This is a genomic window from Pantoea sp. S61 (genome assembly GCF_016625145.1).
Lineage (GTDB): Bacteria > Pseudomonadota > Gammaproteobacteria > Enterobacterales > Enterobacteriaceae > Pantoea > Pantoea rwandensis_B.
On sequence record NZ_JACVUO010000017.1, the window covers coordinates 1 to 115,343 of the forward strand.

Sequence of the window (115,343 nt, forward strand, 5' to 3'; positions counted from 1 at the left end):
ATCCTGCGAGTGCCCACACAGATTGTCTGATAAATTGTTAAAGAGCAGTGCCGCGATTTCTCAAGCGGCGCGGGATGCGTATATTACGCCTTCCGCATTCTCAGTCAAGCATTTATTTTTTGCTTTTCTGAAGGTTGCCTTGAAGACCACCTCCTGAACACTTCGCTTCGTAAGCCGTTGTTCCGTGTCAGTGGAGGCGCAGTATAGGGATTTCTTTTTGGCTGACAAGCGCTAAATGCAAATTAAATTCTGAGTGCTGTTTTTTTCGTCGAAACCCCACTAAATCGCCAGTTTTTCCAGCAATGGGAAGCCATAACGCCGTAGAACCGGTGATAATTGCACCGCCTCCTCATCCATCAGCGTGCAGAATGCCATATTCTGACCAGAAGAAACGGCGTGCGGCGCTTCATGTTCTAATAACCATACTGTGCGGCGTGCAATGGCTGCACCGGAATCCACTAACCGCGTGCCTTCAGGCAGTACCATTTGCAGCTCGTCACGCAATAGAGGGAAGTGCGTACATCCCAGGACGACAGTGTCAGGTGGCTCTTTCATGCGAAGCCAGGGTTGCACAGCATGGCGCACATCAGAGAGTTCCACCTCTTCACCATGCAGTTTCGCTTCCGCCAGCTCTACCAGTTCAGCAGAACCCAGCATTTCAATTTTGCACTCGCGCGCAAACTGCGCCACCAGCTCATGAGTATAAGGACGTTTTACCGTGCCGCGTGTTGCCAGTAATCCCACGACACCATTACGCGTGAGACGAGCGGCAGGTTTAATCGCCGGCACAACACCCACAACAGGAAACTCGAATCGCTCACGCAGTGCAGGTAAAGAAACGGTGCTGGCCGAGTTACAGGCAATAATGACTAATGCCAGCGGGAAGCGTTTTGTCATCGCCTCAACCACAGCAACCACACGCTCGACAATAAAGTCTTCGGTTTTTTCACCGTAAGGGAAACCTTCATTATCAAAGGCGTATAAATAGTGAAGATCCGGCAATAACTGCCGGACCTCATCATAGACGGAGAGCCCACCGACGCCGGAGTCAAACACCAGCACGGTGGGACGCAGATCAGAAGCTGTAGCTGGCGCTGAGGTAATACTCCGTTCCTGGAGTTGGATAGCCATACACTGTCTCGTAGTCTTTATCGAACAGGTTGGCAATTCTACCACGAACGGTGAGTTGTGATGTGACCGGATACGAGACTGCGAGATCCCACAAGCTTACACCGCCTAATTTAATACGTTGTGCAGTATAGGAGTGGTTGTAATCGGTATCGTAGCGATCGCCAAGGTAGTGATATGTCACAGACCAATCGAAGTCATAGAGAGTCCAATCAAGCTGGTACTTAACCTGTTGTTTGGCACGGCGTACGAGTTGCTGGTTAGTTGCTGCATCACGTGCGTCAACATAGTCGTAAGAGATTTGATGGCTTAATGGGCCCGTATCAAATGATGCCGTGGCTTCAACGCCCTTAATACGCGCTTTATCAATGTTGTAATAAATATAGGTGGATGGGTCGCTATCGATCAGGTTGTCGATATCATTACGGTAACCAGAAACACGCCAGTTCACTGGACCTGTAAGCCCCTCAAAGCCCCCCTCCCATTGCTTACTCTGCTCGGGTTTCAGATCGCTGTTACCATAGGAGCCATACAATTGCCCGAGCTGTGGCGACTTGTAAGCGGTTGCGTAGCTGGCGAACACGCTATAGCCGTCAACCAATTCCCAAGATGTCCCCGTCTGCCAGGTGGTATGCCAACCGAATTGGCTATTGTCATCACCACGCACTGCACCTTCAACGGTTACGTCGCCAAACTTTTGCTGAGTGGTGGCATAAATACCGGTGTCACGCAGTTCAGTGCTATTGGTTACATAAGCAGTGCCTGGTTCCGTAGTCTGTTTCTGCCAGTCTACGCCACCACTGACCGTGCCTTGACCTAATTGCAGCGTGTTACCCCACTGCAGATTGTACTGTTTACTATCATCAAGCGTGGTGGCTGGGCCATATCGGCCGACACGTGGATCATAGTTATAGTCTTTACTGCGGCTATAGCTGGCAATTAACTGAGTTGAATAGATGTCATGGTTGAATCGCAGCCCGGTATCCCAGGTCTGGCTGTAGAGTTGGCGTGTATCAGCTAATCCCAGGAGATTGAAACTACTGTCATAGCTATAGGTACCATCATAAGCCGTGCGATTATCAAAACCATAACCACGCACAAAGCCACTCAGTTCATCACTAAACTGATGCTCCAGTGAACCGTATATCGATTTACTCATAAAACCATCGCGATCTTTCTGCGCGGGATCGCCGTAAACGTCAGGCAAGTTGGCCACCACGTCGTAACCCCTGGTGTAGGTATAATTACCCGCCATGGTGAGTTTTGTGGCATCGCCCAGCATTTGCTGCGTGGAACCATCATAACTTTGGTAGCCATTGGAACCGACACCCGCCGTCAGCGTGGTACCTGCTTTATCGCGGCCGGTAATAATGTTCACCACCCCGCCAATCGCATCCGAACCATAAACCGCTGAACGCGCGCCACGGATATATTCAATGCGCTGCACCAGTAACAGCGGTATCTGGCTCAGGTCAGATGAACCAGAAATACCCGCCTGATTGAGGCGAATGCCGTCAATCAGCACCAGCACATGGCTGGAGTTGGTACCGCGAATGAACATTGAGCTGGATTGACCAAGGCCACCGTTCTGTGCGATATCCACGCCCGGTAAACGGCGCATCACATCAGTCAGGCTTTTTGCCTGCCAGCGATCGATTTCTTCACGGGTGACAACGGTGGTTGGCGCCAGCACCGATGAAACCGGCTGGGCGAAACGGTTAGCGGTGACGATTTGCGTATCATCATCCTGAGCGTAGCCATACGCAGCCCAGAGTGAAAGCGCCGTTGCACTGAAGGCACACAGCGTAGTTTTGCTTTTATTCATTGTTGTAAGCATCCAAAAGACGAAGCAGGATGCCGCAGGCCTACAACCGATAGCACGCGATGGTTGTAGTGATTGCGACGACACACCGGCAGGTCTTCGGGCTGAGAATCATAAATGGTGAAAAACTTCCCATCCCGCAGGACAGTGTTTGTCGATACCATCACCATGACATTCTTTTACCGCTGCGCGTCAGCTCCAGATTCACACTGGATTCCCTTTTAACTCAAGGAGGCCGGCTGTCGCAGTCTACGGTTAAGCAGGCCGCGAATCCAGACTGCTCGCCATCATCTTTTCACAGAACTGGACATCAGCAGGTGAATGCCTACAATCGCCCGGCAAGCAGGCTTATTACCAGGATGAACGATGACACCCGAACAACTCCCAATTGAACAATACGACGCGCAACTGGCGGAAAAAGTCAGCCGTTTACAGGCGATGATGGTGCCCTTTGCCGCGCCTGACGTGGAGGTGTTCCGCTCACCGGTCAGCCACTATCGTATGCGCGCCGAATTCCGCATCTGGCATGATGGCGACGATCTGTATCACATCATCTTTGATCAAGAGACCAAGCAGCGCATCCGTGTGGATCAATTCCCAGCGGCGAGCGAATTGATCAATCAGTTGATGCCAAAGCTGATCGACGCGATCCGTGATAACCCGGTGCTGCGTTTCAAGCTGTTCCAGATTGACTACCTGTCGACCATGAGCAATCAGATTGTGATCTCGCTGCTTTACCACCGCAAGCTGGAAGCGGAGTGGACAGAAGCCGCCACGATACTGCGTGACAAGCTGCGTGCCGAAGGTATTGATGTGCAGCTGATTGGTCGTGCGACCAAAACCAAAATCTGCCTCGATCGCGATTACGTTGATGAATGCCTGCCTGTAGCGGGCAAAGAGATGATTTACCGTCAGGTAGAGAACAGCTTCACTCAGCCTAATGCGGCGATGAACATTCAAATGCTGGAATGGGCGCTGGATGTGACCAAAGGTTCGCGTGGTGACCTACTGGAACTTTACTGCGGCAACGGCAACTTCTCGTTGGCGCTGGCGCGTAACTTCCATCGTGTACTGGCAACCGAGATCGCCAAGCCATCTGTGGCCTCAGCGCAGTACAACATTGCCGCCAACCATATCGCTAACGTGCAGATTATCCGCATGGCGGCGGAAGAGTTTACGCAGGCGATGAATGGCGTACGCAGCTTTAATCGCCTGGAAGGGATCGACCTGAAGAGCTATCAGTGCGAGACCATCTTTGTCGACCCACCACGCAGTGGACTCGATGAGGAAACCGTGAAGATGGTGCAGGCGTATCCGCGCATTCTTTATATCTCCTGCAATCCGCAAACTCTGTGCGATAACCTCGCCACGCTAAGTGAAACGCATGACGTGTCGCGGCTGGCGCTGTTTGACCAGTTCCCCTACACCCATCATATGGAATGCGGTGTCTGGCTCACGCGTAAAGCGTAAAACAAAACGGGAACCCTGCGGTTCCCGTTGTTGTATTTAGCTCTTGTTCCTGGCGCGGCGGAAGCGTGTGGCAATCCAGAACACCAGTGCCACCATCAGGATGGTCGGAATGAAGTTGGAACCGATATCCGGATATTCAGCGCGAACCAGCGCGCTGTACACCAAAATACCCAATAGGAAAAACGCCGCAGCCAGTGAAGGCATGCCATCGGGCATGTTGCGGTTAAGGTAACGCTGATGCAGACACCAGGCCGCGAGGCCAAGGGCGATCAGCGGAAATATCGAAAAAGGCACAAACGTACTGAACAGCACCGAAAAGGAGCCGTTGATCGCTAAACCGGTGATAAAAGCCAGTAACAGGGTTCCTTTATCGCGAGGGTTTTGCTCAATCATTTCATTATCCTTGTCACATTACTCTTCGGGTTTTTCCAGGGTAACCGCCAGACGTTCCTGCTCCCGGCGATACCAGTAATAAGCGCCTTTAGCGATCATACGCAATTGCAGCACCAGGCGATCTTCCAGCTTGCGACGCTGTTCGATATCCACATCCAGCGCTTCCGCACCGGCGCTGAACACGATTGTCACCATGGCTTCGGCTTGCGCTTCGGTAAAGCTGCGCGGCATGCGATTTTCCAGCTCAAGGTAATCAGCGAGCTCAGCAATAAAGTGCTGAATCTCTCGCGCAACTGCGGCACGGAACGCGGCCGATGTTCCGGAGCGCTCGCGTAGTAAGAGACGAAAAGCGTTGGGATTGTTCCCGATAAATTCCATAAATGTGGAAACGGAGGTCTTGATGATGCTGCCGCCTTTGGCAATGCGCTGGCGTGCCTGACGCATCAACTGGCGTAACATCAGGCCGCTTTCGTCGACCATGGTCAGACCCAGTTCATCCACATCTTTAAAGTGACGATAAAACGAGGTCGGTGCAATCCCGGCTTCACGCGCAACTTCACGCAAACTCAGGCTGGCAAAACTCCTTTCTGCACTTAACTGACTGAAGGCTGCTTCAATCAGCGTACGTCTTGTACGTTCTTTCTGTTGCGCCCTGACGCCCATTTTCCCGGCCTTTTGAGTGATCTGGAAGGCACTATAACAAACTTTTCAGCGTACAGTGGCGCAAAGTTTGTGACCGCCTGTGTACCTCACGCTTTGTCAAAACTGGGGATTTTTCGCTGTTAGAATTCAGATGTGCGCGGTGAGATGTTAGAATCTCGTTGTAAAAATGTGATAGAAAAATAGGACGTACTGGTATGCAAAAGTCTTACGATTACGATGCCATTGTGATTGGCTCAGGTCCAGGCGGCGAAGGTGCGGCAATGGGCCTGGTGAAGCAGGGAGCGCGCATTGCAGTGATCGAACGCTACCATAATATCGGCGGCGGTTGTACTCACTGGGGGACCATCCCCTCCAAAGCTCTACGTCACGCTGTCAGCCGTATTATCGAGTTCAATCAAAACCCTCTTTATAGCGATCACACCCGACTCCTGCGCTCCTCATTTGCTGACATTCTGAATCACACCGAAAACGTTATCAGTCAGCAAACGGCCATGCGGCAGGGATTTTACGAACGCAACCGTTGTGAGATTTATCAGGGCGATGCCCATTTTGTTGATGCCAACACTATCGAAGTTGAACAGCCCGATGGCACCCGCGAACGCCTAACCGCAGAAAAATTCGTGATTGCGTGCGGTTCACGTCCTTATCATCCTGCCGACGTCGACTTTACGCACCCACGCATTTACGACTCCGACTCCATCCTCAACCTGCATCATGAACCTGGCCATGTGATCATCTACGGTGCCGGTGTGATTGGTTGTGAATACGCGTCGATTTTCCGTGGCCTGAACGTCAAAGTTGATTTGATTAACACGCGCGATCGTTTGCTGGCGTTCCTCGATCAGGAAATGTCAGATTCGCTCTCCTACCACTTCTGGAACAGCGGCGTGGTGATTCGTCACAACGAAGAGTTTGAGAAGATTGAAGGTGTGAGTGACGGCGTGATCATGCACCTGAAGTCAGGCAAAAAAGTGAAAGCGGATTGCCTGCTGTACGCTAACGGTCGTACCGGTAACACGGATTCACTGGCGCTGGAAAATGTCGGGTTAGAAGCCGATGGTCGTGGTCTGCTGAAAGTGAATAGCATGTACCAGACTGCTCAACCGCACATCTATGCCGTTGGCGACGTGATTGGTTATCCGAGTCTGGCTTCCGCCGCTTACGATCAGGGCCGTATTGCCGCGCAGGCGATCATTAAAGGTGAAGCCACTGCACATCTGATCGAAGATATTCCCACCGGGATTTATACCATTCCGGAAATCAGCTCAGTGGGTAAAACCGAGCAGCAGTTAACCGCGATGAAAGTGCCTTATGAAGTGGGTCGTGCGCAGTTTAAACATCTGGCTCGTGCGCAGATTGTGGGGATGCACGTGGGCAGCCTGAAGATTCTGTTCCATCGTGAAACCAAAGAGATTTTGGGCATTCACTGCTTTGGCGAGCGTGCAGCAGAAATTATTCACATCGGGCAAGCCATCATGGAGCAGAAGAACGGCGGCAACACGATTGAGTATTTCGTGAATACCACCTTCAACTATCCGACAATGGCCGAGGCCTATCGCGTTGCGGCGCTCAACGGCTTAAACCGCCTGTTTTAACGACGTATCCAGATAACCCTGCATATGGGTTTTGATTGCTTCTGCCAGCTGCTCATAGCGGCTGCGCAGAGGTGATCCTGGACGATATACCAGAGCAATCGTGCGTTGTGGCACTGGCTTGTAGCACGGCAAATAGCACACGCCATCTCGCACACGCTCATTCGGCACCGCCAGCGATGGCAGCAAAGTAATACCGCTTCCTGCCGCGACCATGTTGCGTAGCGTTTCCAGGCTGGTTGCGCGGAAATGGGTATCTTCATCCGCACCGGCTTCAAAGCAGAAGCCCATGGCTTGATCACGTAAGCAGTGGCCATCTTCCAGCATCAGCAGCTTTTCACCCGCCAGATCAGACATCGGCACACGATCGCGATCGTGCCATGGATGATCCTTGTAGATCGCCAGCTTCATCGGCTCGTCAAACAGCGGCACCTCAATAAAGGCTTCGCTCTCTTTCACCAGCGCCAGAATGGCACAATCCAGTTTGCCGCTATCGAGCTGTGCCAGCAGTTGCTGCGTCTGCGCTTCATGCAGGTACATTTCGAGTTTGGGGAAAGTCTGGTGCAGCATTGGGATGATTTGCGGCAACAAATACGGGCCCGTTGTCGGAATCAGGCCAATATGCAGCGGACCGGACATCGCCTCGCCCTGCTGACTCGCCATTTCCTTCAGCACTTTCACTTCGCGCAGCACGGTTCGCGCCTGATCCACCAGCAACAATCCAGCCTGGGTAAATAACACCTTCCGGCTGGTTCGCTCCAGCAGCATCACACCGAGCTCATCTTCCAGCTTACGAATCTGCCCGCTTAAGGTAGGTTGGCTGACATGACAAGCATCAGCTGCACGCCGAAAATGGCGATGCTCCGCAAGCGAAACCAGATACTCCAGATCACGAATGTTCATTGATTTCCTCCAAACCACGATAGCCCGTGGCGATAGATAGAATAGCAATGAACGATTAGCCCTATCAAGCGATGAACAGGAATAATACCGGCCATAGCAAGCAATATTGAAAATGAAGTTGAGATGACATCGAGCATCACCTGCGATGAGCTCGAAAAATCATAGTGTTGGCCGGGAGTGCCAGCCCTTGATGATGTGCCTATAACAATATGTATTTCTGAAGCTAGAGGTTGGCGGGCTACCGAAAAGGAGCCCGCTCTTTTTTTATGCCAAACGCTTTTTCGCTTCAGCGATGGCAAATGCGACTTGCTGAGGCGACACACCGCCCTGTGAATTACGCTTGTCGAGGCAGGATTGCAGCGACAGAATCGGGTAGACGTCATCCTCAATCACCGCACTGAACTGCTTCAATTGCGCCAGGCTTAACGCTTCCAGCGCCACGCCCTGCTTGATCGCTTCAACCACGGTTTCACCGACAATGTGGTGCGCTTCACGGAACGGAACGCCTTTGGCCACCAGATAGTCCGCCAGCTCCGTGGAGTTAGCGTAGCCCTGCTCTGCTGCTTCCTGGCAACGTGGGCGTTTCACCTGAATGCCGTCCAGCACCAGTACCGACATGTGCAGACAATCAACCCAGGTATCGAGTGCATCGAACAGGCCTTCTTTGTCTTCCTGCATGTCTTTGTTGTAGGCGAGCGGCAAGCCTTTCAGTGTCATCATCATGCCGGTCAGTGCGCCTTGTACACGGCCACATTTGCCGCGAATCAGTTCCAGTGCATCCGGGTTCTTTTTCTGCGGCATCAGTGATGAGCCTGACGTCACTTTGTCAGACAGCTCAAGGAAGCCCGCTTCGCCAGTGTTGAAGAAAATCAGGTCTTCTGCGAAACGTGAAAGGTGAATCATACCGATTGAGGCATCCGACAACAGCTCCAGCACGTGGTCACGATCAGACACGGTATCGAGGCTGTTGCGTGTGGCAGATGCGAAGCCTAACCAACCCGCCAGCTGCTGGCGATCGATTTCATACGCGGTACCGGCCAGTGCGCCACAGCCCAGCGGGCTCACGTCTAAGCGCTTCAGCGTATCCTGCAGACGGCTTTCATCACGCGCCAGCATTTCTACATAGGCGAGGCACCAGTGTGCAAAGGTCACCGGCTGCGCACGCTGCAGGTGCGTATAGCCTGGCATCACTGCGTCTTGGTTGGCTTCTGCCGTCGCGACCAAGGCCGATTGCAGCTCACGCGTCGCATCCAGTAATACTGCAACCTGCTCTTTGCACCATAGTTTCAGATCGGTAGCCACCTGGTCGTTACGGCTACGGCCGGTGTGCAGTTTTTTGCCCAGGGCACCCACTTTGTCGATCAGCTTGCCCTCGACCCAGCTATGGATATCTTCGGCATCGCTTTGCAGAATCTGTTCTGGATTGGCGCGCACTTCTGCCAGCAGTTCATTCAATGCGACGTCCAGTTGCTGCTGCTCTTCGTTGCTCAGCACATTGACGGTCACCAGCGCTTTTGACCACGCTATCGAACCGGTGATGTCCTGCTCCGCCAGACGATAGTCAAAACGCAGTGAGTCATTAAACTGTTTGAACCGTTGGTCTGCTGCCTGCGAAAAACGTCCGCCCCAAAGTGCCATCTCTCATACTCCTGAATTCTGTTAAAGAAAGGGCGGCCCGAAGCCGCCCTTGCAAAATGTGTTATCTGCTGCGGTGTTACTTCTTCTGCTCGTTCAGTGCACGAATGCGTGAAGAGAGAGAGAACAGACGGATGAAGCCGCCCGCGTGGCTGTGATCGTACACTTCGTCTTCGCCGAAGGTGGCGAACTCTTCAGAGTACAGGCTGTTCGCCGAGGTTTTCTGAATCGCAGTGGCGTGGCCTTTATACAGCTGCAGGACCACTTCGCCATTCACCTCTTCTGCCAGGGATTCGGCAGCAGCCTGGATAGATTTACGCAGCGGCGCAAACCAGCGGCCATCGTAAACCACGTATGACATTTCGTGGCCCAGCTGCTCACGCCATTTGAAGCTATCACGATCCAGTACCAGCTGCTCAACCGCACGCAGCGCGTTGACCATAATGGTGCCGCCAGGGGTTTCATAGCAGCCACGAGATTTGATACCGACCAGACGGTTTTCCACGATGTCGATACGACCCACACCGTGTTTTGCGCCCAGCACGTTCAGTTTTTCCAGACACTGGAACGGGCTCAGCTTCTCGCCATTTACCGCCACCACACGACCTTTCTCAACGGTCACGGTGACGTTCTCTGGCTGATCTGGCGCTTCCAGTGGATCAACGGTCCACACCCAGCAATCTTTGTTCGGTGCATTCGCTGGGCTTTCCAGCACGCCACCTTCAGTAGAGATGTGCCACGCGTTCTCATCACGGCTGTAGATTTTTTCCAGTGATGCCGTAGTTGGGATGTTACGCACTTTCAGGTAATCCAGCAGCGCTTCACGTGAACGCAGATCCCACTCACGCCATGGCGCAACCACTTTCAGCTGTGGTGCCAGTGCGGTATAGGTGGTTTCGAAACGCACCTGGTCATTACCTTTACCGGTCGCACCGTGGCACAGCGCATCTGCACCCACTTTCAGCGCCAGTTCAACCTGCGCTTTCGCGATGATAGGACGAGCCATTGAGGTGCCCAGCAGGTAAGTGCCTTCGTACAGCGCACCGGTTTGCAGCACGGGATAAACGTATTCACTGATGAACTCTTCACGCAGGTCAGCAACGTGACACTCCGATGCACCAGACTGCAGCGCCTTCTTCTCAACGCCTTCCAGATCGGCTGGGTCCTGGCCAATGTTGGCCACGAATGCCACCACTTCACAACCGCCGTAATTCTCTTTCAACCATGGAATGATGGCCGAAGTATCCAGACCGCCAGAATAGGCCAGAACGATTTTTTTGATGTTTTGCGTGCTCATGTCTTAAATCCTTGATTATGCGAGAATCCGGGTGCCAATCGACACGCCGTTGAAAAGGGTTGGCAGCTGTTCAGCATGGCGCCAGCTGGCGATATCAACCGGACGACCTAAAGTACGTGCGGCATCGAGTGCCGCGTTCACTTTAACGATCATGCCATCAGTAATAATGCCCTGATCGATCAGCTGCTGTGCTTTCTCGGCCGTCATCTCTTCGATGCGTTGACCTTTGCCATCGAGAATACCGCTGACATCTGAAAGCAGTACTAAATCAGCACCAATGGTCGCAGCCAGCGCGGTCGCCGCCTGGTCAGCGTTGACGTTCATCAGATCGCCGCCGTCAGTAATACCGATGGAGCTGATCACCGGCATATAGCCCGCGCTCAACAAGGTATTTACCAGCGCTGGATTACCTGGCGTCGCGTTGCCCACATGGCCTAGTTCCTCGTCGAACTGCGCCACGTTCACCAGCCCCGCATCACCGAGGCATAAGCCAACGGCACCAATGCCATACTTCTTCGCCCAGGCCAGCAAGGTCTTGTTCGCTGTACCCGCCAGGGCACCAGTAATAATGTCAATCTGATCGGCTGGCGTCACGCGCAAACCGTTCTTCTTTTTCACTGGCAGAGCGAGCTTCTTCATCAGCTCGTCAACCAGGCAGCCGCCGCCGTGCACAATGATCAGCGGACGCTGATGTTCATTGCGGTAGGCCAGCAGCGCATCAAACAAGCGGGCCAGCGCTTCTTCGCTATCCAGCAGCACGCCGCCCAGTTTAATGATTAATGGATTCATGGCAGTTTCCGTCCGTTAAATCAGTGACAGCGTTTCGGGGAAGCCGAAACGAATGTTTAAGCATTGAACCGCCTGCGAAGAGGCGCCTTTCAACAGGTTATCTTCGGCAGCCACCACAATCAGATGTTCGCCTTGCATGGCAAAACCGATATCGCAGAACGGTAAACCAACGACTGCTTTCAGCGCCGGCACACCTTTTTCATACACGCGAACCAAGGGTTTGTCGTGATACGCCTTATGGAAGGCATCCGCCACATCCTGCTGCGTCACGCCTGCTTTCAGGCGGCAGGTGGTGGTCGAAAGAATTCCGCGCGGGAAGCTGCCCAGATGCGGGGTGAAGATCACGGGCGTACCGAGGTGTGCCACGATTTCAGGATGATGACGATGGTTGAACAAGCCATACGGCTGCAGGCTCACTTCGCAGAAGCTGGTGCCGACGTTGGCTTTACGCCCCGCCCCGCTCACACCACTGGTGGCATTGATCACCGGCCATTGTGCATCGTTAAGCAGTCCCGCTTCGACCAGTGGTTTTAACGACAGCTGCGCCGCCGTGGGATAACAACCGGGTACCGCCACCAGCTGCGCATCTTTGATTTTTTCATGCTGCCATTCGGCCAGGCCGTATACGGCTTTATCCAGCCAATCCTGATGCTGATGGCTGAAACCATAATATTGAGTATAGAAAGCATCATCGTTGACACGGAACGCACCGGAAAGGTCGAACACCACACAGCCTGCTTTGAGGAATTCGGGTGCCAGATCGTGGCTGACTTCATGCGCGGTCGCGAGGAATACCACATCGACTTTGTCTGCCCACTCGGAAGCCTCACTCAGCGGCTGCAGCGGCAAATCGACAATGCCTTTCAGCTGCGGATGCAGATCGGAGAGTAATTTTCCGGCGTCCGGGCTTTGCGCTGAAACCGCCAAAGCGGTTATGTTCATATGCGGATGGCGATTCAGGTAAGTGGCAAGCTCTACGCCAGCATAACCACTGGCACCAACGATCAGCGTATTCAACATCAGGCTGTAACCCTTTTTACAGTCACTCATTCCGGGTCGCGGCTTTGCCCCGTTGCCCACGATGCCGTTTGCAGATGATTTTACTCTTCACTTGCAAGCGACGTTATTGTATTTTTATTCACTATTAATGCATGAATATTGATACATCCTAACCCAAGGACCGTCAACAGTGAAGACAAAATTACCACCTTTTATCGAACTCTACCGCCAGCTGATTGCCACACCATCGATCAGCGCCACCGACAGCGCGCTGGATCAGAGCAATGAAACTTTAATCAATTTGCTGGCGGGCTGGTTCCGCGATTTAGGCTTCAGTGTTGAAGTCCAGCCAGTCCCGGGGACGCGTCATAAATTCAACATGCTGGCACGCAGCGGCTTGGGTGCAGGTGGCCTGCTGCTGGCCGGTCATACGGACACCGTTCCGTATGATGATGGCCGCTGGACGCGCGATCCTTTCACCCTAACCGAGCATGACAACAAGCTGTACGGTTTGGGTACCGCAGATATGAAAGGTTTCTTTGCTTTTATTCTGGATGCGCTGCGTGACGTTGACGTGACCAAACTGAGCAAGCCACTGTACATCCTCGCCACCGCCGATGAAGAAACCACCATGGCCGGTGCAAAGTACTTTTCCGAATCCACTCAGCTGCGTCCGGATTGCGCCATCATTGGTGAGCCGACCTCACTGAAGCCCGTGCGCGCGCACAAAGGCCATCTGTCAAACGTGATTCGTATTCAGGGTCAGTCAGGTCACTCCAGCGATCCTTCACGCGGTGTGAACGCCATTGAGCTGATGCACGAATCCATTACCCAGCTGATGCAACTGCGCAATACCCTGAAAAATCGCTATAACCACGATGGATTTGCGATTCCTTATCCGACCATGAACTTTGGTCACATTCACGGTGGCGATGCTGCAAACCGTATCTGCGCCTGCTGCGAATTGCACATGGATATTCGCCCGCTACCGGGCTTAACTCTAAGCGATCTGGATGGCTTGCTGAATGAAGCACTGGCGCCGGTAAGCGAACGCTGGCCGGGGCGTTTGACCGTGGGCGAACTGCATCCGCCGATCCCTGGCTACGAATGCCCCGCCGATCATGAGCTGGTAAAAGTGGTGGAGAAACTGCTGGGTGTGCCGACTGAAGTGGTGAACTATTGCACCGAAGCGCCATTTATCCAGCAATTGTGTCCAACGCTGGTTTTAGGCCCGGGATCGATCAATCAGGCCCACCAGCCAGATGAATTTATCGATACCGCATTTATTAAGCCAACTCATGCGCTTATCACGCAGGTTGTTCAGCATTTTTGTCACTGATTAACAATAGATGGGGCAATTCACTGTTAAAACAGTAAATTGCCCGGTCATTGTTCGGGATTTGATAATAAGAATAACTTATCTCGCTTCCCCTCAAGTTAATTCTATGAATTTCCGGTAGTTAGCAGCGAATTATCGTCAATTTAAGTCAATTGACGAACAGGAAGAACCGTGGCTAGATAAAAGACGATGTTATGCCCGTTGGGTGTAAGGGTACTTTCAAGACGATAAGGGTGTCAGGGTCAAATGAACGAACAATATTCCGCAATGCGAAGTAATGTCAGTATGCTCGGCAAACTGCTCGGGGATACGATAAAGGATGCACTGGGAGAGAACATCCTCGATAGGGTGGAAACTATCCGCAAACTCTCTAAGTCCTCCCGCGCAGGCAATGACACCGATCGTAAGGAACTGCTGAACACGCTGCAAAATCTCTCTAACGACGAGCTGCTGCCCGTCGCGCGTGCGTTTAGCCAGTTCCTCAACCTGACCAACGTGGCAGAGCAGTATCAGACCATTTCCCGCAGCGGCGATGGCGCGAACAATCCTGAAATTCTGAAGAAGACCTTTGAGCGTCTGAAGCAGCAAAACGACATCAGCGAAAGTTCGATTCGCCAGGCGATTGAAGAACTGTCACTGGAGCTGGTACTGACCGCTCACCCAACGGAGATCACCCGCCGTACGCTGATCCACATGCTGGGTGAAGTGAATAGCTGCCTGCAGCAACTCGACCACAGCGATCTCTCCGATTACGAGCGCACGCAAGTCATGCGTCGCCTGCGTCAATTGGTCGCACAAGCCTGGCATACCGATGAAATCCGTAAGTACCGCCCAACCCCGATTGATGAAGCCAAATGGGGCTTTGCCGTGGTCGAAAATAGCCTGTGGCAAGGCGTACCGGCATTCCTGCGCGAGCTGAACGAGCAAGTTGAAGAGACCTTCGGCATTAAACTGCCGGTGGATTTCGTGCCAATTAAATTCACCTCGTGGATGGGCGGCGATCGCGACGGTAACCCGAACGTCACCGCGCCTATCACACGCCATGCGATGCAGCTGAGCCGCTGGAAAGCCGCCGATCTGTTCCTGCGCGACGTGGGCGTGCTGATTTCTGAACTTTCGATGTCCGAATGCAGCGATGAAGTGCGTGAGCTGTGCGGCGATCCGGAAGCGCTGGAACCGTACCGCATGATTCTGAAGCGCATCCGTGGCCAGCTGATGACCACGCAAGCTTATTTAGGCCGTCGTTTGAAAGGCGAGCGCCTGCCGCGCCCTGCCGATCTACTGGTATCAAACGATCAACTGTGGCAACCGCTGTTCGCCATCTATCAATCTCTGCAACAGTGCGGCATGGGCATCATCGCGAATGGCCAGTTGCTGGATACGCTGCGTCGCGTGAAGTGCTTTGGCGTGCCGCTGGTGCGTATTGATATCCGTCAGGAGAGCACCCGCCACACCGAAGCGATTGCGGAAGTGACGCGCTATCTGGGGCTGGGTGACTACGAAAGCTGGTCAGAAGCCGACAAGCAGGCGTTCCTGATCCGTGAACTGAACTCCAAACGTCCGCTGCTGCCGCATCAATGGGAGCCGGGCGACAACACGCGCGAAGTGCTGGATACCTGTAAAGTGGTGGCAGAAGCGCCACAAGGCTCTATCGCCTCTTACGTGATTTCGATGGCGAAAACGCCGTCGGACGTGCTGGCGGTGCATTTGCTGCTGAAAGAAGCCGGCATTCCTTACGCGATGCCAGTAGCGCCACTGTTCGAAACCCTCGACGATTTGAACAACGCCAATGACGTGATGACGCAACTGCTGAATATCGATTGGTATCGTGGCTTCATCAACGGCAAACAGATGGTGATGATTGGTTATTCCGACTCGGCGAAAGATGCCGGCGTGATGGCCGCCAGTTGGGCACAGTACGAAGCACAGGATGCGCTGATCAAGACCTGTGAGAAAGCTGGCATCACCCTGACGCTGTTCCATGGACGTGGCGGTTCAATCGGTCGTGGCGGCGCACCTGCGCACGCAGCACTGCTGTCGCAACCGCCGGGCAGCCTCAAAGGCGGCCTGCGCGTGACCGAACAGGGCGAGATGATTCGCTTCAAATATGGTTTGCCAGAAGTCACTATCGCTAGCCTGTCGCTGTATACCGGTGCGATTCTGGAAGCCAACCTGATGCCACCGCCAGAGCCTAAGCGCGAGTGGAAAGAGATCATGAACGGTTTGTCAGCCCATTCCTGCGCCATGTATCGCGGCTATGTGCGTGAAAACCCGGACTTCGTACCGTACTTCCGCTCGGCCACGCCAGAGCAAGAGCTGGGTAAACTGCCACTCGGTTCACGTCCGGCGAAGCGTCGTCCTACCGGCGGCGTGGAATCACTGCGTGCGATTCCGTGGATCTTCGCCTGGACGCAGAACCGCTTGATGCTGCCAGCCTGGCTGGGTGCTGGTGCGGCGCTGCAAAAGGCGATGGATGAAGGCCATCAGGATCAGCTGGAAGCGATGTGTAGCCAGTGGCCGTTCTTCGCCACCCGTCTTGGCATGCTGGAGATGGTGTTCTCGAAAGCCGATCTGTGGCTGGCGGAATACTACGATCAGCGTCTGGTGGATAAATCACTGTGGCCTCTGGGTCTGCAGTTGCGCGATCAGCTGGCTGCGGATATTAAAGCCGTGCTGACCATCGCCAACGATGCGCACCTGATGGCTGACCAGCCGTGGATCGCCGAATCTATCGCGCTGCGTAACGTTTACACCGATCCGCTCAACGTATTGCAGGCTGAACTGCTGCATCGTGCACGTGCGCAGGAAGAGCGTGGTGATGAGCCAGATGCGCGTGTTGAACAAGCGCTGATGGTGACGATTGCCGGTGTGGCAGCGGGTATGCGTAATACCGGCTAGTTGCGGTATGCGCTAATCATGAAGGGGCCAATCTGGCCCTTTTTTTTGGGCGGTGCGCGTCGCGGGAAGAGGCGGTAATTACGTAAAGTCGCTGTCTCGTCCCTGATCGCTCGGCGTGCGCCATCCATGGCGCCCAACGCTTTACTCCATTTGCCGCCTCTTCCCGCTGGGTAACATGGTGCAAATAAGAAAGAGGGCGCATTGGCCCCCTCATAATTCAATTTAAGAAAATCAGGCCGTTAAGGTTGGACGCACACCCAGCGTATGGCAGATAGCGTAGCTTAGCTCTGCGCGGTTCAGCGTATAGAAGTGGAAATCCTTCACCCCTTCACGTGACAGAATTTTCACCATGTCCATCGCGATATTAGCGCCGACCATTTTGCGCGTTTCTGGATCGTCATCCAATCCGGCAAACATCGCGTTCATCCAGCCCGGCACGCGCACGTTGGTCATGGTGGCGAAACGCTGTAACTGCTTAAAGTTCGATACTGGCAAAATGCCCGGCACGATTTCGACATCAATGCCTGCCGCGACACAGCGATCGCGGAAGCGCAGATAGCTTTCGACATCAAAGAAGAACTGCGTAATAGCGCGGTTGGCACCAGCATCAACCTTACGCTTCAGGTTGATCAAATCCGCTTGCGCACTTTTCGCTTCAGGATGCACTTCCGGGTAAGCGGCTACAGAGATATCAAAATCGCCCACTTCTTTAAGCAATTCGACCAAATCAGCGCCGTACATCTCAGGCTTGCCGCCGCCCGGCGGTAAATCACCGCGCAGCGCCACAATGTGACGGATACCGTTATCCCAGTAATCGCGCGCGATGGTGCGCAGCTCATCACGCGTGGCATCGATGCAGGTCAAGTGCGGAGCCGCTTCCAGACCGGTGCGTTCTTTAATGCCTTTGATGATGCTGTGCGTACGGTCGCGCTCGCCAGAGTTCGCACCGTAGGTTACGGAGAGGAATTTCGGTTTCAGGATGCTCAGTCGATCAATCGAACTCCACAAGGTTTCTTCCATTTCACTGGTACGAGGCGGGAAAAATTCAAAAGAGACGTTAATTTGCCCGTTCAGCTCAGCCAGGCTTTGGTTCAACGCTTCGCGCTGATTGGCGTGAAAGAAACTCATCCAGATTACCTCGTCGTCACATATCGATTAACTTGCGGCCTGCGAACATCCATACGTTTAGACGTCCAGATGCACAAAATGAACCATTAGCGCGTTAGCGTCAACTTAAAATTAATGTACAGGCGTGACAAATATTCAATCAAGTTGAAAGAGTTTCATGTTCGCGGAGAGGGTGAAAAGCGCAGACGGCGGGCACCGTCTGCGTTGCAAGGCAGGTTACAGTAGCTGTGCGAGGCGATTGATATCCGATTGTAACGCACCGGCTGTCACATCACGGCCGGCGCCCGGCCCGCGGATCACCAGTGGGTTGTCACGATACCAGCGGCTTTCGATAGCAAACACGTTATCGCACGGCAGCAGTGAAGCCAGCGGATGTTCCGGACGCACCGCTTCCACCCCCACACGGGCTTTACCGTTGGCATCGAAACGTGCCACATAGCGCAGCACCAGACCCATCTCCTGCGCCGCTTCAAAGCGTTGCAGCATTTGGTCATTCAACTCGTCGGCATTCTCGAAGAAGTGGTCAATCGATTCTTCTTCGCAATCCGACGGCACCAGCGATTCAACACGTACCTGATCCGGCTCGATGTCATAACCGGCTTCACGCGCCAGGATTACCAGCTTGCGCATCACATCCTGCCCCGACAGATCCACGCGCGGATCGGGTTCGGTGAGACCTTGCTGCCAGGCCTGATCCACCAGCTCACTGAATGGCACGGTGCCATCAAATTGCAGGAACAGCCAGGACAGCGTGCCGGAGAAAATACCACTGATGGCCAGAATGCTGTCGCCGCTTTCGCGCAGATCGCGCACCGTATGGTTCACCGGCAATCCTGCGCCTACCGTGGCGTTATACAGCCAGTGACGACCGGTTTTGGCGAACGCATCACGAATCTGCCGCCAACTCTGGCTGCTGGATGCGCCTGCGACTTTGTTGGCGCTGATAACATGGAAACCGTGGCTGGCAAAATCAAGATATTGCTGTGCCAGTGGCGCGCTGGCGGTGACGTCCAGAACCACTAAATCATCGAACGGATGGGCGCGCATCCACAGGAACAGCGACTCTTCATCACGCTCTTCGGCTTCGTCATCAAAGAAGGCGAGCGCACGGCTAGCTTCCAGGCCGTCATAACTCAGCAGGCTGCGGCGGCTATCTGCCACGCCCGCCAGCACGTATTCGAAACCGGTACGTGCAGATAAGCTCTCCTGCTCACGCGCAAACAGTTCCAGCCAGCGGGAGCCGATGTTGCCTTTGCCAAACAGCATCAGACCAATGCGTTTTTCCGCGCGGAACAGTGATTGGTGCAGCCCCTGAATCAAGTGCTGTGTCGGTCCTACGCGTAACACCGCAACAATACTAATGTGATCTTCCGACTGCCAGACGAACTCGACCGGCTGGTCTTTGATTTGCTGCCAGAAACGATGGCTGTGCAGCGGGTTGCGCGTCACGCCCGCGCCCACTAGCGCCACCAGCGCTAAGCCATCGCGCAGTTGCAGATGACCCGGCAGCGCAGCGTCCTGCAATAAATTGAATGCGCTGTTCACCACTTCGGAGGTATAGCAAAGTTGCAGTAGACGGCGGTCAGGATGGACGCCCATTGCTAACGGACGCAGTTGCGCACGCTTCAGCAGCAGATCGATCTCTTTCTGCTGCGTTTTGAAATCGTGGTTTTCTGGGATGTGAATCTCTACCAGGCACACATCGTCGTGGCTGGTGACAATACGCGCGCCGGTACCGGAAGCCAGTACGCGCTCAATGCGCGTTGAGCCCTGCTCAGGTTGATAGCTGCAACGCAACTGCAGATCGATATCGCTATTCGACACGGGCTGCAGCGTACGGGTATGCAATACCGGTGCGGCCAGACGCGCCAGCTCGCTGGCCTCATCCAAACGCAGTAACGGCAGCAAACAGGCGTCGGACACTTTACGCGGATCGGCGCTATAGACACCGGCCACATCGCTCCAGATGGTGACCCGGTTTACGCCTGCCAGCGCACCGATCTGGGTGGCTGAGTAGTCCGAACCATTGCGACCCAGCAACACCGTTTCACCGGCATCGCTACGGCTGATAAAGCCGGTTACCACCAAACGTTTATGAGGATGTTGAGCCAGCAGTGCCTGTAGCAATGGCCAGGACTTGCCTTCATCCACCTGTGGTTGCGCAGCACGTTCGGCACGCAGGAAGTCACGCGCGTCCAGCCATGCAGACTCGATATCACGCTGGCTCAGCACCGCCGCCATCAGGCGTGCCGACCAGATTTCACCATGCCCCACCACTTCGGCATACACCGCATCGGTGATAGCGCCGTCAAGCAGGGCCGCCAGACGTTCCAAATCGCGAATAAAGGCAGCGGTCAGCGTTTCAGCAAATTCAGCAGGCAACAGCGCAGCGATCAGTTCGCTGTGAAAACGGCGTAAAGCTTGTTGCACCTGATGGGCAGATAAGCGATCGCTCTGGCTCAGTTTAAGCCAACTAATCAGCTGGTTGGTGGTGCTGCCTGCGGCAGAGACCACCATTAAATCGCCTGGCTGGCTGTAATCCGCCATGATGCTGGCGACACGCTGATAACAACGTGCATCCGCCAGGCTACTGCCACCAAATTTATGCAACTGCTTGTTCGGCGTTCCCGCGCCTGCTGAACTTGTCATGCTTACTCCTCGGCTGCGATCCGGAATGCATTATCCAGATCGGCGATTAAATCTTCGTGATCTTCAATTCCGACAGAAATACGCAGCAGCGTTTCTGAAATCCCCGCTGCCGCGCGCGCTTCCGCAGACATGCCGGCATGCGTCATGGTCGCGGTGTGCGAAATCAGGCTCTCCACGCCACCCAGCGATTCTGCCAGCGTGAACAACTGCAGCGCTTTCAGGAAGCGGCGCAGACGTGCTTCATCAGCGTCGAGTTCAAAGCTGAGCATCGCACCAAAGCCACGTTGTTGACGCACCGCGTACTCATGTCCGGCATTTTCCGGCAGAGACGGATGATACAGTTTTTTCACCAGCGGTTGTTGCTTCAGGTAATCAACAATCGCCAGCGCATTACGCTGTGCTGCTGCCATACGCGGCGCCAGCGTGCGCAGACCGCGCAGCAGCAGGTAGCTATCAAACGCTGCGCCGGTTACACCAATATTATTCGCCCACCAGGCAAGATCCGTGGCCATCGCCGGATCTTTAGAAATCACCGCTCCGGCGACCACATCGGAGTGACCATTCAAATACTTGGTACAGGAGTGGATCACCAGATCGGCGCCCAGCGCCAGCGGGTTCTGCAATGCCGGACTCAGGAAGGTGTTATCCACCACGCTGATTGCACCCGCTTCGCGCGCTGCCTGGCAAATGCCTGCGATATCCACCACGCGCAGCAGCGGATTGCTTGGGCTCTCCACCAACACGAGTTTGGGTTTCTCGGCCAGCGCGGCTGCCAGAGCAGCTTTGTCACCCTGATCGACAAATTTCACGCGATAAGCACCGCGTTTGCTCAGGCTGTCGAACAGGCGATAGCTGCCGCCGTAGCAGTCATGTGGGGCAACCAGCAGATCGCCCGGCTTCAGGAACACGGTGGTCACCAGATGAATCGCTGACATCCCGGTATTGGTTAATACCGCGCCCGCACCGCCTTCCAGTTCCGCCAGCGCGCGTTGTACCACATCACGCGTGGGGTTACCGCGACGTGAGTAGTCATGTGCACGCGGCTCATTAAAGTCGAGGAAGTTGTAGGTACTGGAGAGGTGAATTGGTGGGACAACGCAGCCATATTGCTCGTCATCATTCAAACCGCTGCGTACTGCGATGGTTGCCTGTTTACGCGTCATGGTGCTTACTGTTCCTGAAGTGTAATAAGAAGTGGCAACAGGATAACATTCAGCGCATAGACGTCAATACATCTGGACATCTAAATGTCTTTGCGTATAGATTGAGCAAATCATCAATACCCGCTAAAATTACGCGTCATCGCCTGGTGTTCAGCGCGCTTTCCTGTGAAAAGCGATGCGTAAGCATAAAACCGGCAGTTTAAGCGGTCAGGCATCGAAAAATCGGGCATAATCAACGGATTTCCCCATATTCAACTTTTATTGATTAAGGTAACCCATGGCTGAATGGAACGGCGAATATATCAGCCCTTACGCTGAACACGGCAAGAAGAGCGAGCAGGTTAAGAAGATTACAGTTTCTATCCCGCTGAAAGTGCTGAAAATTTTAACGGATGAACGCACGCGCCGTCAGGTGAACAACCTGCGTCATGCCACCAATAGCGAATTGCTGTGCGAAGCCTTTTTGCATGCTTTCACCGGGCAGCCGCTGCCAAATGATGTCGATTTGCGCAAAGAACGCAGCGATGAGATTCCGGAAGAAGCTAAGCAGATTATGCGTGAGATGGGCATCGATCCCGACACTTGGGAATACTGAGTCCAGAAACAAAAAAACCCAGCCAAGGCTGGGTTTTTTCTTGCTGCCGAATCCGAAGATTCGATGGCAAATAATCTTATTTCTTGCTGCCTGGGATGCTGAAACGCTTGTTGAAGCGATCAACACGACCACCAGAATCAACAACACGCTGCTTACCAGTGTAGAACGGGTGGCATTTGCCGCACACGTCCAGGTTCAGGGTACCAGTCATGGTTGAACGGGTGTTGATCACGTTGCCGCAAGAGCAGGTGATGGTCACAGCTTCGTATTTCGGGTGAATACCTTGTTTCATGGGAGAACCTCATAAAAGGCCGTGTCGCTCTCCGTGCCAGGCGAACCTGCACAGCACCACACGCGGTTGAACAATTAAGTGTATCTTTGACAAGTCATCTCATCAAAGGCGGCATAGTATACAGAAATTGACCGCACCAGGCAAATAGCAGCCGTTTATTCTCTGAGTCACTCGAGCCATTGGGAGGCGGTAAACGCCCACATCCCAGTCAATCTGATGTAAGGAGCGAGCGCAGCCAATGTGGCTATGCGGTGTGGGCTGTGGCTGTGGCTGTGGCTGTGGCTGTGGCTGTGGCGTGAAGTATGACGAGGGTTGCATCAGCGTGTACACTACTTCTCCTTATTACAGAACCGGATAGAGATCGACATGCCCGTTGTTCAGGTTGCCCTGCCCGTTCCGCTGCCTCGCCTGTTTGACTACCTTCTGCCCGCCGATGCGCCGCAGCCGGTGGTGGGCGCCCGCGTCAGCGTGCCGTTTGGCAATCGTAAAATGATCGGCATTGTGGTGGCTGTAAAGGAAACCAGCGATCTGCCTTTGACTCAGCTCAAACCGCTGGAAAGCGTGCTGGACGATCAGAGCCTGTTCTCTCCAGCGCTGTGGCGCATCCTTAACTGGGCCGCCAGCTATTACCATTCGCCGCTCGGCGAGGTGCTCAACCATGCTCTACCCGTGCTGCTGCGCCAGGGCAAACCGGCTCAGGAAGCGCCACTCTGGCAATGGGTGGTCAACGATGCCGGACGTGAAGTGGCCATGGAGAGCCTCAAGCGTGCGCCGAAGCAGCAGCAAGCTTTGGCGGCACTGCGCCAACAGCCCCTCTATCGCCATCAGGTCAGCGAACAGGATCTGACTGACGCGGCACTGCAATCACTGCGAGCAAAAGGTCTGTGTGATCTGCGCGAACATGCGCCGCAGATGCACGACTGGCGCACCACTTTTGCCGTGAAAGGCGATCGCCTGCGTCTTAATACCGATCAGGCGATGGCCGTCGGCGCGATGCGCAGTGAAGATGATCATTATGCAGCATGGTTGCTGGCGGGGATAACCGGTTCGGGCAAGACCGAAGTCTATCTCAGCGTGTTAGAGAATGTGCTGGCGCGCGGCAAACAGGCGCTGGTACTGGTGCCGGAAATCGGTCTGACCCCGCAAACCATTGCTCGCTTCCGTGAACGCTTCGATGCGCCGATTGATGTGCTGCACTCGGCACTCAACGACAGCGAACGTCTTGCGGTGTGGCTGAGAGCGCGCCGTGGCGAAACCGCGATTATCATCGGCACGCGTTCCGCGCTGTTCACACCGCTGGCGCGTCCGGGGGTAATCATTATTGATGAAGAACACGACAGTTCGTACAAGCAGCAGGAAGGCTGGCGCTATCAGGCGCGCGATTTGGCGGTGTTTCGCGCCCACGAAGAAGATATTCCCATTGTCATGGGTTCAGCGACGCCTGCGCTGGAAACCCTGCATAATGTGCGCGTTGGCAAGTATCGACAGCTCAATCTCACCAAACGCGCGGGTAACGCCAAACCGGCGCTTCAGCAACTTATCGACCTTAAAGGCCAGCAGCTTAAAGGGGGACTTGCGCCCGCATTGCTGGGTAAAATGCGCCAGCACCTGCAGGCCGATAATCAGGTGTTGCTGTTCCTGAACCGTCGCGGATTCTCGCCAGCATTAATGTGCCACGACTGCGGCTGGCTGGCCGAGTGTCAGCGTTGCGACAGCTATTACACGCTGCATCAACATCATCGCCAGCTGCGCTGCCACCACTGCGACAGCCAGCGCCCGCTGCCCAATCAATGTCCGGGGTGTGGTTCCACACACCTGATGCCGGTCGGCGTCGGTACAGAGCAGCTTGAACAGCAGCTCAGCACACTCTTTCCCGGCGTACCGGTGTCGCGCATTGATCGCGATACCACCAGCCGCAAAGGTGCACTGGAGCAGCATCTGGCGGATGTGCATCGCGGCGGCGCCCGCATTCTGGTTGGCACACAGATGCTGGCAAAAGGGCACCATTTCCCCGACGTGACGCTGGTTTCCCTGCTGGATGTCGATGGCGCCTTATTCTCCGCCGATTTCCGCGCCGCTGAACGCTTTGCTCAACTCTATACCCAGGTGGCTGGGCGCGCCGGGCGCGCTGGTAAACAAGGTGAAGTACTGCTGCAGACGCACCATCCCGAGCATCCGCTGTTGCAGACGCTGCTGCATCGTGGCTATTTCGCCTTTGCCGAGGAAACCTTGCTGGAGCGCCAGTCGGTGCAGCTTCCGCCGTGGACCAGCCACGCGCTGTTCCGCGCGGAAGACATGGACAATGCTCAGGCCGCTGAATTCCTCACGCAGCTGCGCAATTTACTCGAAGCCAGCCCGCTGAAAGATGAGGCCATGTGGTTGATGGGGCCGGTTCCGGCACTGGCACCGAAACGCAGTGGACGCTGGCGCTGGCAACTGTTGCTACAGCATCCTTCGCGTAAACGCCTGCAACAGCTGCTGAGCAGTTCGCTACCGCTGATCTCCACCCTGCCCGCCGCGCGCAAAACCAAATGGACACTGGATATCGATCCCACCGAGAGTTAGGTCGCATAACATCTGCGAGCCAGATCGAAAAAAGTCGCACAAGTCACAATTTTTATGCAAATTAAGTAACAACCTCACCCGACGTTGGGTTATCAATAGTGCCCATCCCGGCTGAAGCCCGGCAATGTCTGAAAATCAATGCGCAGTACCGCGTCAGGAGTTATACGTTGGACCAGAAGCAACCTTCATCTGCTGCCACCATGAAAGATGTGGCCGAGAAAGCCGGCGTGTCTACCGCCACGGTTTCTCGCGCGCTGATGAACCCGGAAAAAGTCTCGGCTGCCACCCGGCAGAAAGTAGAACAAGCGGTGATTGATGTCGGCTATGCGCCACACGGGCTGGCGCGCAATGCCAAACGCGGCGAAACGCAAACCATATTGGTGATAGTGCCGGACATCTGCGATCCGTTCTTTAGTGAAATCATCCGAGGCGTCGAAGTCACGGCGGCGCAGGAGGGCTATCTGGTGCTGATTGGCGACTGCGCACATCAGGATCAGCAGGAAAAAACCTTCCTCAACCTGATGTTGACGCGCCAAATCGACGGCATGGTGCTGCTGGGTTCACAACTGCCGTTCGATGCAGGAATTGAAGATCAGCGTAACCTGCCGCCGATGGTGATGGGCAACGAATTCGCCCCGGAAATGGCTCTGCCTACCGTGCACATTGATAACCTGACGGCGGCATTTGAAGCCGTCAATCATCTGCTGCAACTCGGTCATCGCCAGATTGCCTGCATTACCGGGCCGGAACACATCCCGCTCAGCCAGTATCGTTTACAAGGCTACATCCAGGCTCTGCGCCGCAGCAGTATCGCTATCGATCCCACGATGATTGTGCACGGTGATTTCACCTTCGAAGCCGGTGCCAGTGCGTTGAAACAGCTGATGAGCTTACCGCAACCGCCGAAAGCCATTTTCTGCCACAGCGACTTGATGGCATTGGGTGCGATGAATCAGGCACGAAAGCTGGGCATGCGCATTCCACAGGATCTTTCCGTAGTGGGATTTGACGATATCGAACTGGCGCAGTATTACGATCCCCCACTCACCACCGTGGCACAGCCGCGATTTGCCATTGGCCGCGAGGCGATGCTGCTGTTGCTGGATGAACTGCAGGGCAAACGCGTCAACAACGGCTCACGTTTACTCGACGCGGAATTACGCGTGCGCGGAAGCACCGCACCCGCCACAAAACGGGAAAAATAGTCTAGGCTTCACTGCATTTTCAGCGGATTCTGAAGGCAGACTCTGCTGGTCAAAGTTCCAGCCCTTGAGTAACATGACGCATTCGTTGCCGGGCAATTAACAGAACATTTACACCCGTCTTAATTTAGGGTTTCGCCCATTGGCATTTTTTTGAAGGGTATCAGAACGAAAGTGGCACAGAGAGATTATGTAGGCCGCGGGCGTTCAACAGGGACGCGTCGCAAAAAACCCGCTGCAGGCCGCAGTAAGAAAAGCAAAGGCGGCTCCGGCACGTCAAAGTTGATGATCGTACTGGCCGTGGCCGTACTGGTCACCTTTGCCGGTGGTTTATGGTTCATCTCTCATCATAAAAAAGAAGAGACTGAGGTCATTCCGAATCATAAAGCCAACGGCAACGGCCTTCCGCCTAAGCCAGAAGAACGCTGGAAATACATCAAAGAGCTGGAAAATCGCCAAATCACCGTGCCGACGCCGACGGAACCGTCTGCTGGTGGTGGTGTGCAATCACAGACCCAGCTGACGGATGAGCAGCGCCAATTGCTGGAACAGATGCAGGCTGATATGCGCCAACAACCGACGCAGCTCAACGAAGTGCCGTGGAACGAACAAACTCCGGCACAGCGTCAGCAAACTCTGCAACGCCAACAGCAGGTACAGCAACAACAGCAACAGATGCAGCGCCAGCAGCAACAGTTACAGCAGCAACAACGCCAACAGCAGTTGCAGCAACAGCAGGCGACGCGTCAACAACAACAGCCAGCGCCGATAACGCGTGAACCGGTGCAACAGCCGAAACCGCAGGAAACGGCAAAAGCGAAACCGGAAGAGAAAGCCGCTTCGCAGCGCTGGATGGTGCAGTGTGGCTCGTTCAAAGGCACTGACCAGGCAGAGTCTGTGCGCGCAGGTCTGGCTTTTGAAGGTTTCGAGAGCCGTATCACCACCGGCGGAGGCTGGAATCGCGTGGTTATCGGTCCATTTAAAGATCGCAGCAGTGCTGACAGCACCGTCAAACGCTTACACAGCTCCGGACACAGCAGCTGCATTCCGCTCGCTTTACCCTAAGCGATAAGTGCTCACCCCTCTGAGCTTACATCTGTAAGTCACAGGGGTGAGCGCACCTGCCCTTTCAAGTAAGACAAATCTCGGGGTTGAAACCCTTCAAACCTACCCCATATCTGGTTGCATGATACTCCGTGCTCTGTGCGCGAAGTTCCTTATCCACTGCAACAAGGGGTCTGCCCGTGACAACAATAGTAAGTGTACGACGCAACGGCCGAGTCGTGATTGGCGGTGATGGCCAGGCTACGCTCGGCAATACCGTGATGAAAGGCAACGTGAAGAAAGTGCGTCGTCTCTACAATGACAAAGTGATCGCCGGTTTTGCTGGCGGCACCGCAGATGCCTTCACCCTGTTTGAACTGTTCGAGCGCAAGCTGGAAATGCACCAGGGCCATCTGGTGAAAGCAGCGGTCGAACTGGCAAAAGACTGGCGTACCGATCGCATGCTGCGCCGCCTTGAAGCGCTGCTGGCGGTGGCTGATGAAAACTCCTCACTGATCATCAGCGGTAATGGTGACGTGATTCAGCCTGAAAATGACCTGATTGCCATCGGTTCGGGTGGTCCTTACGCCCAGGCAGCGGCACGCGCCCTGCTGGAGAACACCGACATTGGTGCGCACGATATCGTTGAGAAGGCGCTGAACATCGCTGGCGATATCTGCATTTACACCAACCACAACATTAACTTCGAAGAATTACCGTCTAAGGCTAAGGACTAAACATCATGTCTGAGATGACTCCGCGCGAGATTGTCAGCGAGCTTAACCGCTTTATCATCGGCCAGGACGGCGCAAAGAAGGCCGTGGCGATTGCACTGCGTAACCGCTGGCGCCGCATGCAGCTCGACGAAGAGCTGCGCCATGAAGTGACGCCAAAAAATATTCTGATGATTGGCCCGACCGGTGTCGGTAAAACTGAAATTGCACGTCGTCTGGCAAAACTCGCCAACGCGCCTTTCATCAAAGTCGAAGCCACGAAATTCACCGAAGTGGGTTACGTGGGTAAAGAAGTCGACTCGATTATTCGCGATTTGACCGACTCCGCCATCAAAATGGTGCGCAGTCAGGCGATCGAGAAAAACAAATACCGCGCCGAAGAGATGGCAGAAGAGCGCATTCTTGATGTCCTGATCCCACCGGCGAAAAATAACTGGGGTCAGGCCGAGCACACTGCCGAACCTTCTGCAGCCCGCCAGTCATTCCGCAAGAAGCTGCGTGAAGGCCAGCTGGACGACAAAGAGATTGAGATCGATCTGGCCGCATCAGCAGCCGGTGTTGAAATCATGGCGCCTCCGGGCATGGAAGAGATGACCAGCCAGCTGCAGTCGATGTTCCAGAACCTCGGTGGACAGAAGCAGAAAGCGCGCAAGCTGAAGATCAAAGAAGCCATGAAACTGCTGATTGAAGAAGAAGCGGCAAAATTGGTGAATCCGGAAGAGCTGAAGCAAGACGCTATCGAAGCCGTTGAGCAGCACGGTATCGTGTTCATTGATGAAATCGACAAAATCTGTAAGCGCGGCGGCCAGAATGCCGGCGGCCCGGATGTATCACGCGAAGGTGTGCAACGTGACCTGCTGCCACTGGTGGAAGGCTGCACCGTGTCCACCAAGCACGGCATGGTGAAAACTGATCACATTCTGTTTATCGCATCAGGCGCTTTCCAGGTTGCCAGTCCATCAGATCTGATTCCAGAATTGCAGGGTCGTTTGCCGATTCGTGTGGAGCTGCAGGCGCTGACCGTGAATGACTTCGAACGTATTTTGACGGAGCCAAACGCGTCTGTGACCGTACAGTACAAAGCGCTGATGGGCACAGAGGGTGTGAATGTTGATTTCACGGAAGACGGTATCCGTCGCATTGCCGAAGCGGCATGGCAGGTGAACGAAACCACCGAGAACATCGGCGCGCGTCGTCTGCACACCGTGCTGGAACGTCTGATGGAAGACATTTCCTATGACGCCAGCGATCGCAACGGCGAATCCATCACTATCGATGCTGACTACGTTGGCAAACATCTGGACGAATTGGTGGCCGACGAAGATCTCAGCCGCTTTATTCTGTAAGGGTTCCATCGTTATCCGCTGCCCGGCCACTGTGCCGGGCATTTTTTTTACGCAGGATATTGATGCAGCGCTTTTTTTAGCGGGTGATGATTTTGCCAACAATCGTCAGATAGCGATATACTTACCGCTCCTGTGGCAAACAGACGATACCCTCATGAAATACGATACTTCCGAACTCTGTGACATCTACCATGAAGAAGTGAACGTGGTTGAACCGCTCTTTTCCAATTTTGGCGGACGCACCTCATTCGGTGGGCAAATCACCACAGTGAAATGTTTCGAAGACAACGGCCTGCTTTACGATCTGCTGGAAGAGAATGGCCGGGGTCGTGTGTTAGTGATTGATGGCGGCGGCTCAGTACGTCGTGCGTTGGTTGATGCGCAACTGGCACGGCTGGCGGCGCAAAACGAGTGGGAAGGCCTTGTGATTTACGGCTCAGTGCGTCAGGTTGACGATCTGGAAGAGCTGGAAATTGGTATTCAGGCGATTGCCGCGATTCCGGTTGGTGCGGCGGGCGAAGGGATTGGCGAAAGCGACGTACGCGTTAACTTTGGCGGCGTGACCTTCTTCTCCGGCGACCATCTTTATGCCGATAACACCGGCATCATTCTGTCGGAAGACGCTCTCGATATCGAGTAAGCCACAACAAAAACGGGTGCCGCAGCACCCGTCATGGGTTTAAGCATAGACGCTTAAACCTCTTCCATTTTTCCCAACAGTGCACGCAGGCGCTCCTGCCACACGTGCTGTTCTTCTTTCAGATGCTGGTTTTCACGCACCAGTGCATCCTGGTTGCCGGAAGCCTGGCTGGCTTCGTTGCGCAGCGTATTATTCTGATCTTTCAGCTCTTCAATTTCCATCTGCAGCAGGGTGATGGTATCAATCGCCTGCTGTACTTTCGCTTCCAGTTTCTCGAACACTTCAAATGACATCTTTATGACCTCTCCTAAATCTCTTGCAAGGCGTTGATGGTGCTGGGACTGCCTTGTTATGGTGCGTCCAGCCACGATGTCCCGATTGTATGTAGCCACACCCCGCAAGTCCAGCGACACAAGGCCTGCACGGGCAGTCTGTAACACTTTTCAGTTAATGCTTAAAAAAACGCTCACGATCGCGCATTTTTGCGCGCGGTCACGATATTGGACAGAGGTAAAGCAGGGTTAATGGGCCTTAAAGAAAGGTAAAAGACGCGAAAACGCGCATTTTTATGACGGAGTACACATATTTTGATTTCGCTATTTCTCGTTTATGCTCGTTAACGATAAATTCACATCAGCCCTACATAAGAGCTGGGTGACTCATGGATTGAGAACAAAAACTGATAAAATTTAACCTCGCTTCAGGAATGCCATTATGAGTCAGACAACGAACACACTAAAAGGTCAATGCATCGCCGAGTTTCTCGGTACCGGTTTGATCATCTTTTTTGGTGCAGGCTGTGTTGCTGCATTAAAACTGGCTGGTGCCGCATTCGGTCAGTGGGAAATCTGTATTATCTGGGGTCTTGCTGTCTCCATGGCCGTGTATCTCAGTGCGGGCGTATCCGGCGCGCATTTAAATCCAGCGGTAACGGTCGCGCTGTGCCTGTTTGCTAACTTTGAAGGGCGCAAAGTGCTGCCTTACATCCTGGCGCAGGTTGCCGGTGCCTTCTGTGCGGCGGCGCTGGTTTATGGTCTCTACTACAATTTGTTCTTTGATTATGAAGCCAGCCATCAAATGGTGCGTGGCAGCGTGCAGAGCCTCGATCTGGCCGGTATCTTCTCAACCTACCCTAATCCACACATCAGTGTCGGTCAGGCGTTCCTGGTTGAGATGGTGATCACGGCGGTTCTGATGGCTGTGATCATGGCGCTGACCGATGACGGCAACGGTGTACCACGTGGTCCACTGGCTCCGCTGTTAATTGGTCTGTTGGTTGCCGTGATTGGTGGTTCGATGGGCCCGCTCACCGGATTCGCACTTAACCCGGCGCGTGACTTCGGTCCTAAACTGTTCGCCTTCATTGCAGGATGGGGTGATGTGGCCTTTACCGGCGGCAAAGATATTCCTTACTTCCTGGTTCCGATTTTTGGCCCACTGGTGGGTGCTTGCCTCGGAGCCTTCGGTTACCGTTCACTGATTGGCCGTAACCTGCCGGTCAATGTGGCGGAAGCCAGCAAAACAGAAAAACCGGTCGCACGCGCTGAGCAGCGTAAAGCGTAAGTTTCATCGTCAATCATCAGGAAAATAAAATGACTACGACTGATAAAAAATACATTCTCGCGCTCGATCAGGGCACGACCAGCTCGCGTGCCGTGGTACTTGATCATGACGCGAACATCGTCGCCGTCTCGCAGCGCGAATTTACCCAAATCTACCCGAAAGCGGGATGGGTAGAACACGACCCAATGGATATTTGGGCGTCACAAAGCTCCACGCTGGTCGAAGTGCTGGCCCATGCCGACATCCGTTCTGATGAGATTGCCGCGATTGGTATCACCAACCAGCGTGAAACCGCCATCGTGTGGGATAAAGAGACCGGTAAGCCGATCTATAACGCCATCGTCTGGCAGGATCCACGTACAGCGGACTACTGTAACAAGCTGAAGAAAGAGGGTCTGGAAGAGTACATCCAGCACACCACCGGTCTGGTGATTAACCCTTACTTCTCAGGCACCAAAGTGAAGTGGATCCTCGACAACGTTGAAGGTGCGCGCGAGCGTGCAAAACGTGGCGAGCTGCTGTTCGGTACCGTTGATACCTGGCTGGTGTGGAAAATGACCCAGGGGCGTGTGCACATCACCGACCACACCAACGCCTCTCGTACCATGATGTACAACATCCACAAGCTGGAGTGGGATCAGCGTATGCTGGAGATCCTCGATATTCCGCGCGAAATGCTGCCGGAAGTGAAAGGCTCTTCTGAAATCTACGGCCAGACCAACATTGGTGGTAAAGGCGGTACGCGTATTCCAATCGCGGGTATCGCGGGTGACCAACAGGCAGCCCTGTACGGCCAACTGTGCGTACAACCGGGTATGGCGAAAAATACCTACGGTACCGGCTGCTTCATGTTGATGAACACCGGCACCGAAGCGGTGACTTCAACGCACGGCCTGCTGACCACCATTGCTTGCGGCCCGCGTGGCGAAGTGAACTACGCACTGGAAGGTGCGGTGTTCATCGGCGGTGCGTCCATTCAGTGGCTGCGTGATGAGATGAAGCTGATCAGCGATTCAACTGACTCTGAATACTTCGCGCTGAAAGTGAAGGACACCAACGGCGTCTACATGGTGCCTGCGTTTACCGGTCTGGGTGCGCCATACTGGGATCCGTATGCCCGTGGCGCCATCTTTGGCCTGACCCGTGGTGCCAACGCGAATCACATCATCCGCGCAACGCTGGAATCGATTGCTTACCAAACGCGTGACGTTCTGGAAGCGATGCAGAATGATGCGGGCACCCGTCTGCAATCTCTGCGCGTGGATGGCGGTGCGGTCGCCAACAACTTCCTGATGCAGTTCCAGTCAGACATTCTCGGTACGCGCGTTGAGCGTCCTGAAGTGCGTGAAGTGACCGCGCTGGGTGCAGCTTACCTTGCTGGCCTGGCGGTAGGCTTCTGGAGCGATCTGGAAGAAGTACGTGCGAAAGCGGTCGTTGAGCGTGAGTTCCGCCCAAGCATCGAAACCACCGAACGCAACGTGCGCTATGCAGGCTGGAAGAAAGCCGTGGCGCGTGCGCAAGCGTGGGAAGACGCTGAGTAAAACCTCTGACCCGCGGCACCCTGCCGCGGGTTTTTCTCCCCGCCCTGCTTTCCCCTCCGTGTTACACTGCCTGCCTGTTTTTTATCAGGTGCAACCATGAAACGAGAACTCGCGATTGAATTTTCCCGTGTGACCGAAGCCGCTGCATTAGCGGGCTATCACTGGTTAGGACGCGGCGATAAAAATGCGGCCGACGGTGCAGCCGTCCACGCTATGCGCATTATGCTCAATACCATTGATATCGACGGTCAGATTGTAATTGGCGAAGGCGAGATCGACGAAGCGCCGATGCTCTATATCGGTGAAAAAGTCGGTACCGGCCGTGGGGATGCGGTGGATATCGCTGTCGATCCTATCGAAGGCACACGCATGACGGCGATGGGTCAGGCCAACGCACTGGCAGTATTAGCCGTGGGCGATAAAGGCAGCTTCCTGCACGCACCTGATATGTACATGGAAAAACTGATTGTCGGGCCCGGCGCGCGCGGGGCTATCGATCTCAACCTGCCGCTCGACGCCAATCTGAAGAACATCGCCATCGCTCTGGATAAACCTCTCAGCCAGCTGACCGTGTCGATTCTGGCCAAGCCGCGCCATGACGCGGTGATCGCGCAGCTCCAGCAGCTCGGCGTGCGTGTGTTTGCCTTCCCGGATGGTGATGTTGCGGCCTCGATTTTGACCTGTATGCCTGACAGCGAAGTGGATGTACTTTACGGTATCGGCGGTGCGCCAGAAGGTGTGGTGTCAGCGGCAGTGATCCGTGCAATGGATGGCGACATGCAGGCGCGCCTATTGGCACGTCACCACGTCAAAGGCGACAGTGAAGAGAACCGTCGTTTGGGCGAGCAGGAGCTGCAACGCTGTGCTGAAATGGGCATTAAAGCCGGAGAAGTGCTGAAGCTGGAAGAGATGGCGCGTAACGATAACGTGATTTTTGCCGCCACCGGTATCACCACCGGTGACCTGCTGAAAGGCATTACACGTAAAGGCAACATCGCTACCAGCGAAACCCTGCTGGTGCGCGGTAAATCACGCACCATCCGCCGCATCCAGTCGATCCACTATTTGGATCGCAAAGACGCGGCGCTGCATCAGTTTATCCTGTAATCGCCTGTTTGCCGCTCTCCGGATGACGTGAGAGCGGCCACCAGCACAGCAGCATCACCAGCGACGTGACAAACATTAGCATCCCGAGGCTCGACTGATCGTGCTGCGGCAGCAGCGCCGACAGCCAGGCAATCACGCCAGAACCAAGATTCTGTATGCCACCAATCAGCGCGCCCGCACTCCCTGCTAACCATGCATACGGCTCCATCGCACCGGATGTCGCCAATGGGAACAGCATCCCGGCACCAAAGAAGAACAGTGCGGCAGGCACCAGCAGTGTCCAGATATTCATGATGCCGAACCATGCCGGCATCCACATCAGCAGACCCGCCAGCAAGCAACTGTTTACGCCATACCACATCAGCGTATGCCAGGACTTCTGCTCGCGTCCGGCAAACCACGCACCGAAAAAGGCGGCCGGGATGGGCAGAATAAACAAGATGCTGACGGTGATACCATCCAGACCGAGCACGCCTCCCATCAACACGCCACAGCTAGCCTCAAACACCGCAATGCCTGCCAGTGCGCCGACCAACAACAGCAGATAGCGGATAAAATTCCCGTCGCTAAGCAAGGTGGCATAACGACGCAGAAACGGTGTGGCAGGGGTATCCACCGGGCGCGTTTCGGGTAGCCAGCGCGCCATGGAAGCAGTGACACCGACACACAGCAACAGCAGGAACGCAAAACAAGCGTGCCAGCCAAACAGATGCGTCAGCAGCGCACCAATGACCGGAGCCAGCAGCGGGCTCACCAGAATACCCATATTCAGCAGGCTATTGGCCTGGCGCAGTGCGATACCGGAATAGAGATCGCGCGGCATGGTGCGAGCCATCACCCCCGCGACGCCAGTACCCAAACCCTGCACCGCACTGCCCAGCACCAAAATCTGCAGTGATGGCGCAAACATGGCGATCAATGCTCCCACGGCAAAGATCGTCATACCGATAAGGATCACCGGACGACGGCCAAAGCTGTCTGACAGCGGACCGTAGATCAGTTGCGATCCACCATAGGTCATCAGATATGCGGCCATGACCTGCTGCATGGCGCCACTGCGCACGTTCAGGGCTTCTGCCATGTTCGCCATCGCCGGCACATAGATGGTTTGCGCCATCTGTCCGACCGCCACCAGCACGATCAGCATGAATAACAGGAAGCGGTTTTGTGTTTTATTCATCAACATGGAACAAAATGTCTGCCTGAGAAACAAAATAAAAGCAGCACTAAAAAAGGCTGCTGGCGATTAATGGCGGCAAAAATATCAGGATTGCGTGACAAATCGAGAGGTGAGCGCAAAGCGACGGGCGCGGTGGTGTCAAGATTACGTACCGGGTCGTAACCCGACCGCTACAGTTGATGTGGAGTGCGCATCATTTGTCGCTGAGAGCCCTTTGCTCTCCGCCGGGCTGGAAATTTGCGACAGGGCTGACGATGATAGTGACACGCCTGAATAATCAATAATAAGGAGCGATCATGGCAGAGTGGATCAATGCGGAAGTACAAGAAGTGAAAAACTGGACCGATGCACTGTTCAGCCTGCGCGTTACCGCGCCAATTGATACCTTTACCGCCGGGCAATTTGCCAAGCTGGCGCTGGAAATTGATGGTGAACGTGTGCAGCGCGCCTACTCGTATGTGAATGCGCCGCACGATCCCTTACTGGAGTTCTATCTGGTCACAGTGCCTGAGGGTAAACTCAGTCCACGTTTGCAGGCATTGCAGCCTGGCGATCAAGTGATGGTGACCAAAGAAGCCGCCGGTTTCTTTGTACTCGATGAAATTCCCAATTGCAGCACACTATGGATGCTGGCTACCGGTACAGCAATCGGTCCCTATTTATCGATTCTGCAGCAAGGCGAAGATCTGGAACGGTTTGACAACATTGTGCTGGTGCATGCGGCACGTTTCGCCGATGACCTGAGCTTCTTGCCGTTGATGCAGCAGCTGCAACAGCGTTATCCGGGCAAATTACACATTCAGACGGTGGTGAGTCGAGAAGAGATCGCCGGTTCACTGCACGGTCGTGTGCCGCAGCTGATAGAGAGCGGTGAACTAGAACGTGCGGTAGGTTTGCCGATGACCGCTGACACCAGCCACGTGATGCTGTGTGGCAACCCGCAAATGGTGCGCGATACCCAGCAATTGCTGAAAGATACGCGTGAGATGCGCAAACATTTCAAACGCAAACCCGGCCATATGACCAGCGAGCATTACTGGTAATACGTGCGGTGTGAAGATTGTCAGACTTTTCCCAGTGTGGGTTTTGACTTTGGTCGGTAAAAACCGTTCTAATCGTGGGCTAAGTGAATGATTTAGGGCCGAAGCAATGAAGAATCTGCCAGTCGCGTTGCTGCTGAGCGTCGCGCTGACATTTCCCGCCTGGGCGGAGGATGCGACACCGCAGGATCGAAGCGATCACCTGCCTGCCGCCCCTTATCTATTGGCAGGTGCCCCCACCTTCGATATGACCATCGCGCAGTTCCGCGAGAAGTACAACGCAACGAATCCAGATCTGCCGTTGCAGGAATATCGTGCGATTGATAATCGAGACGATAAAAGCAACCTGACACGCGCCGCCAGCAAGATCAATGAAACACTCTATGCTTCTACTGCGCTGGAACAGGGCACCGGAAAAATCAAAACGCTGCAAATTACCTGGCTACCGGTTCCCGGCCCGGATATGAAAACCGCGCAGGCACGTGCGATGGATTACATGACGGCATTATTGCGATTTTTTGTCCCTGGCTTATCGCCTGCAGATGGACGGAAAAAGCTTGATGCACTGCTCAGCGCAGGCAAAGGCGCGCGCTATTTTGCCAGTACTGAGGGTGCATTGCGTTTTGTGGTCGCGGATAACGGTGACAAGGGATTAACCTTCGCGGTTGAGCCGATAAAACTCGCGCTCGCGACCCCTTGATCACTGCGGCAAAAATGACGAAAAGCAAAGCCAGCGACACGTTTGATCTCTATACTGTCTGGCAGACATCGCTGCCCGATGGCAGCGCTATTTCATGAATCGCGTTATGCGGAGGAAAGAATGCGACATCCACTGGTTATGGGTAACTGGAAACTGAATGGCAGCAAGCACATGGCAGGCGAGCTGATTGAAGGTCTGCGCAAAGAGCTGTCTGGTGTTGAAGGTTGTGGCGTAGCAATTGCTCCACCCACTCTCTATCTTGACCTGGCAAAACACGCCATCTCCGGCAGCCACATTGCACTGGGTGCACAGAACGTTGACGTTAACCTGTCTGGCGCATTCACCGGTGAAACCTCCGCAGAAATGCTAAAAGATGTCGGCGCGAAATACATCATCATCGGTCACTCTGAGCGTCGTACTTACCACAAAGAAAGCGACGAGTTCATCGCGAAGAAATTTGCTGTGCTGAAAGCAGCCGGTCTGGTGCCAGTCCTGTGCATCGGTGAAACCGAAGCAGAGAACGAAGCGGGCAAAACGGAAGAAGTGTGCGCACGCCAGATTGACGCCGTGCTGGAAACTCAGGGTGCGGCTGCGTTCGAAGGCGTGGTCATTGCCTACGAGCCAGTTTGGGCGATTGGTACCGGCAAATCCGCTACCCCTGCGCAGGCCCAGGCCGTGCACAAATTCATTCGTGACCATATCGCGAAGAAAGATGCGGCGATTGCTCAGCAAGTGATCATTCAGTACGGCGGTTCTGTTAACGACAAAAATGCCGCAGAACTGTTCACTCAGCCAGACATCGATGGCGCGCTGGTTGGTGGTGCTTCACTGAAAGCCGATGCGTTCGCAGTGATCGTGAAAGCAGCTGCAGCAGCGAAAAACGCCTAAGTTTTCGGCGTGTAATAAGGCGGCTGATAAGCCGCCTTTTTTATTACCAGAGATTTAAAGGGTATGTGATGAGACAGTATTTCAAACCCACCCAACGTGATAATCGGTTTCCGTGAAGCTTGAGATTGGAAGCCATGGTTAATGGTTCAAAATCTGGCATTGGTGATCCTGCAACTCCTCCGCAGAACCGCTGTTTAGCATTAACCAGTTACGTTCCAGCGCCAGCAGGGCTAAACGCCCATCCGGCAATGCCGTTAGCGCCATCCCATATTTTCCCATCTCGCTCCGCGCATTAGGCACTTCAGTCGCCAGACGGATAAAGGCACTTTGCTGGGCCAGTTCAGCCGTCGACAGCGCACGAATCAAATAGCGATGTTTGCGCAGCGTAGCTGACTGCCACTGTTCGTTGAGCTTCGGGCTTAACGCATCAAGCCGTTGGCGCACATCAGGTCGCAGACAAGAGATGTGGATGTGCAGTTGATTCTGCGTACGGCCATATTGCGCGTTGATGGCCAGAGACAGCGCGCTGTCAGCAATCGGCGCACCGCGTTTCTTTGCCAGCAGGCTACGCTGCAGCCAGGCAGCGGCAAAAAGATTTGGCGTAGCGGGTTCGAGAATGATCGGGCTTTCCATGCCAGTGATTTTCTCAATCGGCATCAGCAAATACTGTAAAGGCCCGTTGAGATCTTTCAACGTGACATAACCCTGTGCCGTATTCACTTGCTGGCAAGGGGCGGGATTGCCACTCTTCGCCAGATTGGGCACGCACTTCTCATTGATGATCTGCCAGAGGGCATTAGAGTTTTTCTGGAAATGGAAGGCGCTGACGATCAGTCCGACAATCAGCACCAGCAGTAAAACGGTTAGCAACTTCAGGGTGCGACGACTTCCCTGCATGGCCGAATTCCTCTGTTCATCACTTGCCAGCATCCTCGCCTGCCGTCTGGGCAATGTCACGGACTTTTACTGCTCTACAATGCAAAACGGCCAGCATCAGGCTGACCGTTTCTGTTTGATGCGATGACGATTACGGTTTCATGACCTGATCGTAGCTGCCACCATCAGCGAAGTGCGCTTTCTGCGCTTGCGTCCAGCCACCGAACTTGCTGTCGATAGTGAACAGTTTCACCGGCGCAAAGGTGCTGGCAAACTTTTTCGCGACTTCAGGATCGCGCGGACGATAGAAGTTTTCCGCTGCGATGGTCTGGCCTTCTGGTGAGTAGAGATACTTCAGGTAATCTTCGGCCACTTTACGCGTGCCCTGCTCATCCACCACCTTATCGACCACCGAAACAGTGGGTTCTGCCAGAATCGATTCGCTTGGCGTAACGATTTCGAACTTGTCTTTACCCAGCTTGTTCACCGCCAGATACGCTTCGTTTTCCCAGGCAATCAGCACATCGCCTATGCCACGTTCTACGAAGGTGTTGGTTGCGCCACGTGCACCGGAGTCCTGCACTTCTACGTTCTTGAACAGCGCCTTCACATACGCCAGTGCTTTGGCCTGGTCACCGTTGTTTTGATCCAGCGCCCAGCCCCACGCGGCCAGATAGTTCCAGCGTGCGCCACCTGAAGTTTTCGGGTTTGGCGTGATCACCGATACGCCAGGTTTAATTAAATCGTTCCAGTCATGGATGCCCTTCGGGTTGCCTTTGCGTACCAGGAACACGATGGTTGAAGTATAAGGGGCGGAGTTGTCTGGCAGGCGCTTAATCCAGTTTTTATCGATCCGACCACGGTCAGCAATAGCATCCACGTCAGACTGCAGCGCCAGAGTCACGACATCAGCACGAATGCCGTTGATCACAGAAGTTGCCTGCTTCCCTGAACCGCCATGAGACTGACGGATCACCACATTGTCGCCCGTTTCCTGCTTGTAGTGTGCGCTAAACGCTTTGTTGTACTGCTCATACAGCTCACGCGTTGGATCGTAAGAAACGTTTAACAGCTGGATATCCTTTGCCAAAACACTGGTGGAAGCCAGTAACAGGGTGACACCAATACTCCACTTGTTCATTGCTTGCTCTCCCGAGGTCGTTATAGAACAAGACTGACATAAACCAATCCAATGATTAAAGAATTAAAAATAAGTGGTTATAACTGGAGGGAATATAAGTGGAAATAAAAGAGGGCACGATGGAGGCCGCGCCCTGATTCAGTTTGATTAGTAGAGTTTTTTCGCCGTATCCAGCCAGTCGCGCTTGAATGGGCGCTTCATGTTTTCAATAGCGTCAATGATGTCGTGATGCACCATCTTCTCATTCTGAATGCCGACACAACGTCCACCGTAGCCCTGCAACAGCAGTTCGATGGAGTAGGCACCCATACGTGACGCCAGGATACGGTCGTAAGCACATGGCGCACCGCCACGCTGAATATGCCCAAGCACAGTGGCACGTGTTTCGCGTTTGGTTTCTGCTTCGATGTAATGCGCCAAATCGTCGATATCACAGATGTGTTCGGTAATGGCCACAATGGCGTGTTTTTTACCTTTGGCGATACCCGCTTTGATCTCTTCGACCAGCTCTTCACGGGTATAAGGAATTTCCGGCAGCACGATGAATTCACAACCACCGGCGATGGAAGCAGCCAGAGTCAGATCGCCGCAGTAACGCCCCATCACTTCCACGATGGAGATGCGCTGATGCGAAGAGGAAGTGTCGCGCAGACGGTCAATCGCTTCAACCACGGTTTCCAGCGCCGTGAAGTAACCGATGGTGTAATCGGTACCGGCAACGTCATTATCGATGGTGCCTGGCAGACCAATGCACGGGAAACCCATTTCCGTCAGACGTTTGGCACCCATGTAGGAACCGTCACCGCCGATGACCACCAGCGCGTCAATGCCGCGCTTCTTCATGTTCTCAATGGCAACCTGACGAACTTCCTCATTACGGAAATCCGGGAAGCGCGCAGAACCGAGGAAAGTGCCGCCACGGTTGATCATGTCGGACACGCTGTAACGGTCGAGGTTGATCATACGGTCTTCATACAATCCCAGATAGCCGTCGTAGATACCAAAAACTTCAAGGCCTTCACTCAGCGCGGAACGGACAACTCCGCGGATGGCTGCGTTCATGCCTGGGGCGTCACCGCCACTGGTCAGTACTCCGATTTTTTTGATCATGACAACCTCTGGATTGTTCAAAACTAAGGATTATTCCTGCCTGCCGACCGGTGTAAACCCGCTCACGATCGTGCGGCTTAATAGTTGCAGATAGTATATCAAAGGCTTGATGCTGAATTGATTCAGGTCAGACAAGTTTTCGCTATTTTTTTACAGAGTTGTTAGCGTTACGTCATTTTTATAACGCAACGCCATGATATTTAGACGCTAAAACTGGAAAAAGCCTTGCTGATTTTCCGGCACCACCGAGCAGGGATCCTGATGAATGATAACATCCGAACCGGGAAACTTAAGCCGCAGTGCTTGCTCGATCTGATCCGCTACCTGATGTGCCTGCACCAGCGGCAGGTGGTCATCCATTTCCAGATGAAGCTGAATAAAACGGGTGGGCCCGGATTGACGCGTACGCAGTGCATGGGCTCCGCGCACACCTGGCCAATCGCTAACCAAATCGATAATCGCCTGCTTCTCTTCTTCCGGCAATGCGCGATCCAGCAAAGATTGCACCGCTTCATAGCCCATGCGCAAAGCGTTGTAGAGGATGTACACCCCAATCCCCAGCGCAAAGAGCGCATCTGCCCGGACAAAACCATAGCTGCTTAACACCAAAGCCACCAGGATCGCGCCATTCATCACTACGTCAGATTGATAGTGCAGCATATCCGCACGTATCGCCTGGCTGCGTGTCCGACGCACCACCCAGCGCTGGAAAGTCACCAGTAATAGGGTGGAAAAAAGGGCGACCACAGTGACGACGATACCGACCAGCGGCGCCCGTAATATATTGGGTGAGGCCAGATGCTGAATACCAGTGAGAAATAAAAACAGTGCCGAGCCGGAAATAAACATGCTTTGTGCCAGCGCGGCAAGCGACTCCGCTTTACCGTGGCCGAAGGTGTGATCAGCGTCCGCAGGCTGGAGTGAATAGCGCACCACCAGTAAATTTGTCAGCGATGCAGCGATATCCACCAGTGAATCGACCAGGGCGGCCAACATACTGACTGAGCCGGTCAGCCACCAGGCAAAAATCTTCACGATCAACAGTAATGTCGCCAGCGTCGTTGCCGCCAGTGCCGCGCGGTTGACGAGTTTCGCGTAGGAGGGATCCATGCCATGCCTCGTAGAAGCGTCTGCTCAGCGCAACGCCGTTAGTCACATAATGGCTCAAGTTTATCATCGGCAAGCGTAAGCTGCGTGAATTGAATATTAAGGTGATGATGCAGCACAGGATTGTGCAGATAAAAAAAACCCCCGCATCATGCGGGGGAAGACAGGGATGGTGTCTATGGCAAGGAAAACAGGGATACTATGTTACTGGTTACTGCTGGTACTACTCACTGCATGCAGCGGTGATGATGGCTGCAATCCTGAGAGCTGACGCATATCGTTAAGTCGCCGCTCATAATTCTTCTGCAATGTCGCTTGCTGTGCAGGCGTTAGCAGGTGATACATCTGGTTGCGAACCCGAGCCATCTCAACTTGCAGTTCTATCTGCGCGCGGGCTTGTTTCTCTGCCTGCTGTCGGATAGCCGATTCGTTAAATTTGTCTGCAATGACAAGGTCATGCATAGTTTCAATATCCTGAACGCTCATAACCGGGCGCTCATGTCGTGCTTGCTGCATCAGGTCTCGCATCTGTTGCCGCTGTTGTTCAGTCAGCTCAATGCCATCGAACATGTGGCTTTGCGGATTTTGCGTCATACTGCCTGTCGTCAATCCGCCGTTATGATGCATCTCGTCAATCGTCGTCGTGTCTGCTGCTTCTGCGCTGGCGTGACTGAGAACCATCGCTGAGGCAATGACGACGGCGGTTAAGTAGCGCATCGTTTACTCCCAGTTCGTTCCGTTTTGCGATTCAACGAGAGCTAGTGTACGGCGATAGCTGCAAACATCCGTCAGGGGGTGTAAAACTACGTAAAGCGTTGGATTGCAAGTCAAGGAACACGGTATTTTGCCTGCGGAGGGCAACAAAAAATGAATAAAATCCTGTTGGTTGATGACGACCGCGAATTAACTTCGCTGCTTAAAGAACTGCTTGAGATGGAAGGTTTTGAGGTGATTGTCGCCAGCGATGGCGAGCAGGCGCTTAACCTGCTGGATAACACCGTTGACTTGTTATTACTCGACGTCATGATGCCGAAGAAGAACGGTATTGATACGTTGAAAGAATTACGACAACAGCACCAAACTCCGGTCATTATGCTGACCGCTCGCGGTAGTGAGTTGGATCGTGTTCTTGGCCTTGAGCTGGGCGCGGATGACTATCTACCAAAACCGTTTAATGACCGTGAACTGGTGGCGCGCATTCGGGCTATTTTGCGCCGTTCAAACTGGAGCGAACAACAACAGCAGCATGACAATAGTTCACCCACGCTGGAAGTGGATTGCCTGCGCCTCAACCCTGGCCGCCAGGAAGCCAGCTTCGATAGTGAAACGCTGGATCTGACGGGCACGGAATTCACGCTGCTCTATTTGCTGGCACAGCACTTAGGTCAGGTCGTGTCGCGTGAGCACCTCAGCCAGGAAGTGCTGGGTAAACGCCTGACGCCGTTTGACCGCGCGATTGATATGCACATTTCAAACCTGCGTCGTAAATTGCCGGAACGTCGTGATGGTCATCCGTGGTTTAAAACGCTACGCGGACGCGGCTATCTGATGGTTTCGGCATCATGATTGGAAGTTTGACCACCCGCATCTTCGCCATTTTCTGGCTCACCCTGGCGCTGGTGTTGATGCTGGTTTTGATGGTGCCCAAACTCGACTCACGCCAGATGACCGCACTGCTGGAAAGTGAGCAACGACAGGGCACCATGATTGAACAGCATGTTGAAGCTGAGTTATCGCAAGATCCCCCTAACGACCTGATGTGGTGGCGCAGGCTCTTTCGCGCCATCGACAAATGGGCCCCACCCGGCCAACGCTTGTTATTGGTGACCAGCGAAGGCCGGGTGATCGGAGCGCAGCATAATGAAATGCAGGTGATTCGTAACTTTATCGGCCAGTCTGATAATGCCGATCATCCGCAGAAGAAAAAGTATGGTCGTGTGGAGATGGTGGGCCCGTTCGCCGTGCAGGATGGTGAAGATAACTATCAGCTCTACCTGATCCGCCCCGCCACCAGCTCTCAACTGGACTTCGTCAATCTACTGTTTGACCGTCCGTTATTGCTGCTGATTGTGACCATGCTGATTAGCTCGCCGCTGCTGTTATGGCTGGCGTGGAGCCTGGCGCGTCCTGCGCGTAAACTGAAACATGCTGCCGATGAAGTGGCGAGCGGAAACTTACGCCAGCATCCTGAACTGGAATCTGGTCCACAGGAGTTTCTGGCAGCAGGTTCAAGTTTCAACCAAATGGTGAGCGCACTTGAACGCATGATGACCGCACAGCAGCGTTTGTTATCCGATATCAGTCATGAATTACGCACGCCACTGACACGTTTGCAATTGGCTACCGCCCTACTGCGCCGTCGCAATGGTGAAGGTAAAGAACTTCAACGTATCGAAACGGAAGCCCAGCGGCTTGATGGCATGATTAACGACTTGCTGGTGCTCTCACGCACCCAGCATAAAAATGCCTTAGTCAGTGAAGCGATGAAGGCGAACCAGCTGTGGAACGGTGTACTGGAAGATGCCAAATTCGAAGCCGAGCAGATGGGTAAAACCATGGATGTACCGTATCCGCCAGGTCCGTGGCCACTGTACGGCAACCCGCATGCTCTGGAGAGCGCACTGGAAAACATCGTGCGTAATGCGCTGCGTTATTCCCACACGCATATCAGCGTGAGTTTCTCGGTGGATATTCAGGGTATTACCGTTCACGTTGATGACGATGGCCCAGGCGTCAGTGCTGAAGATCGCGAGCAGATTTTCCGCCCCTTCTATCGCACGGATGAAGCACGCGACCGTGAATCTGGTGGTACCGGTCTCGGACTGGCGATTGTAGAAACGGCCGTGCAACAGCATCGCGGTTGGGTGAAAGCCGATGACAGCCCATTAGGGGGTCTGCGGCTTACGCTCTGGTTGCCGCTGTACTCCGCTCGTCAATAATTTGCTATGCTTCGGCCCTCGTTTCCGGGGGCCTTATGCTGAACATCGTTTTATTTGAACCTGAAATCCCGCCAAATACGGGCAATATTATCCGCTTGTGTGCCAATACAGGCTTCCAGTTGCATCTGATTGAGCCGCTGGGCTTTGCCTGGGATGACAAGCGTCTGCGCCGTGCCGGGCTCGATTACCACGAATACACCTCGCTAAAAAAACACGCCAATTACGCCGCGTTTATCGAGTCTGAAGCACCACAGCGCCTGTTTGCACTCACCACCAAAGGTACACCTGCCCATAGCGCTGTGAGCTATCGGAAAGGGGATTATTTGTTGTTTGGTCCTGAGAGCCGTGGTTTGCCGGCAGAGATACTGAACGCGCTGCCAGCAGAGCAGAAGATCCGCATCCCGATGATGGCTGAAAGTCGCAGTATGAATCTGTCGAATGCGGTATCTGTGGTGGTTTATGAAGCGTGGCGCCAGCTTGATTATGCTGGCGCGCTGATCAAGAGCTAAATTCCGTCGCCGTACTCAAAGCCCGCGCCGTTGAAGAGTTGGTCCATATCCATCGAAGGTTTATCGCTGGTGGGTTTGCCAACGATACGCGCAGGTACACCGGCTGCCGTGGTATGCGGCGGCACCGGTTGTAGTACCACCGAACCCGCGCCAATTTTCGCGCCGCGCCCCACTTCTATGTTACCGAGAATCTTGGCACCTGCGCCAATCATCACACCTTCACGGATTTTCGGATGGCGATCGCCGCTGGTTTTTCCGGTACCACCAAGCGTTACCGACTGCAAAATCGACACGTCATTTTCTACTACGGCGGTTTCACCAATCACGATACCGGTAGCATGATCGAGCATGATGCCGCGACCAATACGAGCTGCTGGGTGAATATCCACTGCAAAGGAGACGGATATTTCGTTCTGCAAATAGACGGCTAACGCGCGGCGGCCCTCTTTCCAGAGCCAGTGGCCGATGCGATAAGCCTGTAATGCATGGAAGCCTTTCAGATACAGCAATGGCGTTGAATACTTATCAACGGCAGGATCGCGCTGGCGCACGGCTTGAATATCGTAAGCTGCAGAGACAATCATCTCTGGATCTTCGCGATACGCTTCCTCAACGATTTCACGTACCGCAATAGCTGGCATGATCGGGTTGGCGAGTTTGTTCGCCAGCATGTAGCTTAGTGCGCTGCCAAGATTTTCGTGCTTGAGCAAAGTCGCGTGATAAAAGCTGGCCAGCATGGGTTCACAATCAGCCAGCGCTCTGGCTTCAGCTTTGATGTTGTTCCAGACCAGTTCTAACTCTTCTGACGACATTGCTCTGTGCTCCCGATAAAAAAAGCGCCTGAGAGGCGCTGCAGGTGATTTAGCTGAGCATCCTGCTTCAGCTTTGGCTGTTTTCGTCCTTCCTTGCACGGCCAAGTAAACTCAATGCTGCCTCTCGCGCCGATTTTTCGCAATACAGTACCTGATAAATCTGCTCGGTAATGGGCATTTCAACACCCATTCTCGCCGCCAATGCTTTGACTTCTTTGGTGTTTCGATACCCTTCTACAACTTGTCCGATAATGCGCTGCGCCTCATCCACGCTCTCGCCTTGTCCCAGCATCATGCCAAAACGACGATTACGGGATTGATTATCGGTACAGGTCAGTACTAAATCGCCCAGCCCCGCCATGCCCATAAAGGTAGTGGGATCGGCACCCAGTGCAGCACCGAGGCGGCTCATCTCAGTTAATCCACGTGTGATTAACGCGGTACGTGCGTTGGCACCAAAACCGATGCCATCAGAAATACCGGCACCAATCGCAATCACGTTTTTCACCGCGCCACCCAATTGCACGCCGATGAAGTCTGGATTGTTGTACACGCGGAAGCTTTTACCGCAATGCAGTTTTTGCTGCAGATCTTCAGCGAACTGTGCGTCAGTGGCAGCCAGCGCTATCGCTGTAGGCAGGCCCGCTGCAAGCTCTTTCGCGAAAGTTGGGCCGGAAACCACGGCCAGCGGAATTTGATCGCCGAGGATTTCACGCGCAACATCCTGCAAAAGCCGGCCAGTTTCTTTTTCGAGGCCTTTGGTTGCCCAGACAATTCGGGAATCTGCACGCAGATGCGGCTTCAGTTGGGTGAGAACATCACCAAACACGTGGCTGGGTACCACCACCAACAGATCACGACTGGCACTCACCACCGTTGCCAAATCGGCTTCAGGAACAAGATTGTCAGGGAAAGGTACATCAGGCAGGAAAGCGGCATTACATCGGTCAGCCTGGAGCTGTGCCACACTGTGCGGATTGTGGCCCCAAAGCAGAACCGGATGGCCGTTACGAGCCAACGTAATGGCCAATGCGGTGCCGTACGAGCCGGCACCGATGACGCTAATCGAAGCGTTGAGGGTAGTCATCAGGCATCCTGACGTGGCGCTTCGCCTTCACCTTGCTGCTGCAGATAGTTCATGAACAGGGCATCAAAGTTAACTGGCGCCAGATTGAGCTGAGGGAAAGTACCACGAGACACGAGGCTGGTGATGCATTCACGTGCATACGGGAACAGAATGTTCGGGCAGTATGCACCGAGGCAATGTGCCATCTGAGTGCCTTCGATACCGCCGATGGTGAAGATACCCGCCTGCTGAACTTCGCACAGGAATGCGGTGTCTTCACCAACGGTTGCTGTCACGGTAACGCGCAGAACAACTTCATAGACTTCATCAGCCAGCTGAGATGAAGCGGTGTCCAGATCCAGTTTCACTTCCGGTTCCCACTCTTTCTGGAAAACCTGAGGCGCGTTTGGCGCTTCGTAAGAAACATCTTTGGTATAAACACGTTGAATCTGGAACTGCATTTCGTTTGTGCTATGTTCTGACATGTTACTAAATCCTGTGAGTTAAATTGTCTGACCGAAAAATTATGCCTGGAGTAAGGGATCCAGTCCCTGACGCCCATCCAGCGCGTAAAGATCGTCACAGCCACCAATGTGCTGCGCATCAATAAAAATCTGGGGAACTGTAGTACGCCCGCTTCGCTGAATCATCTCTTCACGTTTCGCCGCGTTCCCATCAATAGGAATCTCCTGGAACGAAACACCTTTCTGATCCAACAATGCTTTTGCCCGGTGGCAATAAGGGCATGTGACTTTGGTGTAAATCTCAACATTAGCCATGCGGTTACCTCTGGGAATTATTTACCGCGTACCAGCGGCAGATTCTCACCACTCCAGCCGCTCACGCCATCTTTCAGCACGGAGACTTTTTCAAAACCTTCAGCGCTCAATTTAGCGGCTGACTCACCTGCGCTCTGACCAGTGGCACATACCACAATTATGGGCTGGGACTTGTGCTTTTCCAGTTCGGCAAAGCTCCCTTTTTTGATGTCAGCCGCTGCAATATTCACCGCACCTGAAATGTGCCCTTTGCGATAATCATCGCGCGAACGCACGTCTACAACCACCGCATCCTCTTTGTTGATCAGGTGGGTTGCTTCACCACGGCTGATGGTTTTTACCTTAGAGAACATTCCTTTAACGGTGGTCACAATCACCAGAACGAGTAAAACAACCCATGCCAGACTAAGGATGGTGTGATTGCTTGCAAACTGCATAATTTCTTGCATGAGGGGTAACGACTCCAGACCGGGCTAATAAGCTAAAACAAGGGTTCTGAGTATACCTGCGCCACTTAGCATGTACAGTCGCGAAGCGGGCAGAGTTACGATTTGTGCGTCATTTTCCAAAAAAAGTGTTCTAATCGCAAAATTGAGTCAAGGTTTATGCCGCTAAGCTCGGCACCGACATCTTTCGTAAAGCAAAACCCGCCCGGGATAACTGGTAAGCGGCTGTTCATCGTGGAATAATTATCGACTATGAAGGGAAAAGCGACCGTTACACACACAAGGACCTGTCACAACGGCCCAGCGCATCCGTTGTTATTTCGCTGGTCCGAAATCTCCCTGAGCTTGCTCTGCGCGGGCGCACTGTTATTGCCCGTTTACGCCCACAGTGCGGATGACAGTAAAACTCAGCTCAAGTCCATTCAGCAGGATATTGCTGACAAAGAGAAAAGCGTTAAAGCGCAGAAATTACAGCGCAGCAAACTTCTCGATCAACTGCAAAGTCAGGAAAAAGTGATTGCGCAAGCCAGCCGGCAGCTTCGGGAAACGCGCAATAGTTTGACCGCGCTTGACGGTGAAATCACGCAAATTACCACCTCCATTTCTCGTCTGGAAAAACAGCAGGCTCAGCAGGAAAAACTGCTGGCTCAGCAATTGGATGCGGCTTTCCGACAAGGCCAGCATAATGGGTTACAGCTGCTGCTGGGCGGTGAAGAAGCACAGCGCAGTGAACGCATTCTTGCCTATTTCGGCTACCTTAATGCTGCACGCCAGAAAAACATCGACGATCTCAAACAAACTCAGCAACAGTTGGCCGAGCAGCGGCAGGCATTGCAAGGTAAGCAGGAACAACAAAAATCCCTGTTAGCCCAACAGCAGTCGCAGCAGGCCAAACTGGAAACCGCCAGTGCGGCACGCAAGAAAACCCTGACGGTACTGGAAAGCTCGCTGGAAAAAGATCAGGCGGATTTGGTTGAGATGCGAGAAAACGAAAGCCGTCTGCAGGATAAAATTGCCAAAGCCGAACGCGAAGCGCGTGAGCGTGCCGAACGTGAAGCACGCGAGGCAGAAAAAGTACGCCAGCGTCAGGCGCAGGCAAAAGCCAAGGGATCAAGCTATCAACCCACACAAAGCGAACGTGAGTTGATGGCACGCACCGGTGGCCTCGGTAAGCCTGGTGGGCAGGCGGTGTGGCCGGTGAAGGGACGTATTGAACACCGCTTCGGTGAATCCATGCAGGGTGAGCTGCGCTGGAAAGGTCTGGTGATTGATGCACCAGAAGGCACCGAAGTGAAAGCCATCGCCGATGGACGCGTACTGATGGCCGACTGGCTGCAAGGCTACGGTCTGGTTGTGGTATTGGAACATGGTAAAGGCGATATGAGTCTTTATGGCTACAACCAAAGTGCGCTGGTGAGCGTGGGTACTCAGGTGAAGGCAGGACAGCCTATCGCCCTTGTGGGTACCAGTGGCGGCCGCGGGACGCCTTCGCTCTACTTTGAAATCCGACGTCAGGGACAGGCCGTCAATCCACTACCGTGGTTAGGAAGATAAGTGTTGTTTCAGCCTCAAAAGCTCTCAATTGCGTTCTGCGCACTGTTTTTCACACTATCGGCTCAGGCAGGTAAACTCTCAATTGTGATTGATGACTTCGGTTATCGTCCGGTTGAAGAGAATAAAGTGCTGCAAATGCCTGCTGCGATTTCGGTCGCTGTACTGCCGAATGCACCTCATGCTCGTGAGATGGCGACAAAAGCACATCAGGGCGGTCATGAGGTGTTGATTCACTTGCCAATGGCACCACTCAGTAAACAACCGTTGGAAAAAGATACCTTAACCCCAGAGATGAGCAGTGAAGAGATCGCACGCATTGTGCGGGATGCCTCGGGTAAAGTGCCTTTCGCCGTAGGTTTGAATAACCATATGGGCAGCAAAATGACCTCTAGCCTGCCCGGCATGCAGAAAGTGATGCAAGTGCTAAATCAGTACAATTACTACTTTCTCGATAGCATGACGATTGGTAATAGCCAGTCCGTTCCCGCAGCGCAAGGTACGCATGTTAAAGTGCTGAAACGCCGGGTATTCCTTGATGATAGCCAGAATGAAGCAGCGATCCGTGAACAGTTTACCCGTGCCGTAAAACTGGCACAGCGCGATGGTTATGCCATTGCGATTGGTCATCCGCATCCCACCACCGTTCGTGTGCTGCAACAGATGCTGCCATCACTGCCAGCCGATATTACGCTGGTACGCCCGAGTCAGTTGCTGAATGAGCCTGTGCATCAGGGTAAAACACCGCCGACAACCGATAAATCTCCGGGACCGAAATTCCGTGCTCCAGGCGTGTGTAAGGTCAGTAAACCACTGACACCCGTGCCGCAAAGTCGAGCCGTTGAAATAGTGATTGAAAATGTGGCAGGTAGTAAGTTAATCAATCAGTTAGGTTTACTTTTTTAACCCAATCATCAACGTTTTTGAAAATTAGCGTTAGTCCCATTCGGGGCTAACGTTTTTTTCGTTATCATTACGAAATTAATTCCCGCGACTGATGTCAAATTTGCCAGGTTCTTAGGGTGAATTGGAATAATGAAAAAGCTTTGGAAAATAAACGTCATCAATAACGTACTCAGTTTACATGCCAGACTGAGCCAGATTGACAAAAACAAGACACCGCTAAGCTCAAATCATGAGTTTAAGCGCATTGTTATTTTCTCAACGACCGCATTAGGAGATCTACTTTTTAATACTCCTGCGATCAAAGCCATAAAGCATCGCTATCCAGAGGCCAGGCTCATGCTGGTATCCAGTGATAAAAACCGTGATCTCGTTGAAAAAAGTCAATGGTTTGATGAAATAGTCATTTGGGATAATAAAATAGTTCATTCCCATCGCGTAATCAGGAGAATGAGAAAATTCAAACCTGATATGACTGTGCTACTGCATTCGACATTAGGCTATGACATTCTCTGCGCACGCCTGTCTGGCTCAAAATACATTATCAGAGATAATTTCAGAAGTGACAACACTGTCTTTAATCACTGGATAGATCATTATTCATCGGCAACAGATGTTCATATTATTCAGCGCAAACTCGACCTGATTAGTATTCTTGGATGCAATACAACAGACATCAGAATGCAATTTCCCATTGCAATTCACTCTGTAGCACGTGAAAACTATCGACCTGTAATTGGCTTTCAAATGGGGGCGTCCGGGAAAAACCGTTGCTGGCCAGTTGAACATTTTTCTGAACTAGCAGAGCGTATTTTAGAAAATCACAAAGATGCAAAAATAGTATTGACTGGTGCCGCCCAGGATAAAAATATTGAAAAATCATTCTTTGATTTATTAAAAAATAAATACCATTCAAGGGTTCACTCTTATATTGGTAAGACTCGCCTACCTGAACTCTTACAGATAATTAAAAACCTTGATGTGTTGATCACAGGTGACACCGGACCACTACATATTGCTATCACGGCAGAAACGCCGACAGTGAGTCTTTATGTCAGTGCTAATCCCAGACATACAGGACCTTATCAGGATTTGCACATTCATCAGACTATCAGAATTGAACCTGAATCTAATGATGATCCGCATTACCCATTAAGAAAAATAAGCGTTGATCAGGTTTATAACGTGATGATGAAAAATATTTCAGTCTAAAATTACACTACCAGATAGCAAGCGATCTGGTAGTGGTTTTTATCTAGGCCTTACGGGATGACAAAACTATCGCTAATGGCAACCAGAATAATACCCATGTTTCTCCAGGTCCACCAATCACAAACATCCCCTGAGTAACAAAAAACATCAAAGAGAAGAGATAAATTGAGGCTTCTAACCCCATGCCTTGATGATACTTTCTATACGCATGATACAAGCCAACCAGGATGAGAGATGCCATAAATAGCACACCCACCACACCGCCTTTTAAGAAAGCCGATATATAAATACTGTGTGTGGTTATAACATGTTGACCAATACTGTTTACGAATATCAGCTGCTTATCAAACCCCCAACCGAAATAGGGATGAATCATTGCATCTGAAATGGCATGATTCCAGATTCCAAATCTGATAAAACTCTGGGCATAAGAGGAAACAATGCGTGCATAAAAATCACTGCCATAATCGGTAAAGTAGAAGAATAATAAAATAGTAGCAATTGAAATCATGATATACAAAACATGTTTAAGGTGAACATGTTTATATTTAGCAAGTAAAATAGCTAAAGAAACTATTAAAGCCAATAACGGACCTCGACTTTGCGTCAATATCAAGCCAATAAAGAGCAACGATGCAGGTATGTAAATCCAATGCCTGCCTGACTCACGAGCAATAATCAGTGCGCTTAAAATACCAAGAGCAAAATATCCGCCGAGATCAATGACATTCTTTGGTGCGGCAAAAAAACCGTTTTCAAGTCTATTAGTCAGTAGCGTGTTCTTGTCTACCAACATAAATGTCAAAACAAGGACAATAAAACATCCGGAAAAAATGCAACCATAAACCTTCAGCAAACCATAACGCTTAATACAGTAATCAAACATACAAACGAAAAAAAGAAGATAACCGGTATGCTTCAGAGTTGAAATTATATTCTCTGGAACACTTGTCCATAAGTTCGTAATACTGTAATAAATGAGGAATAGTGCAATAACGCCTATTGACTTCCAGGGATATGGCTCGGAAAGACTAAGCTTTTTTCGCTGGACAAACAAAAATATCATCATCGCTGTAATCGACAGATGAAATAAATTATTTACTTTTCCAACACCTGTAAATATGGTCATTAGAAATAAAAATGCCATAAAAGAAATAGATGCAATAACTTCTAAACTTTCAGTTTTTTTTAAAAATGACATCTGGCGTCGCCTTCTCGAAAATTTCCTCTGTCAGTCCACTATTCATAGACAAATTGTAAACTTTTATCCCTGCATGATTAAGCTCGCTGCTGGCATTCAAGAATGCGGGCTTTATCACTTGATTAAAGTTTTCCCCTAAAAAGCTTTTCTGCTTATTATTTTCATTTTCATAAAACCGTGGGGATGAAAAATTATTCATATCAACCCCTGCTAACAGTATACGATTTGAGCTGAGCCATACGGCTATTTGCAACGCCCAATAGGCCACTGTTCCCGCATCAAAAATACCTTGTCGGATATCCCATGAAAAACCTGATAATGGATCGGTCGGATAGACTGACAATCCTTTATTATCATTGAAATTCAAAGCATACTCAGCAGGTACTACTGATTTTCGAAATATCTTATAACTCAGATCTTCAATAATAGCCAAACGACACTTTATCTTATCGACTCCAACGCAATTCAACATATCATTGAGGCAATGAACTGTTGTAAAGAGCGTCAACTCAGGGTCGTCCAGTACTTTTCCGACAATATCAAAACGGTTCTCAACAAAACCGCGATCGACAATAACATAATATGAAAATACGACTTTATCTCGTAGGTGATAAGCGCCATTAACACCAATAAATGTCGTTTCTGAAAGTAATTCAAAATCGAGATCATTCACTGACGGGCCCGTTGCCAGTATCGTCATATCATTGGTAACGGTTTTACGTAATGAATCTAATGCTTCAATTTTTATTTCATTTTTTCGCCAGACTAGCCGTTCAATATGGTCTTCTGCTCCACGTTGAATTCTGATATGAGGCCAAAAATTTTCATTGTGCCGATAAGCTCGTTCATGGGTATAACGATAGATTTGTTTAAATATTGATCCCATTCAAAGCAATTCCCGCAATTTTTCCATTACGCTCACGGCGGATATCGCCTGCATTGTGCCACCTGCACCGCGTAGCTCATGCTGATTCTTCCCATACCCCCCAATCAGCCCCGGATCAGTTGGACCAAACAGCGTAATATTCGGGCGGTCCAGCGCGGCGGTCAAGTGACTCAAACCCGTGTCGACCGAAACGACAGCGCGTGCCCCCGCCAACTGCTGTGCCACTTGTTCCAGCGCTAATTTTGGTAGCACCTCAACGTGGTCAAAACCTTCCGCCATTCTTAATGCACGCTGATGCTCATGTTCAGCACCCCACGGCAGTTTCACCCGCAGACCCGTCGGCTGTACCCGTTCAATAAGTTCGCGCCAGTGCGCCTCTGGCCAATGTTTGTTATCGCGGGTGGTCGCGTGCAGAAACACCAGGTATTGATGCGCATCGTTGGGCAGCGTGGAAAGGAAATGTCCCGCAATGGCATAATCACCCTGGGTCTCCGGTTTCGCATAATCCAGGCTTTTCGCAAATAGCTCACGTGTGCGTTCAACCGCGTGTTGCTGTTTATTAATTTCATGGCGTTTGTCATACCACCAGCTGGCAAAGGGTTCCCGCGCGCTGCGGCTGTCTTGTCCATGCTTAACGCCTTTAGCCAGGCGCGTCACCAGCGCAGCGCTTTTGATCAACCCCTGGGCATCAATCACCACATCATACTGGCGCGATTGCAGCTCACGTTTGAATAAGACGCGCTCTTCACGCTGCTGACTGCCAAACCAATGTTTACGCCAGCGACGAATCGCCACCGGCAGCACTTTATCCACTGCCGGATGCCAACTGGGGATCTGTGCAAAATTCTCTTCGACAACCCAATCAAAACGAATGCCGGGAATAGCCTGCATCGCATCAGTGAGCGCCGGTAAGGTGTGCAGCACGTCCCCCATTGAGGAGGTTTTTACAATCAAAACGTGCATGGCTACTCCTGCACCAAATGCAGCAGCGTGCTGAGTTCCTGATGAACTCGAGCCGGCTGAATATCAATGAGACTTTGGTGATAACCCTCTTCGGCATCACCTTTGCGTACTTTGTGATAGCCGGAGATTAAACGAATTACGCGCGCCTGATGAGACAGCGGTGGTGTGAAATCCGGGCTACTTGGGCCATACAAGGCGACCAAAGGACGGTTCAGTGCGGCGGCAATGTGCATCAACCCGGAATCATTACTGACGATAGCCGCACAATGTGCGATTAAGATTACCGCTTGTTCTAATTGCGTATCGCCGGCCAGATTTTTGCAGTGTACCCGCGCTGATTCCGATATCGTTTGAACGATAGTGTCACCGGTTTCGCGATCTTTCGCGGAACCGAACAACACCACCTGGTACCCTTCGCCAATTAGTTGTTCAGCAAGCGCAGCGTAATGATAGTGCGGCCAGCGTTTCGCTGGACCAAATTCGGCACCAGGGCAGAACCCTATAGCAGGACGATCGGCCGACAAAGAAAACTGCGCTGCCGTCATGCGCTTCTCGTCTTCATCGACACGCAACTGTGGCCACAGTAATGGCTGCGGCAACTGTTGAGCGGAGGCGATGGGTTTGTCGTAGCCCAGTGCAACATAGCGCTCCACCATCAGCGGAAACGCGGCTTTATCCAGCACACGCACATCGTTCAACACGCCATAGCGCATCTCACCGCGCCAGCCGACACGGCGCTTAATACCTGCAAAGAACGGCACCAGTGCTGATTTGAACGAATTCGGCAGCACATAAGCACGGTCATAACCGCTGGCCTGAAGGGATTTCCCTAAACGCCGCCTTTCACCCAGTGCCAAAGCACCATGGCCCAGTGGCATCGCCAGCGCTTGATTGACTTCCGGCATCCGTGACAGCAGTGGCCGACACCATGCCGGTGCCATCACATCAATGACCGCATCCGGGTGCTCAGCCTTGAGCGTGCGATAGAGACTTTGCGACATCATCATATCGCCGACCCAGGAAGGGCCAATGACCAGAATTTTCATCGCTGGTGCCGGTTTCCTTATGCTTTACGATTGAGCCAGGTCATGTATTCACCCACACCCTGAGCAACGGTTTTGAATGGCTTGTCATAACCCGCTGCGCGCAGATTGGTCAGGTCCGCCTGAGTGAATGCCTGATAGCGGCCTTTCAGTTTCTCAGGGAACGGGATGTATTCGATCTGGCCTTGCTGATGGAACTTCAGCACTGCATCGGCGACTTCCTGGAAGGACTCCGCACGGCCTGTACCACAGTTGTAGATGCCAGATACACCGTTTTCCCAGCACCACAGGTTTACCGCAACAACATCGTCAACATGGATGAAATCGCGGCGGAAATCGTCGCTACCTTCAAACAGCTTTGGATTTTCACCATTGCTGATCTGAGTATTGAGGTGGAAAGCCACACTCGCCATACCGCCTTTGTGACCTTCGCGTGGGCCGTAAACGTTGAAATAGCGGAACCCACACACTGGAGAATCGGCTTCCGGCATAATCTGACGCACGTAGTGGTCGAAGAGCATTTTCGAGTAGCCATAGACGTTCAGCGGCTGCTCGTACTGGCGCTCTTCAATGAAGTTTTCATTGCGGCCACCGTAAGTGGCCGCTGAAGAGGCGTAAAGGAAAGGAATTTCGCGTTCCAGGCAGAAATGCAGCAAGTCTTTCGAGTACTGATAGTTGTTATCCATCATGTACTTGCCATCCCACTCTGTGGTCGCCGAGCAGGCACCTTCATGGAATACCGCTTCGATTGGACCCAGATCTTCGCCGGACATGATGTAAGAGAGGAACTCTTCTTTGTCCATGTAGTCTGCGATATCCAGATCTGCGAGATTCACGAATTTGGTGCCATCTTTCAGATTATCCACCACCAGAATATCGGTAAGACCGCGATCGTTCAGCGCTTTAACAATGTTGCTGCCAATCATGCCAGCGCCACCGGTTACGATAATCATATGCTTTGCCTTTAAACAGTTGGGGTGAAACAGGAGGTTTCACGCACGAATGCCTAACATCATAACATTTCAGCCCGCGGCAGGCAGCCAGATGACTCCGTAACCGCTGCACAATTTGCATCCATCGCGTGAACTATGCTGCAAAACGAAGATTTCTCTGGCGGAAATGTCGGCACGATGCGTCCTGATCAGTAATATGTGCCAAAATTTTGCTATCTGAGGAGCAGAATCATGTCCAGTCAGTTTTATTCGCAAATCCGTCAACAGCTTGAGACAACACGTAGCGATGGATTGTTCAAACAAGAACGTACCATCACGTCGGCGCAGCAGGCTGAGATCCATGTCGCTAATAGTCCTCCGGTGATTAACTTCTGCGCCAACAACTATCTCGGTCTGGCGAATCACCCCGCACTTATTCAGGCCGCCAAAGAAGGCATGGATTCCCACGGCTTCGGCATGGCATCCGTGCGCTTTATCTGCGGCACACAAGATATCCATCAGCAGTTGGAACAAAAGCTGGCGGCCTTTCTCGGCATGGAAGATGCCATCCTATTTTCCTCTTGCTTCGATGCCAATGGCGGTCTGTTTGAAACACTGCTCAGTGCGGAAGATGCCATCATCTCTGATGCACTCAATCATGCCTCAATTATCGATGGCGTACGCCTGTGTAAAGCCCAGCGCTATCGCTATGCCAACAACGATATGTCTGAGTTACGTGCTCGGTTAGAGGAAGCGCGTGATAAAGGTGCACGCCATATTCTGATCGCCACAGACGGTGTGTTCTCGATGGATGGCGTGATTGCCAATCTGCAAGGCATTTGCGATTTGGCCGACGAATTTGACGCATTGGTGATGATTGATGATTCCCATGCGGTCGGTTTTGTCGGTGCAACTGGGCGTGGCACCCATGAATACTGCGGCGTAATGGATCGCGTAGATATCCTGACTGGCACATTAGGCAAAGCGCTAGGTGGTGCTTCCGGTGGCTATGTGGCTGCGAAAAAAGAGGTGGTTGAATGGCTACGCCAGCGTTCACGCCCTTACCTATTTTCCAACTCCCTGGCACCTACCATCGTCGCCGCCTCGCTGCGGGTGTTAGACCTGCTCAGTGAAGGCGATGGGTTACGCCAGCGCCTTTGGGATAACGCCCGATTCTTCCGCGAGAAGATGACCGCAGCCGGCTTTACGCTGGCGGGTGCTGACCACGCCATCATTCCGGTGATGCTTGGCGATGCAAAAGTGGCTCAGCAGTTTGCCAGCCTGCTGCAAAAAGAGGGCATCTACGTCACAGGCTTCTTTTATCCGGTGGTGCCGCAAGGTCAGGCACGCATCCGCACTCAGATATCTGCAGGTCATACGCAGGCACAACTGGAACATGCCGTTGCCGCCTTCACTCGCATTGGCCGACAGTTGGGCGTGATCGCAGGAGCAGAACGATGAAAGCATTGGCCAAACTCAAAGCCGAAGAAGGTATCTGGATGGTGAAGGATGCACCGATTCCGGAACCTGGTCACAACGACCTGCTGATTAAAATTCGTAAAACCGCAATTTGCGGCACCGATGTTCACATATACAACTGGGATGATTGGTCGCGTAAAACTATTCCCGTTCCAATGATCACTGGCCATGAATATGTCGGCGAAGTCGTCGGTATGGGCGAAGAGGTAAGAGGCTTTGCCCTTGGCGATCGTGTGTCCGGCGAAGGTCATATCACCTGCGGTCACTGCCGAAATTGCCGCGCCGGTCGCACTCACTTGTGCCGCAATACCGTGGGTGTCGGCGTCAATCGTCAGGGCTGTTTTGCTGAGTATCTGGTCATCCCTGCATTTAACGCTTTCAAGATTCCCGACAATATCTCTGACGAGCTGGCAGCGATTTTCGATCCCTTTGGCAACGCCGTGCATACCGCGCTCTCGTTTGATCTGGTCGGCGAGGATGTGCTGATCTCTGGCGCTGGCCCCATTGGTATTATGGCTGCAGCGGTGTGCAAACATGTAGGCGCACGCAATGTGGTCATCACCGATATCAATGAATATCGCCTCGGTCTGGCACGCCAGATGGGTGTGACACGCGCCGTCAATGTGGCGCAGGAAAATCTGCGCGATGTGATGGCTGAGCTGGGTATGACCGAAGGTTTCGATGTCGGGCTGGAGATGTCTGGCGCGCCTCCCGCGTTCCGCACCCTGCTGGAGGTGATGAACCATGGTGGGCGAATCGCTCTACTGGGCATTCCGCCGGGCGAGATGGCGATCGATTGGAATCTGGTGATCTTCAAAGGACTGTTCATCAAAGGCATCTATGGCCGCGAGATGTTTGAAACCTGGTACAAAATGGCAGCGTTGATTCAATCCGGCCTCGATTTAACGCCTATCATCACACATCGCTACCACATCGATGAATTCCAGCAGGGATTTGACGAGATGCGATCCGGGCGTTCAGGAAAAGTGGTATTGAGCTGGGATTAAGGATTCACAGGGAGGCTTTTGGGCCTCCCATGGATTCACTTAATCAGCGCCAGATATTGCTGACAGATTGCCTCCGTATCAAATTCGGCAAAGGCATCCGCTGCTAACAACGGCGGGCGCTGATAAATGTCACACATTGCTGCTGCCAGCGATTCAGGATTGAGATCCGCCAGGCCGCGCGCTAAATCACCTTGCAACAGCCACATCGGGCCACCCGGACAACGCGTACTGACGACAGGCGTGCCACACAATACGGCTTCGATCAGCACATTACCAAAACCCTCGCTATCCGAACTGACGATCAGCATTGTCGCCCGGCTGATCCATGCATAAGGGTTTTGTGTAAAGCCCTGGAAAATAACACGATCGGCAATCCCTAGCGCTTGTGCCTGGGCTTCTAAAGCGGCTTTACGCTGTGCCGATCCCTGCCCCAATAACACCAACGGCAACTGAATATTGCTTAATGCGTAAGCCTTTAACAGGCGATCATGCCGTTTAGTTTCGTGGAAGCGCCCGACATGCACCAGAAAACCGGACTCAGGCACTTCAGCGGGCTCTGCTGCCAACTGCCGAATCAGTGCAATATCGAACGGATTGCCAATCACCGCTTCGCCTGTGAGCTTCACAGCAAAGGCCTCTTTCAAATCCTCCAGCACGGCGGGTGAAACGCCCACCACGTTACGCCCCTGATAAACCTGCTGGATTTTACGCGCCTTTAACCAGCGTGATAATCCGGTGCGATGCCCAAGATAGGAGGCTGAAAACACGCCATGCAGGCAGAACCAGGTTTTCTTCGCATCCAGCGCGCGACTTCGACGCACAATACGGTCGGTTTTGTGCAGATGAGACACCACAAGATCAAATTCACCTGCCGTTTTCTCCGCCTGTTGTATTGCTGCGTCCAGCAAACGGGCCCGACGACTCAGCTCGGTGAGTTTGCGCCAGGGTCGACGATTGGTGTCCAGAATGACCTGATAATCCACTCCCTGCGGCAAGGGGTATTCGCACACTTTTCGCAGGGAAAACAGTGATACACGGTGCCCCTGTGCCAGCATACCGGTGACCAGCGTCAGAACCACTTTTTCAGCGCCGCCGCCCGGCAATCCATCTATCACCATGAGTATGCGTTTTGACAAAATATTCTACCTGTCTGAATGAAATAACATGTGATTGCCTGCAGTCCTGGCCAGGATAGTAGCGCAGATCCTTCGTGCTTTTCGCCTGTTTCCTGCCCGGGCAAATAGTTTTGCGTCACTGAATGGCTCAGCGTAACATTGCGATTTTATTGGCTTCAGGCGGCGAACATGACCCGGCACGCGTTCCTTATTACCATTGACACTGAAGGCGACAACCTTTGGCGCAATCACCGTTCAATCACCACCGAAAATACCGGCTATCTGCCACGTTTTCAGGACCTGTGCGAGCGTTATGGTTTTAAACCCACCTGGCTGACCAACTATGAAATGGCGATGGATCCTGCTTTTGTGGAATTCGGTAAAGATGTCATCGCGCGCAAACAAGGTGAGATTGGCATGCATCTGCATGCATGGAACAGTCCGCCAGAAGCTCCACTCACCGATGATGACTGGCGTTGGCAGCCTTTCCTGGTCGAATACCCGGATACCGTGCTGCGCGATAAAGTCGTTTATATGACTGATCTGTTGGAAGAAAAGTTCCAGACCAAAATGCTGAGCCATCGTGCAGGGCGCTGGGCATTTGATGAACGCTATGCCGCCATTCTCACCGAATTAGGCTATCAGGTGGATTGTTCCGTTACCCCGCGCGTGAACTGGTCCTACACACGCGGCGCGCCACAGGGTAAAGGCGGCACTAACTATACAGATTTTCCGTTCAAACCTTATTTCATCGATCCGCAGGATATCTCACGCAGCGGCAACTCTTCACTGCTCGAAATCCCTATGAGTATTCAATACAAATACTCGCCTTTGATGAATACCTTCAAACAAAGTCTGTATCGACTTCGCGGCAAGCAAAAAAGCCCCGCCGTACATTGGCTGCGCCCGTCCGGCGGTAATCTTGCGGATATGCAACGTGTGGTCGAAATGTCGCTGGCAGAAGGCAATAATTACACGGAATTTATGCTGCACAGTTCTGAGTTCATGCCAGACGGCAGCCCAACGTTTAAAAACGAACGCGATATCGAACAACTTTATGCGGATTTAGAGGCGCTCTTTAGTTGGTTAGCGCCCCGTTTTGTTGGTCAGACCCTGTCTGAATACCACGACAGTTTTAGGCTACAGCAGCCTGCACGTTAAGTTTTTGCCACGCCTGCCAGACCGTTTCCAGTGCGATATCAGTGCATTCACCGGAATCGGTCTGCATAATCTGGTACTCACCCGACCATGGATGCCACAACGTCGCATTGGTATCGCCAAAGAACACAACCTGCTTTTTATGCAGCCCGGCGGCAAGATGCATCTGCCCCCCATCGCTACACAAAATTTGCTCGCAGCAATCAAAGCCTGCGATGACTTCCCGCACCGATGCGGTGGGATAGCGCGCTACGCGCGGTGAATTGACCAACTGCATCAACTCATCAGCACGTGCCGCATCGCCTTTGTCATGGACATCCAACGTGCCTTGAGGCGACCAAAACACCAGCACGCGCGCCTGCTCATCTTCCAGCAGCTTATTGATAAAAGCCGCATAACTGGCTATCGGCCAGCGACGCTTAGGGCTGCGGCTGCTGATGTGCACACCATATACCCTGCCCGGTGAGGCGAAGCTTTGTGCAACCCGCGCTTTCGCGGCTTCACGTTCTGCATCTGCGAGATAAAGATTCACAGATGGCACGGCAGGCAAGCTATCAGTCAATGCCGAGAGGTAAGAAAAGGTATGTTCGACCTGATGGCTGCCCTGAAAATCGCTTTTACGGAACGGATGATCCAGCTGAACGTCGGGCAAAGCAGCGCCAATAATATTGTGCGCGCCGGCCATATTCGCCAGGCGTAAGCTGTATTTGCACGGCACCGGATTAGCCAAAATCGTGGCATCAAAGCGCGTTTTACGCAGTGCCAGCATGATTTTTACGCGCTGCCAGTAAACACCGAGTGTGGTTTCGTTCTTACCGCGATGTTTGGCTTTTTTGTAGACATACAGACGGTCAACGTGAGGATTATGGCTCACCACATCCTGAGCAATCTTATTAACCAGTAGGGTGATTTTTGCGTCAGGAAAAGTGCGTTTCAAACCTTCCAGCAGTGGAGTGGTACACACCATATCGCCAATGTTATCGCGTCGGATAACAAGGATGTTTTTCATACTGATGCCCAGGGTAAAAAGGATTGATGCCAAACATTCCGGCCAGAACCGTTCCTAAAAGCGCAAAAATGCTAGCGAGCTAACTACTTTTGACCATTAATGTCCAAAAAGTTCTGAATTTCTTAGCAATAATTAACGTTAGAAAATCGTAAATAATTCATAAAACCATAAATAACAATGTCGCTTGATAATCCCGCACTTTCCATCATTACACCCATGTTCAACGCTGGCGCGATGTTCGAGACGTTTATGCAGTCTCTACTGATGCAATCGCTGATAAATCTCGAAATCATCATTGTCGATGATGGCTCCACTGATGGTTCCGGCGAACGGGCTGAGGCTTATGCGCGCCAGTATCCTCAGGTACGGGTCATTCACCAAGCCAATGGCGGCGTGTCGCGTGCGCGCAATGCCGGGCTCGCAATGGCGCGCGGGAAATACGTTACTTTCCCGGATGCCGATGACACCATGAACCCGGCGATGTATCAAACGCTGGTGGAGATGGCAGAACGGGATGATTTAGACGCCGCACAATGTAATGCAGAGTGGTTTTTCAAAGCCAGCCAAACAACCAAACCGCTCATCCCACTGGATCGCTTAACCAGCACAGCGGTGTTAAGTGGACCAGAATGGCTCAACAAAGCCTTGAAAACCCATCGATATATGCATGTTGTATGGCTAGGTATTTATCGCCGTGAACTGATTGAACAAAACAATCTCACTTTCGAACCGGGATTGCATCATCAGGATATTCCCTGGACCACAGAGTTCATGTTCAACGCCAAACGCGTGCGCTACACCGATCAAATGCTCTACCGCTACTACCTGCACGATGCCTCCATCAGCAACCGCAAACGCACCGGTCAACGAAATGTCGAGTATCAACGCCATTACCTGAAAATCGCGCAGATGCTGGAAGAGATCAATGCACGCTATCGCGATAAAGTTAAAATCTATCCCGCATTCCATTATCAAATTACGCGTGAAGCGCTCAGCGTCTGCCATTCCATTCGCCGTGAACCGGAAGAGAGCGCACGGCAGGCGATGATTGCGGATCTGTTTGCCACGCAAACCCATAAACGGATGCTGCGTAATGCACGCGGCGCGCGGCAGTGGTATCAACTGCTGTTATGGCTGAGTCGCATTTATCGCTGGCGTAACAAATAAGCGTCGCGGCTGGCTTTCGCCCTATAGGGGTTTGCCCTACAATCAGCTCACTGAAATTTGAGATCATTTGAGTATGGCAAGCCCGATTCCAGTCCAATTTGCACCGAAAAACATTCTGCTGATCAAGCTACGCCATCACGGCGATATGCTGCTGACCACGCCCGTTATCAATGCGCTCCGCCAACGCTATCCCCAGGCCAACATCGACGTCCTGTTGTACAAAGAGACGCGGCCGATGCTGGAAGCGCACCCCGCGATTCGCCAGTTGCACATCATTGACCGCAACTGGAAAAAAGAGGGCGGCTGGCAGAAGTTCCGCCACGAGATGGCTCTGCTTTCAGCTGTACGTGCCTGTCATTATGACCTGGTGATTAACCTCGCCGACCAGTGGCGTAGCGCGATTATCACGCGTTTTTCAGCTGCTCCGGTGCGTATTGGGTTTGCCTACGCCAAACGTGATCACGCCCTGTGGCGTTGGTGCCATACCTATCTGGTTTCGACAAAAACACATAATCAATTGCATACCGTCGAGCAGAATATGGCGGCGCTTGAGCCGCTAGGTATCAGCGCGGAAGGTGCAAAAGCCTCAATGCACTTTAGTGCGGCAGATAAACAGAAAGTGCAGGATGCATTGGCTCAGCAAAAGGTCAGCGGGCCGTTTATCGTGTTACAGCCGACATCGCGTTGGGTATTTAAATGCTGGGAAGATGAAAAGGTCGCGCAGCTGATTGATACGCTCGCGGCTGACGGCCATACCCTTGTTCTTACCGCTGCCCCAGACCAGAAAGAGCAAGCGATGATTGCCCACATTCAGTCGCTGTGCCACAGCCAGAATGTGGTTTCACTTGCTGGGCAGTTTTCATTGCCGCAACTGGCGGCATTGATTGATGCCGCGCAGCTATTTATCGGTGTGGATTCTGCCCCCATGCACATGGCCGCCGCACTCGATACGCCCTGTCTTGCGCTGTTTGGCCCCACCAAACTGCAACACTGGAGTCCGTGGGGTGAAAACAATCGCGTGATCTGGGCCGGTGATTATGCACCGCTGCCTTCGCCAGACGACATCGATACAAAAACAGAACAGCGCTATCTCTCAGCCATTCCGGTGGATGACGTGGTGGCCGCCGCCAGGAGTTTTTTGCATGACTAAGTTACGCCTGGCGATTGTCCGGCAGAAATATCGTCCGGATGGCGGTGCCGAGCGTTTCATCTCGCGGGCGCTGGAAGCACTGGACGGCGAACAGCTCGATCTGAATATCATCACACGTAGCTGGCAGGGCACACCCAATCCGGCCTGGCATCTGCACATCTGCAATCCCGCCAAATTTGGACGCGTATCGCGCGAACGCGGTTTTGCCCGCGCGGCACGTGCATGCTGGGAACGTGAAAAGTTCGATATCGTGCAGAGCCACGAACGCATTGCGGGCTGCGATATTTTTCGCGCCGGTGATGGCGTCCATCGCGTGTGGCTGGAACAACGTGCGCGTATTGTCTCACCCTGGCAGCGTTTGAGCGCCAGCCTGAGTCCTTATCATCGCTATGTTTTACAGGCTGAAGCAGAGATGTTCAATGCGGCATCTTTAAAAGCAGTAATCTGTAACTCTGAGATGGTGAAGCAAGATATTTTGCGTCATTTCACGCTAGATGCCAGCAAAATCCATGTCATTCACAACGCCATTGATAGCCAACGTTTCCAGCCAGCAACAGAAGCTCAGCGCTACGCCATGCGCCAGCAATTGACGCTGCCACAAGATGCCACGGTGATGATCTACGTGGGTTCAGGCTTTGAGCGCAAAGGCTTGAAAGCCGCCATCGAAGCACTCGCCCACAGCGATCGCTATCTGGTTGTGGTTGGCCAGGACAAGCAACTTTCACGCTATCAGCAGTTGGCTAACCAGCTTAATTGCCTCGATCGCTTGCGCTTTGTTGGCGTGCAGCAGGATGTGCAGCCCTATTATCACACCGCTGACGCCTTACTGTTGCCCACGCTTTATGATCCTTTTCCGAATGTGGTGCTGGAAGCGATGGCCTGCGGTTTGGCCGTGATTACCAGCACCGGCTGTGGCGGCGCAGAATTTATTCAAGCCGGCCAGGAAGGCTTCGTTTGTGATGCATTAGATATCAAGGCATTAAATGACGCCATTGTCGCCACACCTGCACTTTCGCAGAATTCTGCCATGGGTGAAGCCGCACGCCGCAGAATCGAACCTTTTGGTCCGCAGCGGCTGGCACAGTCGCTGACTTCACTCTATCAGCAGGTGCTGAAGGCCAGCTGACGAAGTGGTATGAGCAGGCGGTCAGTTTCTGATAACATGCCGCCTTTCATGTGTTTTTTGACGCGAATCTGTCGTAACGATAACTATGACAACTCTATACACAGCCCTGCTCTATTTAATACAGCCACTGATCTGGCTGCGCCTGTGGCTGCGCGGTCGAAAAGCACCGGCCTATCGTAAACGCTGGGCGGAACGTTACGGCTACTGCGCGGGCAAAGTTGAACCGCACGGTATCGTGCTGCATTCCGTTTCTGTGGGTGAGACGCTCGCTGCCGTGCCGCTGGTGCGCGCATTGCGCCATCGCTATCCCACACTGCCCATCACCGTGACCACCATGACGCCCACGGGCTCCGAACGCGCTCAGTCCGCGTTTGGTAAAGATGTGCATCATGTCTATCTGCCCTATGATTTGCCCGGTTCGATTAACCGTTTCCTCGATACCGTTGATCCTCGTCTGGTGATCATCATGGAGACTGAGTTGTGGCCGAACATCATCCGTATTCTGCACCAGCGCCAAATTCCGCTGGTCATTGCCAACGCCCGCCTGTCAGAGCGTTCGGCCAAAGGTTATAAAAAACTCGGTGGCTTTATGCGTGATTTGCTGCAGCGCATTACGCTGATAGCAGCGCAGAACAACGAGGATGCTGAGCGATTCCTCAGCCTCGGCCTTAAACGAACGCATCTCGCCGTCACCGGTAGCCTGAAGTTTGATATCTCTGTAACGCCAGAGCTGGCGGCCCGTGCGGTCACCCTGCGCCGTCAATGGGCATCGCGCCGCCCGGTGTGGATCGCAACCAGCACGCACGAAGGCGAAGAGACCATCATCCTTGATGCGCATCGTCGTCTGCTGCAGCAGTTCCCTGATCTGTTGCTAATTCTGGTGCCACGCCATCCTGAACGTTTTAAAGATGCCTGTGAACTGACGCAAAAGCGCGGTTTCAGTTTCACTCTGCGCAGCAGCGGTGAAATTCCGTCTGGCGCAACGCAGGTTGTGATTGGCGACACCATGGGTGAATTAATGCTGCTGTACGGCATCGCCGATATCGCCTTTGTTGGCGGCAGTCTGGTCGAACGCGGCGGTCATAATCCGCTGGAACCGGCCGCCCATGCCATTCCGGTGCTGATGGGTCCGCATATCTGGAACTTCAAAGATATCTGCGCCAAATTGCAGCAGGCAGAAGGCCTGATCACCGTCACCGACGTGGTTTCGCTGGAGAAACAGGTGGCCAACCTGCTGCAGGATGATGATTACCGCCGTTATTACGGTCGCCACGCTGTTGAAGTGCTGCATCAAAATCAGGGCGCATTGCAGCGTCTGCTACAGTTACTCGAACCACATTTGCCGCCACGAGCTCACTAACGCATGCCACAACGCCAACGTCTTTCCGTGGTGATGATCGCCAAAAACGAAGCTGAATTGCTGCCGGAGGCGCTGGCCTCAGTGAGCTGGGCAGATGAGATTGTGCTGCTGGATTCAGGCAGCCAGGATAACACCGTAGCAGTGGCCCGCGCGCACGGCGCGCAGGTGCATCAGGCTGAAGGCTGGGCGGGTTTCGGCAAGCAGCGCCAGCGTGCACAAGCTCATGCAAGCGGCGATATGATTCTGATGCTGGATGCCGATGAACGTGTCACACCCGAGTTACGCCGCGCGATTGAAAACGTTCTTGAGCAGCCCCCCTCCGCTACCGTTTATAGCCTGGGACGCAGCAATTTGTTTCTTGGCCGCTTTATGCGCCATAGCGGCTGGTATCCGGATCGCGTGATGCGCCTCTATCCTCGCGCACTCAATTACAATGACAATTTGGTGCACGAATCGCTGGAAACCCAGGGCGCATCGGTGGTGGCGTTACCAGGCGATCTCCAGCATCTCACCTGCCGCGATTTGATCGCTTTCCAACGCAAACAGATGAATTATGCCGAAGCCTGGGCGCAAGAACGTTTTCAGCGAGGCAAGCGTTGTGGCATCTTCTCGATTTTCAGCCACACGTTGGGCGCATTCCTTAAGACGTTGCTGCTGCGCGCCGGATTCCTCGATGGCAAGCAGGGCTGGATTCTGGCCGTCGTGAACGCGCAATACACCTTTAACAAATACTCAGCGCTCTGGGCGCTGCATCACACCTCAACACAAGGTCGCGTATGAGCACCAAAGCGATTTATCCCGGCACGTTCGATCCCATCACGTTGGGCCATGTGGATATTGTGACGCGCGCGGCGCAGATGTTTGATCGCATCGTGGTTGCCATTGCCGCCAGCCCCAGCAAAAAGCCGCTGTTTACACTCGATGAGCGCGTAGATTTGGCACGGCAGGCTACTCAGCACTTAGCCAATGTTGAGGTTTTGGGTTTTAGCGATTTGATGGCGAACTTCGCCAAAGCGCAAAATGCCAATGTGCTGGTGCGAGGACTGCGTGCGGTGTCAGATTTCGAATATGAGCTGCAACTGGCACAGATGAACCGTCATCTGCTTCCTTCACTGGAGAGTGTGTTTCTGATGCCGTCCGAAGGATTCTCGTTCGTGTCATCGTCGCTGGTGAAGGAAGTGGCGCGTCATAAAGGTGATGTGCAGGCATTTCTGCCTGCCGTGGTGCATCAGGCATTGCTGGCAAAACTGGCGCAGCCCTGATTAATGCTGGCAGCGAGGGCACCAGAAGGTGCTGCGCTGGCCATGTTTGCCGCTGACGATTGGCGTACCGCAGGCTCGGCAGGGTTCGCCCGTTCGGCCATAGACCTGCAATTCCTGAGCAAAGTAGCCAGGCTTTCCATCCGTTTGCAGGAAATCACGTAGCGTGGTACCGCCCTGCTCAATCGAACGCAGCAATACGGCCTTGATTGTCGCCACCATCAACTCCGCTTCATCACGACTCAAACTCATCGCCGGTCGATCGGGTAAGATCCCGGCGGTAAACAGTGATTCACTGGCATAAATGTTGCCCACGCCAACCACCACTTTGTTATCCATCAGCCACTGTTTAATGGCCGTGCGTTTGCCGCGCGACTTTTCAAACAGATAAGCACCATCGAACTCGTTGCTAAGCGGCTCAGGACCGAGATGTGCCAGTACACTGCTGCCTTCCAGATCAGGGGTCCACAGCCACGCACCAAAGCGGCGTGGATCGGTATAACGCAGCACCTTGCCGTTGCTCATCACCAAATCGACGTGATCGTGTTTTGCGGCGGGTTGCTCACCAGGAAGGACTCGAAGGCTGCCAGACATGCCGAGGTGAATGATAATCCAGCCGTGTGGCAGTTCCAGCAGCAGGTATTTTGCGCGCCGTTGCACGCTCAGCACCGGCTGGTCACTTAGCGCATGGATTTCGTGCGAGACCGGCCAGCGCAGGCGTGAATTACGCACAATCGCATGCAAAATGGTCGCGCCTACCATATGTGGCTCAATACCACGTCGGCTGGTTTCTACCTCTGGTAATTCAGGCATGTCATCTCCTCAACAAACCGCAGAAACAAAAAACCCGGCCGAAGCCGGGTTTTTCGCAAGAACACTAAAATTACTTAATTTTAGCTTCTTTGTAGATCACGTGCTGACGTACAACCGGATCGAACTTTTTCAGTTCCAGTTTCTCTGGTTTAGTACGTTTGTTCTTCGTGGTGGTATAGAAGTGACCTGTACCAGCAGAGGAAACCAGCTTGATCTTCTCACGAATACCTTTAGCCATGATTCAGTTCCTTAGTACTTAGTACTTCTCACCACGGGCGCGGATTTCGGTCAGAACCGTATCAATGCCCTTTTTATCAATAACACGCATACCTTTAGCAGATACACGCAGAGTAACGAAGCGCTTTTCGCTCTCAACCCAGAAACGGTGAGAGTGCAGGTTCGGCAGGAAACGGCGTTTCGTCGCGTTCATTGCGTGGGAACGGTTGTTACCCGTCACCGGACGCTTTCCAGTTACCTGGCAGACTCGTGACATTTCTATTCTCCAAAAATCAAATCAGCTCGAGCTTTAAAAACTAGGTTTTGGCCGCCTCGTCAGGCCTTAGCCCGCCCAGGCGAGTTCCATGTGAACCCGCTAAGCTGGCCCAAACGCCAAACCCGAGATTCTCAAAGGTGGCGTAGTATACGCCGCTCAGCCCGAGTGCTCAAGTCCCGAACAAATAAAGATCCCGATGGATCGCGTGAAAATGCATCATTTCTGCTCAATCGGGCGGATGTTTTACAGCCATCCGCGTTCTGCGAAAGAGGTAAACTCGCCATGACCGATCACCAAATGATCCAGTAAGCGAATATTCAGCAGCGCGCAAGCCTGCCCGACTTTAACGGTGATATCGCGATCGGCACGGCTCGGTTCAGCAACGCCAGAGGGATGATTATGCGCCAGAATCACGGCGGCCGCGTTGAGTTTTAACGCTTCACGCACAATTTCACGTGGATGGACTTCAACACTGGCAATACTGCCGCTGAACATTTTTTGCGCCTGCAGAACCCGATGCTGATTATCCAAAAACAGCGCCATAAAAACTTCTCGCTCCTGATGCGCCAGCACACTTTGCAGGTAATGCCTTGTCACCTGTGGATTCTCCATCACATTTTCTCGCGCCAGCTGACTGGCGAAAAAACGTCGCCCCAGTTCAGCAACCGCATGCAGTTGAGTAATTTTGGCCGTGCCTACGCCTTTAATCACGCTCAGTTCTGTTTCATTTGCGGTCATGATGCGATATAGCGAGCCAAACTCGTTAAGCATTTGTCGCGCCAGTACCATCACCGGGATACCGTGGCTGCCGGTGCGCAAAAAAATCGCCAGCAGTTCTGCATCGCTCAATGATTCTGCGCCTGTGATGGCCAGTTTTTCTCGTGGGGCCAGTTCCGTCATGACATTCTCCTTCCTGGGTCAGGGCGATTGTGCGTATTTGCCAGGAGGCATACCAGCAAACCGGTCGCGATTTCAGAGCCATCTCGCAAAGGGCGCAGGCCGTGAAAAGGCGGTCGATGGATTTTGTGATAAAGTTGCCTGCATCTGCCGCATCACAGCGGCAATCCGTTTTGAGTTGAGGCAAAGAACATGACGGGATTAGCCGGAAAAAAAATTCTGCTCGGCGTCAGCGGCGGTATTGCTGCTTATAAAACACCCGAGTTGGTTCGTCGTCTGCGCGATCGTGGCGCAGAGGTGCGTGTCATGATGACTGATGCAGCGAAAGCCTTTATCACCCCGCTCAGCTTACAAGCCGTTTCCGGATATCCGGTGCTGGATGATTTACTCGACCCTGCTGCTGAAGCCGCGATGGGCCATATCGAGCTGGCGAAATGGGCTGATCTGATTGTACTGGCCCCCGCGACCGCCGATTTGATCGCACGCATCACGGCAGGGATGGCTAACGATTTGGTGACCACCGCCTGCATCGCCAGCGCAGCACCTCTGGCGATCGTGCCGGCCATGAACCAACAGATGTACCGCGCGCCGATCACCCAGGAAAATCTTCAGCGTCTCAATCAGCGAGGCGTTCTGATTTGGGGGCCAGACAGCGGCAGCCAGGCCTGCGGCGATGTGGGCCCCGGCCGCATGCTTGATCCGCTGGCAATTGTCGCCCATGCGCTGGAATGGGCCGCGCCCGTCAACGATCTGCAACATCTCAACATTATGATCACCGCCGGTCCAACCCGTGAGGCGCTGGACCCGGTTCGTTACATTAGCAATCACAGCTCCGGTAAAATGGGGTTCGCCATTGCCGCCGCAGCAGCAAAACGTGGCGCAACGGTGACACTGGTGGCGGGCCCGGTCACACTGCCCACGCCCGCTGGCGTCACGCGCGTTGATGTGGGGAGTGCACTGGAAATGGAAGCGGCGGTGATGGCGCAAATCAGCCAACAACATATTTTCATTGCCAGCGCTGCCGTGGCAGACTACCGGGCGGCAAACATTGCCGCAGAGAAAATCAAAAAACAGGGTGGCGATGATAACGTCACGCTGCAGTTGGTGAAGAACCCGGATATTGTCGCAGGCGTAGCGGCATTGCAGAAACATCGCCCTTATGTGGTGGGATTTGCTGCCGAAACCCAGAATGTGGAAGAATACGCGCGGCAAAAACGGGTGCGAAAAAATCTGGACCTAATCTGCGCGAACGATGTGGCGCAGGCAGGACAGGGATTCAATAGCGACACCAATGCTCTTCACCTTTTTTGGCAGGAAGGAGAGAAAGTCTTACCGCTCAGTGATAAGACGCTCCTTGGCCAACAATTAATAGACGAGATTGTCAGCCGTTATGATGAAAAAAATCGACGTTAAAATTCTGGATGCGCGCGTGGGTAACGAATTCCCACTGCCAACTTATGCCACCTCGGGTTCTGCGGGTCTCGATCTGCGTGCTTGCCTTGATGGTGCACTGGAGATCTCCCCAGGCATGACCACGCTGGTGCCAACCGGTCTGGCAATTCACATTGCTGACCCTGCGCTGGCCGCTGTGATTTTGCCCCGCTCAGGTCTGGGCCATAAGCATGGGATCGTGCTGGGCAACCTGGTGGGCTTAATCGACTCCGATTATCAGGGCCAATTGATGGTCTCCGTCTGGAACCGTGGTCAGGATAGCTTTACGCTGCAGCCTGGCGACCGTTTGGCACAACTGGTCTTTGTGCCTGTGGTACAAGCCGAATTCAACCTGGTGGAAGATTTTGACACCAGCGATCGCGGCGCCGGCGGTTTCGGCCACTCTGGTCGTCAGTAACACGCGACACTTTTCGCAAGCCATCTTTTTATCTCTCGTCGCCACGGGCCAAACCGCTTGTGGCTGACGAGGCAGTATTGCCTGTTTTTGGTGAATTTCAGGGGTCTTGAAGGTCATGGCAGAAAAAAAAGCCGCGAAACGGAATCGTCGCGAAGAGATTTTGCAGGCGCTAGCGCAAATGCTGGAGTCGGGCGATGGCAGTCAGCGAATCACCACCGCCAAGCTGGCAGCCAATGTAGGCGTTTCGGAAGCGGCACTCTACCGTCACTTCCCGAGCAAAACGCGTATGTTCGACAGCCTGATCGAGTTTATTGAAGACAGTCTGATTACCCGCATCAATCTAATCCTGAAAGATGAGAAAGAAACACACGCACGACTGCGTTTAATCGTGCAGCTGATTCTGGGATTTGGTGAGCGTAATCCGGGGCTGACGCGCATTTTGACCGGCCATGCGCTGATGTTTGAACAGGATCGTCTGCAAGGGCGCATCAACCAATTGTTCGAACGCATCGAGGTGCAACTGCGTCAGGTGATGCGCGAGAAGAAAATGCGTGACGGTGAAGGTTTCCAGACCGATGAAACACTGCTGGCGAGCCAATTACTGGCATTCTGCGAAGGATTGCTTTCCCGCTATGTGCGTTCTGAATTCCGCTATCGTCCAACAGCTGATTTTGAGAGCCGCTGGCCACTGATTGCGGCACAGTTAGTGTAGCGATTCATCAGGCGCGCCCATGATTGGGTACGCGATAAAGCACCGTGGTTCATCATCCGGTCGCCAGCGATGGCGACCGTGATAAAGCCGCGATGTTAAATACCGTACTCTTTACGATACGCCCGCACTTTCGCCAGATGGTCTGCCATTTCCGGCTTCTCTTCCAGATAATCAATCAGTTCCGCGAGCGTAATGATCGCCGTGACCTTGCACTGATAGTCACGTTCCACTTCCTGAATGGCGGAGATATCACCACGGCCGCGCTCCTGGCGATCCAGCGAAATCATGACGCCCGCCAATGTGGCATTGTGTGCGCTGATGATATCCATCGATTCACGAATGGCGGTACCCGCAGTGATCACATCATCCACCAGCATCACCTTACCCTGCAGCGGGCTACCGACCAGCAAGCCGCCTTCACCATGGTCTTTGGCTTCTTTACGATTGAAGCAGTAAGGCACATCGCGATCATGATGATCGGCCAGTGCGACGGCCGTGGTGGTGGCAATCGGAATCCCTTTGTAGGCCGGGCCAAACAGCAGATCAAAATCAACGCCGCCATCCACCAGCGCCTGCGCATAGAAACGTCCCAGCAGCGCTAAGTCACGGCCGGTATTGAATAAACCGGCATTAAAGAAGTACGGGCTTTTACGACCCGATTTCAGGGTGAACTCACCAAACTTTAGCACCCCTTTGTTCAGGGCGAATTCAATAAACTGACGCTGCCAGGCTTTCATTTCTCACTCCTCAAATAAAGAAAAGGCGACTCTATGGTCGCCTGTTATATCAATTTGTTAGCGCTGCTTTTTGCGCCTGAATCAACTGCTCAATGCCGCCTCGCGCCAGCGCCAGTAGCTGCAGTAATTCCTCATGGCTGAACGGCTCGCCTTCGGCGGTGCCCTGCACTTCAATCATGCGGCCATCTTCAGTCATGACGACGTTCATATCGGTTTCAGCCGCAGAATCTTCCACGTACTCCAGATCGCACAGCGCTTCACCGCCAACGATACCGACCGAAATCGCCGCTACCATGCCTTTTAACGGGCTGGCTTTTAACTTGCCCGCCGCAACCAGCGCATTCAGCGCATCGGCTAACGCGACGCATGCACCGGTAATCGACGCCGTACGCGTGCCACCGTCGGCCTGAATCACGTCGCAGTCCAGTGTGATGGTGAACTCGCCCAGCGCATCCAAATCCACCGCGGCACGCAGCGAGCGAGCAATCAGACGTTGAATCTCCAGCGTACGGCCACCTTGCTTACCTTTGGCCGCTTCGCGCGCCATACGGCTGTGGGTGGAACGCGGCAACATGCCATATTCCGCAGTGACCCAGCCCTGACCTTTGCCTTTGAGGAAACGTGGCACACCCTCTTCAACGGTGGCGGTGCACAGCACTTTGGTTTCACCGAACTCAACCAGCACGGATCCTTCGGCATGTTTGGTGTAGTGACGAGTGAGGGTGACGGGACGCACTTCAGATGCGTTACGGCCTGCTGGACGCATGGTTTCTCTCCGGCTTACTTAGGTTTGGCTGCGCATTATACGGACTTCGTGCGCGGCTGTCCTGCCTACATGCGGCACTTTTCCCGGATGAAATTTCGCCTCAGCTGTGGCTAAATGCGCCCTTTCCTCTCATAAAAAGACAAATGATGACAGCAATACTCCATTTCCTGCTGGCGCTGGTGGTGATCTTTGCCCTTGCGCTTTTGGTCAGCCATGACCGCAAACTGATTCGCCCGCGCTTTATTATTCAATTGCTGGTGGTTGAAGCGGCACTGGGTTGGTTCTTCCTGCATTCTGCGGGCGGCCAGTCTGTGGTGACCGCTGTCGGCGGCTTCTTTGAAACTTTATTGACCTTTGCTGCGCAAGGTACCGATTTTGTGTTCGGCAATATGGCGAAACAGGGACTGGCGTTTATTTTCCTCGGCGTGCTCTGTCCGATTGTGTTCATCTCCGCCCTGATCGGCATCTTGCAGCACTGGCGTATTCTGCCGTTGCTGATTCGTCTGGTCGGTACCCTGCTGTCGAAGGTGAACGGGATGGGCAAACTCGAATCATTCAATGCCGTGAGTACGCTGATTCTGGGTCAATCGGAGAACTTCATCGCCTATAAAGGTATCCTCGGCGATATCTCCGCACCGCGCATGTACACCATGGCCGCGACCGCGATGTCGACGGTGTCGCTATCGATTGTCGGTGCTTACATGTCGATGATTGATGCAAAATATGTGGTTGCCGCACTGCTACTGAATATGTTCAGTACCTTTATTATTCTGTCGATCATCAATCCGACACGCCCGGAAAATGAAGAACACATTGCACTGGATAAGCTGCACGAGGATCAGAGCTTCTTTGAGATGCTGGGCGAGTACATTCTGGCAGGTTTTAAAGTGGCGATGATTATTCTGGCGATGTTGATTGGTTTTATCGCCCTGATCGCCGCCATTAACGCTCTGTTTGCCGCGGTATTTGGCTACAGCTTCCAGCAACTGCTTGGCTATGTCTTCTATCCGTTTGCGTGGTTGATTGGCATTCCTTCTGCCGAAGCCCTGCAAGCGGCAAGCATCATGGCGACCAAACTGGTGGCCAATGAATTTGTGGCCATGATTGAGCTGAAGAAAGTCGCTGCGGAAATGTCACCGCGCGGTCTCGGCATTCTGTCCGTGTTTTTAGTGTCGTTTGCTAACTTTGCCTCAATTGGCATCGTGGCGGGAGCGATTAAAGGACTGAATGAGCGCCAGGGCAATGTGGTATCGCGCTTTGGCTGGAAGCTGGTTTATGGTTCCACGCTAGTGAGCCTGCTGTCAGCTGCGTTTGCAGGATTGTTCATTTAATCACAGCGGAGCGGCTAGCCAGCCGCTCTTTACAAGGCCGCGCCCATCAAAGCTGCCCTGTTCTGCTTTAGAACGCGACACACACCAGTGAATCGACACGCATCACCGACTCCTGATCGAAGCGCTTTTTATAAATGTCTCGCAGCGCATTGATGCTGTCAGAACTTGCACGGTCCGGCTGATGTATCAGCATTAACGCTTTGCTGTTTTCACGCGCCAGCTTTCCACCCTCTCCCAGCCACTGGCCTTTACCGTCATACACTGAAAGCCCGTCTTTGAATCGTGGTGTGACATCATTATCAACAAATTGCTGCCATTCGCTGCTGCTGATAACGCCGCCTTTCGGCTTGTTCATCCCGAACCACAGGGTGGTTTGCATCATGATGTCCCCTGAGCCGCACACAGCAACAGGAGCGGTATTCGGTGGGATCTGTTCAGGAGGTACAGCGGTTGTCTGGCATCCGGCCAGAAAGAAGACGAACGCCAACGGCATCGCCAATTTATTCAGCATCATAGCCTCAGACTGTTTAGGTATCACACAGGACATCATAGGGTGTGAAAGGTGGATACGTCATCCTTTTCACCGAAAGTTGCGCGCTGCGTTAGCTCATTGCGCTTATGCCTATCATGGTTTGGCTGCCATCACTATAATGCGAGGAACATTCCTGAAAATGAGTACAAGCTTATGATCCGCAGCATGACCGCTTACGCCCGCCGCGAAGCAAAAGGCCACTGGGGCAGCGCAGCCTGGGAAATCCGTTCGGTAAACCAACGCTATCTGGAAACCTACATCCGTCTGCCGGAACAATTTCGTAGCCTGGAGCCGGTGATTCGCGAGCGTATCCGTAATCGCCTGACACGCGGTAAAATCGAGTGCAACCTGCGCTTTGATGCCGACCCCAGTGCGCAAGGTGAGCTGCAACTGAATGAGGCGTTGGCGAAACAGCTGGTGCGTTCCGCCAACTGGGTGAAGATGCAGACCGATGAAGGCGCGATCAATCCGCTGGATATTCTGCGCTGGCCAGGCGTGATGTCAGCTCAGGAACAGGATCTGGATGCTATCAATACCGAACTGCTGACCGCACTCGACGGCGCACTGGATGACTTCATCATTGCTCGTGAAAGCGAAGGCACTGCGCTCAAAACCCTGATTGAGCAGCGTTTAGAAGGCGTGTCGCTGGAAGTCAGCAAAGTCCGTGCGCAGATGCCGGAAGTGGTGAAGTGGCAGCGTGAACGTCTGGTCAGTAAACTGGAAGAAGCGGAAGTGCAGCTGGAAAATACGCGCCTTGAGCAAGAACTCGTCATGATGGCGCAGCGCATTGATGTAGCGGAAGAGCTGGATCGTCTGGATGCGCACGTCAAAGAGACCTATAACATCCTGAAGAAGAAAGAAGCGGTTGGCCGCCGTCTCGACTTTATGATGCAAGAGTTCAACCGTGAGTCGAACACACTGGCCTCTAAGTCGATCAATGCCGATATCACGGCGTCAGCTATCGAGCTGAAGGTGTTGATTGAACAGATGCGCGAGCAGATTCAAAATATTGAGTAATACTGCCTGACAGCGATCAAGCCCCTTAACAGGGGGCTTGAGTGTTGAGTTGCTTCTTAACTTACATGTTCTTTGGCACAAAATGAGCAAATATATAGGACTAATTTTAAAAATAGTGTGTAACAGAATAAGGTGCGCTTACAATAAGCGCATTTCTCATTGACTGTAGTTACTCGAAATTATGCAAAACCGTCTCACCATTAAAGATATCGCCCGTCTTAGCGGAGTAGGTAAATCTACCGTTTCGCGCGTAATCAATAATGAAGAGGGTGTCAGTGAGTCGACCCGCCTAAAAGTTCTTAAAGTCGTTCAGGATCAGAATTTCAGCCCTTCAAAATCGGCCCGATCCATGCGGGGAGGGAGCGATAAGATCGTCGCAATAATTGTTTCACGATTGGACTCCCCCTCAGAAAACCAATCTGTACGCGCCATGCTTCCTATGCTTTATCAGCAAGGCTATGACCCGATTGTGCTTGAGAGCCAATTCTGTACTGACCGGGTTGCTGAACATCTGCAGGTACTGGAGAGGCGCAACATTGACGGTCTGATTCTCTTCGGCTTTTCCGGATTAGATATCAGCATGTTTACGCAGTGGCACCACAAAATGGTCATGGTTGCACGTTCGATGCCGGGAATATCCTCCGTAGAATATGACAATGCTGGCGCTGTCGAGCTGTTAATGGAACAGCTCATTAAAAGAAAAATTAAGAATATCAGCTATATTGGAGTTGAAGCAGAGGACGCAACCACCGGTCAGCAACGTTCCGAAGCCTATATAAACCAGTGCCGTGAACACGGTTTAGACGTGTCGATAGCCTTAGGCAATCTGAGCCATCAAAGCGGATTTGATTTAACCTCCCAGGTGCTAAAACCGGACACTCAAGCGGTGATTTGTGCTACAGACACCATTGCATTAGGCGTGCATAAGTACCTACAATTACAGGGTATCAGCGCTATTCAAGTGTGCTGCGTTGGAAGTCATCCTCTGTTAAATTTTCTTTTTCCAAACACCCTATCTGTACAACCGGGTTATCGAGATAGCGGAGAAGTGGCGGTTAAACAACTCATCTCTCAGCTTTTGGGCAACTCCCCCCCCCTTCAGCATGTGATTTCTGCGACGCTAGGTTTACCTGAGTAACGCCACTTTCATTGCAATGCCACTGTGATCACAAACACAAACTTGGGAACGTTCCCAAAAAGTTTGTGAATAACAGCACATTAATGGGAACGTTCCCAGACTTAACCATTTTTGTTTGTGTATTGTCTGCGCCAGAGGGTTAGAAAGGAGACATGCCTTTTTAGCCGTGATTAAACTCTAGAGCTAAAGGCTAAACAAAATGAGCAAAGACAAACAACAGGATGTTGAGTGCTTAATTGAATTTGTAGGTGGAAAATACAATATAGCGAGTGTGAGTCACTGTATTACACGACTGCGTTTTGTCTTAAACGATCCCGGTTTGGCATTTCCAGAAAAAATAGAAAGTTTACCGATGGTCAAAGGTTGCTTCACTAATGCCGGGCAATTTCAGGTGGTCATCGGTACGGATGTTGGGGATTACTACAGTGTATTAATGCACCTTACGGGTAGCCATAATCAAAATAAAGACGCGGTGAAGGTTGCCGCACGTAAAAATATGAGCGCGTTTGAACGCGCTATTTCACATTTCGCAGAAATATTTTTTCCCCTGCTACCCGCATTGATCAGCGGGGGACTGATTCTCGGTTTTCGTAACATTATTGGTGATATTCCAGTCAGTAACGGAAAGACACTGGCGCAAATCTCCCCTATCTGGCAAACACTGTATGACCTGCTCTGGCTGCCGGGCGAAGCTATCTTCATGTTCCTGCCTGTTGCCGTGTGCTGGTCAACGGTTAAAAAGATGGGAGGCACGGAAATACTGGGTATTGTGCTAGGCATTACGCTGGTCTCACCCCAGCTCATGAACGCCTATGGCCTGGGACAGCAAATACCTGAAGTATGGAATCTTGGTTGGTTTACTGTCGAGAAAGTAGGTTATCAAGCTCAGGTTATTCCTTCCATGCTTGCGGGCCTCGCCCTTGCCTTCATTGAAAATCAATTCAAAAAAGTCATCCCAAATTTCCTGCATCTGGTCATTGTGCCCGTCACTACCTTACTCCTGACGGTATTTCTGGCTCATGCCCTAATCGGTCCTTTCGGACGCATGTTGGGCGATGCGGTTGCCTGGGGCGTGAAAAGCGTCATGTCCGGTACCTTCGCACCTATTGGCGCTGCGCTTTTCGGCTTTCTTTATGCTCCTCTGGTTATCACTGGCGTGCACCAAACCACACTGGCGATTGACATGCAAATGCTGCAAAGCACGGGAGGAACGCCATTATGGCCATTGATTGCTCTTTCAAATATCGCCCAAGCTTCTGCCGTTGTTGGAATTATTTTAATCAGTAAAAAACAGAAAGAGCGCGAAGTTTCCGTTCCAGCCGCTATCTCCGCCTATCTGGGTGTCACTGAACCCGCGATGTACGGCATCAACCTTAAATACCGTTATCCCATGCTCTGTGCCATGGTCGGCTCCGCTCTTGCGGCACTGTTGTGTGGCCTTTATGGCGTGAATGCCAACGGAATTGGCGTTGGTGGCCTACCCGGCATCCTCTCAATTAAACCGCAGTTTTGGGGTGTATTTGCCGTAGCAACGCTGGTCGCAATAGTTGTTCCAGCCGTTCTTACTTCACTGATCTATAGACACCAAAACCACTCATCTCAACAAGAAGCGACACAAAGCCAGGACGCCAGTTATGGAACAACTGAATAGTAACCCGTGGTGGAAAAATGCGGTCATTTACCAAATCTATCCAAAAAGCTTTCAAGACAGCACGGGCAATGGACAAGGTGATATCAATGGGATCACACAACGTCTGCCCTATTTAAAAAAACTCGGTATCGACGCGATATGGCTTACGCCAATGTATGTTTCACCGCAAGTTGATAATGGATATGACGTCGCCGATTACTGCAATATTGATCCCAGTTACGGCACGTTGGCTGATTTTTTACAGCTAATCGCCACTGCGCATCAATATGGTATTCGTGTCGTCATGGACATGGTTTTTAATCATACTTCGACACAGCACCCGTGGTTTAAACAGGCAGAGAATCCTGAAAGTCCGTATCGGGATTTTTATATCTGGAAAAGCGCAGGGCAAAAAGGAGCGCCCAATAATTGGCAGTCAAAGTTTGGTGGAAGCGCATGGCAATGGCATGAACAAAGCCAGCAATATTATTTGCACTTATTTAGCCATCAACAGGCCGATCTCAATTGGCAACATCCGCCCGTGCGCGAAGCGCTCAAAAATGTATGCCGGTTCTGGGCAGAACTCGGCGTAGATGGTTTGCGCCTTGATGTGGTCAATCTGGTTTCAAAACTTCATGATTTTCCCAATGACACCCAAGGTGATGGGCGGCGTTACTACACCGATGGCCCGCATATTCACGATTACCTGCAGGAGTTCAGCCGCGAGATTTTTCAGCCACTGCAACTGATGACGGTGGGTGAAATGTCATCCACTTCACTGGAGCACTGCCGCCAATATGCCGCTATTGATGGTCGCGAATTGTCGATGACCTTCAATTTTCACCACTTAAAAGTGGATTATAAACAAGGGGAAAAGTGGAGCCTTGTTGCCCCTGACTTTGTTGCTTTAAAAACCATTTTTAGACGATGGCAGCAAGGGATGCATGGCCATGCATGGAATGCACTGTTTTGGTGTAACCACGACCAACCGCGCATTGTTTCTCGCTTCGGTAACGACGATCAATGGCGTGTGCTTTCCGCCAAAATGTTGGCCATGCTGCTTCATGGCATGCAAGGCACTCCCTTCATCTATCAAGGTGAAGAGATTGGCATGACCAATCCAGGTTTCAACGATATTTCACAGTATCGAGATGTTGAAACACTGAATCTCTACTCTGCCTATAAAGCACAGGGACGTGATGAAAGCGCATTAATGCGCACCCTTGCCTGCAAATCTCGCGATAACGGACGCACCCCAATGCAGTGGGATACCTCACCGCATGCCGGATTTTCTCAGGCTGAACCATGGATTTCACTATGCGAGAACTTTCGCGAAATCAATGTGGAACAAGCACTAAGTGATCCAGACTCCGTGTTTTATCTCTATCAGCAACTCATTCATCTGCGTAAAACACTGCCCGTGCTTACCGAAGGCAATTACATCGATTTGTTACCCAATCACCCATCACTTTGGTGTTACACACGCCATGCCACGGGTCACTCAACGCTTAAGATCATCGCTAATCTCAGCAGTTCAACCCAAACGCTTGATTCCACAATGTTGAGTGGCCGCCTACTGCTGAGTAATTATCGGCGCAATGCCGCTAATACTACTTTACGCCCCTACGAATGCCTCTACCTCACTCTTAAATAACTCAATAAAAAAGGAAATAATCATGAATAAACCAGGGAAATCAATGCGCTTAATTCCGCTGTTAGGACTTATCGTTGTGGACCCCGTAATGGCAGTCGATTTCGGTGGCTATGTGCGTTCTGGCATTGGATGGAGTAGCAAAGGAGGTGAGCAGCAATGTGCCCGCACCACGGGGGCAAATGGATCTTTCCGGTTGGGCAATGAATGCGAGACCTATGCAGAACTTAAACTGGGTCAATCCCTTTGGGAGTCTAATGAACAGCGTTTTTATCTTGATACTCTTGTCGCGTACGCTGTGTCCCAGCAGAATGACGTAGAGAGCGTGACGCCTAATTTTCGTGAGGCCAATATTCAAGGCAAGAATCTGATTGAGGCGTTGCCTGGCTCAACGTTATGGGCGGGTAAACGTCTTTATCAACGCCATGATGTGCATATGATTGATTTTTACTACTGGGACATTTCTGGTCCTGGCGCAGGATTAGAAGATATTCATACCCCAGTCGGAAAATTTTCATTTGCAGTGACACGCAACACCGAAGCAGGCGGGTCGTGGGGATTTATTGAGAATCAAATGAAGTGGCAACCCACGATCAATGACACCTTTGATGTGCGCCTGGCGGATATTGAAACCAATCCCGGGGGCACACTCGAACTCGGCGTTGACTATGGCCGTGCCCAGGTGCAGAAAGGTTTTTCACTCACAGAGGGTGCCTCAACACGTGGTTGGATGGCAACGGCCGAGCATACGCAAACATTAAAGAAAGGATTTAATAAGTTTGTCTTCCAATATGCCACTGACGCGATGACCTCCCAGCGGACAGGCCGGCCTGAAGGAGCCAGTGTTGATAACAATGGCAGTATGATCAGGCTCATTAATCATGGTGCTTTCGATATCAACGATAAGTGGGGACTGATGTATGTCGCGCTTTATCAAAATGTAGATAGAGACAATCAGAGTGGATCGACATGGTATAGCGCGGGTGTTCGTCCAATGTACAAATGGACGCCGATAATGAGCACGCTGCTTGAGCTAGGTTATGACAGTGTCAAATCGCAGCAGGTTAATGAACGCAATAGGCAATACAAGCTCACTCTGGCACAGCAATGGCAGGCAGGAGAAAGCATCTGGTCACGCCCTGCCTTACGCCTGTATACAACTTATGCGAAATGGAATGAAAACTGGGGCTATGCTTCTGCAAACGATAGCGGATACCGCAAGGATCTGGCAATGCGAGATACTCCAGCAAAAACCTACAGCCGAGGGTCAAACAACGAAATTGCATTTGGTGCTCAGATTGAAGCGTGGTGGTAACTGATTTAGTGCGCAGGTGTTCTACTTGCGCACTATTCGTTTTAACCGAAAGGCAGTATACATATTCATCTGTTGTTGATGTGATTAGCCGATTTTTGAAATTTCGCAATGTAGGTTAATTGAAAAGATCGGTATACATTCATGATATTGTTTGACCAGGTATGAAGGTCGAACTCAGCTCACAGCTTCATTCATTGTGTAAAAACATCTATAATTCAATTAAGTATATACAATTTACATCATCATTTTTTTAAATTTCCTTATCTCAATGAAACCTCTCAATCCTGGAGATTGCAGAGATTACGTTTCTTTGAGGGCACTATTTGCTAATCTACTGGTCGTAATTAACACAGCCGTACCGCCAGGAATTCATGGACACCCTTCTTTGTGCGATACACCCACTCTCTCCCTGAAGGCGTTATGAAGAAAAACGGGCAGTTCAATTCTAAACTTTTGCATCCCCGCTACTGGTTTACCTGGTTTGGGCTGGGTGTGCTGTGGCTGCTGGTGCAGCTTCCCTATCCTGTTTTAATTCGGCTTGGCGCCTCTGCCGGCAAGCTGTCGCGCCACTTCCTGAAGCGTCGTGAGCGCATTACCCGCCGCAATATTGAACTTTGCTTCCCCCATATCAATGAGGAAGATAAAGAGGTATTGATCGCGGGTAACTTTGAATCCCTTGGTATGGCGCTGGCAGAAACCGGCATTGCCTGGTTCTGGTCTGATGCGCGCGTTCGCCGCTATTTCCATGTTGAAGGTTTGCATAACCTGCAACATGCCCAACGAGATCAACGTGGCGTGATGGCGATTGGCGTGCATTTTATGTCGCTTGAGCTGGGGGGTCGCATCACTGGGCTGTGTCAGCCGATGATGGCGATGTATCGTCCGCACAATAATCAGGCAATGGAATGGGCACAGACGAAAGGTCGTATGCGATCGAATAAGGCGATGATTGATCGTCGCGATCTGCGCGGTATGGTGCAGGCGTTGAAACAGGGCGAAGCCGTCTGGTTCGCGCCAGATCAGGATTACGGCCCTAAAGGCAGCGTTTTCGCACCGCTGTTTGCTGTCGAAAAAGCGGCTACCACCAATGGCACCTTCGTATTATCGCGCTTGGCTAAACCGGCCATGCTAACGATAGTGCTGATCCGCAACAGCGATAAGAGCGGCTATCAGCTCATCATTCAGCCGGAGTTGCAAAACTATCCGTATGAAGATGAAGCGGCTGCCGCGGCATACATGAATAAAGTGATCGAGAAAGAGATCCTGCGCGCACCTGAGCAATACTTATGGCTGCATCGCCGCTTTAAAACTCGCCCACCGGGTGAAGCGTCACTTTACGTCTAATCTGTTGATGCAGCAGGCATTCTCCTGCTGCCCCTTCTGCACTGCTCACATTTACCAACCATTCTTAACGAAAAACAGGTTTGTCAAAAATTGCACAGACTCATGTAATGGTATGCTCTCTTCTATTCTGACCAAAAACATGAACCTGCTATTTACCACTAAACCACGCGCGCTGCTGGCGCTTGCCGTGGCCAGCGCACTGCTGGCTGGTTGTGCCAATCCGCACGGCTTACATCCTCATAACTCATTGCTCGATGCCAACTCACTGCAAGCCAATGCATCCCTTAGCGGCGCGCATTTCAGCGCAGCAAACTGGCCGAAAACCGAATGGTGGCAGGGATTTAACGATCCACAGCTGAATCGGCTTATTGCTGATGCCATGACTTCAAGCCCGGATCTGCAGGTGGTGAATGCGCAGGCCGATAAAGCCAATGCGCAGGTCATTGCCGCCGATGCTGAGCGCTATCCCGATGTGGACCTCAATGCCGGAATCACGCGTTCACGTGTGGCAAAAGTCGACGACCCGCTTCTGCAAGGGAAAAGCTACAGCACGCTGCGCACTGCCAATATCGGCATGAGCTACACCTTTGATCTGTGGGGCGGTAAGAAAGATGCGGCAGAAGCCGCGCTGGGCCAGGCGCGCGCCAGTGAGTTAGAGCGTCAGGCCAGCCAGTTGACACTCGCCGTCAACGTGACGCGTGCCTGGAATAACCTCAACCTGGCCTGGTCGAACGCTGAACTGGCAAAGCAGAATGCCGATCGTTCCAGTGGCATCGCCAAAATTCAGCAGCAGTATGTCAGCGCCGGTCTGACGTCCGACTATCAATATAAGCAGGCGCTGTCGCAGCAAAAAACCGCTGAAGCAACTCTGACCGAAGCCAGACAGAATGTCACCGATGCTGGCATTCAACTCTCCACGCTGATCGGCAAAGGGCCCGATTACTGGCACCAACTGAAACCGGCGAAAATGAGTGTCCCAATTGCCGCCACGCTGCCGGGTAATATTCCAGCGGAGCTTTTGGGCCGTCGCCCGGATGTGGTGGCAGCACGCTGGCGCGTAGAAGCGGCATCAAAACAAATTGCCGCAACCAAAACCGAGTTCTATCCCAACATCAACCTGGTGGCGGAAGCCGGTACACGTTCACTGCTCGGCGATGCATTTTTCGGTGCACCCAGCCGATTCTTTAACGTGGGTCCAAGTCTGTCTCTGCCGATCTTCGATGCCGGCAAGCGCCGCGCCGATTTAGCCGAAAGTGACGCTAACTATGATCTGGCCGTGGCGCAGTACAACAAGCTGCTGATTGGCTCCCTGGGTAATATCAGCGATACCATTACGCAACTGCAGTCGATTCAGGATCAGCTGGCGCAGCAGCAGAGCGCGAATCAACTCATTCATAGCGCATGGGATGATTTAAACCGTGAATACACCGCAGGATTGCGTCCGTACCTTGATGTGCTAACCATTCAGAACCAACTCATCGAGTCCGATCAGAAACTGGTGGCGTTACAAGCGCAGCAGATCAATCTGGCGGTGGTGCTGATTGAAGACCTGGGGGGCGGATTCCAGAACGCTAGCGCTTCAGCTAAGGGATAAGCTGACGGCTGGCATTCTGCCGCACATTAATGAATGATAGTCCGCACCTGGAATACTCTGCGGATTATCATGATGGAACAGAATGCCAATGCCGGCTGGTTACGGCCGCTTATCGCTGACCGACTGACGCCTTATCTCGAAATTGATGCGACGCGTCTGCAACGTAATCTGCAACACATGCAGCAAAAAGCCGATGCTGCGGGTGTCGCGCTGCGCCCACACATTAAAACCCATAAGAGTGTCTGGATTGCCGAGCAGCAACGTCAATCAGGTGCGCGTGGGATTACCGTGTCAAAACCCAGTGAGGGTATTGCCTTTATCCTTGGCGGGGAGCGTGATGTACTGCTGGCTTATCCCGTTGTTCACGCCGATACACTCACTGAATTACTGGCTGTCGCCGTGCAACATCAGGCGCGTGTCACCTGTATTGCCGACTGTACTCTCGGCGTCACGGCCATTGCTCAAGCGCATCGCCAGCAGCCCAGCTGTGAACTCTCTATCGCCATTAAAGTCGATGTGGGATTGCATCGCGTGGGGGTTGATCCGCACAGCGGTGACGCCGTGGCATTGGCGCAGCAGATTAAAGCAGCGGGATTGCCTTTTGCCGGACTGGTTTCGCACGCCGGCCATGCTTACGGCGCAGGTCATGCCGAGGCTATTGCTGAAGTTGCACAGCAAGAAATCATATTAATGCACCAGGTTCAGCAGCAATTGATCGCTGCAGGCTTTGCGCATTGCCCCATTTCTGTTGGCTCTACGCCTACAGCACTGGCCGCGCCGGTGGCTGAAGGCAGCGACGAGATTCGTCCGGGAAATTATGCGCTGCTGGATCTTACCGCCTGGCGCCTGGGGCTGTGCACGCCCGATGCACTGGCACTCAGCGTGGTAACACGTGTCGTGGCGGTGAATCCGCATTACGCGATTATTGATGCCGGCTCCAAGATGCTCAGCTCTGATAAAGGTCCGCACGGCACTAACGCCAGCGGTTTCGGTATCGCCGTTGATGAGCAGGGCAACCAATACGACGTTCTGAAGCTTTCGGAAGAGCATGGCTTTCTGCAATACGGAGATCATGCTCCGGCGCGTGGGGCTCTGCTGCGCATCTTCCCCAATCACAGCTGCGCGGTAGTGGCTCAATCTGACCGCTTTGTTTTACGCCATCAGGACGGCACAGCAGAGACGAAGGATATTCAGGGACGTGGCAAGTTTATCTGATAGCAGGATATTTACTGGAAACCTCTGTTGCAGCACACTTCCACTATCCTGCCATTTGCAGCGGAATCCCCTTCAGTTAAGGTACTCTTTGCTGTAGGCAGTCTCATCATTCTGTAGGGTACGGCCTTAAGACCGCCATTTTACTGTGGCGGTCATCATTCATCTCCAGAAGCCACCCTTACGGATTCCCTGCCTTTCATTCGCCTAACGGAGGTTCCATGCTGCCATCTCAAACAGTCACGCTGACCATTCCCCGCAACTGGTTAGATTTATATGAAACCATCTGGAAACCTGAATGCTTTGCCAAATGGGCCAGTGGGCTAAGTGCCAGTACGCTCACGCAAGAGGGTAACTACTGGAAAGCCAAAGGACCTGAAGGTTCAGTGAAAATCCGCTTCACGCCACATAACCCCTTTGGCGTCATGGATCATTGGATCGATACCGGCAGCGGTAAGGAGATTTATATGCCGATGCGCGTGATTGCTAACGAAAAGGGAGCCGAAGTGGTGATGGTGGTTTATCGCCAACCCCTTATGTCTGATGAAAAATTTTCTCAGGATGTTGCCTGGGTAAAACGCGACCTGGATCAACTTCTACACCTGTTAACTCATTAGAATCAATGCATTATAAAAATCGTAATGCTTTAATTTTCGCTGGAAGTAATCCATAAAAGAGTCAATTTTTTCCACGTAATAGCGTTTAACTGTTTAACGATGATATCTGCTCCTTTTCGTGCTAATCACCAGTCTGGCTAAAGTCTTCTCACCAGGAAAATTCCTGGTGAGAGCACGTCACCTAAATCTTAGTCCCTCTGATTTATCGGTGTTTTTTCTTACTTATTCAAATGACTTGTTTAATCGCCGATCAAAATGTCTGACATAACTTATTAATCGCTCAGCCGTCCCCTTATCTATTCTGATGCAAAGTCTGAAACCATTTATTCCTGAAGTTCATTTATAGGAGTTTTCTTATGGTGTTAATTTAATTAAAACACGGTATAACTCATTCACACACAGCAATACCCGATAATAACAACAGCAGGGAAATAACATGGATCGCTCAACCTATCCTTTGTTGTCTGAAAAAGAATTTGTTGAGATTGCCAGTAGGATACTGGCCGGGGAATATAATAATTCAAAGGGATTTTATGATGATCTTGCGGATTTCCTCCGAACAGGAGGAGATACCGCTGAGACAATGAAATATTTACGCGCCAGGGGCATCTCTTTAAATTCAGAGCATCATTTAATTGAATGCATCTTTACGTGGCAAACTCTAAAAGGCATTTCAGGGCTGCGTCAGGACACGCTGCATTGATGTGATCTGTACTCTGGGCAGGCGCCCGGGTGAACCCTTAATTGCATTGGTACATGTACCATAACGAGCAGAACATGGCGATAAGAGAAAAAAGTTTGGCCAGCGCCAAATGGTCAATTTTGTCATCCATAAAAATCGTCGGCATTGGTGTTTTACAGCTTTCACTTCTGGCACAAATACTTCAGGCAAACGAGTTAGATTTACTCGCCATTGCCATTGTGATGTTATTGATTATTGATACGCTTGCCGATCGTGGGTTTGGTAATTCAGTTATCAGAAATATAAACCTTAATAACAGCGAACTTTCCATTCTCTACTGGGGAAATGTGTTAAGTGGCATGATGATATTCGCCGTGCTGTTTATTGGTAGTGATTTATATAGCCGAATAATGAATCAACCGGAAATGGCGATTATGCTGGAAATGATTTCGGTGATTTTCATCATTATTCCGCAAGGGCAACATTATCGCGCCATATTACAGCGTGAGAAACAATTCTCGCGTATCGCCTTCACAGAAACCTCATCGGTGCTGGTAGGCCTGGGTGTCACACTGTTTACCGTATGGCTGACCCCTTCAGTGTTGTGCGCTATCTGGGGCTACCTGGCCATGGTATCCATCAGAATGCTGGTCTACTGCTACTACGGTCGTTCCTGGTTCCAGCCAGAATACCGTTTTAGCCTGAAAAGTTTCGCTAACGTGCGAGCAAGAAACGGATAATAAAAACAAGTCTGTATGGTGGGCTCTGGGCATCTGAGAAGATGCGTTCGCGTGCTGGTCGCCAGCACGCTTTTTTCTTTTTTGATACGGTTAACATCTCTTCTTCCCCGTCCTCTTACCTCTCAGACCTGCACGATCACACGGAGCACATCACATTTTTTAATGCGAAAGCATAACGCACGCCTGATTTATCAAGCGGGTTAAGCCTGTTAGCATGTGCGGCATCAAAACAGCTAATCCGATGATGTCTGCTTTAGAAATACTCAGTGGTCGATAGCTGAGGAAATCTTTAGGCTGGCCGCCGATCTTTTGGAGTGCTCTATGTTATTAACCGTTCTCTACATTATTGGTATCACCGCCGAAGCTATGACCGGTGCGCTGGCCGCTGGTCGCCGCAAAATGGACCTGTTTGGCGTCATCATCATTGCGTCCGTCACTGCAATCGGAGGCGGCTCGGTGCGTGACATCTTGCTCGGGCATTATCCGTTGAGTTGGGTTAAAAACCCGGAGTACATCATGATAGTGGCCGCCGCTGCGGTGGTGACCACTTTTGTTGCCCCTTTAATGAATCATCTGCGTAAAGTGTTTCTGGTACTGGATGCGCTTGGCCTGGTGGTGTTCTCCATTATTGGCGCGCAGGTCGCGCTGGATTCTGGTCATGCCTCGATCATTGCCGCTATTGCCGCCGTGATCACGGGGGTTTTTGGTGGCGTGCTGCGTGATATGTTTTGCAATCGCATCCCGCTGGTATTCCAAAAAGAGCTCTATGCCGGTATCGCATTTGCCGCAGGCTGGCTCTACATTCTGCTGCTCAAAACGCCGCTTCCCCATGAAGCCGTGGTGATCATTACGCTGCTGGCCGGCTTCATTGGCCGCTTATTAGCGCTGCGCTTCCGCCTTGGCCTGCCGATCTTCAACTATCCCCACCCCGAGCATTGAAGGTGCAGCAGGAATTTCCTGCTGCTGTAAAAAGCGAATCAGTTGCTGTAACTCCTCATCCTGCAGCATGGTCACAATTCGCTCTGCCAGCGTGCGCCCGATGCCCGGTAACTGCTGCCACTCTTCTGTCGAGCGAGCCAGTAACGCTGTCCAGTCGTTATCCGGTAAGGCCTGCAACGCGGAACGGGGAAGCGGTAGACCTAATGCGCTCACCCAGCGCCGAAAGGGTTGCTGACGTGTCTGTTGGAAACGCTGCCAAATCTCTTGTGCCCGCGCAGAGGACATCCCGCTGTCGTGCGCGATCTCTTCTGGCGTTAACGTCAGCCAGGAGAAAAGATGGGTGATCGCGCCACTGTTCAGTAATCGCTGCCAGCTACTCCGTTGCACGCCAGGGATGTTCAGCACCGATTTCTGACTGAGCCAGCTGAGGCGTGATAAAAACTGCAGCCGGCAATCCTGATTGAAGTGCAAACAAGACAGCGGATTAAATTCGCCCTGCTGCGGTGTTAAAGGATAATCGCGCCCTCTCACCCGCCAAATTACTCGCTCTAAGCGAGGAATCCCCTGACCGGCTAACGTGACTATCACTTGATCACCTGCGATGACATCCAGCTCCCGCCATCGCCGCAGCGATCCAAGATTCACTCTGCGCACGGTTTTATCATCCAGCTGAACGGGAATGAGGTTCAGCACCACGGCAATTTTCCCTGTGCGCCCTACATTGAAATCCACGGACAGCACTTCACTGCTGACTTCAACCGGCTGATATTTCCACGCGGCGGACCAGTGTCCCTGACCAGGCTGCCAGTCCCGCCCGGCACCGACGGGTGATTGATGGATCACGACGCCATCGGTGACGAACGGCAAAGATGCACGGAACCAGCGATCGCGCCACACCTCCGCCTCCTCTTCGTTCTCGATTGGGCGGCTCCAGTCCTGCGCCAGACCGAATCCCCAGCGTGATAACTGCGCCAGTCGAGCGGGCATCTGAATTGGACCATCGGGCCATGCCCAGATAAAAATGCCGAGATCTGCCAGCAGCGGGGAAGCTTCATGACGCATCATCGCACCCGCCACCTGCGCTCTGGCGTTTCGCCCTCCGTCACGTGCTTGCTGATGATCGGTCATGAGCAGAAACAGCTCACCTTGCAGCACCACCTCTTCGCGCTCGGTGTCGATGTGCGGTGGAATTGCCGGAATATGATGGGCTTTGCTTACCCACTCTTCCCCACGCAGGCCATCGCCGCGACTCACCAGAGAAACCAATTGCCCGCATCGATACACCAGCGTTACCGCTACGCCATCGACTTTCGGCTGTATCCACAGTGGCGATTTATCCTGCATCCAGTAAGCCACTGCCAGCTTGTCACGCAGTTTCCGTACCCCTGTGTGTGCCACCGGATGTCGGGTACTACCGTCCGTTGTGGGCTGCGCTTTATAAGCCTGTTGATCCGGCGTGAAGCAGCGCTGCCAATGCAGTAAGCGTTGCTGCAGGCTGTCATAGTCCCCATCGCTAACCAGACTCGTGCCCTTGCGATAGTAGGCATCATCCCAGTGCCGTAGCTGGCTATGTAATTGAACTATCTCTTGTTCGGCGCGCACCGGTGACCAGTTAGGGCACAACGCTTCAGCCCCGCAAGCCGCAGTGAAAAACCAGCAACACAGCCACCACCATCCTTTCATCGTTGCTCTCCTTTTTGTCTATTGGAGAGTGCGATGAGGGCAATGACCAGTGCTGAAGGTGATAAAGAGCAAACGTATTCCCGGTTTTTTAAGCCGTTTGCAGCGGCTTACCGCGTTGTCTGGCGCGGGTTCACAGAAAAAGAATTACCTTAGCCCAACGGCAAACGCTGCGTGGCACCGTTAAGCCGTGTATACTGTGCAGGAAATCGACTCCGCTCTTTACTCAATTCAAGATAACCATGGCTCAAGGCACGCTTTATATTGTTTCCGCCCCCAGTGGCGCGGGTAAATCCAGTCTGATTCAGGCTTTATTGAAGACACAGCCGCTGTACGATACGCAGGTGTCTGTTTCCCATACCACTCGCGGCGTGCGTCCCGGTGAAGTTCATGGTGAACACTATTTCTTTGTCTCCAAGCCCGAATTTGAGACCATGATTGCCGCTGAAGACTTCCTCGAACATGCGGAAGTGTTTGGCAATTACTACGGTACCTCGCGCGCCGCGATTGAGCGCGTGCTGGCGACCGGTGTCGATGTATTTCTGGATATCGACTGGCAAGGTGCTCAGCAAATTCGTCAGAAAATGCCTGCCGCACGCAGCATTTTTGTGTTGCCGCCGTCGACTGAAGAGTTAGATCGTCGCCTGCGTGGCCGTGGTCAGGATAGCGAAGAGGTTATCGCCCGCCGTATGGCTCAAGCCGTGGCGGAAATGAGTCACTACGCTGAATACGATTATCTGATCGTGAATGATGATTTCGACCTGGCACTGACCGACCTGAAACACATTATTCGCGCAGAACGTCTGCGTATGAGTCGCCAAAAATCGCGACATGATGCTTTAATCAGCAAACTATTGGCAGTCTGAAGTCACTTTCAGTATTATGCCCAGTCATTTCTTCATCATCTGTGGAGTAGCACACCTATGGCACGCGTAACCGTTCAGGACGCAGTAGAGAAAATTGGTAACCGTTTTGACCTGGTGTTGGTCGCTGCACGTCGTGCACGTCAGATGCAGGTAGGCGGTAAAGATCCGCTGGTTCCGGAAGAGAACGATAAAGCCACCGTTATCGCCCTGCGCGAAATCGAAGAAGGCCTGATCACCACCCAGATTCTGGATGTGCGTGATCGTCAGGAGCAGCAAGAGCAGGAAGCCGCTGAGTTACAAGCCGTTACCGCTATCGCTGAAGGTCGTCGTTAACAGCACTTCGCAGGTCAACCTTGTATCTGTTTGAAAGCCTCAATCAACTGATTGAAAAATACTTGCCTGAGGAGCAAATCAAGCGCCTCAAGCAAGCTTATCTCGTCGCGCGTGATGCCCACGAGGGTCAGACACGCTCCAGCGGTGAACCTTACATCACCCATCCTGTTGCCGTTGCCTGCATTCTGGCCGAGATGAAACTCGACCATGAAACGCTGATGGCAGCGCTGCTGCATGACGTGATCGAAGATACACCCGCCACTTACCAGGATATGGAACAGCTGTTTGGCAAAAGCGTGGCCGAACTGGTGGAAGGCGTGTCGAAACTCGACAAGCTGAAGTTCCGCGACAAGAAAGAAGCGCAGGCTGAAAACTTTCGCAAAATGATCATGGCGATGGTGCAGGATATCCGCGTCATTCTGATCAAGCTGGCTGACCGCACGCACAATATGCGCACGCTCGGTGCGTTACGGCCGGATAAGAAACGTCGTATCGCATTGGAAACGCTGGAGATTTACAGTCCTCTGGCGCACCGCCTTGGTATTCATCACCTGAAAACAGAGTTGGAAGAACTCGGCTTTGAAGCCCTCTATCCAAATCGTTTCCGCGTGATAAAAGAGGTGGTGAAAGCGGCACGCGGTAATCGTAAAGAGATGATTCAGAAGATCCTTTCTGAAATCGATGGGCGCTTACAGGAAGCAGGCATTCCCTGCCGTGTGAGTGGTCGCGAGAAGCATCTCTATTCGATCTACCGCAAAATGCACCTGAAAGAGCAGCGATTCCACTCGATCATGGATATTTATGCCTTTCGCGTTATCGTGAAAGACCTGGATACCTGTTATCGCGTGCTCGGTCAGATGCACAGCCTGTACAAACCGCGTCCTGGACGCGTCAAAGATTACATCGCGATTCCCAAGGCCAACGGCTATCAATCACTGCATACATCAATGATTGGTCCGCACGGCGTGCCCGTTGAAGTGCAAATCCGTACCGAAGATATGGATCAGATGGCGGAGATGGGGGTAGCGGCACACTGGGCTTATAAAGAGGCCGGTGAAAGCGGCACGACCGCACAGATTCGCGCCCAGCGCTGGCTGCAAAGCCTGCTGGAGCTGCAGCAAAGCGCCGGTAGCTCGTTTGAATTTATCGAGAGCGTCAAATCCGATCTCTTCCCGGATGAGATCTACGTCTTCACGCCGGAAGGACGCATCGTCGAACTGCCTGCTGGCGCCACGCCGGTAGACTTCGCTTACGCCGTGCACACCGATATTGGCCATGCCTGTGTCGGCGCCCGCGTCGATCGCCAGCCTTATCCGCTGTCGCAATCGCTAACCAGCGGCCAAACCATTGAAATTATCACCGCGCCAGGCGCACGTCCGAATGCGGCGTGGCTTAACTTTGTGGTGAGTTCAAAAGCGCGCGCCAAGATTCGTCAGCTGCTGAAAAACCTGAAACGCGAAGACTCCGTTAACCTTGGCCGTCGCCTGTTGAGCCATGCTCTCGGCGGCAGCAAAAAACTGGCGGAAATTCCGGCGGAGAATATCCAGCACGAGCTGGAACGCATGAAGCTGGCCAGCATTGACGATCTGCTGGCAGAGATCGGCCTCGGCAACGCCATGAGCGTGGTCGTGGCGAAAAACCTGCTGCAGTCGGGTGCTGAACAGCCGCAAAGCAACAGCAAACGCAAAAAGCTGCCGATCAAAGGTGCTGATGGCGTATTGATTACCTTTGCCAAGTGCTGTCGCCCGATTCCTGGCGATCCGATTGTTGCGCACGTCAGCCCGGGCAAAGGCCTGGTGGTGCACCACGAATCCTGTCGTAACATCCGTGGCTATCAGAAAGAGCCCGAGAAGTTTATGCCGGTTGAGTGGGATAAAGTTATCGATCAGGAGTTCGTTGCGGAAATTAAGGTGGATATGTTCAACCATCAGGGCGCACTGGCGAACCTGACGGCGGCGATCAACACCGCGGGATCCAACATCCAAAGTCTTAACACGGAAGAGCGCGACGGCCGTGTTTACAGCGCCTTTATCCGCCTCACCGCGAACGATCGCGTCCATCTGGCCAACATTATGCGTAAAATCCGCGTGATGCCAGATGTGATTAAAGTTCACCGTAACCGTAATTAGTGCATGAACGCTCAACGTTTTGCTCGTATCCAGGAAATGCTGGCCATGCGCCAGCACGACCTCACCGTCTGCATGGAGCAGGTCCATAAGCCGCATAATGTCTCGGCGGTGATTCGTACTGCTGACGCGGTCGGCATCCATGAAGTGCACGCCGTCTGGCCTAGCGTGCGCATGCGCACCATGGTATCCGCTTCAGCGGGCAGCAACAGTTGGGTGAAAGTGCAGACGCATCGTCATATCGCGGAAGCCGTGCGTCACCTGAAAGATCAAGGCATGCAGGTGCTGGCCACCAATCTGTCGGCCAATGCGGTGGATTTCCGCGAGATTGATTACACCAAACCAACCTGCATTCTGATGGGGCAGGAAAAAACCGGCATCACCGCTGAAGCGCTGGCGCTCGCCGATCAGGACATCATTGTGCCCATGGTCGGCATGGTGCAGTCGCTCAACGTGTCCGTTGCCTCCGCGCTGATTCTGTATGAAGCGCAGCGTCAACGGCAGAACGCGGGCATGTACAAACGTCAGCACAGCCTGCTTGATGCCGATGAACAGCAGCGTTTGCTGTTTGAAGGCGGTTATCCTGTGCTTGCGCGCGTGGCGAAGCAAAAAGGTCTGCCTTATCCGCATATCAACGCCCAGGGCGAGGTGGAAGCCGATGCCGACTGGTGGGCCACCATGCAATCCACAGGTAAAAAATGAAAGGTCGTCTGCTGGATGCCATACCGCTCAGTACCCTGACCGGCGTCGGCGCCAGTCAGGCGGGAAAACTGGCTAAACTCAGCCTGTTCACCATTCAGGATTTGCTGCTGCATCTGCCGCTGCGCTACGAAGATCGCACCCAACTCTACAAGATTAATGACCTGCTGCCGGGCGTCTGGTCCACGGTGGAAGGTGAAGTGCTGCACAGTGAGATCACGTTTGGCCGCCGCCGCATGCTGGTGTGCCAGATCAGTGATGGCAGCGGCATGCTGACCATGCGCTTCTTCAATTTCAATGCCGGGATGAAAAACAGTCTGGCGCCAGGCCGCCGCGTCACCGCTTATGGCGAAATCAAACGTGGCCAGCGCGGTGCTGAAATTATTCATCCCGAGTATCGCGTGCAGGGCGAACAGGGCGGCGTCGAGCTACAGGAAACCCTGACACCGGTCTATCCCACCACTGAAGGCATTCGTCAGGCCACGCTGCGCAATCTCACCGATCAAGCGCTGACGTTGCTGGAAAGCTGCCCGATTGCCGAATTGCTGCCGTCAGAACTGAGCGGTGGCTTGATGAGTTTGCCGGATGCCCTGCGCACGCTGCATCGTCCGCCGCCCGATTTACGTCTGAGCGAACTGGAAACTGGTCGCCATCCCGCACAAAAGCGCTTAATCCTTGAAGAGCTGCTGGCGCACAACCTCAGCATGCTGGCGGTTCGTGCCGGTGCTCAACGTCATCATGCGTTGCCGATGCCTGCTAAGCATCATCTGGTGAATCAATTGCTGGCCGCGCTGCCCTTCTCACCCACCGGCGCGCAAAAACGCGTGGTTGAGGAGATCGAACGCGATTTAGCCAACGACTTCCCGATGATGCGTCTGGTGCAGGGTGATGTTGGATCGGGCAAAACGCTGGTCGCTGCGCTGGCGGCGCTTGATGTCATCGCGCATGGCAAACAGGTGGCGCTGATGGCGCCGACTGAACTGCTGGCCGAGCAGCATGCCAACAATTTCCGCCAGTGGTTTGCGCCGCTGGGCATTGAAGTGGGTTGGCTGGCTGGTAAGCAAAAAGGCAAAGCACGTGAAGCCCAGCAGGAAGCGATTGCCAGCGGGCAGGTAGCGATGGTGGTCGGCACGCATGCACTGTTCCAGGAACAGGTGAAATTCAATGGCATGGCGCTGGTGATCATTGATGAGCAACACCGCTTCGGCGTTCATCAACGTCTTGCGCTGTGGGAAAAAGGTGAAGAGCAGGGTTTCCATCCGCATCAGCTGATTATGACCGCCACGCCGATTCCGCGTACCCTGGCGATGACCGCCTATGCCGATCTCGATACCTCCACCATCGACGAATTACCGCCTGGCCGCACACCGGTCACCACGGTGGCCATTCCTGACAGTCGCCGCGGCGATATTATTGAGCGGGTGAAAAACGCCTGCCATGAAGGTCGCCAGGCTTACTGGGTCTGTACGCTGATTGAAGAGTCAGATGTACTGGAAGCACAAGCGGCGGAAGCCACCTGGGAAGAGTTGAAACTTGCGCTGCCTGGCTTGCAGGTTGGGCTGGTGCACGGCCGCATGAAACCGGCAGAGAAACAGGCGGTGATGGCGGCCTTCAAAGCCAACGAGATTCAGTTACTGGTCGCAACGACGGTGATTGAAGTCGGGGTAGACGTGCCCAACGCCAGCCTGATGATCATCGAAAACCCGGAACGTTTGGGCCTGGCTCAGCTGCATCAGCTGCGTGGCCGCGTGGGCCGTGGCGCAGTCGCCTCGCATTGTGTGCTGCTGTACAAAGCGCCGCTCAGCAAAACCGCGCAGAAGCGTTTGCAGGTACTGCGCGACAGCAACGATGGCTTCGTCATCGCTCAGCACGACCTGGAAATTCGCGGTCCCGGTGAATTACTGGGTACGCGCCAGACCGGTAATGCGGAGTTTAAGGTTGCAGACTTACTGCGCGATCAGGGCATGATCCCGGAAGTGCAACGCGTGGCGCGCCATATCCATCAGCACTATCCAGAACAGGCTCAGGCGTTGATTGAACGCTGGCTGCCAGAGACCGAGCGCTACAGCAACGCTTAAAAGTGGGCAAAAGACGGCGTGTTGAAGAGCCAACACGACACGATGCCCGCCCTTACTCGCTACGATCGATCGCCATAAAATCCCCGACAAATTTCTGCAACAGACGCGTCAGCTCGGTGCGCTCGCTATCCTGCCAGTTCTCAAACAGATGCTGATAAATCTGCGCCCGTGCGGCATCGATTTTATCCGTCATCGCTTTGCCAGTGGCGGTAATGACAGCTTCGTTGACGCGTTTGTCTTTGGCATTTTTCTGTCGTTGCGCTAGCCCTAGCTCTTCCAGTTTCGCCACCTGACGGCTCACCGTGGTGTAATCGCGTCCGGCGCGCTCTGCCAGTTCCACCACGCCAATCGGTCCAAAGCGGCCAATCTGGATCAGAAGCGGAAATAACGCACGATCGAGTTGAATATTGGACTCTTTTATTAGTAATTCATCACGTTGCGGGCGATTAAAAGTACCCACAATCATCAGCAGCGCATTATGCAGATCGTCGAACTCTGCATTATTATGTGTATTTTGCACACTTTTCATTGACTTTATCCCGAGGCAGAACTAATGTGTGCATATTACACATAATTTCCGATTATCTGAAGGAGAAAGCATGAAAGCAGCTATCGTTTCCACAGCGGGCGAACAGCCGGTTTACGGTGATTTTCCCGAGCCACAAGCCGATGAACAGCATGTGGTTGTCAGCGTTAAAGCGGCTGCCGTCAGTCAACTGGCGAAGGCACGCGCTTCTGGCAAACACTACAGCGCCACCACACATTATCCTTTTATCACCGGCATTGACGGTACCGGTACGCTCAGCAATGGCGATCCGGTCTATTTTCTCGCCTTTAATGCGCCCTGGGGCAGCATGGCGGAAAGAACGCAGGTTCCCGCCGCGGCCATTGTGCCATTGCCCGCTTCGCTCGATCCGGTGCTGGCTGCCGCCATCGCCAATCCGGGCATGTCCTCCTGGGCAGCGTTGACGCGCCGGGCGCAGTTGCAGCCGGGTGAAACCGTGTTGATCAATGGCGCCACCGGCACCTCAGGTGGATTAGCAGTGCGAATAGCTCGCCATCTTGGCGCAGGCAAAATCATCGCCACCGGACGCAATCGTGAAGTACTGGATCAATTGCATGCCCAAGGCGCGGACATCACCCTGACGCTGGATGAGTTGCCCGGCGCACTGCCTGCACTGATGAAAGAAGGCATCGATATCGTGCTGGATTACCTGTGGGGCCAGAGTGCACTTGATATCATGCAGGCGGCTGTCGCGGGGGGAGAGAAAGCGGTGCGCTTCGTGCAAATCGGCTCGCTGAGTGGCCAGGAGATCACCCTGCACAGCAAGCTGTTGCGCTCATCCGGTCTGACATTAATGGGCAGCGGGCTGGGTAGCGTATCCGATGCGGAGCTGATTGCCTGTATCAGCGAAATGTTGAATGCCGCGGCAGAGAGTGATTTTTCGGTCGCTTTCCAGATGCGTCCGTTGAGTGAAGTGGCTCAGGCCTGGCAGGAAGATGATAGCCGTAGTCGTACCGTGTTTACGCTTTAAATCAATGCAAGTGAAAAGGGGCATTGCAAACGATTGCTTTCACACCGCAACCGTTTAAAATCGCCCCTTTGTTGTCATTGAGAACGCGCACCATGTCCGTTAATACTGCTGAATCTCATCAGTCAGCCCGTCCACAGAGTGAACTGATTTACCGCCTCGAAGACCGTCCACCGCTACCGCAAACCCTCTTTGCGGCCTGTCAGCATCTGCTGGCGATGTTTGTCGCGGTCATCACTCCTGCGCTATTGATTTGCCAGGCGCTGGGTTTACCGGCTCAGGATACGCAACACATTATCAGCATGTCGCTGTTTGCATCGGGTGTGGCTTCAATCCTGCAAATCAAAACCTGGGGACCAGTCGGTTCTGGTTTACTGTCGATTCAAGGCACCAGCTTTAACTTTGTGACACCGCTGATTATGGGCGGCATGGCGCTGAAAAATGGCGGTGCCGATGTCCCGACCATGATGGCCGCGCTGTTCGGTACGTTGATGGTGGCCTCCTGTACCGAAATGGTGCTGTCACGCGTCCTGCATCTGGCTCGTCGTATTATTACACCGCTGGTTTCCGGCATTGTGGTGATGATTATTGGCCTGTCACTGATTCAGGTTGGCCTGACCTCGATTGGCGGCGGCTTCGCGGCAATGAGCGATCACTCTTTCGGCGCGCCAAAAAATCTGCTGCTGGCTGGCGCGGTATTAGTGGTGATTATCCTGCTTAACCGTCAGCGCAATCCCTACCTGCGTGTGGCCTCACTGGTGATCGCCATGGCTGTCGGTTACGGATTGGCATGGGCGCTGGATATGTTACCTGCCACCAGCGCGCCCGCCGATCAACCACTGGTGGCGGTGCCAACACCGCTATATTACGGCCTCGGTTTTGACTGGAACCTGTTGATCCCGCTGATGCTGGTGTTTATGGTGACCTCACTGGAAACCATTGGCGATATTACTGCCACCTCGGATGTGTCAGAACAACCGGTGAGTGGTCCGCTGTATATGAAGCGCTTGAAAGGCGGCGTGCTGGCTAACGGCCTCAACTCATTTGTATCCGCATTGTTCAATACGTTTCCGAACTCCTGCTTCGGGCAGAACAACGGCGTGATTCAGCTGACCGGCGTTGCCAGCCGTTATGTGGGTTTTGTCGTGGCGCTGATGCTGATTGTGCTCGGCCTGTTCCCGGCGGTGAGTGGTTTTGTGCAGCACATTCCTGAGCCAGTGCTGGGTGGAGCCACCATCGTGATGTTTGGCACGATTGCGGCATCGGGTGTACGCATCGTTTCGCGCGAGCCGCTGAACCGCCGCGCCATTATGATCATCGCACTGTCGCTGGCCGTTGGCCTGGGTGTTTCACAGCAACCGCTGATTCTGCAATTCGCCCCGGACTGGCTGAAAACCCTGCTCTCCTCAGGCATTGCTGCCGGTGGTATCACCGCAATCGTGCTTAACCTCGTCTTTCCACAGGAAAAGTAATCCTTAAGGCAGGCTGCGGCCTGCCTGTTATTTATCCGCTTTTACATCCAGGCTGTTGAGCTGTAACGGTAATTCAGGCATAACAACCTCTTACCGGATAAATATCGGGATGGATGGATGCGATGAAATTTTTAGGCAAGTTTTTCCTTACCTTACTGCTGCTGATTCTGCTGGGGCTGGTTGTCCTGTATGTCTTGCTGCAGACACAGTGGGGCGCAGGTTGGTTTAGCCGTTGGGTAAGTGACAAGACCGCCTGGCATCTCTCCCTCAGCAAGATTGAGCATAACTTCTCTTCTCCCTCGCACATCATGCTGGATGATTTCAGCTTTGGGCACGATGGTCAGCCAGCGGTGTTGGTGGCCAAGCGCGTCGACCTCGGACTGGCACTGGTGCAATTCAGTGACTGGCTGCATTTTGATAGCATCGACGTGCGTGATGGCGAGATTAACCTCGCGAATCAGACGCCCGATACCACGCTGCCTATCCAGGCCAATCGCCTGCAACTGAATAACGTGCGCATTGATAGCCCGCACAGCATGCTGCCGATGATCGCTGAACGGGTTAATGGCGGAATTATCCCGTGGAAACCGACCCCGACGGATATGCTGGGCAGCGATGCACAGTTCCAGATGAGTGCGGGCAAGCTGACGCTGAATGGTGTTCCGGGCAACAATGTGCTGCTGCAGGGAAGTGTGAAGCAGCACCGCATGATATTCAGCAATATTGGGGCCGATCTCGCGCGTGGTTCGATGACCGGCAACGCCGAGCGCGACACGCAGGGTAACTGGAAGATTGATCAGCTACGTCTTAATGATATCCGCCTGCAGACCCATCAAAATCTGAGTGATTTCCTCAATCCGCTGCGCGACGTGCCGTCAGTGAGCATCAATCGCCTGGATATGACCGATGCGCGACTGCAAGGGCCGGATTGGGCTGTCACCGACCTCGATTTAACCCTGAAGAACATCACGCTGCGTGGAGATGACTGGCAAAGCGATGATGGCTCACTGTCGATGAATGCCGGTAACTTCATTAATGGTGGCTTTGAGCTTAACGATCCGATTGTGAATGCCAACTTCTCGGCGCAGGGCATTGAGTTGGCCCAGTTCAGTTCACGTTGGGCCAATGGCGTGATCCGTGCCAGCGGCAACTGGACGCGCAGCGATAAACGCCTGACGCTGAATGATTTAGCTATTGCCGGGCTGGAATATACCTTACCGCAGAACTGGCGCGATCGCTGGCAGCAAGCATTGCCATCATGGCTGGATAGCGTGCTGGTGACACACGCTACGGCCAATCGAAATCTGGTGATCGACATCAACCCTGCTTTCCCATTCCAGATGACCGCGCTGGATGGTAACGCCGATAACCTGCTACTGGCACGCCAGCATCAGTGGGGAATCTGGGGCGGTAAAGCGAGCTTTAACGCGGCGGAAGCAACGTTTAATCGCACCGATCTGCGCCATCCTTCCATTGCCTTTAATGCTAACGATCAGCAAATTCAGGTGACAGAAATGAGCGCCTTTAACGGCAATGGTTTGCTGGAGGGCACCGCGAGCGTTGGGCAGGATGCACAGCGCCCATTGACACTGAATCTCAAAGGTCAGGCGGTGCCAGCCAATGTGTTGCAAAACTGGGGCTGGCCTGCATTGCCTCTTAGCGGCAACAGTAATCTTTTGCTGCAGGTGAAAGGTTCATTGAGTGCTGCCGCGCCATTGCGCCAAAGCGTTGAGGGGAATGTGTCAGTGACCACCGATACGCAATCGGTGCAGCAGACGATGCATGCGGGTCAGGTTCAATAGGTTTTCAGAAAAGGCAGCGGTGCGAGGAATGCCGCGTATCAGTAGCGACACCCTGTCGCTCACCGATGCGCCATTCTTCACGCTGCTACCGATTGAGGTTGAAGATGGCTACAACGTAATCTGCACGCATTAATTAATGCGTGCACCCGAGCCACCCTCTTCTAATGCACCATCTGCATCGGCTGGCAGTACGATATAAACCCCTTCAAACACCGCACCCAGCTCATCATCACCAAACAGTTCCACTTCCATCTGCACGCGCGCTTTACGACCACGCGCCAGACGGTCAAGGTCGCCACTCAGTGATCCCAGGTCGGCAATCGCACCCGGACGTCCACTAATGGGCTTACTGTAACGAATATGAGCATCGGCAAGGATGATAGTGCCGCCGAGATGCCGCTCGCGCAGTAATAGCCAAATCAGCCCCCAGCCTGTGAGCGTAGCCAGTGAGAACAAGCTGCCAGCGAATAACGTGTGGTGCGGGTTCTGGTTGCCGGTTTCTGGCATGGTAGTAACGAACTTCTGCCCGGTATATTGCAGAATGCGCACGCCCATTTTCTCACTGAGCGGAATATGCTCGTACCAGGCCTGCTGCAACTGACCACACCAGTCAGCGCGGTGCAGGATATCATCCAGTGTCACCACCGGTTTGATCATCAGGAAATGGCGCACCGGCGTGGTTTGTGGCGCGGTGATTTCACCCTGATTGACATAGCCCAGCTTGGCGAAGAACTCCACGGCGTCTTCACGCGCGCTACAGGTCACACGCTTCGCCCCTTCCTGACGCGCAACGGATTCCAGCGTCATCGCCACCAGCGTCCCTAATCCTTTGCCCTGCACTGAAGGGTGTACGGCCAGGAAGCGGATGGCCGCTTCGTTTTCCGCATTGATATAGAGACGGCCAACCGCAACAGGATCGCCCTGCTCATCGACCACCATCTGATGATGCGCCAGCGCATCCCAGGCATCACGCTCAGAGCCCTGCGGCTGACGCAGCGGCTTACGTAACATTTCCCAGCGGAACTGATAATAAGTATCCAGTTCTTCCGCCGTTTGCGGCACACGAAGATGATACATAAAGTGATTCTCTCGTTCGGAGCTTGCGTGGCTGATCCCTGGCCGCTCGGCTGAAAACCTCACACCTGCAACCAGAAGGTCACTGGACCATCATTCACCAGTGAAACCTGCATGTTGGCAGCAAAACGACCGTTCGCCGTGGTCACACCCTGTGCCCGGCAACACTCGCTGAAATGGTAATAGAGACGTTCGGCTTCCGCCGGTTCGGCACCACCTGAGAATGAGGGACGCATGCCTTTGTTGGTGTCGGCGGCAAGAGTGAATTGCGAAACCACCAGCACGCTGCCACCGGCCTGCTGTACGTTCAGGTTCATTTTGTCGTTCTCATCACCGAAGATGCGATAACCCAGCACACGTTCAGACAACCGCTGGGCCTTTTGTTCGTCATCGCCCTTCTCCACCCCTAACAACACCAGCAAACCGGCGCCAATCTCACCCACCGTCGCGTCATCCACCACGACGCTGGCGCGACTGACGCGCTGAATCAAAGCAATCATGTTTCCTCTCGTTCTTTTTCGCGTTCCTGCTGTTTTAGCTGGCGATAGTCATCAAGGGTGACGGTGATTTCCGCGCCTAACAACACAATACACCAGGTCCAGTAAACCCATAAAAACAGAATCGGGATGACTGCCAGTACGCCGTAAATTAATTGATACGAAGGGAACATCGTAACATAGAGCGCAAACCCTTTTTTGCCCAGCTCAAACAGCAGCCCGGCGACAATCGCACCGACCAGTGCATCACGCGTTGGCACACGGCGCGTCGGGACGATGCTGTAGAGCAACCAGAACGCGAGGATAGCGAGCACCAGAGGGAAGATTCGTAATACCTGATCGATAAGGCTGGTCACGCCAGTGACATTGACCCAGCGCAGCGATAACAAGTAAGAGCTGATGGCCAGACTGGCACCGGCCAGTATCGGGCCCAGCGTCAGGATCATCCAGTAGACAGCAAAGGAGTAAACCATTGGCCGTGGTTTAGTACTGCGCCAAATCGCATTGAGTGCGCTGTCCACCGAGTGCATTAGCAACAGCGCGGTCACGATCAATCCGACAATCCCCACCGCTGTCATTTTATTGACGTTGGCCACAAACTGATCGAGGTAGCGCTGGATAACGTCACCGGCTGCCGGCATAAAATTGCTGAAGATGAAGTGTTTAAGCTGGACGCTGATCTCCGAAAACATCGGGAAAGCGGCAAAAAGCGCAAACACCACGGCGATCAGCGGCACCAAAGCCAGCAATGAGACGTAGGCCAGATTCCCGGCCTGCGTCGTCATGTTGTCTTCATCAACACGGCGCCACAGCAGTTTGACCCACAGGAAAAACGCGTGCGCCGAATGGCGCAAATGGTTACGTGTTACCACTCAGCGACGGCTCGCGAACCAGTCCGGCACAGTTTTCGCGTCTTCCACCAGCACGCTCTCAATCCCCAGAGCGCGGGCCGCATCAATGTTGGCGCGATTATCATCAAAGAACACCGCCTGATCGGCGGTATAGCCTTCGTGCTCAAGCACATATTGATAGATACGCGCCTCTGGCTTGCGCATGCCTATGTCTTGCGACATATAGACGTGATCGGCTGCCTGTTGCACTTCCGGATATTGCGTTGGCCAGAACTCAAAGTGCAACTGATTGGTGTTGGACAGGATCACCACACGCTCGCCATTAGCGCGCAGTGTGTTCATGATCGCCAGTGTTTCCGGACGCACACCGACAAACACCGCCTGCCAGCCCGCGGTGAATTGCGGATAGCTCAAGGCGATATCCAGTTGATCACAGATACGTGCCGCAAACTCGGGATCGCTGATCTCACCACGTTCGTGTTTCTCGAATGCTTCATCCATCTGGAAGCGACTTTGTAATGTCGCCAGCGGCACACGTCCCAGGTCACTCCAGACGCCGAGCACGCGATTAAAATCGATATCAACAATCACATTGCCTAAATCAAAGATGTACAGCATGACGCCTCTCCTTCTATTCCCTGGATCATTCACTCTAGCGGCAAAAAGCATTACTGAACAGGTACGATGAGGAGGAAATAAGCGTTCTGGAATCGGGGACAACTTTCACAAAGCGAGCGTTGCAGCGGGTTGCAGGCACAAAAAAGCCCCGCGATGCGGGGCTTAATTATCAGACTGTTTCGCTTACTCTTTACCGCCGCGAGACGCACGCTTACGGTCGTTCTCGGTCAGGTGACGTTTACGAATACGGACTGACTGCGGAGTCACTTCTACCAGTTCGTCATCATCGATGAACTCGATAGCCTGCTCCAGCGTCATTTTCTGCGGTGGAACCAGAGTGGTCGCTTCATCAGTACCTGACGCACGCATGTTGGTCAGTTTCTTACCGGTCAGGCAGTTAACTGTCAGGTCGTTAGAACGGCTGTGAATACCGATGATCTGGCCTTCATAAACCTCAGCACCGTGACCCAGGAACAGCTTACCGCGATCCTGCAGGCTGAACAGTGCGAATGCGACTGCTTTACCCTGGCCGTTTGAGATCAGTACACCGTTCTGACGCTGGCCCACTTCGCCTGGACGCACATCGTCGTAGTGGCTGAAGGTGGAGTACAGCAGACCAGTACCTGAAGTCATGGTCATGAATTCGTTACGGAAGCCGATCAGGCCACGGCTTGGGATCATGTAGTCGAGACGTACACGGCCTTTGCCATCTGGATCCATATTTTTCAGGTCGCCTTTACGCTCACCCATCGCCTGCATCACTGAACCCTGGTGGGTTTCTTCGATGTCGAGGGTCACGTTTTCGAATGGCTCTTGTTTACGGCCTTCGAATTCGCGGAAGATTACTTTCGGACGGGATACCGCCAGCTCGAAACCTTCACGACGCATGTTCTCGATCAGAACAGACAAGTGCAGCTCACCACGACCAGACACACGGAAGGCGTCTGAATCTTCGGTTTCTTCAACGCGCAGTGCTACGTTGTGTACCAGCTCTTTGTTCAGACGCTCCAGGATCTGGCGCGAAGTCACATACTTACCTTCTTTACCGCAGAAAGGTGAAGTGTTGACGTTAAAGAACATGGTTACGGTTGGCTCATCAACGCTCAGGGCTGGCAGCGCTTCAACCTTCTGCGTGTCGCAGATGGTGTCAGAGATGTTCAGCTCGCCCAGACCGGTCACAGCGATGATATCGCCTGCTTCAGCCTCGGCGCTCTCGATACGTTCCAGACCGAGGTGGCCCAGTACTTTACCGACTTTACCGTTACGGGTTTTGCCTTCGCTATCAATGATAGTGACTTGCTGGTTCGGCTTGATTTTACCGCGCTTGATGCGGCCAATGCCGATAACGCCCAGGTAGTTGTTGTAGTCCAGCTGCGAGATCTGCATCTGCAGTGGGGCTTCAACTTCAACCTGTGGTGGAGAAACACGATCCACAATCGCCTGGTACAGCGGGGTCATGTCGTCTGCCATGTCGTTGTGATCCAGACCGGCGATACCATTCAGCGCTGACGCATAAATGATAGGGAAGTCCAGCTGCTCGTCAGTCGCGTCGAGGTTAACGAACAGGTCAAACACCTGATCAACAACCCAATCAGGACGCGCGCCCGGACGGTCAACTTTGTTGATGACTACAATCGGCTTCAAACCATGAGCAAAGGCTTTTTTGGTTACGAAGCGGGTTTGCGGCATAGGGCCATCCATCGCATCTACAACCAGAAGCACCGAGTCCACCATGGACATAACACGTTCCACTTCACCACCGAAGTCGGCGTGTCCTGGGGTATCAACGATGTTGATACGGTAGTCGTTCCATTTGATGGCGGTGTTTTTTGCGAGGATGGTAATCCCACGCTCTTTCTCCAAATCGTTGGAGTCCATTACGCGCTCAGTCGCTTCGGTACGAGCATCAAAAGTACCGGACTGTTGTAACAGCTTGTCAACCAGGGTGGTCTTACCATGGTCAACGTGCGCGATGATGGCGATGTTACGCAAATTTTCGATCACAGCTTTGCCTCAGGCATTATAGAAATAACGCGGTATTGTACACGGATTAAGCGAAAGACTGAACATGATCACAGTATTCCCTTAAAGTTTCTCTTAGTGCTGTTTTTTAGCACCAATAACGGTGCATTAATCTGCACTGCGATGGGATTTTGCACCTTTTTGGGGCGATAATTGATCTGTGAAGCACCAAATTAGTGCGAATCATCCATACTGGTGCAGTGACCGACTCACGAAAGAGCGCGTCACAGCGCCATTTTTACCATTGTAATAAAGTTGGCACAGAATTCGCTTTATATCTTTCAAGCGAAAACGACAGTTATACAACGGTTGAAAAGAGCTTGCCGAGATCTTGGTTAGGGGTGGTCAGTAAGCGTGACACATTCCAGGCAACGAAGTTCTCTCACCATGACGATTATGACCATTTCCAGGAGAGTTTAAGTATGTCCGCTGAACACGTCCTCTCGATGATGAACGAGCACGAAGTTAAGTTTGTTGACCTGCGTTTTACCGATACCAAAGGTAAAGAACAGCACGTTACTATCCCTGCTCACCAGGTTAACGCTGACTTCTTCGAAGAAGGCAAAATGTTCGATGGCTCATCCATCGGTGGCTGGAAAGGCATTAACGAATCAGACATGGTGCTGATGCCGGATGCGACCACTGCGGTTATGGACCCGTTCTTCGAAGATCCAACGCTGATCATCCGTTGTGACATCCTCGAGCCAGGCACGCTGCAGGGCTACGACCGTGACCCACGCTCCATTGCTAAACGTGCAGAAGAGTTCCTGCGTTCTTCAGGCATCGCGGATACCGTGCTGTTTGGACCTGAGCCAGAGTTCTTCCTGTTCGATGACATCCGTTTCGGTTCTTCTACTTCAGGTTCACACGTCGCTATCGATGATATCGAAGCCGCATGGAACACCGGTAAAGAATACGAAGGCGGAAACAAAGGTCACCGTCCAGGTCTGAAAGGCGGTTACTTCCCGGTTCCACCTGTCGACTCAGCTCAGGACATCCGTTCTGCTATGTGTCTGACCATGGAGCAGATGGGTCTGGTGGTTGAAGCTCACCACCACGAAGTTGCAACAGCAGGTCAGAACGAAGTGGCTACCCGCTTCAACACCATGACCAAAAAAGCTGACGAAATTCAGATCTACAAATACGTGGTGCACAACGTTGCTCACGCGTACGGCAAAACAGCAACCTTCATGCCTAAGCCAATGTTCGGCGATAACGGTTCTGGTATGCACTGCCACATGTCCCTGTCAAAAGGCGGCGTGAACCTGTTCTCTGGCGACAAGTACGGCGGCCTGTCTGAAACTGCTCTGTTCTACATCGGCGGTATCATCAAGCACGCTAAAGCGATCAACGCCCTGGCTAACCCAACCACCAACTCGTACAAGCGTCTGGTCCCGGGTTACGAAGCACCTGTTATGCTGGCTTACTCAGCACGTAACCGTTCAGCTTCAATCCGTATCCCAGTGGTTGCGAGCCCGAAAGCACGTCGTATCGAAGCACGCTTCCCGGATCCAGCGGCTAACCCGTACCTGGCCTTCACCGCGCTGCTGATGGCGGGTCTTGATGGTGTTATCAACAAGATCCACCCTGGCGATGCGATGGACAAAAACCTGTATGACCTGCCTCCGGAAGAAGAAGCTGAGATTCCAAAAGTTGCAGGCTCTCTGGAAGAAGCACTGAACGCACTGAACGAAGACCGCGAGTTCCTGACCCGTGGCGGCGTGTTCACTGATGACGCAATCGACGCGTACATCGAACTGCGTAAGCCAGAAGTTGACCGCGTGCGCATGACTCCGCACCCCGTTGAGTTCGAACTGTACTACAGCGTTTAATTTAAAAAATTTCAGCGCATTTCACGCCGCTTATTGGCGGCGTAAATAACCTGAACGTTTTTTTGTTGCCGTGGAAACTTTAGCCCATCTCCGGATGGGCTTTTTTCACCGCGAATTCATCGTTCGAATGATAGTTTTCAGTCCCAAAAGGCTATAATGCACTAATTTAGTGCAGAGGAACGCTGTATGGCAACTGGCACATTGCCCGACGCGGGGCAGATTCTTAACTCTCTAATCAACAGTATTTTGCTGGTCGATAACGATCTGGTTATCCATTATGCCAATCCGGCAGCGCAGCAATTACTGGCACAAAGCTCACGCAAATTGTTCGGCACGCCATTACCGGAATTAACCGGCTATTTTTCGCTGAATATTGAGGTGATGAGCGAGAGTCTTGGAGCAGGCCAGGGCTTTACCGACAGCGAAGTGACGCTAGTGGTCGATGGCCGCGCGCACATTATGTCGCTGACCGCACAGCGTCTACCCGATGGCCTTATCCTGCTGGAAATGGCGCCGATGGATAATCAACGCCGTCTCAGCCAGGAACAGCTGCAACATGCTCAGCAGGTCGCCGCACGTGATTTAGTGCGCGGACTGGCGCATGAAATTAAAAACCCGCTCGGAGGTTTACGCGGCGCCGCGCAGTTATTAACGCGTGCTCTGCCCGATCCTTCGCTGCATGAATACACCCGGATTATTATCGAACAGGCGGACCGCCTGCGTAATCTGGTTGATCGTTTACTGGGGCCCCAACAGCCCGGTATGCACGTCACACAAAGCATTCATCAGGTGGCGGAGCGCGTGGTGAATCTGGTCTCGATGGAGCTGCCGGACAATGTCTCGCTGGTGCGTGATTACGACCCGAGCCTGCCCGAACTGCCACACGATCCCGATCAGATTGAACAGGTGCTGCTCAACGTGGTGCGTAATGCGCTGCAGGCGCTGGGTGACGATGGCGGCACTATCGTAATCCGTACCCGTACCGCGTTTCAGCTGACGCTGCACGGCACCCGTTATCGTCTGGTGGCGCGTATCGATATTGAAGATGATGGCCCTGGGATTCCTGCTCAGCTACAGGACACGCTGTTCTATCCGATGGTGAGTGGTCGTGAAGGAGGAACCGGTTTAGGTCTCTCCATCGCCCGCAGCCTGATCGATCAGCATTCAGGAAAAATAGAATTTAACAGTTGGCCAGGACACACCGAATTCTCGGTTTACCTGCCTATTCGCCAGTGAGGTTTCTATGCAACGAGGGATAGTCTGGATCGTCGATGACGATAGCTCCATCCGCTGGGTGCTTGAACGTGCGCTCACTGGAGCCGGTTTGAGCTGCGCGACATTTGACAGCGGCAATGAAGTGCTGGATGCACTCTCAAGTAAAACCCCAGATGTATTGTTATCAGATATTCGCATGCCAGGCATGGATGGGCTGGCGCTGCTGAAACAGATTAAACAGCGTCACCCGATGCTGCCGGTCATCATTATGACGGCGCATTCGGATCTTGATGCCGCCGTCAGCGCTTATCAACAAGGCGCGTTCGATTACCTGCCAAAGCCGTTTGATATTGATGAAGCGGTCGCACTGGTTGAACGTGCGATCAGCCATTATCAGGAGCAGCAGCAGCCGCGTAATCAACCGGTGAGCGGCCCGACTACGGACATCATCGGCGAAGCGCCGGCGATGCAGGATGTGTTTCGCATCATTGGCCGTTTGTCGCGATCGTCCATCAGCGTGCTGATTAATGGTGAATCGGGTACCGGTAAAGAGTTAGTGGCGCATGCACTGCATCGCCACAGCCCGCGTGCCAAATCACCGTTTATCGCGCTGAATATGGCGGCGATCCCGAAAGACCTGATCGAATCCGAATTGTTCGGGCATGAGAAAGGGGCCTTTACCGGGGCGAATCAGATCCGTCAGGGCCGTTTTGAACAGGCCGATGGGGGTACACTGTTTCTTGATGAAATAGGTGACATGCCGCTCGACGTGCAAACCCGATTGCTGCGCGTGTTGGCCGATGGCCAGTTCTATCGCGTGGGCGGCTATGCACCGGTGAAAGTGGATGTGCGTATTATCGCGGCAACCCACCAAAATCTCGAACTGCGCGTGCAGGAAGGCAAGTTCCGTGAGGATTTATTCCATCGCCTGAACGTGATTCGTGTGCACTTGCCGCCATTGCGCGAACGTCGCGAGGATATCCCACGTCTGGCGCGTTACTTCCTGCAAGTCGCCGCGCGTGAGTTGGGTGTTGAGGCGAAGATTCTGCATCCGGAGACTGAAACAGCGCTGACGCGTCTGCATTGGTCCGGTAACGTGCGCCAACTGGAGAATACCTGCCGCTGGCTAACCGTGATGGCTGCAGGACAGGAAGTGTTGATTCAGGATCTGCCACCAGAGCTGTTTGAGTCAAGCACGCCGGACAATCCGGTACAGTCGCTGCCGGACAGCTGGGCCACCCTGCTGGCACAATGGGCGGACCGCGCGCTGCGTTCCGGTCATCAAAACCTGCTCTCTGAAGCGCAGCCGGAGATGGAGCGCACACTGCTCACCACCGCTCTGCGTCACACTCAGGGTCACAAGCAGGAAGCCGCACGTTTACTGGGTTGGGGTCGTAATACTCTGACGCGTAAACTGAAAGAGCTGGGAATGGAATAAGTGAGAACCAGGGGAGCGCGATGCTCCCCTGATTTTTATATCACCCGCGAGAACTGCTGCATGCGAGCCTTTTGACGCAGATAGCGATCAAAGCACATGCAAATATTGCGAATCAGTAAACGCCCAATTCCTGTGACCTGCAGGCGACGACCACGCTGTTCCAGCAAGCCATCTGCCATCAATGGCGCCAGTAACGCTAAATCTTCCGCAAAATAGGCTTCAAAAGTGATGGGCCATTGCGCTTCAATTGCCGCAAAATCTAATGAGAAATTGCAGATCAACGTCTTGATGACATCACGGCGCAGGCAGTCATCGTCACTCAGTGTCAAACCACGCCATAGCGCGTTCCCACTCTGCTCTACGCTAGCATAGTAAGCCTTTAGCTCTTTTTGGTTCTGCGCATAACTGTCTCCCAGCATACTGATCGCCGAGACACCGAATCCCACCAGCTCGGTTTCGCCTTGCGTGGTGTACCCCTGAAAATTGCGGTGCAGTTCACCCGCACGCTGCGCGATGGCCAGCTCATCATTCGGTTTAGCAAAGTGGTCCATCCCGATGCACTGATAGCCTGCATCGGTCAAGGTGCCAATGGTTTGCTGCAGGATTTGCAGCTTCTGTTCCGCACCAGGTAGCTCTTCATCTTTGATTTTGCGTTGTGCAGCAAACAGCGTCGGCATGTGCGCGTAATTGAATACGCTGAGACGATCGGGATTAAGCGCGATGACTCGCTGTAAAGTGAAGGCAAAGCTTTCGGGCGTCTGCAGCGGCAGGCCGTAAATCAGATCCAGGCTCACTGAGCGGAACCCTCGCGCACGCGCTCGTTCGACCAACCCAAAGATATTCTCTTCATCCTGCACGCGGTTGACGCGCTCCTGCACCGCTTTATTAAAGTCCTGCACACCCATACTCAGGCGATTGAAACCTTTAGCACGCAGATGATCGATCATCTCCAGCTCAATTTCGCGTGGATCGACTTCGATAGACATCTCAACATCAACAGCAATGTCAAAATGGCCACGCAGCAGCGCCACCAGCCGGCTGACCTGAGCTTGATTGAGAAAGGTTGGCGTACCACCGCCCCAGTGCAACTGCGTGACGCGGCGTCCGGCAAACAGCGGCGCACGCTGGCGAATTTCCTGCTCCAGCACATCCAGATAGCGATCGGCCTTGTGCAGCTGGCGCGTCACAATCTTATTGCAGCCGCAGAAGTAGCAGAGGCGATGGCAGAACGGAATATGGACATACAGCGACAGGGAGCGTTGAGGATAGCGTTCAACCGCAGACTGGAAGCTGGCCTCGCCAAAGTTCTCATTGAACTCCAGCGCAGTGGGGTATGAGGTGTAACGCGGACCCGCGTAATTGTATTTTTCAATCAGCCGCTGGTCCCATTCAATCTGCTGCGATGACATGCTCACTCCTTACGGTGACGTCGTTTGAGAGAGGGTCGCGTTGCAGAAGAGGAGAGATAGCGGTGAGCCGTACGCCGGCGTAAACGCGACTTCAGACGCGACAGGCGACGAAGTTTAAACAATAACCACAGGAGATAACATGTCAGCAGCAGCGCTAAAATTGATCCAGGCCAAAGCAT

General features: G+C 52.9%; 106 protein-coding genes and 1 riboswitch. Of the genes, 59 read left to right on the forward strand and 47 right to left on the reverse strand.

The window, feature by feature from the left end:
- Nucleotides 1–279 precede the first annotated feature (279 nt).
- Together murI and btuB are read right to left on the reverse strand one after the other, a co-directional pair.
- Nucleotides 280–1,131: a glutamate racemase gene (gene murI / locus IAE30_RS23630; protein WP_200539234.1), complete on the reverse strand. Its 852-nt coding sequence runs from the start codon at nucleotides 1,129–1,131 to the stop codon at nucleotides 280–282.
- Nucleotides 1,076–2,953 (reverse strand): TonB-dependent vitamin B12 receptor BtuB, encoded by a 1,878-nt coding sequence (gene btuB / locus IAE30_RS23635; protein WP_200681113.1) that lies wholly within the window; start codon nucleotides 2,951–2,953, stop codon nucleotides 1,076–1,078. Before btuB ends, murI begins: the two co-directional genes overlap by 56 nt.
- A gap of 69 nt (nucleotides 2,954–3,022) precedes the next feature.
- Nucleotides 3,023–3,205, reverse strand: a riboswitch (cobalamin riboswitch).
- Between the two features lie 111 nt (nucleotides 3,206–3,316).
- Between btuB and trmA the strand changes: the two genes are divergently transcribed.
- Complete coding sequence (gene trmA / locus IAE30_RS23640; protein WP_038644116.1) at nucleotides 3,317–4,420, forward strand: tRNA (uridine(54)-C5)-methyltransferase TrmA; 1,104 nt, start codon at nucleotides 3,317–3,319, stop codon at nucleotides 4,418–4,420.
- A 36-nt stretch (nucleotides 4,421–4,456) separates the two neighbouring features.
- Here the strand turns inward: trmA and IAE30_RS23645 are convergent, their stop codons facing one another.
- Both IAE30_RS23645 and fabR read right to left on the reverse strand, forming a co-directional pair.
- Nucleotides 4,457–4,813 (reverse strand): YijD family membrane protein, encoded by a 357-nt coding sequence (locus IAE30_RS23645; RefSeq protein ID WP_034823705.1) that lies wholly within the window; start codon nucleotides 4,811–4,813, stop codon nucleotides 4,457–4,459.
- Nucleotides 4,814–4,831: 18 nt separating this feature from the next.
- Nucleotides 4,832–5,476: an HTH-type transcriptional repressor FabR gene (fabR, locus tag IAE30_RS23650; RefSeq protein ID WP_034823706.1), complete on the reverse strand. Its 645-nt coding sequence runs from the start codon at nucleotides 5,474–5,476 to the stop codon at nucleotides 4,832–4,834.
- A 194-nt stretch (nucleotides 5,477–5,670) separates the two neighbouring features.
- On the opposite strand from fabR, the gene sthA reads away from it, so the two are divergent.
- Entirely contained in the window at nucleotides 5,671–7,071 is a 1,401-nt protein-coding gene (gene sthA / locus IAE30_RS23655; RefSeq protein ID WP_038644114.1) for a Si-specific NAD(P)(+) transhydrogenase, read from the forward strand.
- Here sthA and oxyR read toward each other — a convergent pair.
- From oxyR to argC, 5 genes are all read right to left on the reverse strand, one after another.
- Nucleotides 7,054–7,971 carry a DNA-binding transcriptional regulator OxyR gene (gene oxyR / locus IAE30_RS23660; RefSeq protein WP_034823715.1) on the reverse strand — a complete coding sequence of 306 codons (918 nt, stop codon included), beginning with the start codon at nucleotides 7,969–7,971 and terminating at the stop codon, nucleotides 7,054–7,056. The genes sthA and oxyR overlap by 18 nt on opposite strands.
- A gap of 264 nt (nucleotides 7,972–8,235) precedes the next feature.
- Entirely contained in the window at nucleotides 8,236–9,609 is a 1,374-nt protein-coding gene (argH, locus tag IAE30_RS23665; RefSeq protein WP_200681114.1) for an argininosuccinate lyase, read from the reverse strand.
- Nucleotides 9,610–9,685: 76 nt separating this feature from the next.
- Complete coding sequence (locus IAE30_RS23670; RefSeq protein WP_038644110.1) at nucleotides 9,686–10,903, reverse strand: argininosuccinate synthase; 1,218 nt, start codon at nucleotides 10,901–10,903, stop codon at nucleotides 9,686–9,688.
- Nucleotides 10,904–10,918: 15 nt separating this feature from the next.
- A complete protein-coding gene (gene argB / locus IAE30_RS23675) occupies nucleotides 10,919–11,692 on the reverse strand; it encodes an acetylglutamate kinase (protein ID WP_038644108.1) in 774 nt (257 codons plus the stop codon).
- A gap of 15 nt (nucleotides 11,693–11,707) precedes the next feature.
- Entirely contained in the window at nucleotides 11,708–12,712 is a 1,005-nt protein-coding gene (argC, locus tag IAE30_RS23680; protein WP_045815742.1) for an N-acetyl-gamma-glutamyl-phosphate reductase, read from the reverse strand.
- A gap of 169 nt (nucleotides 12,713–12,881) precedes the next feature.
- Here argC and argE point away from each other — a divergent pair, with 169 nt between their 5' ends.
- Both argE and ppc read left to right on the forward strand, forming a co-directional pair.
- Nucleotides 12,882–14,030 carry an acetylornithine deacetylase gene (gene argE / locus IAE30_RS23685; RefSeq protein WP_045815696.1) on the forward strand — a complete coding sequence of 383 codons (1,149 nt, stop codon included), beginning with the start codon at nucleotides 12,882–12,884 and terminating at the stop codon, nucleotides 14,028–14,030.
- A 246-nt stretch (nucleotides 14,031–14,276) separates the two neighbouring features.
- Complete coding sequence (ppc, locus tag IAE30_RS23690) at nucleotides 14,277–16,928, forward strand: phosphoenolpyruvate carboxylase (RefSeq protein ID WP_045833619.1); 2,652 nt, start codon at nucleotides 14,277–14,279, stop codon at nucleotides 16,926–16,928.
- A 231-nt stretch (nucleotides 16,929–17,159) separates the two neighbouring features.
- On the opposite strand, the gene metF is transcribed toward ppc, so the two are convergent.
- From metF to metB, 3 genes are all read right to left on the reverse strand, one after another.
- Nucleotides 17,160–18,056 (reverse strand): methylenetetrahydrofolate reductase, encoded by an 897-nt coding sequence (gene metF / locus IAE30_RS23695; protein WP_038644102.1) that lies wholly within the window; start codon nucleotides 18,054–18,056, stop codon nucleotides 17,160–17,162.
- Nucleotides 18,057–18,272: 216 nt separating this feature from the next.
- Nucleotides 18,273–20,705 carry a bifunctional aspartate kinase/homoserine dehydrogenase II gene (locus IAE30_RS23700; RefSeq protein ID WP_038644100.1) on the reverse strand — a complete coding sequence of 811 codons (2,433 nt, stop codon included), beginning with the start codon at nucleotides 20,703–20,705 and terminating at the stop codon, nucleotides 18,273–18,275.
- Nucleotides 20,706–20,707: 2 nt separating this feature from the next.
- On the reverse strand, nucleotides 20,708–21,868 hold the full coding sequence (metB, locus tag IAE30_RS23705; protein WP_038644098.1) for a cystathionine gamma-synthase: 1,161 nt from the start codon (nucleotides 21,866–21,868) through the stop codon (nucleotides 20,708–20,710).
- A 277-nt stretch (nucleotides 21,869–22,145) separates the two neighbouring features.
- Between metB and metJ the strand changes: the two genes are divergently transcribed.
- Nucleotides 22,146–22,463: a met regulon transcriptional regulator MetJ gene (metJ, locus tag IAE30_RS23710; protein ID WP_034823729.1), complete on the forward strand. Its 318-nt coding sequence runs from the start codon at nucleotides 22,146–22,148 to the stop codon at nucleotides 22,461–22,463.
- A 76-nt stretch (nucleotides 22,464–22,539) separates the two neighbouring features.
- Here metJ and rpmE read toward each other — a convergent pair whose 3' ends face one another.
- Nucleotides 22,540–22,755 (reverse strand): 50S ribosomal protein L31, encoded by a 216-nt coding sequence (gene rpmE / locus IAE30_RS23715; RefSeq protein ID WP_021506837.1) that lies wholly within the window; start codon nucleotides 22,753–22,755, stop codon nucleotides 22,540–22,542.
- A gap of 366 nt (nucleotides 22,756–23,121) precedes the next feature.
- Between rpmE and priA the strand changes: the two genes are divergently transcribed.
- From priA to rraA, 6 genes are all read left to right on the forward strand, one after another.
- Nucleotides 23,122–25,320 carry a primosomal protein N' gene (gene priA, locus IAE30_RS23720; RefSeq protein ID WP_038644095.1) on the forward strand — a complete coding sequence of 733 codons (2,199 nt, stop codon included), beginning with the start codon at nucleotides 23,122–23,124 and terminating at the stop codon, nucleotides 25,318–25,320.
- A gap of 167 nt (nucleotides 25,321–25,487) precedes the next feature.
- A complete protein-coding gene (gene cytR, locus IAE30_RS23725) occupies nucleotides 25,488–26,525 on the forward strand; it encodes a DNA-binding transcriptional regulator CytR (RefSeq protein WP_038644093.1) in 1,038 nt (345 codons plus the stop codon).
- Nucleotides 26,526–26,696: 171 nt separating this feature from the next.
- A complete protein-coding gene (gene ftsN, locus IAE30_RS23730; protein ID WP_038644091.1) occupies nucleotides 26,697–27,587 on the forward strand; it encodes a cell division protein FtsN in 891 nt (296 codons plus the stop codon).
- 179 nt (nucleotides 27,588–27,766) lie between these two features.
- Entirely contained in the window at nucleotides 27,767–28,303 is a 537-nt protein-coding gene (gene hslV, locus IAE30_RS23735) for an ATP-dependent protease subunit HslV (protein WP_071845580.1), read from the forward strand.
- A gap of 5 nt (nucleotides 28,304–28,308) precedes the next feature.
- Nucleotides 28,309–29,646, forward strand: coding sequence for an HslU--HslV peptidase ATPase subunit (gene hslU / locus IAE30_RS23740; RefSeq protein ID WP_045815700.1), 1,338 nt, complete (start codon nucleotides 28,309–28,311; stop codon nucleotides 29,644–29,646).
- Between the two features lie 154 nt (nucleotides 29,647–29,800).
- Nucleotides 29,801–30,286 carry a ribonuclease E activity regulator RraA gene (rraA, locus tag IAE30_RS23745; RefSeq protein WP_034823742.1) on the forward strand — a complete coding sequence of 162 codons (486 nt, stop codon included), beginning with the start codon at nucleotides 29,801–29,803 and terminating at the stop codon, nucleotides 30,284–30,286.
- A gap of 53 nt (nucleotides 30,287–30,339) precedes the next feature.
- Here the strand turns inward: rraA and zapB are convergent, their stop codons facing one another.
- Nucleotides 30,340–30,579 (reverse strand): cell division protein ZapB, encoded by a 240-nt coding sequence (gene zapB / locus IAE30_RS23750; protein ID WP_034823745.1) that lies wholly within the window; start codon nucleotides 30,577–30,579, stop codon nucleotides 30,340–30,342.
- A 421-nt stretch (nucleotides 30,580–31,000) separates the two neighbouring features.
- On the opposite strand from zapB, the gene IAE30_RS23755 reads away from it, so the two are divergent.
- The 3 genes from IAE30_RS23755 (at nucleotide 31,001) to glpX (ending at nucleotide 34,497) form a co-directional block, all read left to right on the forward strand.
- Nucleotides 31,001–31,849: an MIP/aquaporin family protein gene (locus IAE30_RS23755; protein WP_034823747.1), complete on the forward strand. Its 849-nt coding sequence runs from the start codon at nucleotides 31,001–31,003 to the stop codon at nucleotides 31,847–31,849.
- A gap of 29 nt (nucleotides 31,850–31,878) precedes the next feature.
- Nucleotides 31,879–33,390, forward strand: coding sequence for a glycerol kinase GlpK (gene glpK, locus IAE30_RS23760; protein WP_045833624.1), 1,512 nt, complete (start codon nucleotides 31,879–31,881; stop codon nucleotides 33,388–33,390).
- 96 nt (nucleotides 33,391–33,486) lie between these two features.
- Entirely contained in the window at nucleotides 33,487–34,497 is a 1,011-nt protein-coding gene (glpX, locus tag IAE30_RS23765; RefSeq protein WP_045833625.1) for a class II fructose-bisphosphatase, read from the forward strand.
- Here the strand turns inward: glpX and emrD are convergent.
- Nucleotides 34,487–35,683 carry a multidrug efflux MFS transporter EmrD gene (emrD, locus tag IAE30_RS23770; RefSeq protein WP_304622283.1) on the reverse strand — a complete coding sequence of 399 codons (1,197 nt, stop codon included), beginning with the start codon at nucleotides 35,681–35,683 and terminating at the stop codon, nucleotides 34,487–34,489. The two genes, glpX and emrD, sit on opposite strands and share 11 nt — an antisense overlap.
- 290 nt (nucleotides 35,684–35,973) lie before the next feature.
- On the opposite strand from emrD, the gene fpr reads away from it, so the two are divergent.
- The 3 genes from fpr to tpiA all read left to right on the forward strand — a co-directional run bounded on the left by fpr (nucleotide 35,974) and on the right by tpiA (nucleotide 38,305).
- Nucleotides 35,974–36,720 carry a ferredoxin--NADP(+) reductase gene (gene fpr, locus IAE30_RS23775; protein WP_200681115.1) on the forward strand — a complete coding sequence of 249 codons (747 nt, stop codon included), beginning with the start codon at nucleotides 35,974–35,976 and terminating at the stop codon, nucleotides 36,718–36,720.
- Nucleotides 36,721–36,826: 106 nt separating this feature from the next.
- Nucleotides 36,827–37,417 carry a YiiQ family protein gene (locus IAE30_RS23780; RefSeq protein WP_038644079.1) on the forward strand — a complete coding sequence of 197 codons (591 nt, stop codon included), beginning with the start codon at nucleotides 36,827–36,829 and terminating at the stop codon, nucleotides 37,415–37,417.
- A 120-nt stretch (nucleotides 37,418–37,537) separates the two neighbouring features.
- Nucleotides 37,538–38,305 carry a triose-phosphate isomerase gene (tpiA, locus tag IAE30_RS23785; RefSeq protein ID WP_038644077.1) on the forward strand — a complete coding sequence of 256 codons (768 nt, stop codon included), beginning with the start codon at nucleotides 37,538–37,540 and terminating at the stop codon, nucleotides 38,303–38,305.
- A 138-nt stretch (nucleotides 38,306–38,443) separates the two neighbouring features.
- On the opposite strand, the gene IAE30_RS23790 is transcribed toward tpiA, so the two are convergent.
- From IAE30_RS23790 to cpxP, 5 genes are all read right to left on the reverse strand, one after another.
- Nucleotides 38,444–39,202 (reverse strand): CDP-diacylglycerol diphosphatase, encoded by a 759-nt coding sequence (locus IAE30_RS23790; protein WP_038644075.1) that lies wholly within the window; start codon nucleotides 39,200–39,202, stop codon nucleotides 38,444–38,446.
- 130 nt (nucleotides 39,203–39,332) lie between these two features.
- Nucleotides 39,333–40,322 (reverse strand): sulfate ABC transporter substrate-binding protein, encoded by a 990-nt coding sequence (locus tag IAE30_RS23795; RefSeq protein WP_034823765.1) that lies wholly within the window; start codon nucleotides 40,320–40,322, stop codon nucleotides 39,333–39,335.
- A 147-nt stretch (nucleotides 40,323–40,469) separates the two neighbouring features.
- Entirely contained in the window at nucleotides 40,470–41,432 is a 963-nt protein-coding gene (gene pfkA / locus IAE30_RS23800; RefSeq protein ID WP_034823768.1) for a 6-phosphofructokinase, read from the reverse strand.
- 207 nt (nucleotides 41,433–41,639) lie between these two features.
- Entirely contained in the window at nucleotides 41,640–42,542 is a 903-nt protein-coding gene (gene fieF / locus IAE30_RS23805; protein WP_038644073.1) for a CDF family cation-efflux transporter FieF, read from the reverse strand.
- A gap of 201 nt (nucleotides 42,543–42,743) precedes the next feature.
- Complete coding sequence (cpxP, locus tag IAE30_RS23810) at nucleotides 42,744–43,256, reverse strand: cell-envelope stress modulator CpxP (protein WP_038644071.1); 513 nt, start codon at nucleotides 43,254–43,256, stop codon at nucleotides 42,744–42,746.
- 150 nt (nucleotides 43,257–43,406) lie between these two features.
- Here cpxP and cpxR point away from each other — a divergent pair, with 150 nt between their 5' ends.
- Genes cpxR through trmL form a run of 3 tightly spaced genes read left to right on the forward strand, consistent with a single transcriptional unit; the run spans nucleotide 43,407 to nucleotide 45,987 of the window.
- Nucleotides 43,407–44,105, forward strand: coding sequence for an envelope stress response regulator transcription factor CpxR (gene cpxR, locus IAE30_RS23815; protein WP_007885339.1), 699 nt, complete (start codon nucleotides 43,407–43,409; stop codon nucleotides 44,103–44,105).
- On the forward strand, nucleotides 44,102–45,478 hold the full coding sequence (cpxA, locus tag IAE30_RS23820; RefSeq protein ID WP_034823776.1) for an envelope stress sensor histidine kinase CpxA: 1,377 nt from the start codon (nucleotides 44,102–44,104) through the stop codon (nucleotides 45,476–45,478). The genes cpxR and cpxA overlap by 4 nt, the downstream gene beginning before the upstream one ends.
- Nucleotides 45,479–45,513: 35 nt before the next feature.
- Complete coding sequence (gene trmL / locus IAE30_RS23825; RefSeq protein ID WP_200681116.1) at nucleotides 45,514–45,987, forward strand: tRNA (uridine(34)/cytosine(34)/5-carboxymethylaminomethyluridine(34)-2'-O)-methyltransferase TrmL; 474 nt, start codon at nucleotides 45,514–45,516, stop codon at nucleotides 45,985–45,987.
- On the opposite strand, the gene cysE is transcribed toward trmL, so the two are convergent.
- The 5 genes from cysE to IAE30_RS23850 form a co-directional block, all read right to left on the reverse strand.
- Nucleotides 45,984–46,799: a serine O-acetyltransferase gene (gene cysE / locus IAE30_RS23830; RefSeq protein WP_034823780.1), complete on the reverse strand. Its 816-nt coding sequence runs from the start codon at nucleotides 46,797–46,799 to the stop codon at nucleotides 45,984–45,986. The genes trmL and cysE overlap by 4 nt on opposite strands.
- Before the next feature lie 67 nt (nucleotides 46,800–46,866).
- On the reverse strand, nucleotides 46,867–47,886 hold the full coding sequence (gene gpsA / locus IAE30_RS23835; protein WP_182056728.1) for an NAD(P)H-dependent glycerol-3-phosphate dehydrogenase: 1,020 nt from the start codon (nucleotides 47,884–47,886) through the stop codon (nucleotides 46,867–46,869).
- Nucleotides 47,886–48,350: a protein-export chaperone SecB gene (gene secB, locus IAE30_RS23840; RefSeq protein WP_034823785.1), complete on the reverse strand. Its 465-nt coding sequence runs from the start codon at nucleotides 48,348–48,350 to the stop codon at nucleotides 47,886–47,888. The genes gpsA and secB overlap by 1 nt, the downstream gene beginning before the upstream one ends.
- Nucleotides 48,351–48,389: 39 nt before the next feature.
- Nucleotides 48,390–48,644, reverse strand: a complete 255-nt coding sequence (gene grxC, locus IAE30_RS23845; RefSeq protein ID WP_007885328.1) for a glutaredoxin 3 — start codon at nucleotides 48,642–48,644, stop codon at nucleotides 48,390–48,392.
- A gap of 17 nt (nucleotides 48,645–48,661) precedes the next feature.
- Nucleotides 48,662–49,093: a rhodanese-like domain-containing protein gene (locus IAE30_RS23850; protein ID WP_034823789.1), complete on the reverse strand. Its 432-nt coding sequence runs from the start codon at nucleotides 49,091–49,093 to the stop codon at nucleotides 48,662–48,664.
- 249 nt (nucleotides 49,094–49,342) lie between these two features.
- Between IAE30_RS23850 and envC the strand changes: the two genes are divergently transcribed.
- From envC to IAE30_RS23865, 3 genes are all read left to right on the forward strand, one after another.
- Complete coding sequence (gene envC, locus IAE30_RS23855) at nucleotides 49,343–50,644, forward strand: murein hydrolase activator EnvC (protein ID WP_038644065.1); 1,302 nt, start codon at nucleotides 49,343–49,345, stop codon at nucleotides 50,642–50,644.
- Nucleotides 50,645–50,647: 3 nt separating this feature from the next.
- Nucleotides 50,648–51,547 carry a divergent polysaccharide deacetylase family protein gene (locus IAE30_RS23860; RefSeq protein WP_038649794.1) on the forward strand — a complete coding sequence of 300 codons (900 nt, stop codon included), beginning with the start codon at nucleotides 50,648–50,650 and terminating at the stop codon, nucleotides 51,545–51,547.
- A gap of 129 nt (nucleotides 51,548–51,676) precedes the next feature.
- Nucleotides 51,677–52,756 (forward strand): glycosyltransferase family 9 protein, encoded by a 1,080-nt coding sequence (locus tag IAE30_RS23865; protein WP_038644064.1) that lies wholly within the window; start codon nucleotides 51,677–51,679, stop codon nucleotides 52,754–52,756.
- Nucleotides 52,757–52,799: 43 nt separating this feature from the next.
- Here the strand turns inward: IAE30_RS23865 and IAE30_RS23870 are convergent, their stop codons facing one another.
- Genes IAE30_RS23870 through rfaD form a run of 5 tightly spaced genes read right to left on the reverse strand, consistent with a single transcriptional unit; the run spans nucleotide 52,800 to nucleotide 57,802 of the window.
- Nucleotides 52,800–53,957: an O-antigen ligase gene (locus IAE30_RS23870; protein ID WP_052059342.1), complete on the reverse strand. Its 1,158-nt coding sequence runs from the start codon at nucleotides 53,955–53,957 to the stop codon at nucleotides 52,800–52,802.
- Nucleotides 53,935–54,843 (reverse strand): hypothetical protein, encoded by a 909-nt coding sequence (locus tag IAE30_RS23875; RefSeq protein ID WP_038644063.1) that lies wholly within the window; start codon nucleotides 54,841–54,843, stop codon nucleotides 53,935–53,937. The genes IAE30_RS23870 and IAE30_RS23875 overlap by 23 nt, the downstream gene beginning before the upstream one ends.
- Nucleotides 54,844–55,806, reverse strand: a complete 963-nt coding sequence (rfaC, locus tag IAE30_RS23880) for a lipopolysaccharide heptosyltransferase RfaC (RefSeq protein WP_200539244.1) — start codon at nucleotides 55,804–55,806, stop codon at nucleotides 54,844–54,846. It lies immediately after the preceding gene.
- 2 nt (nucleotides 55,807–55,808) lie between these two features.
- Entirely contained in the window at nucleotides 55,809–56,852 is a 1,044-nt protein-coding gene (gene rfaF / locus IAE30_RS23885; RefSeq protein ID WP_200681117.1) for an ADP-heptose--LPS heptosyltransferase RfaF, read from the reverse strand.
- A gap of 17 nt (nucleotides 56,853–56,869) precedes the next feature.
- Nucleotides 56,870–57,802, reverse strand: coding sequence for an ADP-glyceromanno-heptose 6-epimerase (gene rfaD / locus IAE30_RS23890; RefSeq protein WP_038644059.1), 933 nt, complete (start codon nucleotides 57,800–57,802; stop codon nucleotides 56,870–56,872).
- A gap of 231 nt (nucleotides 57,803–58,033) precedes the next feature.
- On the opposite strand from rfaD, the gene IAE30_RS23895 reads away from it, so the two are divergent.
- Nucleotides 58,034–59,242, forward strand: coding sequence for a glycine C-acetyltransferase (locus tag IAE30_RS23895; protein WP_200681118.1), 1,209 nt, complete (start codon nucleotides 58,034–58,036; stop codon nucleotides 59,240–59,242).
- On the forward strand, nucleotides 59,239–60,267 hold the full coding sequence (gene tdh / locus IAE30_RS23900) for an L-threonine 3-dehydrogenase (protein WP_038644056.1): 1,029 nt from the start codon (nucleotides 59,239–59,241) through the stop codon (nucleotides 60,265–60,267). Before IAE30_RS23895 ends, tdh begins: the two co-directional genes overlap by 4 nt.
- A gap of 35 nt (nucleotides 60,268–60,302) precedes the next feature.
- Here the strand turns inward: tdh and IAE30_RS23905 are convergent, their stop codons facing one another.
- Nucleotides 60,303–61,385 (reverse strand): glycosyltransferase, encoded by a 1,083-nt coding sequence (locus tag IAE30_RS23905; protein WP_200681128.1) that lies wholly within the window; start codon nucleotides 61,383–61,385, stop codon nucleotides 60,303–60,305.
- Nucleotides 61,386–61,571: 186 nt separating this feature from the next.
- Here IAE30_RS23905 and IAE30_RS23910 point away from each other — a divergent pair, with 186 nt between their 5' ends.
- A complete protein-coding gene (locus IAE30_RS23910; protein WP_038644053.1) occupies nucleotides 61,572–62,543 on the forward strand; it encodes a deacetylase in 972 nt (323 codons plus the stop codon).
- Here the strand turns inward: IAE30_RS23910 and IAE30_RS23915 are convergent.
- Nucleotides 62,518–63,549, reverse strand: coding sequence for a glycosyltransferase family 9 protein (locus IAE30_RS23915; protein WP_038644052.1), 1,032 nt, complete (start codon nucleotides 63,547–63,549; stop codon nucleotides 62,518–62,520). The genes IAE30_RS23910 and IAE30_RS23915 overlap by 26 nt on opposite strands.
- Before the next feature lie 177 nt (nucleotides 63,550–63,726).
- Here IAE30_RS23915 and IAE30_RS23920 point away from each other — a divergent pair, with 177 nt between their 5' ends.
- From IAE30_RS23920 to coaD, 6 genes are all read left to right on the forward strand, one after another.
- Complete coding sequence (locus IAE30_RS23920) at nucleotides 63,727–64,716, forward strand: glycosyltransferase (protein ID WP_071845579.1); 990 nt, start codon at nucleotides 63,727–63,729, stop codon at nucleotides 64,714–64,716.
- A gap of 73 nt (nucleotides 64,717–64,789) precedes the next feature.
- On the forward strand, nucleotides 64,790–65,866 hold the full coding sequence (rfaQ, locus tag IAE30_RS23925; RefSeq protein WP_038644048.1) for a putative lipopolysaccharide heptosyltransferase III: 1,077 nt from the start codon (nucleotides 64,790–64,792) through the stop codon (nucleotides 65,864–65,866).
- Entirely contained in the window at nucleotides 65,859–66,992 is a 1,134-nt protein-coding gene (locus IAE30_RS23930) for a glycosyltransferase family 4 protein (RefSeq protein ID WP_200681119.1), read from the forward strand. The genes rfaQ and IAE30_RS23930 overlap by 8 nt, the downstream gene beginning before the upstream one ends.
- An 85-nt stretch (nucleotides 66,993–67,077) precedes the next feature.
- Nucleotides 67,078–68,352, forward strand: coding sequence for a lipid IV(A) 3-deoxy-D-manno-octulosonic acid transferase (gene waaA, locus IAE30_RS23935; protein WP_038644046.1), 1,275 nt, complete (start codon nucleotides 67,078–67,080; stop codon nucleotides 68,350–68,352).
- Between the two features lie 3 nt (nucleotides 68,353–68,355).
- Nucleotides 68,356–69,132 (forward strand): glycosyltransferase family 2 protein, encoded by a 777-nt coding sequence (locus IAE30_RS23940; protein WP_045833643.1) that lies wholly within the window; start codon nucleotides 68,356–68,358, stop codon nucleotides 69,130–69,132.
- On the forward strand, nucleotides 69,129–69,614 hold the full coding sequence (gene coaD / locus IAE30_RS23945; protein WP_200681120.1) for a pantetheine-phosphate adenylyltransferase: 486 nt from the start codon (nucleotides 69,129–69,131) through the stop codon (nucleotides 69,612–69,614). The genes IAE30_RS23940 and coaD overlap by 4 nt, the downstream gene beginning before the upstream one ends.
- Here coaD and mutM read toward each other — a convergent pair whose 3' ends face one another.
- The 4 genes from mutM to radC all read right to left on the reverse strand — a co-directional run bounded on the left by mutM (nucleotide 69,615) and on the right by radC (nucleotide 71,817).
- Nucleotides 69,615–70,424: a bifunctional DNA-formamidopyrimidine glycosylase/DNA-(apurinic or apyrimidinic site) lyase gene (gene mutM, locus IAE30_RS23950; protein ID WP_200681121.1), complete on the reverse strand. Its 810-nt coding sequence runs from the start codon at nucleotides 70,422–70,424 to the stop codon at nucleotides 69,615–69,617.
- A gap of 70 nt (nucleotides 70,425–70,494) precedes the next feature.
- Nucleotides 70,495–70,662, reverse strand: coding sequence for a 50S ribosomal protein L33 (gene rpmG, locus IAE30_RS23955; protein ID WP_001051798.1), 168 nt, complete (start codon nucleotides 70,660–70,662; stop codon nucleotides 70,495–70,497).
- An 18-nt stretch (nucleotides 70,663–70,680) separates the two neighbouring features.
- Nucleotides 70,681–70,917: a 50S ribosomal protein L28 gene (rpmB, locus tag IAE30_RS23960; RefSeq protein ID WP_007885297.1), complete on the reverse strand. Its 237-nt coding sequence runs from the start codon at nucleotides 70,915–70,917 to the stop codon at nucleotides 70,681–70,683.
- A 243-nt stretch (nucleotides 70,918–71,160) separates the two neighbouring features.
- Complete coding sequence (gene radC / locus IAE30_RS23965) at nucleotides 71,161–71,817, reverse strand: DNA repair protein RadC (RefSeq protein WP_038644038.1); 657 nt, start codon at nucleotides 71,815–71,817, stop codon at nucleotides 71,161–71,163.
- A 189-nt stretch (nucleotides 71,818–72,006) separates the two neighbouring features.
- Between radC and coaBC the strand changes: the two genes are divergently transcribed.
- From coaBC to slmA, 3 genes are all read left to right on the forward strand, one after another.
- On the forward strand, nucleotides 72,007–73,227 hold the full coding sequence (gene coaBC, locus IAE30_RS23970; protein ID WP_038644036.1) for a bifunctional phosphopantothenoylcysteine decarboxylase/phosphopantothenate--cysteine ligase CoaBC: 1,221 nt from the start codon (nucleotides 72,007–72,009) through the stop codon (nucleotides 73,225–73,227).
- Nucleotides 73,205–73,663, forward strand: coding sequence for a dUTP diphosphatase (gene dut / locus IAE30_RS23975; RefSeq protein WP_034823835.1), 459 nt, complete (start codon nucleotides 73,205–73,207; stop codon nucleotides 73,661–73,663). The genes coaBC and dut overlap by 23 nt, the downstream gene beginning before the upstream one ends.
- A gap of 115 nt (nucleotides 73,664–73,778) precedes the next feature.
- Nucleotides 73,779–74,375 carry a nucleoid occlusion factor SlmA gene (gene slmA, locus IAE30_RS23980; RefSeq protein ID WP_038644034.1) on the forward strand — a complete coding sequence of 199 codons (597 nt, stop codon included), beginning with the start codon at nucleotides 73,779–73,781 and terminating at the stop codon, nucleotides 74,373–74,375.
- Between the two features lie 95 nt (nucleotides 74,376–74,470).
- Here the strand turns inward: slmA and pyrE are convergent, their stop codons facing one another.
- On the reverse strand, nucleotides 74,471–75,112 hold the full coding sequence (gene pyrE / locus IAE30_RS23985; RefSeq protein WP_034823839.1) for an orotate phosphoribosyltransferase: 642 nt from the start codon (nucleotides 75,110–75,112) through the stop codon (nucleotides 74,471–74,473).
- Between the two features lie 49 nt (nucleotides 75,113–75,161).
- Nucleotides 75,162–75,878, reverse strand: a complete 717-nt coding sequence (gene rph / locus IAE30_RS23990) for a ribonuclease PH (protein ID WP_034823841.1) — start codon at nucleotides 75,876–75,878, stop codon at nucleotides 75,162–75,164.
- Nucleotides 75,879–76,024: 146 nt separating this feature from the next.
- Here rph and IAE30_RS23995 point away from each other — a divergent pair, with 146 nt between their 5' ends.
- Nucleotides 76,025–77,209: a NupC/NupG family nucleoside CNT transporter gene (locus IAE30_RS23995; protein ID WP_038649789.1), complete on the forward strand. Its 1,185-nt coding sequence runs from the start codon at nucleotides 76,025–76,027 to the stop codon at nucleotides 77,207–77,209.
- A gap of 67 nt (nucleotides 77,210–77,276) precedes the next feature.
- Here the strand turns inward: IAE30_RS23995 and IAE30_RS24000 are convergent, their stop codons facing one another.
- Nucleotides 77,277–77,720, reverse strand: coding sequence for a DUF3574 domain-containing protein (locus tag IAE30_RS24000; RefSeq protein WP_200539251.1), 444 nt, complete (start codon nucleotides 77,718–77,720; stop codon nucleotides 77,277–77,279).
- Nucleotides 77,721–77,894: 174 nt separating this feature from the next.
- Between IAE30_RS24000 and IAE30_RS24005 the strand changes: the two genes are divergently transcribed.
- The 12 genes from IAE30_RS24005 (at nucleotide 77,895) to IAE30_RS24060 (ending at nucleotide 91,620) form a co-directional block, all read left to right on the forward strand.
- Nucleotides 77,895–78,758: a YicC/YloC family endoribonuclease gene (locus tag IAE30_RS24005; protein WP_045815725.1), complete on the forward strand. Its 864-nt coding sequence runs from the start codon at nucleotides 77,895–77,897 to the stop codon at nucleotides 78,756–78,758.
- Nucleotides 78,759–78,939: 181 nt separating this feature from the next.
- Nucleotides 78,940–79,896 (forward strand): trehalose operon repressor TreR, encoded by a 957-nt coding sequence (treR, locus tag IAE30_RS24010; RefSeq protein ID WP_038644031.1) that lies wholly within the window; start codon nucleotides 78,940–78,942, stop codon nucleotides 79,894–79,896.
- A 199-nt stretch (nucleotides 79,897–80,095) separates the two neighbouring features.
- Nucleotides 80,096–81,547, forward strand: coding sequence for a PTS trehalose transporter subunit IIBC (gene treB / locus IAE30_RS24015; protein ID WP_200539250.1), 1,452 nt, complete (start codon nucleotides 80,096–80,098; stop codon nucleotides 81,545–81,547).
- The gene (treC, locus tag IAE30_RS24020; protein ID WP_038644030.1) at nucleotides 81,531–83,180 is read left to right on the forward strand and encodes an alpha,alpha-phosphotrehalase; all 1,650 of its coding nucleotides are present in this window, start codon (nucleotides 81,531–81,533) and stop codon (nucleotides 83,178–83,180) included. The genes treB and treC overlap by 17 nt, the downstream gene beginning before the upstream one ends.
- Nucleotides 83,181–83,223: 43 nt before the next feature.
- Entirely contained in the window at nucleotides 83,224–84,492 is a 1,269-nt protein-coding gene (locus IAE30_RS24025) for a maltoporin (RefSeq protein ID WP_200681129.1), read from the forward strand.
- A 420-nt stretch (nucleotides 84,493–84,912) separates the two neighbouring features.
- Entirely contained in the window at nucleotides 84,913–85,836 is a 924-nt protein-coding gene (gene lpxP, locus IAE30_RS24030) for a kdo(2)-lipid IV(A) palmitoleoyltransferase (protein ID WP_038644026.1), read from the forward strand.
- Between the two features lie 112 nt (nucleotides 85,837–85,948).
- Nucleotides 85,949–87,430, forward strand: coding sequence for an efflux transporter outer membrane subunit (locus IAE30_RS24035; protein WP_234465589.1), 1,482 nt, complete (start codon nucleotides 85,949–85,951; stop codon nucleotides 87,428–87,430).
- A 72-nt stretch (nucleotides 87,431–87,502) separates the two neighbouring features.
- Nucleotides 87,503–88,645, forward strand: a complete 1,143-nt coding sequence (locus IAE30_RS24040; RefSeq protein WP_369801880.1) for an alanine racemase — start codon at nucleotides 87,503–87,505, stop codon at nucleotides 88,643–88,645.
- Nucleotides 88,646–88,863: 218 nt separating this feature from the next.
- Nucleotides 88,864–89,259 carry a hypothetical protein gene (locus IAE30_RS24045; protein WP_034823851.1) on the forward strand — a complete coding sequence of 132 codons (396 nt, stop codon included), beginning with the start codon at nucleotides 88,864–88,866 and terminating at the stop codon, nucleotides 89,257–89,259.
- Between the two features lie 436 nt (nucleotides 89,260–89,695).
- Nucleotides 89,696–89,962 carry a hypothetical protein gene (locus tag IAE30_RS24050; protein WP_200681122.1) on the forward strand — a complete coding sequence of 89 codons (267 nt, stop codon included), beginning with the start codon at nucleotides 89,696–89,698 and terminating at the stop codon, nucleotides 89,960–89,962.
- A 74-nt stretch (nucleotides 89,963–90,036) separates the two neighbouring features.
- Nucleotides 90,037–90,681, forward strand: coding sequence for an oligosaccharide flippase family protein (locus IAE30_RS24055; RefSeq protein WP_038649777.1), 645 nt, complete (start codon nucleotides 90,037–90,039; stop codon nucleotides 90,679–90,681).
- 321 nt (nucleotides 90,682–91,002) lie between these two features.
- Entirely contained in the window at nucleotides 91,003–91,620 is a 618-nt protein-coding gene (locus tag IAE30_RS24060; protein ID WP_038644022.1) for a trimeric intracellular cation channel family protein, read from the forward strand.
- Here IAE30_RS24060 and ligB read toward each other — a convergent pair.
- Nucleotides 91,561–93,303 (reverse strand): NAD-dependent DNA ligase LigB, encoded by a 1,743-nt coding sequence (ligB, locus tag IAE30_RS24065; protein WP_038644021.1) that lies wholly within the window; start codon nucleotides 93,301–93,303, stop codon nucleotides 91,561–91,563. The two genes, IAE30_RS24060 and ligB, sit on opposite strands and share 60 nt — an antisense overlap.
- 239 nt (nucleotides 93,304–93,542) lie before the next feature.
- Between ligB and gmk the strand changes: the two genes are divergently transcribed.
- Genes gmk through recG form a run of 5 tightly spaced genes read left to right on the forward strand, consistent with a single transcriptional unit; the run spans nucleotide 93,543 to nucleotide 99,402 of the window.
- Entirely contained in the window at nucleotides 93,543–94,166 is a 624-nt protein-coding gene (gmk, locus tag IAE30_RS24070; protein ID WP_034823854.1) for a guanylate kinase, read from the forward strand.
- Nucleotides 94,167–94,223: 57 nt separating this feature from the next.
- Nucleotides 94,224–94,499 carry a DNA-directed RNA polymerase subunit omega gene (rpoZ, locus tag IAE30_RS24075; RefSeq protein WP_034823855.1) on the forward strand — a complete coding sequence of 92 codons (276 nt, stop codon included), beginning with the start codon at nucleotides 94,224–94,226 and terminating at the stop codon, nucleotides 94,497–94,499.
- A gap of 20 nt (nucleotides 94,500–94,519) precedes the next feature.
- Nucleotides 94,520–96,628, forward strand: coding sequence for a bifunctional GTP diphosphokinase/guanosine-3',5'-bis pyrophosphate 3'-pyrophosphohydrolase (spoT, locus tag IAE30_RS24080; protein ID WP_038644020.1), 2,109 nt, complete (start codon nucleotides 94,520–94,522; stop codon nucleotides 96,626–96,628).
- Between the two features lie 3 nt (nucleotides 96,629–96,631).
- Nucleotides 96,632–97,327, forward strand: coding sequence for a tRNA (guanosine(18)-2'-O)-methyltransferase TrmH (gene trmH, locus IAE30_RS24085; RefSeq protein WP_034823857.1), 696 nt, complete (start codon nucleotides 96,632–96,634; stop codon nucleotides 97,325–97,327).
- Nucleotides 97,324–99,402 carry an ATP-dependent DNA helicase RecG gene (recG, locus tag IAE30_RS24090; protein ID WP_200681123.1) on the forward strand — a complete coding sequence of 693 codons (2,079 nt, stop codon included), beginning with the start codon at nucleotides 97,324–97,326 and terminating at the stop codon, nucleotides 99,400–99,402. The genes trmH and recG overlap by 4 nt, the downstream gene beginning before the upstream one ends.
- Before the next feature lie 52 nt (nucleotides 99,403–99,454).
- Here the strand turns inward: recG and IAE30_RS24095 are convergent, their stop codons facing one another.
- Nucleotides 99,455–99,931 (reverse strand): MarR family winged helix-turn-helix transcriptional regulator, encoded by a 477-nt coding sequence (locus IAE30_RS24095; protein ID WP_045815732.1) that lies wholly within the window; start codon nucleotides 99,929–99,931, stop codon nucleotides 99,455–99,457.
- A gap of 70 nt (nucleotides 99,932–100,001) precedes the next feature.
- On the opposite strand from IAE30_RS24095, the gene IAE30_RS24100 reads away from it, so the two are divergent.
- From IAE30_RS24100 to IAE30_RS24110, 3 genes are all read left to right on the forward strand, one after another.
- On the forward strand, nucleotides 100,002–100,937 hold the full coding sequence (locus tag IAE30_RS24100) for a zinc-binding alcohol dehydrogenase family protein (protein WP_200681124.1): 936 nt from the start codon (nucleotides 100,002–100,004) through the stop codon (nucleotides 100,935–100,937).
- A gap of 92 nt (nucleotides 100,938–101,029) precedes the next feature.
- Nucleotides 101,030–102,406 (forward strand): NCS2 family protein, encoded by a 1,377-nt coding sequence (locus tag IAE30_RS24105; RefSeq protein WP_200681125.1) that lies wholly within the window; start codon nucleotides 101,030–101,032, stop codon nucleotides 102,404–102,406.
- A gap of 122 nt (nucleotides 102,407–102,528) precedes the next feature.
- On the forward strand, nucleotides 102,529–104,208 hold the full coding sequence (locus tag IAE30_RS24110; RefSeq protein ID WP_038649774.1) for an AsmA family protein: 1,680 nt from the start codon (nucleotides 102,529–102,531) through the stop codon (nucleotides 104,206–104,208).
- Between the two features lie 129 nt (nucleotides 104,209–104,337).
- Here the strand turns inward: IAE30_RS24110 and fabY are convergent, their stop codons facing one another.
- The 5 genes from fabY to typA form a co-directional block, all read right to left on the reverse strand.
- The gene (gene fabY, locus IAE30_RS24115; protein WP_038644013.1) at nucleotides 104,338–105,285 is read right to left on the reverse strand and encodes a fatty acid biosynthesis protein FabY; all 948 of its coding nucleotides are present in this window, start codon (nucleotides 105,283–105,285) and stop codon (nucleotides 104,338–104,340) included.
- 59 nt (nucleotides 105,286–105,344) lie between these two features.
- A complete protein-coding gene (gene dtd, locus IAE30_RS24120) occupies nucleotides 105,345–105,782 on the reverse strand; it encodes a D-aminoacyl-tRNA deacylase (RefSeq protein ID WP_038644012.1) in 438 nt (145 codons plus the stop codon).
- On the reverse strand, nucleotides 105,779–106,651 hold the full coding sequence (locus tag IAE30_RS24125; protein WP_045815735.1) for a virulence factor BrkB family protein: 873 nt from the start codon (nucleotides 106,649–106,651) through the stop codon (nucleotides 105,779–105,781). Before IAE30_RS24125 ends, dtd begins: the two co-directional genes overlap by 4 nt.
- On the reverse strand, nucleotides 106,652–107,248 hold the full coding sequence (gene yihX, locus IAE30_RS24130; RefSeq protein ID WP_038644008.1) for a glucose-1-phosphatase: 597 nt from the start codon (nucleotides 107,246–107,248) through the stop codon (nucleotides 106,652–106,654).
- A 183-nt stretch (nucleotides 107,249–107,431) separates the two neighbouring features.
- Nucleotides 107,432–109,252: a ribosome-dependent GTPase TypA gene (typA, locus tag IAE30_RS24135; RefSeq protein ID WP_034823899.1), complete on the reverse strand. Its 1,821-nt coding sequence runs from the start codon at nucleotides 109,250–109,252 to the stop codon at nucleotides 107,432–107,434.
- Between the two features lie 440 nt (nucleotides 109,253–109,692).
- Here typA and glnA point away from each other — a divergent pair, with 440 nt between their 5' ends.
- The 3 genes from glnA to glnG all read left to right on the forward strand — a co-directional run bounded on the left by glnA (nucleotide 109,693) and on the right by glnG (nucleotide 113,755).
- A complete protein-coding gene (glnA, locus tag IAE30_RS24140; RefSeq protein ID WP_034823901.1) occupies nucleotides 109,693–111,102 on the forward strand; it encodes a glutamate--ammonia ligase in 1,410 nt (469 codons plus the stop codon).
- 186 nt (nucleotides 111,103–111,288) lie between these two features.
- Nucleotides 111,289–112,338 carry a nitrogen regulation protein NR(II) gene (gene glnL / locus IAE30_RS24145; RefSeq protein ID WP_045833659.1) on the forward strand — a complete coding sequence of 350 codons (1,050 nt, stop codon included), beginning with the start codon at nucleotides 111,289–111,291 and terminating at the stop codon, nucleotides 112,336–112,338.
- Nucleotides 112,339–112,345: 7 nt separating this feature from the next.
- Nucleotides 112,346–113,755, forward strand: a complete 1,410-nt coding sequence (glnG, locus tag IAE30_RS24150; RefSeq protein ID WP_034823905.1) for a nitrogen regulation protein NR(I) — start codon at nucleotides 112,346–112,348, stop codon at nucleotides 113,753–113,755.
- A gap of 35 nt (nucleotides 113,756–113,790) precedes the next feature.
- On the opposite strand, the gene hemN is transcribed toward glnG, so the two are convergent.
- On the reverse strand, nucleotides 113,791–115,164 hold the full coding sequence (gene hemN, locus IAE30_RS24155; protein ID WP_200681126.1) for an oxygen-independent coproporphyrinogen III oxidase: 1,374 nt from the start codon (nucleotides 115,162–115,164) through the stop codon (nucleotides 113,791–113,793).
- Nucleotides 115,165–115,343 lie beyond the last annotated feature (179 nt).

Excerpts from the sequence above, each read along its gene's own strand:
- murI (WP_200539234.1), bottom strand. The coding sequence starts at position 1,131 with ATGGCTATCCAACTCCAGGAACGGAGTATTACCTCAGCGCCAGCTACA.
- btuB (WP_200681113.1), bottom strand. The coding sequence starts at position 2,953 with ATGAATAAAAGCAAAACTACGCTGTGTGCCTTCAGTGCAACGGCGCTT.
- trmA (WP_038644116.1), top strand. The coding sequence starts at position 3,317 with ATGACACCCGAACAACTCCCAATTGAACAATACGACGCGCAACTGGCG.
- IAE30_RS23645 (WP_034823705.1), bottom strand. The coding sequence starts at position 4,813 with ATGATTGAGCAAAACCCTCGCGATAAAGGAACCCTGTTACTGGCTTTT.
- fabR (WP_034823706.1), bottom strand. The coding sequence starts at position 5,476 with ATGGGCGTCAGGGCGCAACAGAAAGAACGTACAAGACGTACGCTGATT.
- sthA (WP_038644114.1), top strand. The coding sequence starts at position 5,671 with ATGCAAAAGTCTTACGATTACGATGCCATTGTGATTGGCTCAGGTCCA.
- oxyR (WP_034823715.1), bottom strand. The coding sequence starts at position 7,971 with ATGAACATTCGTGATCTGGAGTATCTGGTTTCGCTTGCGGAGCATCGC.
- argH (WP_200681114.1), bottom strand. The coding sequence starts at position 9,609 with ATGGCACTTTGGGGCGGACGTTTTTCGCAGGCAGCAGACCAACGGTTC.
- IAE30_RS23670 (WP_038644110.1), bottom strand. The coding sequence starts at position 10,903 with ATGAGCACGCAAAACATCAAAAAAATCGTTCTGGCCTATTCTGGCGGT.
- argB (WP_038644108.1), bottom strand. The coding sequence starts at position 11,692 with ATGAATCCATTAATCATTAAACTGGGCGGCGTGCTGCTGGATAGCGAA.
- argC (WP_045815742.1), bottom strand. The coding sequence starts at position 12,712 with ATGTTGAATACGCTGATCGTTGGTGCCAGTGGTTATGCTGGCGTAGAG.
- ppc (WP_045833619.1), top strand. The coding sequence starts at position 14,277 with ATGAACGAACAATATTCCGCAATGCGAAGTAATGTCAGTATGCTCGGC.
- metF (WP_038644102.1), bottom strand. The coding sequence starts at position 18,056 with ATGAGTTTCTTTCACGCCAATCAGCGCGAAGCGTTGAACCAAAGCCTG.
- IAE30_RS23700 (WP_038644100.1), bottom strand. The coding sequence starts at position 20,705 with ATGACAAGTTCAGCAGGCGCGGGAACGCCGAACAAGCAGTTGCATAAA.
- metB (WP_038644098.1), bottom strand. The coding sequence starts at position 21,868 with ATGACGCGTAAACAGGCAACCATCGCAGTACGCAGCGGTTTGAATGAT.
- metJ (WP_034823729.1), top strand. The coding sequence starts at position 22,146 with ATGGCTGAATGGAACGGCGAATATATCAGCCCTTACGCTGAACACGGC.
- rpmE (WP_021506837.1), bottom strand. The coding sequence starts at position 22,755 with ATGAAACAAGGTATTCACCCGAAATACGAAGCTGTGACCATCACCTGC.
- priA (WP_038644095.1), top strand. The coding sequence starts at position 23,122 with ATGCCCGTTGTTCAGGTTGCCCTGCCCGTTCCGCTGCCTCGCCTGTTT.
- hslU (WP_045815700.1), top strand. The coding sequence starts at position 28,309 with ATGTCTGAGATGACTCCGCGCGAGATTGTCAGCGAGCTTAACCGCTTT.
- rraA (WP_034823742.1), top strand. The coding sequence starts at position 29,801 with ATGAAATACGATACTTCCGAACTCTGTGACATCTACCATGAAGAAGTG.
- zapB (WP_034823745.1), bottom strand. The coding sequence starts at position 30,579 with ATGTCATTTGAAGTGTTCGAGAAACTGGAAGCGAAAGTACAGCAGGCG.
- IAE30_RS23755 (WP_034823747.1), top strand. The coding sequence starts at position 31,001 with ATGAGTCAGACAACGAACACACTAAAAGGTCAATGCATCGCCGAGTTT.
- glpK (WP_045833624.1), top strand. The coding sequence starts at position 31,879 with ATGACTACGACTGATAAAAAATACATTCTCGCGCTCGATCAGGGCACG.
- glpX (WP_045833625.1), top strand. The coding sequence starts at position 33,487 with ATGAAACGAGAACTCGCGATTGAATTTTCCCGTGTGACCGAAGCCGCT.
- emrD (WP_304622283.1), bottom strand. The coding sequence starts at position 35,683 with ATGTTGATGAATAAAACACAAAACCGCTTCCTGTTATTCATGCTGATC.
- fpr (WP_200681115.1), top strand. The coding sequence starts at position 35,974 with ATGGCAGAGTGGATCAATGCGGAAGTACAAGAAGTGAAAAACTGGACC.
- IAE30_RS23780 (WP_038644079.1), top strand. The coding sequence starts at position 36,827 with ATGAAGAATCTGCCAGTCGCGTTGCTGCTGAGCGTCGCGCTGACATTT.
- tpiA (WP_038644077.1), top strand. The coding sequence starts at position 37,538 with ATGCGACATCCACTGGTTATGGGTAACTGGAAACTGAATGGCAGCAAG.
- IAE30_RS23790 (WP_038644075.1), bottom strand. The coding sequence starts at position 39,202 with ATGCAGGGAAGTCGTCGCACCCTGAAGTTGCTAACCGTTTTACTGCTG.
- IAE30_RS23795 (WP_034823765.1), bottom strand. The coding sequence starts at position 40,322 with ATGAACAAGTGGAGTATTGGTGTCACCCTGTTACTGGCTTCCACCAGT.
- pfkA (WP_034823768.1), bottom strand. The coding sequence starts at position 41,432 with ATGATCAAAAAAATCGGAGTACTGACCAGTGGCGGTGACGCCCCAGGC.
- fieF (WP_038644073.1), bottom strand. The coding sequence starts at position 42,542 with ATGGATCCCTCCTACGCGAAACTCGTCAACCGCGCGGCACTGGCGGCA.
- cpxP (WP_038644071.1), bottom strand. The coding sequence starts at position 43,256 with ATGCGCTACTTAACCGCCGTCGTCATTGCCTCAGCGATGGTTCTCAGT.
- cpxR (WP_007885339.1), top strand. The coding sequence starts at position 43,407 with ATGAATAAAATCCTGTTGGTTGATGACGACCGCGAATTAACTTCGCTG.
- cpxA (WP_034823776.1), top strand. The coding sequence starts at position 44,102 with ATGATTGGAAGTTTGACCACCCGCATCTTCGCCATTTTCTGGCTCACC.
- trmL (WP_200681116.1), top strand. The coding sequence starts at position 45,514 with ATGCTGAACATCGTTTTATTTGAACCTGAAATCCCGCCAAATACGGGC.
- cysE (WP_034823780.1), bottom strand. The coding sequence starts at position 46,799 with ATGTCGTCAGAAGAGTTAGAACTGGTCTGGAACAACATCAAAGCTGAA.
- gpsA (WP_182056728.1), bottom strand. The coding sequence starts at position 47,886 with ATGACTACCCTCAACGCTTCGATTAGCGTCATCGGTGCCGGCTCGTAC.
- secB (WP_034823785.1), bottom strand. The coding sequence starts at position 48,350 with ATGTCAGAACATAGCACAAACGAAATGCAGTTCCAGATTCAACGTGTT.
- grxC (WP_007885328.1), bottom strand. The coding sequence starts at position 48,644 with ATGGCTAATGTTGAGATTTACACCAAAGTCACATGCCCTTATTGCCAC.
- IAE30_RS23850 (WP_034823789.1), bottom strand. The coding sequence starts at position 49,093 with ATGCAAGAAATTATGCAGTTTGCAAGCAATCACACCATCCTTAGTCTG.
- envC (WP_038644065.1), top strand. The coding sequence starts at position 49,343 with ATGAAGGGAAAAGCGACCGTTACACACACAAGGACCTGTCACAACGGC.
- IAE30_RS23865 (WP_038644064.1), top strand. The coding sequence starts at position 51,677 with ATGAAAAAGCTTTGGAAAATAAACGTCATCAATAACGTACTCAGTTTA.
- IAE30_RS23870 (WP_052059342.1), bottom strand. The coding sequence starts at position 53,957 with ATGTCATTTTTAAAAAAAACTGAAAGTTTAGAAGTTATTGCATCTATT.
- IAE30_RS23875 (WP_038644063.1), bottom strand. The coding sequence starts at position 54,843 with ATGGGATCAATATTTAAACAAATCTATCGTTATACCCATGAACGAGCT.
- rfaC (WP_200539244.1), bottom strand. The coding sequence starts at position 55,806 with ATGCACGTTTTGATTGTAAAAACCTCCTCAATGGGGGACGTGCTGCAC.
- rfaF (WP_200681117.1), bottom strand. The coding sequence starts at position 56,852 with ATGAAAATTCTGGTCATTGGCCCTTCCTGGGTCGGCGATATGATGATG.
- rfaD (WP_038644059.1), bottom strand. The coding sequence starts at position 57,802 with ATGATTATCGTAACCGGTGGCGCTGGCATGATTGGCAGCAACATTGTT.
- IAE30_RS23895 (WP_200681118.1), top strand. The coding sequence starts at position 58,034 with ATGTCCAGTCAGTTTTATTCGCAAATCCGTCAACAGCTTGAGACAACA.
- tdh (WP_038644056.1), top strand. The coding sequence starts at position 59,239 with ATGAAAGCATTGGCCAAACTCAAAGCCGAAGAAGGTATCTGGATGGTG.
- IAE30_RS23905 (WP_200681128.1), bottom strand. The coding sequence starts at position 61,385 with ATGGTGATAGATGGATTGCCGGGCGGCGGCGCTGAAAAAGTGGTTCTG.
- IAE30_RS23910 (WP_038644053.1), top strand. The coding sequence starts at position 61,572 with ATGACCCGGCACGCGTTCCTTATTACCATTGACACTGAAGGCGACAAC.
- IAE30_RS23915 (WP_038644052.1), bottom strand. The coding sequence starts at position 63,549 with ATGAAAAACATCCTTGTTATCCGACGCGATAACATTGGCGATATGGTG.
- IAE30_RS23920 (WP_071845579.1), top strand. The coding sequence starts at position 63,727 with ATGTCGCTTGATAATCCCGCACTTTCCATCATTACACCCATGTTCAAC.
- rfaQ (WP_038644048.1), top strand. The coding sequence starts at position 64,790 with ATGGCAAGCCCGATTCCAGTCCAATTTGCACCGAAAAACATTCTGCTG.
- IAE30_RS23930 (WP_200681119.1), top strand. The coding sequence starts at position 65,859 with ATGACTAAGTTACGCCTGGCGATTGTCCGGCAGAAATATCGTCCGGAT.
- waaA (WP_038644046.1), top strand. The coding sequence starts at position 67,078 with ATGACAACTCTATACACAGCCCTGCTCTATTTAATACAGCCACTGATC.
- IAE30_RS23940 (WP_045833643.1), top strand. The coding sequence starts at position 68,356 with ATGCCACAACGCCAACGTCTTTCCGTGGTGATGATCGCCAAAAACGAA.
- coaD (WP_200681120.1), top strand. The coding sequence starts at position 69,129 with ATGAGCACCAAAGCGATTTATCCCGGCACGTTCGATCCCATCACGTTG.
- mutM (WP_200681121.1), bottom strand. The coding sequence starts at position 70,424 with ATGCCTGAATTACCAGAGGTAGAAACCAGCCGACGTGGTATTGAGCCA.
- rpmG (WP_001051798.1), bottom strand. The coding sequence starts at position 70,662 with ATGGCTAAAGGTATTCGTGAGAAGATCAAGCTGGTTTCCTCTGCTGGT.
- rpmB (WP_007885297.1), bottom strand. The coding sequence starts at position 70,917 with ATGTCACGAGTCTGCCAGGTAACTGGAAAGCGTCCGGTGACGGGTAAC.
- radC (WP_038644038.1), bottom strand. The coding sequence starts at position 71,817 with ATGACGGAACTGGCCCCACGAGAAAAACTGGCCATCACAGGCGCAGAA.
- coaBC (WP_038644036.1), top strand. The coding sequence starts at position 72,007 with ATGACGGGATTAGCCGGAAAAAAAATTCTGCTCGGCGTCAGCGGCGGT.
- dut (WP_034823835.1), top strand. The coding sequence starts at position 73,205 with ATGATGAAAAAAATCGACGTTAAAATTCTGGATGCGCGCGTGGGTAAC.
- slmA (WP_038644034.1), top strand. The coding sequence starts at position 73,779 with ATGGCAGAAAAAAAAGCCGCGAAACGGAATCGTCGCGAAGAGATTTTG.
- pyrE (WP_034823839.1), bottom strand. The coding sequence starts at position 75,112 with ATGAAAGCCTGGCAGCGTCAGTTTATTGAATTCGCCCTGAACAAAGGG.
- rph (WP_034823841.1), bottom strand. The coding sequence starts at position 75,878 with ATGCGTCCAGCAGGCCGTAACGCATCTGAAGTGCGTCCCGTCACCCTC.
- IAE30_RS23995 (WP_038649789.1), top strand. The coding sequence starts at position 76,025 with ATGACAGCAATACTCCATTTCCTGCTGGCGCTGGTGGTGATCTTTGCC.
- IAE30_RS24000 (WP_200539251.1), bottom strand. The coding sequence starts at position 77,720 with ATGCTGAATAAATTGGCGATGCCGTTGGCGTTCGTCTTCTTTCTGGCC.
- IAE30_RS24005 (WP_045815725.1), top strand. The coding sequence starts at position 77,895 with ATGATCCGCAGCATGACCGCTTACGCCCGCCGCGAAGCAAAAGGCCAC.
- treR (WP_038644031.1), top strand. The coding sequence starts at position 78,940 with ATGCAAAACCGTCTCACCATTAAAGATATCGCCCGTCTTAGCGGAGTA.
- treB (WP_200539250.1), top strand. The coding sequence starts at position 80,096 with ATGAGCAAAGACAAACAACAGGATGTTGAGTGCTTAATTGAATTTGTA.
- treC (WP_038644030.1), top strand. The coding sequence starts at position 81,531 with ATGGAACAACTGAATAGTAACCCGTGGTGGAAAAATGCGGTCATTTAC.
- IAE30_RS24025 (WP_200681129.1), top strand. The coding sequence starts at position 83,224 with ATGCGCTTAATTCCGCTGTTAGGACTTATCGTTGTGGACCCCGTAATG.
- lpxP (WP_038644026.1), top strand. The coding sequence starts at position 84,913 with ATGAAGAAAAACGGGCAGTTCAATTCTAAACTTTTGCATCCCCGCTAC.
- IAE30_RS24035 (WP_234465589.1), top strand. The coding sequence starts at position 85,949 with ATGCTCTCTTCTATTCTGACCAAAAACATGAACCTGCTATTTACCACT.
- IAE30_RS24040 (WP_369801880.1), top strand. The coding sequence starts at position 87,503 with ATGGAACAGAATGCCAATGCCGGCTGGTTACGGCCGCTTATCGCTGAC.
- IAE30_RS24045 (WP_034823851.1), top strand. The coding sequence starts at position 88,864 with ATGCTGCCATCTCAAACAGTCACGCTGACCATTCCCCGCAACTGGTTA.
- IAE30_RS24050 (WP_200681122.1), top strand. The coding sequence starts at position 89,696 with ATGGATCGCTCAACCTATCCTTTGTTGTCTGAAAAAGAATTTGTTGAG.
- IAE30_RS24055 (WP_038649777.1), top strand. The coding sequence starts at position 90,037 with ATGGCGATAAGAGAAAAAAGTTTGGCCAGCGCCAAATGGTCAATTTTG.
- IAE30_RS24060 (WP_038644022.1), top strand. The coding sequence starts at position 91,003 with ATGTTATTAACCGTTCTCTACATTATTGGTATCACCGCCGAAGCTATG.
- ligB (WP_038644021.1), bottom strand. The coding sequence starts at position 93,303 with ATGAAAGGATGGTGGTGGCTGTGTTGCTGGTTTTTCACTGCGGCTTGC.
- gmk (WP_034823854.1), top strand. The coding sequence starts at position 93,543 with ATGGCTCAAGGCACGCTTTATATTGTTTCCGCCCCCAGTGGCGCGGGT.
- rpoZ (WP_034823855.1), top strand. The coding sequence starts at position 94,224 with ATGGCACGCGTAACCGTTCAGGACGCAGTAGAGAAAATTGGTAACCGT.
- trmH (WP_034823857.1), top strand. The coding sequence starts at position 96,632 with ATGAACGCTCAACGTTTTGCTCGTATCCAGGAAATGCTGGCCATGCGC.
- recG (WP_200681123.1), top strand. The coding sequence starts at position 97,324 with ATGAAAGGTCGTCTGCTGGATGCCATACCGCTCAGTACCCTGACCGGC.
- IAE30_RS24095 (WP_045815732.1), bottom strand. The coding sequence starts at position 99,931 with ATGAAAAGTGTGCAAAATACACATAATAATGCAGAGTTCGACGATCTG.
- IAE30_RS24100 (WP_200681124.1), top strand. The coding sequence starts at position 100,002 with ATGAAAGCAGCTATCGTTTCCACAGCGGGCGAACAGCCGGTTTACGGT.
- IAE30_RS24105 (WP_200681125.1), top strand. The coding sequence starts at position 101,030 with ATGTCCGTTAATACTGCTGAATCTCATCAGTCAGCCCGTCCACAGAGT.
- IAE30_RS24110 (WP_038649774.1), top strand. The coding sequence starts at position 102,529 with ATGAAATTTTTAGGCAAGTTTTTCCTTACCTTACTGCTGCTGATTCTG.
- fabY (WP_038644013.1), bottom strand. The coding sequence starts at position 105,285 with ATGTATCATCTTCGTGTGCCGCAAACGGCGGAAGAACTGGATACTTAT.
- dtd (WP_038644012.1), bottom strand. The coding sequence starts at position 105,782 with ATGATTGCTTTGATTCAGCGCGTCAGTCGCGCCAGCGTCGTGGTGGAT.
- yihX (WP_038644008.1), bottom strand. The coding sequence starts at position 107,248 with ATGCTGTACATCTTTGATTTAGGCAATGTGATTGTTGATATCGATTTT.
- glnA (WP_034823901.1), top strand. The coding sequence starts at position 109,693 with ATGTCCGCTGAACACGTCCTCTCGATGATGAACGAGCACGAAGTTAAG.
- glnL (WP_045833659.1), top strand. The coding sequence starts at position 111,289 with ATGGCAACTGGCACATTGCCCGACGCGGGGCAGATTCTTAACTCTCTA.
- glnG (WP_034823905.1), top strand. The coding sequence starts at position 112,346 with ATGCAACGAGGGATAGTCTGGATCGTCGATGACGATAGCTCCATCCGC.
- hemN (WP_200681126.1), bottom strand. The coding sequence starts at position 115,164 with ATGTCATCGCAGCAGATTGAATGGGACCAGCGGCTGATTGAAAAATAC.